Source organism: Methylobacterium sp. 174MFSha1.1 (genome assembly GCF_900116815.1).
Classification (GTDB): Bacteria; Pseudomonadota; Alphaproteobacteria; order Rhizobiales; family Beijerinckiaceae; genus Methylobacterium.
This window is the reverse complement of sequence record NZ_FPCB01000021.1, coordinates 56836-157817: the sequence shown is the minus strand read 5'-3', so window position 1 is coordinate 157817 and position 100982 is coordinate 56836. Positions and strand designations below refer to the sequence as shown.

The 100982-nt window shown below is 71.5% G+C and carries 101 protein-coding genes, 3 tRNA genes, 1 other RNA gene and 2 pseudogenes (1 of these 107 running past the window's edge); 55 read left to right on the top strand and 52 right to left on the bottom strand.

The genetic code is table 11. From position 1 onward, the window contains the following. Positions 1 to 365: 365 nt before the first annotated feature. The 5 genes from BM430_RS19505 to BM430_RS19485 form a co-directional block, all read right to left on the bottom strand. Positions 366 to 686: a nitrile hydratase accessory protein gene (locus BM430_RS19505; RefSeq protein ID WP_093568906.1), complete on the bottom strand. Its 321-nt coding sequence runs from the start codon at positions 684 to 686 to the stop codon at positions 366 to 368. Beyond that, on the bottom strand, positions 683 to 1354 hold the full coding sequence (nthB, locus tag BM430_RS19500; RefSeq protein ID WP_093568905.1) for a nitrile hydratase subunit beta: 672 nt from the start codon (positions 1352 to 1354) through the stop codon (positions 683 to 685). Before nthB ends, BM430_RS19505 begins: the two co-directional genes overlap by 4 nt. After that, positions 1351 to 2016: a nitrile hydratase subunit alpha gene (nthA, locus tag BM430_RS19495; RefSeq protein WP_093568904.1), complete on the bottom strand. Its 666-nt coding sequence runs from the start codon at positions 2014 to 2016 to the stop codon at positions 1351 to 1353. Before nthA ends, nthB begins: the two co-directional genes overlap by 4 nt. 53 nt (positions 2017 to 2069) lie before the next feature. Continuing rightward, complete coding sequence (gene soxA / locus BM430_RS19490) at positions 2070 to 2870, bottom strand: sulfur oxidation c-type cytochrome SoxA (RefSeq protein ID WP_093568903.1); 801 nt, start codon at positions 2868 to 2870, stop codon at positions 2070 to 2072. A 369-nt stretch (positions 2871 to 3239) separates the two neighbouring features. Next, positions 3240 to 3473: a hypothetical protein gene (locus BM430_RS19485; RefSeq protein ID WP_093568902.1), complete on the bottom strand. Its 234-nt coding sequence runs from the start codon at positions 3471 to 3473 to the stop codon at positions 3240 to 3242. Between the two features lie 189 nt (positions 3474 to 3662). On the opposite strand from BM430_RS19485, the gene msrP reads away from it, so the two are divergent. Next, positions 3663 to 4637 (top strand): protein-methionine-sulfoxide reductase catalytic subunit MsrP, encoded by a 975-nt coding sequence (gene msrP / locus BM430_RS19480; protein WP_093568901.1) that lies wholly within the window; start codon positions 3663 to 3665, stop codon positions 4635 to 4637. Positions 4638 to 4905: 268 nt separating this feature from the next. Here the strand turns inward: msrP and BM430_RS19475 are convergent, their stop codons facing one another. The 3 genes from BM430_RS19475 to BM430_RS19465 all read right to left on the bottom strand — a co-directional run bounded on the left by BM430_RS19475 (position 4906) and on the right by BM430_RS19465 (position 10930). Next, positions 4906 to 6255, bottom strand: coding sequence for an MFS family transporter (locus BM430_RS19475; protein WP_093568900.1), 1350 nt, complete (start codon positions 6253 to 6255; stop codon positions 4906 to 4908). A 289-nt stretch (positions 6256 to 6544) separates the two neighbouring features. Further along, a complete protein-coding gene (locus tag BM430_RS19470) occupies positions 6545 to 7879 on the bottom strand; it encodes an ABC transporter substrate-binding protein (RefSeq protein WP_093568899.1) in 1335 nt (444 codons plus the stop codon). Between the two features lie 63 nt (positions 7880 to 7942). Beyond that, a complete protein-coding gene (locus tag BM430_RS19465; RefSeq protein WP_093568898.1) occupies positions 7943 to 10930 on the bottom strand; it encodes a PAS domain-containing sensor histidine kinase in 2988 nt (995 codons plus the stop codon). 304 nt (positions 10931 to 11234) lie between these two features. On the opposite strand from BM430_RS19465, the gene BM430_RS19460 reads away from it, so the two are divergent. Next, complete coding sequence (locus tag BM430_RS19460) at positions 11235 to 11756, top strand: phasin (protein WP_093568897.1); 522 nt, start codon at positions 11235 to 11237, stop codon at positions 11754 to 11756. Between the two features lie 218 nt (positions 11757 to 11974). Here the strand turns inward: BM430_RS19460 and BM430_RS19455 are convergent, their stop codons facing one another. Continuing rightward, positions 11975 to 12214 carry a hypothetical protein gene (locus BM430_RS19455; RefSeq protein WP_093568896.1) on the bottom strand — a complete coding sequence of 80 codons (240 nt, stop codon included), beginning with the start codon at positions 12212 to 12214 and terminating at the stop codon, positions 11975 to 11977. A 154-nt stretch (positions 12215 to 12368) separates the two neighbouring features. On the opposite strand from BM430_RS19455, the gene BM430_RS19450 reads away from it, so the two are divergent. Beyond that, positions 12369 to 12680, top strand: coding sequence for a hypothetical protein (locus BM430_RS19450; protein ID WP_093568921.1), 312 nt, complete (start codon positions 12369 to 12371; stop codon positions 12678 to 12680). A 64-nt stretch (positions 12681 to 12744) separates the two neighbouring features. Here the strand turns inward: BM430_RS19450 and BM430_RS19445 are convergent, their stop codons facing one another. From BM430_RS19445 to BM430_RS19415, 7 genes are all read right to left on the bottom strand, one after another. Then, positions 12745 to 13395 (bottom strand): L,D-transpeptidase, encoded by a 651-nt coding sequence (locus BM430_RS19445; RefSeq protein WP_093568895.1) that lies wholly within the window; start codon positions 13393 to 13395, stop codon positions 12745 to 12747. A gap of 266 nt (positions 13396 to 13661) precedes the next feature. Beyond that, positions 13662 to 14468, bottom strand: coding sequence for a transglutaminase-like domain-containing protein (locus tag BM430_RS19440; RefSeq protein WP_093568894.1), 807 nt, complete (start codon positions 14466 to 14468; stop codon positions 13662 to 13664). A 172-nt stretch (positions 14469 to 14640) separates the two neighbouring features. Beyond that, positions 14641 to 14886 (bottom strand): hypothetical protein, encoded by a 246-nt coding sequence (locus BM430_RS19435; RefSeq protein WP_093568893.1) that lies wholly within the window; start codon positions 14884 to 14886, stop codon positions 14641 to 14643. Between the two features lie 166 nt (positions 14887 to 15052). Further along, positions 15053 to 15679 (bottom strand): NepR family anti-sigma factor, encoded by a 627-nt coding sequence (locus tag BM430_RS19430; protein WP_093568892.1) that lies wholly within the window; start codon positions 15677 to 15679, stop codon positions 15053 to 15055. A 102-nt stretch (positions 15680 to 15781) separates the two neighbouring features. Next, entirely contained in the window at positions 15782 to 16921 is a 1140-nt protein-coding gene (locus BM430_RS19425; RefSeq protein WP_093568891.1) for a transglycosylase SLT domain-containing protein, read from the bottom strand. Between the two features lie 216 nt (positions 16922 to 17137). Then, positions 17138 to 17362 carry a hypothetical protein gene (locus BM430_RS19420; protein ID WP_093568890.1) on the bottom strand — a complete coding sequence of 75 codons (225 nt, stop codon included), beginning with the start codon at positions 17360 to 17362 and terminating at the stop codon, positions 17138 to 17140. A gap of 114 nt (positions 17363 to 17476) precedes the next feature. After that, complete coding sequence (locus BM430_RS19415) at positions 17477 to 18130, bottom strand: hypothetical protein (protein WP_093568889.1); 654 nt, start codon at positions 18128 to 18130, stop codon at positions 17477 to 17479. Between the two features lie 353 nt (positions 18131 to 18483). Between BM430_RS19415 and BM430_RS19410 the strand changes: the two genes are divergently transcribed. The 3 genes from BM430_RS19410 to BM430_RS19400 all read left to right on the top strand — a co-directional run bounded on the left by BM430_RS19410 (position 18484) and on the right by BM430_RS19400 (position 19940). After that, complete coding sequence (locus BM430_RS19410; protein WP_093568888.1) at positions 18484 to 18783, top strand: hypothetical protein; 300 nt, start codon at positions 18484 to 18486, stop codon at positions 18781 to 18783. Positions 18784 to 19244: 461 nt separating this feature from the next. Continuing rightward, a complete protein-coding gene (locus BM430_RS19405) occupies positions 19245 to 19529 on the top strand; it encodes a hypothetical protein (RefSeq protein ID WP_093568887.1) in 285 nt (94 codons plus the stop codon). 222 nt (positions 19530 to 19751) lie between these two features. Then, entirely contained in the window at positions 19752 to 19940 is a 189-nt protein-coding gene (locus BM430_RS19400; RefSeq protein WP_093568886.1) for a hypothetical protein, read from the top strand. Positions 19941 to 19975: 35 nt separating this feature from the next. Here the strand turns inward: BM430_RS19400 and BM430_RS19395 are convergent, their stop codons facing one another. Beyond that, a complete protein-coding gene (locus BM430_RS19395) occupies positions 19976 to 20197 on the bottom strand; it encodes a ribbon-helix-helix domain-containing protein (RefSeq protein ID WP_244539559.1) in 222 nt (73 codons plus the stop codon). Between the two features lie 176 nt (positions 20198 to 20373). Between BM430_RS19395 and BM430_RS19390 the strand changes: the two genes are divergently transcribed. Beyond that, positions 20374 to 20781, top strand: coding sequence for a VanZ family protein (locus tag BM430_RS19390; protein WP_177303104.1), 408 nt, complete (start codon positions 20374 to 20376; stop codon positions 20779 to 20781). A gap of 6 nt (positions 20782 to 20787) precedes the next feature. Here the strand turns inward: BM430_RS19390 and BM430_RS19385 are convergent, their stop codons facing one another. Both BM430_RS19385 and BM430_RS19380 read right to left on the bottom strand, forming a co-directional pair. Further along, positions 20788 to 21078, bottom strand: coding sequence for a DUF6894 family protein (locus tag BM430_RS19385; RefSeq protein WP_093568885.1), 291 nt, complete (start codon positions 21076 to 21078; stop codon positions 20788 to 20790). Positions 21079 to 21242: 164 nt separating this feature from the next. Next, positions 21243 to 21319, bottom strand: a tRNA-His gene (locus BM430_RS19380). A gap of 183 nt (positions 21320 to 21502) precedes the next feature. On the opposite strand from BM430_RS19380, the gene BM430_RS19375 reads away from it, so the two are divergent. The 3 genes from BM430_RS19375 to BM430_RS19365 all read left to right on the top strand — a co-directional run bounded on the left by BM430_RS19375 (position 21503) and on the right by BM430_RS19365 (position 25783). Beyond that, a complete protein-coding gene (locus tag BM430_RS19375) occupies positions 21503 to 23323 on the top strand; it encodes a chloride channel protein (protein WP_093568884.1) in 1821 nt (606 codons plus the stop codon). Between the two features lie 304 nt (positions 23324 to 23627). Beyond that, positions 23628 to 24707 carry a tartrate dehydrogenase gene (locus BM430_RS19370; RefSeq protein WP_093568883.1) on the top strand — a complete coding sequence of 360 codons (1080 nt, stop codon included), beginning with the start codon at positions 23628 to 23630 and terminating at the stop codon, positions 24705 to 24707. A gap of 206 nt (positions 24708 to 24913) precedes the next feature. Next, a complete protein-coding gene (locus tag BM430_RS19365; protein ID WP_093568882.1) occupies positions 24914 to 25783 on the top strand; it encodes a DUF1236 domain-containing protein in 870 nt (289 codons plus the stop codon). A gap of 26 nt (positions 25784 to 25809) precedes the next feature. On the opposite strand, the gene BM430_RS19360 is transcribed toward BM430_RS19365, so the two are convergent. Further along, a complete protein-coding gene (locus tag BM430_RS19360) occupies positions 25810 to 27033 on the bottom strand; it encodes a helix-turn-helix transcriptional regulator (RefSeq protein ID WP_143132073.1) in 1224 nt (407 codons plus the stop codon). A 288-nt stretch (positions 27034 to 27321) separates the two neighbouring features. Here BM430_RS19360 and BM430_RS19355 point away from each other — a divergent pair, with 288 nt between their 5' ends. After that, positions 27322 to 28524: a pyridoxal phosphate-dependent aminotransferase gene (locus tag BM430_RS19355; RefSeq protein WP_093568880.1), complete on the top strand. Its 1203-nt coding sequence runs from the start codon at positions 27322 to 27324 to the stop codon at positions 28522 to 28524. Positions 28525 to 29016: 492 nt separating this feature from the next. After that, on the top strand, positions 29017 to 29262 hold the full coding sequence (locus tag BM430_RS19350; RefSeq protein ID WP_093568879.1) for a hypothetical protein: 246 nt from the start codon (positions 29017 to 29019) through the stop codon (positions 29260 to 29262). A 216-nt stretch (positions 29263 to 29478) separates the two neighbouring features. On the opposite strand, the gene BM430_RS19345 is transcribed toward BM430_RS19350, so the two are convergent. Genes BM430_RS19345 through BM430_RS19330 form a run of 4 tightly spaced genes read right to left on the bottom strand, consistent with a single transcriptional unit; the run spans position 29479 to position 33646 of the window. Next, positions 29479 to 30768 carry an amidase gene (locus BM430_RS19345; protein ID WP_093568878.1) on the bottom strand — a complete coding sequence of 430 codons (1290 nt, stop codon included), beginning with the start codon at positions 30766 to 30768 and terminating at the stop codon, positions 29479 to 29481. A gap of 1 nt (position 30769) precedes the next feature. Continuing rightward, positions 30770 to 31624 carry a hypothetical protein gene (locus tag BM430_RS19340; RefSeq protein ID WP_093568877.1) on the bottom strand — a complete coding sequence of 285 codons (855 nt, stop codon included), beginning with the start codon at positions 31622 to 31624 and terminating at the stop codon, positions 30770 to 30772. Positions 31625 to 31631: 7 nt separating this feature from the next. After that, positions 31632 to 32312: a DUF2848 domain-containing protein gene (locus BM430_RS19335; protein WP_093568876.1), complete on the bottom strand. Its 681-nt coding sequence runs from the start codon at positions 32310 to 32312 to the stop codon at positions 31632 to 31634. Between the two features lie 17 nt (positions 32313 to 32329). Further along, complete coding sequence (locus BM430_RS19330) at positions 32330 to 33646, bottom strand: MFS transporter (RefSeq protein WP_093568875.1); 1317 nt, start codon at positions 33644 to 33646, stop codon at positions 32330 to 32332. A gap of 172 nt (positions 33647 to 33818) precedes the next feature. On the opposite strand from BM430_RS19330, the gene BM430_RS19325 reads away from it, so the two are divergent. The 5 genes from BM430_RS19325 to BM430_RS19305 all read left to right on the top strand — a co-directional run bounded on the left by BM430_RS19325 (position 33819) and on the right by BM430_RS19305 (position 37620). After that, positions 33819 to 34433: a GntR family transcriptional regulator gene (locus BM430_RS19325; protein WP_244539558.1), complete on the top strand. Its 615-nt coding sequence runs from the start codon at positions 33819 to 33821 to the stop codon at positions 34431 to 34433. 55 nt (positions 34434 to 34488) lie between these two features. Continuing rightward, positions 34489 to 35358: an aldolase/citrate lyase family protein gene (locus BM430_RS19320; RefSeq protein ID WP_093568873.1), complete on the top strand. Its 870-nt coding sequence runs from the start codon at positions 34489 to 34491 to the stop codon at positions 35356 to 35358. A 56-nt stretch (positions 35359 to 35414) separates the two neighbouring features. Then, positions 35415 to 35894, top strand: coding sequence for a dUTP diphosphatase (gene dut / locus BM430_RS19315; RefSeq protein ID WP_244539561.1), 480 nt, complete (start codon positions 35415 to 35417; stop codon positions 35892 to 35894). Positions 35895 to 35911: 17 nt separating this feature from the next. Further along, positions 35912 to 36382 carry an RrF2 family transcriptional regulator gene (locus tag BM430_RS19310; RefSeq protein ID WP_280142284.1) on the top strand — a complete coding sequence of 157 codons (471 nt, stop codon included), beginning with the start codon at positions 35912 to 35914 and terminating at the stop codon, positions 36380 to 36382. A gap of 173 nt (positions 36383 to 36555) precedes the next feature. Then, positions 36556 to 37620, top strand: a complete 1065-nt coding sequence (locus BM430_RS19305; protein WP_093568871.1) for an HD-GYP domain-containing protein — start codon at positions 36556 to 36558, stop codon at positions 37618 to 37620. 11 nt (positions 37621 to 37631) lie between these two features. Here BM430_RS19305 and BM430_RS19300 read toward each other — a convergent pair whose 3' ends face one another. Continuing rightward, complete coding sequence (locus BM430_RS19300) at positions 37632 to 38135, bottom strand: DUF427 domain-containing protein (protein ID WP_093568870.1); 504 nt, start codon at positions 38133 to 38135, stop codon at positions 37632 to 37634. 336 nt (positions 38136 to 38471) lie between these two features. Here BM430_RS19300 and BM430_RS19295 point away from each other — a divergent pair, with 336 nt between their 5' ends. Continuing rightward, complete coding sequence (locus tag BM430_RS19295; RefSeq protein WP_093568869.1) at positions 38472 to 40166, top strand: methyl-accepting chemotaxis protein; 1695 nt, start codon at positions 38472 to 38474, stop codon at positions 40164 to 40166. A gap of 52 nt (positions 40167 to 40218) precedes the next feature. On the opposite strand, the gene fabI is transcribed toward BM430_RS19295, so the two are convergent. From fabI to fabA, 3 genes are all read right to left on the bottom strand, one after another. After that, positions 40219 to 41046, bottom strand: a complete 828-nt coding sequence (fabI, locus tag BM430_RS19290; protein ID WP_093568868.1) for an enoyl-ACP reductase FabI — start codon at positions 41044 to 41046, stop codon at positions 40219 to 40221. Positions 41047 to 41136: 90 nt separating this feature from the next. Further along, a complete protein-coding gene (gene fabB / locus BM430_RS19285; RefSeq protein WP_093568867.1) occupies positions 41137 to 42363 on the bottom strand; it encodes a beta-ketoacyl-ACP synthase I in 1227 nt (408 codons plus the stop codon). A 192-nt stretch (positions 42364 to 42555) separates the two neighbouring features. Then, positions 42556 to 43113 (bottom strand): 3-hydroxyacyl-[acyl-carrier-protein] dehydratase FabA, encoded by a 558-nt coding sequence (gene fabA, locus BM430_RS19280; RefSeq protein ID WP_093568866.1) that lies wholly within the window; start codon positions 43111 to 43113, stop codon positions 42556 to 42558. A gap of 232 nt (positions 43114 to 43345) precedes the next feature. Here fabA and irrA point away from each other — a divergent pair, with 232 nt between their 5' ends. From irrA to BM430_RS19265, 3 genes are all read left to right on the top strand, one after another. Further along, on the top strand, positions 43346 to 43846 hold the full coding sequence (gene irrA, locus BM430_RS19275; protein WP_093568865.1) for an iron response transcriptional regulator IrrA: 501 nt from the start codon (positions 43346 to 43348) through the stop codon (positions 43844 to 43846). Between the two features lie 236 nt (positions 43847 to 44082). Continuing rightward, positions 44083 to 44856: a thiazole synthase gene (locus tag BM430_RS19270; RefSeq protein ID WP_093568864.1), complete on the top strand. Its 774-nt coding sequence runs from the start codon at positions 44083 to 44085 to the stop codon at positions 44854 to 44856. After that, positions 44853 to 45452, top strand: coding sequence for a thiamine phosphate synthase (locus BM430_RS19265; RefSeq protein ID WP_093568863.1), 600 nt, complete (start codon positions 44853 to 44855; stop codon positions 45450 to 45452). The genes BM430_RS19270 and BM430_RS19265 overlap by 4 nt, the downstream gene beginning before the upstream one ends. A gap of 12 nt (positions 45453 to 45464) precedes the next feature. Here the strand turns inward: BM430_RS19265 and BM430_RS34090 are convergent, their stop codons facing one another. From BM430_RS34090 to BM430_RS19250, 4 genes are all read right to left on the bottom strand, one after another. Beyond that, the gene (locus BM430_RS34090) at positions 45465 to 46412 is read right to left on the bottom strand and encodes a hypothetical protein (RefSeq protein ID WP_143132072.1); all 948 of its coding nucleotides are present in this window, start codon (positions 46410 to 46412) and stop codon (positions 45465 to 45467) included. 123 nt (positions 46413 to 46535) lie between these two features. Next, positions 46536 to 46621 (bottom strand) — tRNA-Leu (locus BM430_RS19260). A gap of 79 nt (positions 46622 to 46700) precedes the next feature. Then, complete coding sequence (locus tag BM430_RS19255) at positions 46701 to 47918, bottom strand: FAD-dependent oxidoreductase (RefSeq protein ID WP_093568918.1); 1218 nt, start codon at positions 47916 to 47918, stop codon at positions 46701 to 46703. A gap of 30 nt (positions 47919 to 47948) precedes the next feature. After that, positions 47949 to 48206 (bottom strand): zinc-finger domain-containing protein, encoded by a 258-nt coding sequence (locus BM430_RS19250; protein ID WP_093568862.1) that lies wholly within the window; start codon positions 48204 to 48206, stop codon positions 47949 to 47951. 176 nt (positions 48207 to 48382) lie between these two features. Between BM430_RS19250 and BM430_RS19245 the strand changes: the two genes are divergently transcribed. The 3 genes from BM430_RS19245 to radC all read left to right on the top strand — a co-directional run bounded on the left by BM430_RS19245 (position 48383) and on the right by radC (position 50401). Then, entirely contained in the window at positions 48383 to 48709 is a 327-nt protein-coding gene (locus BM430_RS19245; protein WP_093568861.1) for a DUF456 family protein, read from the top strand. A gap of 86 nt (positions 48710 to 48795) precedes the next feature. Then, positions 48796 to 49626 carry a type I methionyl aminopeptidase gene (map, locus tag BM430_RS19240; protein ID WP_093568860.1) on the top strand — a complete coding sequence of 277 codons (831 nt, stop codon included), beginning with the start codon at positions 48796 to 48798 and terminating at the stop codon, positions 49624 to 49626. A 139-nt stretch (positions 49627 to 49765) separates the two neighbouring features. Beyond that, positions 49766 to 50401 (top strand): RadC family protein, encoded by a 636-nt coding sequence (gene radC, locus BM430_RS19235; protein WP_244539560.1) that lies wholly within the window; start codon positions 49766 to 49768, stop codon positions 50399 to 50401. 258 nt (positions 50402 to 50659) lie between these two features. Here the strand turns inward: radC and BM430_RS19230 are convergent, their stop codons facing one another. The 5 genes from BM430_RS19230 to ssrS all read right to left on the bottom strand — a co-directional run bounded on the left by BM430_RS19230 (position 50660) and on the right by ssrS (position 54451). Then, a complete protein-coding gene (locus BM430_RS19230; protein WP_093568858.1) occupies positions 50660 to 51673 on the bottom strand; it encodes a peptidoglycan -binding protein in 1014 nt (337 codons plus the stop codon). 7 nt (positions 51674 to 51680) lie between these two features. Continuing rightward, positions 51681 to 52715: a MotA/TolQ/ExbB proton channel family protein gene (locus BM430_RS19225; protein WP_093568857.1), complete on the bottom strand. Its 1035-nt coding sequence runs from the start codon at positions 52713 to 52715 to the stop codon at positions 51681 to 51683. Between the two features lie 147 nt (positions 52716 to 52862). After that, on the bottom strand, positions 52863 to 53684 hold the full coding sequence (locus tag BM430_RS19220) for a TIGR00282 family metallophosphoesterase (protein WP_093568856.1): 822 nt from the start codon (positions 53682 to 53684) through the stop codon (positions 52863 to 52865). Positions 53685 to 53692: 8 nt separating this feature from the next. After that, complete coding sequence (locus BM430_RS19215) at positions 53693 to 54283, bottom strand: 5-formyltetrahydrofolate cyclo-ligase (RefSeq protein WP_093568855.1); 591 nt, start codon at positions 54281 to 54283, stop codon at positions 53693 to 53695. A gap of 10 nt (positions 54284 to 54293) precedes the next feature. Continuing rightward, positions 54294 to 54451: non-coding RNA, 6S RNA (ssrS, locus tag BM430_RS19210), on the bottom strand. A 356-nt stretch (positions 54452 to 54807) separates the two neighbouring features. Between ssrS and BM430_RS19205 the strand changes: the two genes are divergently transcribed. Further along, positions 54808 to 55227 (top strand): MAPEG family protein, encoded by a 420-nt coding sequence (locus BM430_RS19205; protein ID WP_093568854.1) that lies wholly within the window; start codon positions 54808 to 54810, stop codon positions 55225 to 55227. Positions 55228 to 55270: 43 nt separating this feature from the next. Here BM430_RS19205 and BM430_RS19200 read toward each other — a convergent pair whose 3' ends face one another. After that, positions 55271 to 55459, bottom strand: a complete 189-nt coding sequence (locus tag BM430_RS19200) for a hypothetical protein (RefSeq protein ID WP_093568853.1) — start codon at positions 55457 to 55459, stop codon at positions 55271 to 55273. A gap of 141 nt (positions 55460 to 55600) precedes the next feature. Between BM430_RS19200 and BM430_RS19195 the strand changes: the two genes are divergently transcribed. The 3 genes from BM430_RS19195 to BM430_RS19185 all read left to right on the top strand — a co-directional run bounded on the left by BM430_RS19195 (position 55601) and on the right by BM430_RS19185 (position 59089). Then, entirely contained in the window at positions 55601 to 56887 is a 1287-nt protein-coding gene (locus BM430_RS19195; protein WP_093568852.1) for an RsmB/NOP family class I SAM-dependent RNA methyltransferase, read from the top strand. A 150-nt stretch (positions 56888 to 57037) separates the two neighbouring features. Beyond that, positions 57038 to 58051: an alpha/beta hydrolase gene (locus BM430_RS19190; protein WP_093568851.1), complete on the top strand. Its 1014-nt coding sequence runs from the start codon at positions 57038 to 57040 to the stop codon at positions 58049 to 58051. 105 nt (positions 58052 to 58156) lie between these two features. Further along, the gene (locus BM430_RS19185; RefSeq protein ID WP_093568850.1) at positions 58157 to 59089 is read left to right on the top strand and encodes an alpha/beta fold hydrolase; all 933 of its coding nucleotides are present in this window, start codon (positions 58157 to 58159) and stop codon (positions 59087 to 59089) included. A 66-nt stretch (positions 59090 to 59155) separates the two neighbouring features. Here BM430_RS19185 and BM430_RS19180 read toward each other — a convergent pair whose 3' ends face one another. Further along, complete coding sequence (locus BM430_RS19180; protein ID WP_093568849.1) at positions 59156 to 59392, bottom strand: hypothetical protein; 237 nt, start codon at positions 59390 to 59392, stop codon at positions 59156 to 59158. 160 nt (positions 59393 to 59552) lie between these two features. Between BM430_RS19180 and guaA the strand changes: the two genes are divergently transcribed. Continuing rightward, positions 59553 to 61109 carry a glutamine-hydrolyzing GMP synthase gene (gene guaA / locus BM430_RS19175; RefSeq protein ID WP_093568848.1) on the top strand — a complete coding sequence of 519 codons (1557 nt, stop codon included), beginning with the start codon at positions 59553 to 59555 and terminating at the stop codon, positions 61107 to 61109. A gap of 273 nt (positions 61110 to 61382) precedes the next feature. Continuing rightward, positions 61383 to 63395, top strand: a complete 2013-nt coding sequence (locus BM430_RS19170) for a putative bifunctional diguanylate cyclase/phosphodiesterase (protein WP_177303103.1) — start codon at positions 61383 to 61385, stop codon at positions 63393 to 63395. A 34-nt stretch (positions 63396 to 63429) separates the two neighbouring features. Here BM430_RS19170 and BM430_RS19165 read toward each other — a convergent pair whose 3' ends face one another. Beyond that, positions 63430 to 64449 carry a TRAP transporter substrate-binding protein gene (locus BM430_RS19165; RefSeq protein WP_093568846.1) on the bottom strand — a complete coding sequence of 340 codons (1020 nt, stop codon included), beginning with the start codon at positions 64447 to 64449 and terminating at the stop codon, positions 63430 to 63432. A gap of 281 nt (positions 64450 to 64730) precedes the next feature. Here BM430_RS19165 and BM430_RS19160 point away from each other — a divergent pair, with 281 nt between their 5' ends. The 3 genes from BM430_RS19160 to BM430_RS19150 all read left to right on the top strand — a co-directional run bounded on the left by BM430_RS19160 (position 64731) and on the right by BM430_RS19150 (position 66678). Next, the gene (locus tag BM430_RS19160; protein WP_093568845.1) at positions 64731 to 65483 is read left to right on the top strand and encodes a lysophospholipid acyltransferase family protein; all 753 of its coding nucleotides are present in this window, start codon (positions 64731 to 64733) and stop codon (positions 65481 to 65483) included. A gap of 271 nt (positions 65484 to 65754) precedes the next feature. Further along, a complete protein-coding gene (locus BM430_RS19155; RefSeq protein ID WP_244539557.1) occupies positions 65755 to 66090 on the top strand; it encodes a GCG_CRPN prefix-to-repeats domain-containing protein in 336 nt (111 codons plus the stop codon). Between the two features lie 234 nt (positions 66091 to 66324). Further along, positions 66325 to 66678: a hypothetical protein gene (locus BM430_RS19150; protein WP_244539556.1), complete on the top strand. Its 354-nt coding sequence runs from the start codon at positions 66325 to 66327 to the stop codon at positions 66676 to 66678. A 7-nt stretch (positions 66679 to 66685) separates the two neighbouring features. Here the strand turns inward: BM430_RS19150 and BM430_RS19145 are convergent, their stop codons facing one another. Further along, on the bottom strand, positions 66686 to 67657 hold the full coding sequence (locus tag BM430_RS19145) for an extensin-like domain-containing protein (protein WP_093568842.1): 972 nt from the start codon (positions 67655 to 67657) through the stop codon (positions 66686 to 66688). A 116-nt stretch (positions 67658 to 67773) separates the two neighbouring features. After that, positions 67774 to 68634: a DMT family transporter gene (locus BM430_RS19140; protein ID WP_093568841.1), complete on the bottom strand. Its 861-nt coding sequence runs from the start codon at positions 68632 to 68634 to the stop codon at positions 67774 to 67776. A 139-nt stretch (positions 68635 to 68773) separates the two neighbouring features. Here BM430_RS19140 and BM430_RS19135 point away from each other — a divergent pair, with 139 nt between their 5' ends. The 3 genes and pseudogenes from BM430_RS19135 to BM430_RS35320 all read left to right on the top strand — a co-directional run. After that, positions 68774 to 70159, top strand: a complete 1386-nt coding sequence (locus BM430_RS19135) for an aminotransferase-like domain-containing protein (protein WP_093568840.1) — start codon at positions 68774 to 68776, stop codon at positions 70157 to 70159. A 254-nt stretch (positions 70160 to 70413) separates the two neighbouring features. Next, on the top strand, positions 70414 to 70704 hold the full coding sequence (locus BM430_RS19130) for a BrnT family toxin (RefSeq protein WP_093568839.1): 291 nt from the start codon (positions 70414 to 70416) through the stop codon (positions 70702 to 70704). Beyond that, positions 70685 to 70987 (top strand): annotated as a pseudogene (locus BM430_RS35320) (BrnA antitoxin family protein); the annotation flags it as partial. The gene BM430_RS19130 and the pseudogene BM430_RS35320, both read left to right, overlap by 20 nt. Before the next feature lie 254 nt (positions 70988 to 71241). Here BM430_RS35320 and BM430_RS19120 read toward each other — a convergent pair. From BM430_RS19120 to BM430_RS19105, 4 genes and pseudogenes are all read right to left on the bottom strand, one after another. Further along, a tRNA-Leu gene (locus BM430_RS19120) sits at positions 71242 to 71328 on the bottom strand. Between the two features lie 344 nt (positions 71329 to 71672). Next, positions 71673 to 72545 (bottom strand): annotated as a pseudogene (locus tag BM430_RS19115) (HlyD family secretion protein); the annotation flags it as partial. Positions 72546 to 72555: 10 nt separating this feature from the next. After that, positions 72556 to 72750: a DUF1656 domain-containing protein gene (locus BM430_RS19110; protein ID WP_093568836.1), complete on the bottom strand. Its 195-nt coding sequence runs from the start codon at positions 72748 to 72750 to the stop codon at positions 72556 to 72558. Positions 72751 to 72753: 3 nt separating this feature from the next. Continuing rightward, a complete protein-coding gene (locus tag BM430_RS19105) occupies positions 72754 to 74745 on the bottom strand; it encodes an FUSC family protein (RefSeq protein ID WP_093568835.1) in 1992 nt (663 codons plus the stop codon). Positions 74746 to 74877: 132 nt separating this feature from the next. Here BM430_RS19105 and BM430_RS19100 point away from each other — a divergent pair, with 132 nt between their 5' ends. From BM430_RS19100 to BM430_RS19090, 3 genes are all read left to right on the top strand, one after another. Next, positions 74878 to 76035, top strand: coding sequence for a zinc-binding dehydrogenase (locus BM430_RS19100; RefSeq protein WP_048462882.1), 1158 nt, complete (start codon positions 74878 to 74880; stop codon positions 76033 to 76035). A 74-nt stretch (positions 76036 to 76109) separates the two neighbouring features. Continuing rightward, a complete protein-coding gene (locus tag BM430_RS19095; protein ID WP_244539555.1) occupies positions 76110 to 76523 on the top strand; it encodes a DUF2147 domain-containing protein in 414 nt (137 codons plus the stop codon). A 9-nt stretch (positions 76524 to 76532) separates the two neighbouring features. Next, entirely contained in the window at positions 76533 to 77510 is a 978-nt protein-coding gene (locus tag BM430_RS19090; RefSeq protein ID WP_093568834.1) for a glutathione S-transferase family protein, read from the top strand. 199 nt (positions 77511 to 77709) lie between these two features. On the opposite strand, the gene puuE is transcribed toward BM430_RS19090, so the two are convergent. Beyond that, positions 77710 to 79152, bottom strand: a complete 1443-nt coding sequence (gene puuE / locus BM430_RS19085; protein ID WP_093568833.1) for an allantoinase PuuE — start codon at positions 79150 to 79152, stop codon at positions 77710 to 77712. Positions 79153 to 79368: 216 nt separating this feature from the next. Beyond that, the gene (locus BM430_RS19080) at positions 79369 to 80661 is read right to left on the bottom strand and encodes a glycosyltransferase family 4 protein (protein WP_093568832.1); all 1293 of its coding nucleotides are present in this window, start codon (positions 80659 to 80661) and stop codon (positions 79369 to 79371) included. 270 nt (positions 80662 to 80931) lie between these two features. On the opposite strand from BM430_RS19080, the gene BM430_RS19075 reads away from it, so the two are divergent. From BM430_RS19075 to BM430_RS19050, 6 genes are all read left to right on the top strand, one after another. Then, positions 80932 to 81252, top strand: coding sequence for a rhodanese-like domain-containing protein (locus tag BM430_RS19075; protein ID WP_093568831.1), 321 nt, complete (start codon positions 80932 to 80934; stop codon positions 81250 to 81252). Positions 81253 to 81423: 171 nt separating this feature from the next. After that, the gene (locus BM430_RS19070) at positions 81424 to 82557 is read left to right on the top strand and encodes an efflux RND transporter periplasmic adaptor subunit (RefSeq protein WP_093568830.1); all 1134 of its coding nucleotides are present in this window, start codon (positions 81424 to 81426) and stop codon (positions 82555 to 82557) included. 97 nt (positions 82558 to 82654) lie between these two features. Next, a complete protein-coding gene (locus tag BM430_RS19065) occupies positions 82655 to 85843 on the top strand; it encodes an efflux RND transporter permease subunit (protein ID WP_093568829.1) in 3189 nt (1062 codons plus the stop codon). A gap of 150 nt (positions 85844 to 85993) precedes the next feature. Continuing rightward, positions 85994 to 87022, top strand: coding sequence for an SDR family oxidoreductase (locus BM430_RS19060; RefSeq protein ID WP_093568828.1), 1029 nt, complete (start codon positions 85994 to 85996; stop codon positions 87020 to 87022). Positions 87023 to 87094: 72 nt separating this feature from the next. Then, the gene (locus tag BM430_RS19055) at positions 87095 to 87958 is read left to right on the top strand and encodes an MBL fold metallo-hydrolase (protein WP_093568827.1); all 864 of its coding nucleotides are present in this window, start codon (positions 87095 to 87097) and stop codon (positions 87956 to 87958) included. Between the two features lie 105 nt (positions 87959 to 88063). Further along, complete coding sequence (locus tag BM430_RS19050) at positions 88064 to 88657, top strand: P-loop NTPase family protein (RefSeq protein ID WP_093568826.1); 594 nt, start codon at positions 88064 to 88066, stop codon at positions 88655 to 88657. A gap of 27 nt (positions 88658 to 88684) precedes the next feature. On the opposite strand, the gene BM430_RS19045 is transcribed toward BM430_RS19050, so the two are convergent. Continuing rightward, complete coding sequence (locus tag BM430_RS19045; protein WP_093568825.1) at positions 88685 to 89665, bottom strand: ferredoxin reductase domain-containing protein; 981 nt, start codon at positions 89663 to 89665, stop codon at positions 88685 to 88687. 60 nt (positions 89666 to 89725) lie between these two features. Then, the gene (locus BM430_RS19040) at positions 89726 to 90127 is read right to left on the bottom strand and encodes a hypothetical protein (RefSeq protein ID WP_093568824.1); all 402 of its coding nucleotides are present in this window, start codon (positions 90125 to 90127) and stop codon (positions 89726 to 89728) included. Positions 90128 to 90347: 220 nt separating this feature from the next. Here BM430_RS19040 and BM430_RS19035 point away from each other — a divergent pair, with 220 nt between their 5' ends. Beyond that, the gene (locus BM430_RS19035) at positions 90348 to 90728 is read left to right on the top strand and encodes a response regulator (RefSeq protein WP_093568916.1); all 381 of its coding nucleotides are present in this window, start codon (positions 90348 to 90350) and stop codon (positions 90726 to 90728) included. A 24-nt stretch (positions 90729 to 90752) separates the two neighbouring features. Here the strand turns inward: BM430_RS19035 and ccmB are convergent, their stop codons facing one another. Both ccmB and ccmA read right to left on the bottom strand, forming a co-directional pair. Further along, positions 90753 to 91421 carry a heme exporter protein CcmB gene (ccmB, locus tag BM430_RS19030; protein ID WP_093568823.1) on the bottom strand — a complete coding sequence of 223 codons (669 nt, stop codon included), beginning with the start codon at positions 91419 to 91421 and terminating at the stop codon, positions 90753 to 90755. Next, positions 91421 to 92080 carry a heme ABC exporter ATP-binding protein CcmA gene (gene ccmA / locus BM430_RS19025; protein ID WP_093568822.1) on the bottom strand — a complete coding sequence of 220 codons (660 nt, stop codon included), beginning with the start codon at positions 92078 to 92080 and terminating at the stop codon, positions 91421 to 91423. Before ccmA ends, ccmB begins: the two co-directional genes overlap by 1 nt. Before the next feature lie 377 nt (positions 92081 to 92457). On the opposite strand from ccmA, the gene acnA reads away from it, so the two are divergent. The 9 genes from acnA to BM430_RS18980 all read left to right on the top strand — a co-directional run. Continuing rightward, a complete protein-coding gene (gene acnA / locus BM430_RS19020) occupies positions 92458 to 95157 on the top strand; it encodes an aconitate hydratase AcnA (RefSeq protein WP_093568821.1) in 2700 nt (899 codons plus the stop codon). 143 nt (positions 95158 to 95300) lie between these two features. Further along, positions 95301 to 95606: a hypothetical protein gene (locus BM430_RS19015; RefSeq protein WP_093568820.1), complete on the top strand. Its 306-nt coding sequence runs from the start codon at positions 95301 to 95303 to the stop codon at positions 95604 to 95606. A gap of 108 nt (positions 95607 to 95714) precedes the next feature. Next, entirely contained in the window at positions 95715 to 96389 is a 675-nt protein-coding gene (locus BM430_RS19010; RefSeq protein WP_093568819.1) for a hypothetical protein, read from the top strand. Between the two features lie 289 nt (positions 96390 to 96678). Further along, positions 96679 to 96891, top strand: a complete 213-nt coding sequence (locus BM430_RS19005; protein WP_093568818.1) for a NepR family anti-sigma factor — start codon at positions 96679 to 96681, stop codon at positions 96889 to 96891. A gap of 160 nt (positions 96892 to 97051) precedes the next feature. Further along, positions 97052 to 98257: a dienelactone hydrolase family protein gene (locus BM430_RS19000; RefSeq protein WP_093568817.1), complete on the top strand. Its 1206-nt coding sequence runs from the start codon at positions 97052 to 97054 to the stop codon at positions 98255 to 98257. Positions 98258 to 98415: 158 nt separating this feature from the next. Then, the gene (locus BM430_RS18995) at positions 98416 to 99021 is read left to right on the top strand and encodes a glutathione S-transferase family protein (protein ID WP_093568816.1); all 606 of its coding nucleotides are present in this window, start codon (positions 98416 to 98418) and stop codon (positions 99019 to 99021) included. Positions 99022 to 99160: 139 nt separating this feature from the next. Next, positions 99161 to 99367 carry a hypothetical protein gene (locus BM430_RS18990; RefSeq protein WP_093568815.1) on the top strand — a complete coding sequence of 69 codons (207 nt, stop codon included), beginning with the start codon at positions 99161 to 99163 and terminating at the stop codon, positions 99365 to 99367. A gap of 108 nt (positions 99368 to 99475) precedes the next feature. Then, the gene (locus tag BM430_RS18985) at positions 99476 to 100264 is read left to right on the top strand and encodes an SDR family NAD(P)-dependent oxidoreductase (protein WP_093568814.1); all 789 of its coding nucleotides are present in this window, start codon (positions 99476 to 99478) and stop codon (positions 100262 to 100264) included. Positions 100265 to 100504: 240 nt separating this feature from the next. Beyond that, a protein-coding gene (locus tag BM430_RS18980; RefSeq protein WP_093568813.1) for a DUF3313 domain-containing protein crosses the window boundary here: on the top strand, positions 100505 to 100982 show its 5' portion. 410 nt of this gene lie beyond the right edge of the window; 478 of the gene's 888 nt are visible here — the first part of the coding sequence; its start codon is at positions 100505 to 100507; its stop codon lies beyond the right edge, outside the window.

Sequence of the window (100982 nt, the reverse complement as noted above, 5' to 3'; positions counted from 1 at the left end):
GCCGGTCGCGTCCCGCCGCCGCTTGAGGAGCGGCGGGACGCGACCTTCGGTGAGCAAGGAGCTGTAAGCACGGCCAAGGCCAGAGCAGGATGAGGGACCTGGGACCAGGACACTCCGCCACGTCATCGCGCGTCACAGCGCGTCGGGATGTTGGGAGCCTGGTTCTTCGCAAGGAACGCTTGTGCGCACCCCTTGGTGGCCCGCCGTCGTCCTCGTCGCATCAACCGCGGCGGCACGACGGCATCAGAGGCCGGATACATGACTGCTCCTGAACCGACTGGCTCAAACCGATGCTCACAAACCCTTGCGAAACGGGGGCCGTCCATACATGACGCGGAGAGGGTGAGTTCCGTGGGTTGCAGGTCTCAGGCCGGCCCCGGATCGTTCTCCAGCCGAATCGGCTCCCCGTGCGGCGTGGCCGCCGCCGCCCGCGCGAAGGCGGCGCGGCGCGCCTCCAGGGCCGCCGCGCTGGTCAGGCCGCGCTCGGCGAGCAGCGCCTCGATGGTCTCGAGCCACAGCGCGTAATCCGCGACGCGGTCGCCGGCCCGGCCGAGGGCCTGCGCCCACTCGCCCCAGGTGAACAGGCCGGCATCGTGCAGCGACACCACCAGCGCGAAGGTCTGTGCCTCCCAGGGGGCGGCGAAGACCGGGGGCTCGGGCGGACGGCTCGGGTGCGGGACGTTCATGCGCCGCCCCTGGCTGGTTCGAGGTAGCTCTCGAAGGCGTTGACCGAGACGGTGAGCCCCGGATCCGCGTCCTCGCCCCACAGCTCCAGTCCCGAGAAGCGCACGGTGTAGAGCCATTGCGGCGCCTCGCCGGCGAAGGCGGCGTTGGAATCCGGAAAGACGAAGCCGCCATGGACCCGCTCGACCGTGCCGGTGCGTCCGCGGACGTAGCGCGGCAGGCGGGTATGGCCGGCCGGGTGGATCACCTTGGCCCGCACCTCGTCGCCGGGGGCGAAGCGGGCGGGATTCGCCGCCGGGCGGTCGCTCGGGAAGCCGCGGGAAAAGAGCGGCTCCACCTCCTCGGCCTGGAGCACCCGGGCGACCGGGGCGGGCGGCGCCAGCGCGGCGCCGGCCGCGAGCTCGCCGGCCTCGACGAGGCCGTGCTGCTGCACCTGCTTCTCCAGGGCCCGGAACCAGATCCGGTAGTAGCTGGAGGTCAGGTACTCGCCGGGCGGCAGCGATTCGCGGGCGGCGCGGCTGGCATCGAGGTTCCAGGTGCCGGTCGCCCCCATCGCCATTGCCAGGGCGAAGACCCGCCGCTCCCAGGGAGCGTGGAACCGGGGCTCGTCCGCCTTGAGACCCAGCGGGCCGAAGCCCTGCATGCCGCCGAGATCCTGTCCGCCGTTCATGCGCCTGCCCCCTGGCCGGGGCTCGCGGGGAGCCCGGTGCCGATCATCGCATCGCGGGTGACGAGGTCGGCCAGCGCCGCCTCGTCGAGACCCTCGGTGCCGGGAGGCCGCATCGGCAGCACCATGTAGCGCAGCTCCGCGGTCGAATCCCACACCCGGATCCGCGTCTCGGGCGGCAGGCTCGTGCCGAACTCGGCGAGCACGCCGCGCGGGTCGATGACGGCGCGGGAGCGGTAGGGCGGCGACTTGTACCAGACCGGCGGCAGGCCGAGCACCGGCCAGGGATAGCAGGAGCACAGGGTACAGACGACGAGGTTGTGCTCGTCGGGCGTGTTCTCGACCACCACCATGTGCTCGCCGCCGCGCCCGCCGACATCGAGCTCGCGCATCGCCGCGCTGCCGTCCTGGAGGAGCCGTGCCTTGAAGGCCGGATCGACCCAGGCCCGCGCCACCACCCGGGCGCCGTTATGCGGCCCGACCTTGGTCTCGTAGGTCTCGATCAGCACGTCGAGGGCGGCCGGATCGACGTAGCCCTTCTCGACCAGGATCGATTCGAGGGCCCGCACCCGCAGGTCCATCGGCGACAACTCGCTGCCGTGCGGGTGGTCGTGGTCATGGTGATCGTGGCCGTGATGGCCGTGGTCATGGTGGTCTTGCGCCATGTTCGCCCTCCCGAAGGGGCCAGGATACGCGGCGGGCCCTCGCCCCGCCACCGTCACGGACGCACGGCCGGCGTCTCCACGGCGAGGGGCGCGGCGCGCTGCATCAGGTAGAGGGTCAGCGCCACCGCCTCCGCCGAGCCGGGGGTGAGCGGCTCGGCCCGCATCCCGGTGAGGCAGTTGCGCAGGCGCCGTTCCAGCGAGCCGAGATCCTGCCATTCGAGCCGGTAGAGCGGGTAGCCGGTCGGGTGCCCCTGCGGGATCGTGCTCGCGCCGAGGCGCCGGCCCCACTGCGCGTCGTGGCAGGCGGCGCAGGAGAAGCCGAGCTGGCCCATCGGCGTCTCGAACAGGGCCCGCCCCTCGGCCCGGGCCGGCGCGAGGCGGGGATCGTCCGGTGGCGCCAGCGGCCGCCCGCGGGAGAGGTGGCCGAGATAGGCGGAGAGCGCGAGGAGATCGCGGCCCTCCCGCGGCAGCGGCGTCGCGGCCTGGTGGCGGGCACGGCAGAGGTTGATCCGGCCTTCGAGGTCGACCGGCTGGCCCGCGCCCTCGTCCCAGGCCGGGTAGCGGCCGGCGACGCCGCGCATCGCGGATTCCGTGTGGCACCCGGCGCAGGCGGGCCTTTCGGGGGAGGGCGCCCGGGCGAAGAGCTCCGCCCCGTCCTGGACCCAGAGCATGCCCGGATTGGCGGTGTCGTCGGCTTGCATCGCCCGGGTCTCGGGCGCCATCTGGTCGAAGCCGGAGTGACGCTCGGCGGGTGGGATCCCTTGCGATGGGATGCCTTGCGCGGCGGCGGTGCCGAGGAGCAACGCCGCCGCGAGGGCGAGGCTGGCGAGAGTCCATCCTCTGGGTCGGCGCATGCCGGCGACATTCCTCATGGCCGGTGGGCGGAGGGCCCGAGACTACACGGGAGCCTGCAAGCCTGCACGTTCGCCGATGCAGGATCGCTCAAGCACCGAAATTCGTCATCCCACCCGAGGCATCATCCTGAGAGTCTGTTCGGCTTCTCGACAGTGTTGAAACCCTCCTCGTCATCCCGGGGCCGCGAGAGCGGAACCCGGGATCCATAACCGCTGACGCTCCAGAAGGGGTCGGAACGCGCACCGCCTGATCCGGCATCCTCAGCGGGTATGGATCCCGGGTTCTCGCCTTGCGGCGAGCCCCGGGATGACGTCGAGAGATGGTGAAATACGTGGTGGAATGAACGACGCAACCGATCAAAGAGGCTGTCAGATCGGCCGCACCTCCCCCGGGCGCAGCTTCAGCCGCGCCGCGAGGCGGTCCGAGAGGGTGCCGCTCAGCTCCACCGCCGCCTCCGGTGCCACCGCCTGCACGGCCGCCACGGCGGCGAGCGGGTCGGTCGCCATGGCGACGTAGACCCGCAGGCCCGGGGCGGCGGACCCGGTATCGGCGGCCGAGACGGCGACCGTGAAGGCGGTTTGTTTCGGCTTCTTGGCGGGCATCAGGTTCTATCGCACGCGGACGGGTCGCTGTCTCCGCCCGGGCCAAAGCCGCCCACACGTGATCGCGCCCGCGGCAGTTCCCTCGCCGAACCGTGACTTGCGCTGCCGGGCATTCGCCCCGATCTCCGCTACGAGACTCTGCCGTCCGAGATTTTCGTCCTCCGGGACACGGCCTTCAAGGGGCGAACCATGCACATCAAGGTCAAGCGCGACTGGGAGATGCCCGAGCGCCTCGCCACGCCCGAATCGATCTTCCTCGACCGCCGGGCGCTCCTCGGCGGCAGCCTCGGCCTGGCCGCTGCCTCGCTGGCCGGCGGGCCGGCGCTGGCCGCCGTGCCGGGGGAGGGGACCGGCGCGGTGAAGACCGCCGATCTCTACCCGGCCAAGCAGAACCCGGCCTACACCCTCGACCGTCCGCTGACGGCGGAGCGCTACAGCGCCGACTACAACAATTTCTACGAGTACGGCACCAACAAGACCGTCACCCCGGGCTCCAACGCCCTGAAGGTCCAGCCCTGGACGATCAAGGTCGACGGCCTCGTCGAGAAGCCGTTCGAGATCGGCTTCGAGGACCTGGTGCGCAAGATGGCGCTGGAGGAGCGGCTCTACCGCCACCGCTGCGTCGAGGCGTGGTCGATGGCGGTGCCGTGGACCGGCTTCCCGCTCGCCGCCCTGGTGGCGCTGGCCAAGCCCACCGGCGACGCCAAGTACATCCAGATGCAGACCTTCATGGACAAGGCGATGGCGCCGGGCCAGCGGGCGTTCTTCTATCCCTGGCCCTACACCGAAGGCCTGACGCTGGCCGAGGCCAACAACGAGCTCGCCTTCATGGTGACGGGCGTCTACGGCAAGCCGCTGCTCAACCAGTTCGGCGCGCCTTTGCGGCTCGCCGTGCCGTGGAAGTACGGCTTCAAGTCGGTGAAGTCGATCAATCGCATCACCTTCACGGCGGAGCGGCCCAAGACCTTCTGGGAGGGCCTGCAGGCCTCGGAATACGGGTTCTGGGCCAACGTGAACCCGGCCGTGCCGCATCCGCGCTGGAGCCAGGCGAGCGAGCGGGTGCTGGGCACCGACGAACGGGTGCCGACGCTGATCTACAACGGCTACGGCGCCCAGGTCGCCGACCTGTACAAGGGGCTCGAGAAGGAGCGCCTCTTCGCCTGACGGAAGAAGGGCCGGCGCATCGGTGGATGCGCCGGCCCTTCTTTTGCTGGTCGCGACCTGATCAACACCCTCCTGGTCATTCCGGGGCCGCGCAGCGGAGCCCGGAATCCAGACACTCAGGTTGTTCAGGATGAAGCGGAACGCACGCCGCCTTGTTCTTCACCACTTGCGGTTCTGGATCCCGGGCTCCGCTGCGCGGCCCCGGGATGACCCTGTGGACGTGGAAACGTGGAAGATCTCCCGGTCCACGTACTCCGTAGGATTGGACTTACGCCGTCCCGTCGCCCTGGAGATAGCCGGAGCGGCGGCTGTCGGGCATCTGCAGCGAGACCAGGAACGCCACGGCGCACATCGCCGTCACGTACCAGTAGAAGGTGGTCTCGTAGCCGGCCTCCTTGAAGGTCAGGGCGACGAACTCGGCCGAGCCGCCGAAGATCGCGTTGGCGATGGCGTAGGACAGGCCGACGCCGAGCGCCCGCACCTCGGCCGGGAACATCTCGGCTTTCACGAGCCCGCTGATCGAGGTGTAGAACGAGACGCACATCAGCGCCGCGGTGATCAGCAGATAGGCGACGAACGGGCTCTTGGCGTCGGCGATCGCGTGCAGCAGCGGCACCGTCAGCAGCGTGGTGAGCCCACCGAACAGCAGCATCGCGGTCTTGCGGCCGAACTTGTCGGCGAACATGCCGAAGAACGGCTGCGCCACCATGTAGGTGAACAGCACCGCCGTCATCACCAGGTTGGCGGTCTTCTTGTCCATGTGGGTGGTGTTCACCAGGTACTTCTGCATGTACGTGGTGAAGGTATAGAAGATCAGCGAGCCGCCGGCGGTGTAGCCGAGCACGGTGACGAAGGCGCGGCGGTGGTTGCGCCAGATCGACGCCATGCTGCCGGCCTCGCGCGAGGTGCGGGTCGCGGCGGTCGAGGTCTCGTGCAGCGAGCGCCGCAGGTAGAGCGCGACCACGGCGGCGGCGGCCCCGATGAAGAACGGGATGCGCCAGCCCCAGGCGATCATCGCCTTGTCGTCGAGGGTCAGCGTCACCAGCACCACGACGAGCGAGGCCAGGAGCTGGCCGCCGATCAGCGTGACGTACTGGAACGAGCCGTAGAAGCCGCGCTTCCCCTTCAGCGCCACCTCGCTCATGTAGGTCGCCGAGGTGCCGTACTCGCCGCCGACCGACAGCCCCTGCGCCATGCGGGCGAGCAGCAGCAGGATCGGGGCGAAGATGCCGATCTGGCCGTAGGTCGGCAGGATCGCGATGACGAGCGAGCCGGCGCACATCATCATCACGGAGATCAGCATCGAGGTCTTGCGGCCGTAGCGGTCGGCGACGCGGCCGAACAGCCAGCCGCCGATCGGCCGCATCAGGAAGCCGATCGCGAACACCGCCGCGGTGTTGATGAGCTGCACCGTCGGGTCGGAGCCCGGGAAGAACACGTCCTTGAAGTAGATCGCCGTGAAGGCGTAGGCGTAGAAATCGTACCACTCGACGAGGTTGCCCGACGAGGAGCCGATGATGGCCTTGATGCGGGCCTTGTTGTCGTAGGCCGCGATGGTCGGGTCTTGCGAGGCGAGGCCGTCGGCGGCCGCGGGCCGGCTCTGGGCGGTGCTGGTCATCGCGGGGTCTGTCTCCTCCCAGGGGTGAGCGATGGCGGGGCGCGAGCGGGCCGCCTGGGGCCGCGCGCCGCGCCCGGACTAGGAGAATGCACGGCCGGGGTACAGCCCCGCACCGCACCATTCCGGCATTTTCTCTCCGCTTCCGGCGAGTGTCCCAAGGATAATCGACTGACGCAAGGTCCGAAGTGTAGAATTCCGCGCCCGGAGAGACGTCCGGAGTGGTGCGCGGAAACCAATCGGAACAGGATCGGCGAATTGCTGCAATGCAACAATCTTGCGAAGACTTCGTTCAGGGCCCGGCCGAGCAGGCTTCCCGGGGTTTCGCGCCGGCGGTGCCGGTCTCGGTGGCGACGCGCTCGGCCAGGGCCGCCACCGCGGCGTCGAGATGGGGCGCGATCCGCTCGCGCGGGGCTGAGATCTCGTCGCCGACCTGTATCCAGCGGGCGCCGGTCCATTCCTGCACGGTGAGCGGGCGGCGCCCGCTATGGTCGGCGCAGGACAGGCGCAGGCGGCGGGCGAAGCCGACGAGGCCGAGCTCCTTCCAGCGCACGGGATCGAGGTTGATGGCCTCCAGCCCGCGGCGCATCGCGGACCCGTCGATCGTCCGCGTCCCGGCGAGCGCCTGCGCGTTGCGGATGCCCTCGGCCAGGATCACTCCGGCATAGACGCCGCGGTTGTAGAGCGGGCCGGCATTCTCCTCCTTGGGCGTGCGCGACAGCCCGGCATCGATCACCAGGAGGTCGATCTGGTCGAAGGCCGGGAAGCTGTCGCCCGGCGCGTGCCAGGTCACGGTGCGCAGGCCCTTGGCGGTGAGGTCGCGGGCGCCGGCGGCCGGCCGCAGCAGGTCGTCCTCGCCGGTCCAGCCCACCGTGACGACGCGGTTGAGGGGCAGCCCCGCGGCGGCCGCGTCGCGCAACGGGGTGCCGGCGAGGCCGGCGGTGGCGTCGAGGATCACGAAGTCGGGATCCGCGGCCCGGACCGCGCGCCAGGGGCCCGCGCCCTCCTCGGCGCCGTCCGGCAGGGCGTAGGCGCGGAAGGCGAGGCCGGCCTCGGCGGCCAGCGCCCGCAGCACCGGCTCCGGCTCGCGGCCCGCCGGGCTGTCGCGATGGATATAGGCTACGCTGCGGCCCTGCGGGCTGTCCTCGCTGCCGCCCTGCGCGACATGCGCGAGCGCCGCGCTCAGCGAATCCCAGACCGTGGCCGGCGGCGCGAAGGCCCAGGGCAGGACGTCGCCCCGCGCCATCGCGGCCGGGCCGTAGCCGGCGGCGACGAGCGGCATCCGGTCGGCGGCGAGGCGCGGCAGCAGCGCCAGGGCCGCGTCGGCGCTGCCGGGCACCAGCGCGATGCTGCCGCGGGCGACCGCCGCCTCGTAGCAGGCGAGCGCTCGCGCCGCCTCGCCCCCGGTCTCGCATTCCTCGACCGCGAGAGGGGTGCCGCCGACGCCGCCGTCGCGCCGGCCGAGCATGGCGAGGTAGTCGGTGAGTCCGTTCGCCAGGGAGGTGCCAGCGCCGGCCATCGGGCCGGTGCGCTCGGTGAGCACGGTCAGCGGCAGGACGTCGGCCGCCGCGGCCGGGCCGGCGACAAGTAAGAGAAGGGCGGCGATGGCGGCGGGGCGGGGCGACATGGCCGGGTCCTGACGGGGCGTGAACGGGCAGGAGCCTACGCCCGGGACCGCCCGGGCGATAGCTCAGGATTCGAGCACGCGCCCGGCCGGAAACAGCACCTCGACCAGCGTGCCCTCGCCCGGGCGGCTGGTGATCCGCAAGCTGGCGCGGTTCGCCTCGACGAGGGCCTTGGTCAGCGGCAGGCCCAGACCCGTGCCGCCGCCGCGGCGCTGCGCCGTGGCGATCTGGCGGAACGGCTGCAAGGCCGTCTCGATCTCCTCCGGGCCCATGCCGATGCCGGTGTCGCGCACCCGCAGCGCCACGCCGCCCCGGTCGGTCGCCGCCGTCGAGACGATGACCTGCCCGCCGGCATCGGTGAACTTGATCGCGTTCGAGATCACGTTGAGGGCGGCCTGGCGCAAGCTGCGCTGGTCGGCCAGCACCGCCGGCAGGCCGGGGGAGAAGCTCGTGCGCATCACCACCCGCTGCCGGGCGGCCTGGGGCTGCATCAGGGCGACCGACGCGGCCACGAGGTCGTTGAGGGACAGGCCGGCGAAGGCGAGGTCGAGGTGGCCGGCCTCGATCTTGGCGAGGTCGAGCAGGTCGTTGACCAGGCTGACCACGTGCTCGCCGGAGGCCCGGATGTCGCGCAGGTAGTCGCGGTAGCGGTCGCTGCCGACGGGGCCGAACTGCTCCTCCAGCATCACCTCGGCGAAGCCGATGATGGCGTTGAGCGGCGTGCGGACCTCGTGGCTGATCGTGGCCAAAAAATCGGATTTCTGGGCGCTGGCCCGCTCGGCCTCGCGCCGGGCGCGCACCAGCTCGGCCTCCGTGCGGCGGGAGGCCGAGACGTCGCGCAGCACCGCGGCGACGCGGCGCGGCGGTCCGCTCGCTACCGGCGCCAGGGTGAGGATGAGGGGCAACGGGCCGTCCGGCCCCCGCGCCATCACCTCGTCGCCGGTCGTCGCGGTAGCGCCGGCACTCGCCCGCAGCAGGGCGGCCTGGGCCGCCGGCCGGCTCTCGGGGGAGAACAGGCCGATCAGGGGCTCGCCCGCGACCTCGCGCGGATCGGCGCCGAGGAGGTCGCGCGCGCCGCGGTTCATCCGGACGATGCGGCCCTCCTCGTCGAGCACCACCACCCCGTCGGTGACCGCGTCGAGGATCGCGGTCGTCTCGCGCAGGTTGGCGTCGCGATGGGCGAGATGGATTTCGGCCGCCGCCAGCGACTGGACCGGATCGGTATCGGGCAGGCGCCGGATGGTGAGCAGGCTCGCGGGCGTGCCGTCCCACTCGATCACCCCGACGCTGACGCCGACCGGCACGCTGCCGCCGGTTCGGGTGGCGAGGGCGACCGGCGCGCCCTCATTAGGGCCGGGGGAGGCGGCCGAGGGGTCGCGGCCGCGAAAGATCGCCCCCGGGCCGCCGGCCGCCGCCAGGGCCTCGGGGCTGTCGTAATCCGCCAGGGCCAGGATCTGGCGGTTGGCGAGCAGCACCTCGTCGCCGCGATGGACCAGGAGCCCGACCGGCAGTCGCTCGACGAGGCGGGCGAGCGCCACCTCGGCGCCGCGCTCGGGCTGCCGGGCGAGCGCCTGCGCGCCCCGGAACGGCGTCACGGCGCCGCGCGCCGGCGCAGCATGCGGCACCGGAGCCGAGGCGGGCGCGGCACCCTCCGGATCGCCGGCGAAGCGCGCACCGAGCGCCCGGGCGATCTCCCGGAACGCCGCGTGCTCGTTGAGGGAGAGGGCGGCGGCGCCCGGACGCTCCTCCGACGGCGGCCCGGCGGCGGGGGGGTCAGCGGCCAGGGGCTCGGAGGCTCGGGGCTCGGCGGCTCGGGGCGGATCCTCGGACGGCGTGTCCGCGGCGGGAGCCGGATCGTGCGACGGATCGCCGTCAGCCTGGTCCCGCGGCGCTGCCGGCTCCGGCAGGGCGGCCTGCGCCGTCGCGTCGGGCGATCCCGCCGACGGAATGCCCGTACCCGAGGGTTTGGTGCCGAAGCCCCAGCTCATCCCGAGATGCGCGAAGGGCGCCGTCATCAGGCCGGCCAGCTCCCCCATCGTCGCCCCGGCGAGGGCGACGAGGTCGGGCGCGCCCGGCTCCGGCCGTGGGCCGTCCGGGGCCGGTTCGGGCCGGGGCGGAGTCTCCAGGGATGGTGTCTCCTGGGCCGGCTCCCCGGTGGGCAGGCGCCCGACGGCGATCACCGCCGCGGCGCGCTCGCGCAGGGAGGGGCGGGGCGGCTTCGGCTCGGGGGCCTCCGGCCGGTCCGCCGCCGGGACGACGCGCTCCGGATGGACGACGCCGAAGCCGCTGAAGCCCGCGAAGGCACGGCCGGCCCCGAGGCGGGGCGCCCCCGAGAGGTCGACCATGACGGCGTCCCGGGTTCCGGCGATGCGCCAGCGGACCGGCACGGCCCGGAAGGTCTTCCGTTCCGCCAGGGCCTCGACCAGGGCCGGCTCGGCCTCGACCGGGCCGGCGACGAGCTCGTCCCAGCTTCGGCCGACCGGCGAGGCGCCGACGGTCTCCGGCAGCCGCCCCGTCACCTCGACGAGGCAGCCGCGGGCGTCGCTGCGCCACAGGAAGCGCAGGCCGGGGCCCGGCGCGGGACGGGGGGCGGGCTCCGCGGGTGCAGGCTCGGGGGCGGGCGCCGGATCCGCGGCGGCCGGAGCCGTCGCGGCGGGTGCCCGGCGAGGGCGGCGCGCGGGCAGGGGATCGAGGATCGCGACGGCGAGGCCGGGCGCGCCGTCCGGCAGCGCGGCGGGCATGCAGGCGCAGAGCAGGGGCGGGGCGAGGCGTCCGGCGAGGCGCAGGCGCTCGAGCCGCGGCTGCGCCGTCCCGACGGGCAGGGCCAGGGAACCGCGCAGCTGTCCGGCAAGGCTCAGGGACGGGTCGATCCGCCCGTCCGGATCGGCGATCGTCTCGCGCAAGCCGGCGGCGGCCGGGGAAGCGTAGAGGAGCTGCGTCGCCGTGCGGTCGAGGAGCAGGACCGCGCGATCCTCACCGGCGATCCGCTGCCCGAAGGCCGGAACGGCCCGCAGGGCCTCGATCGTCGTCTCGAAGAGCACGTCCCGACCCACTGCCTCTCCCCAACGCCACGCCACATCCGGCCACGCGCCGCGCCCGGCACGACGGCCGGTCCCGACCGGTCGTCGCGAGAACCGGACCCGCCCGTCCTGCTTTAAACCAACTGACCCCTTCCCGCACCGGCACGAAATGCGCAGTCGCTGCGTTATCGTGCCGTCAACCTTAATGCCGCTCGAAAAGGTGGCATTTCGCCCGAAGCGTGCTATTGTGCAGTGCACAAACGTGCCGGGCCCCTAAAAAGTGCCGTGCCCGCAGCGTGCCACGCCGGGGGCCGCGCCAAACAACGAGGAGACGAACATGACCCAGACCCCGAACTACGAGATCCCGACCGAGATGCGGGACTTCGCGGAGAAGAGCGTCGAGCAGGCCCGCAAGGCGTTCGACTCGTTCCTCGGCGCGGCGCGCAAGACCGCCGACACCCTCCAGGGCTCGGCCGAGATGGCCCGCACCAACGCCCAGGAGACCTCGACCCGCGGCTTCTCCTTCGCCGAGCAGAACGTGAACGCCGCGTTCGACCTCGCCCAGAAGCTCGTCCGCTCGAAGGACGTGCAGGAGGCGATGCAGCACCAGGCCGAGTTCGTGCGCAGCCAGTTCGCCGCCATGCAGACGCAGGCCCGCGAGTTCGGCGGCCTCGCCCAGAGCGCGATGCAGCAGAGCGCCGAGAACGCCAAGCAGGCGATGCAGCAGGGCGCCGAGCAGGCCCGCAACGCCATGCAGCAGGGTGCCGAGCAGGCCCGCCAGGCGATGCAGAAGGGCACCGACGCCGCCCGCAGCGCCACCGACCAGGCGACCAACGCCGCCAAGGACGCCGCGTCCTAAGACGCACCGTCCGGGCCGACTGTCAGGACGGCCTCGGCCGCGCTCCGCGAGGGGCGCGGCCTTTTTTTTGTATCCACGAGCGATCCGGGCGGATCCAGGGCACGTGTGCTCGACCGGGTTTATACCCTCCGGGTCATTCCAGGGCCGCGAAAGCGGAGCCCGGAATGACGATGGGTGTGTCACGTCCGACAGCGACCGTGCGCAGGCCTCGAACCCCGTCACACCACGTCCGACGTCTTGCTGCGGTGCAGCGGGCCGATGCCGACCTCGATCTCGTCGAGCCCATCATTGGCGTCGAGATCCTCGGCGCCGGACCGGTGCACCGGCGGGTCGCAGGCGCGGATCAGCCGGACGATCTGCATCGCCCGGTCGGCGCAGTCGGGCGAGATGCGGGCGATGTCCTCCGCGAGTTCGAGGACCGCGTCGAGGGTGCGCTGCCACTGGGCCGAGGTGGTCACGGCGGATCTCCCTTGGCTCGATCGCGCGGCGCGGCCCGGAGGCCGCACCGGCCACGATTTGCCGCGCCGGGGCGGTTCGGCTACCGAAGCGGCGCCGGGGCGCCCGGCTCGCGGCGTCACGCAGGGTAACTCCCCGCCAGAGAGGAACGCAATGATGCGAGGGTTCGTTCGCGCCGGCCTGTCGTCGGCCGTGCTTTTGGTCGCGGTCCTGACCGGCTCGGCTCAGGCGCAGTACTACCGGGAGGACACGCCCCCCGGCTACGGCTACGACCGCTACGAGCGTCCGGCCCCGCGGCGCGCGGTCGGGTACAATTGCGATGCGGTGCAGCGCGGCTTCACCGGGCCCCAGCCCTATTCCTGCCCGCTGCCCGGCCCGCGGCCGCTCGGTGCCCGCTGCTTCTGCGACGTGCCGCTGGCGAGCTTCAGCGCGCCGCAGCCGCCGGCCCCGGGCCGCGTGTCGCCCTGACGAACGAAGAGGGCCGCCCCCGGGGGCGGCCCTGTCCTGGATTGACGGTCGTTTCGGGCGAGCTTCAGTTCAGCACCACCACCTTGGCGCCGACCTTGACCCGCGAATACAGGTCGGTGACGTCGTCGTTGGTCATGCGGATGCAGCCGGAGGACACGGCCTGGCCGATCGTGTCGGGCTCGTTCGAGCCGTGGATGCGGTAGAGGGTGCCGCCGATATACATCGCGCGGGCGCCGAGCGGGTTGTCGATGCCGCCGGCCATGTAGCGCGGCAGGTCGGGGCGGCGGGCCAGCATCTCCTTCGGGGGCGTCCAGGACGGCCACTCGCGCTTGGCGGTGATCGTCTTCGTGCCCGACCAGGTGAAGCCCGGGCGGCCGACGCCGACGCCGTAGCGCAGGGCCATGCCGTCGCCCAGCACGAGGTAGAGCCGGCGCTCGGCGGTCGAGACCACGAGCGTGCCCGGCGCGTAGCCGCCGTTGAAGGGAACCAGCTCGCGCGGGATCGGGGCGACCTGCGCCTGATCGGTGCTGCCGGCGGATTGTCCCTGACCGTAATACCCCTGCGTGCGGTAGCCCGGCGCGTCGTAGGGCTGGCTGGCGTAGTAATCCTCGCCGGGATTGGCGTCGAAGGGATCGTAGGGCGCCGCCTTGGCCGGCGCGGAGGCAAGAACGCACACGCTCAGAGCGCCCGCCAGGGCGGTAGCGAAGATCTTCATGGCCGGAGCCTTACCTCAGCAGTTACCTTTGCTGTACAATGCTGTCCCGGCTCAGTGGTTCCCGGTTAAAGCGACGCTAATGGCGAAGGTGGAGTACCGAGTCCGGTGGAACGGTTCACGGCCGGTTGACCGGGTCGGTCGCATCCGAGCGACGGCCTGGAGCGTTGTCCGACGAAGTGGATGCCGGTTCGTCGAAGAAAATGCGGCAAAACAAACACTTAGAGCGCTTCACGATGGCAGCGCGATCGTGAAGCGCTCTGAGCGGTTCAGGGCACCTCGTCGGTATGGACCTGGAAGCCGGCGAGCAGCGATGGACCGAAATTGGTCGAGATCGCCACGTCGGTGGCGTCGCGGCCCCGCGCCATCACGATGCGGCCGATCCGCGGCCTGTTGTGGCGCGCGTCGAACGTGTACCAGCGCCCGCTCAGATACACTTCGAACCAGGCGGAAAAATCCATCGGATCGGGCACGGCCGGGACGCCGATATCGCCGAGATAGCCGGTGCAGTAGCGCGCCGGGATATTCATGCAGCGGCAGAAGGTGACGGCGAGGTGCGCGAAGTCGCGGCACACGCCCTCGCGCTGGTTGAAGCCGTCCAGCGCCGAGCGGGTCGCGTCGGCGCGCTGGTAGTCGAAGCGGATGTGGTTGTGGACGTAATCGACGATGGCCTGCACCCGGGCCCAGCCCTCGGGCGTGTTGCCGAACAGCTGCCAGGCGGTGTTCGACAGTTTGTCGGTGTCGCAGTAGCGGCTGCCGAGCAGGTAGACCATCACGTCGTCGGGCAGGTCCTGCACCGGGTGCTGCACCGCGTCGGGCGCGACTTCGTCGGGCCAGCCGCTGTCCTGGACCAGGAAGTCGGCCGAGACGGTGAGCCGCCCGGGCGGGGCGACGATCCGGGTGCAGGTGTTGCCGTAGCGGTCGGCATAGTCGCGGGCCGAGATCGGTGGGTCGAAGCGCATCGCCGGCGAGGTGAGGCAATCGCCGAGCCGCGAGGGATGCACGCTGAGCATCAGCAGCATCGGCGTCGGGGCCGGGGAGTCGAACGTGATCGCGTACCCGGTCCGGATCCTCATGACGGTGCTGGCTCCCTGATGCTGCCGATGGGGGGTTCCCATCGGTACAACACAGGGTAAGGCCCCGGCATCGCGGCGGGTTGCGCGAAGAATCGGCAGGCGCTGACCGAAGTTTCGCCGCCCCGGCCAATCCGCGACCAGGAGCCTGCGGTTCCCGGCCAGCGCGCGCGACTCAGCCGCGCCGAGCCCTGGCCTCGAAGGCCGCCGCCATCGTGTCGTCGTGGCGTCCCAGGGTCTCGAGCCTCTCGGCCCGCCGGCTCTGCTCCCGGCTCTCCTCGCCGGGGCTCAGTTCGGCGAAGACCCGCGCCTGCTCGGCCTGCTGGCGGTGGCGCTCCGCCTGCTCGCGGAAGAAGGCCGCCTGCTGCCCCGCCGTCGCGGCGTACTCGGCCTGGTAGCTGTCGCGCTCGTTCGTCTTCATCTCCAGATCCCCCGATCTGTCCGGCCGGTCTTTGCCGGCCCACCACCTCCTGGAGATCGCGCGGCGCTCGGCCGCGCGACCGTCACTCCACAGTAGGGCACGAGCGGCGTGCCGATCAAATCCGCCGAAGGGGCAAATCCGTCGAAGAGAAGGAGTCGGCCGCGGGCTAAGCCACCGGCGGGCGCGGCGTGCGCGCCGCCTGCTCGGCGAGGGCGATCAGGTCGGGCGCCCGCTCGATCGGCACCGCCTGCGGTGGCAGCTGCGTCGCGGGCACGCGGGCCTCGGGCCGGGGCGGCTGCGCCACGACGAGGTGGATCGTCGGCCAGAGCGTCGCCACCGCGCGGGCGAGCCCCGCCCCGTCGAGGGCGCCGTCGCGGGCGGTCGGCAGGCCAATGAGCACCAGGGCGACCTCGCCGCCGTTCACCCGCAACGCCTCGAGCCCGGCATCGGGATCGAGGCAGCGAATCGTCTCGAGGCCCGCGCGGGCCAGGAGCGAGGCGGCCTCGCTCGCGCCGGGCACGTCGCCGACCAGGAGGGCGAGGCGGCCGGCGGGGATCCCGCCGGGAGGGCCGCCCTCCGCGCCGTCGCCGGCCTGCCGCGCGCGGCCGGTCTCCCGGGCCGTCTCCACCTCGCGCGCCTCCAGCTGGCGCAGCAGGGCGCTCAGCCGCTCCGGCACCGATTCGGCCACCAGGCCGTCATAGGCCGCGGCGAGGCCCGCCCCGAGGGCGTCGAGGGAGAGGGTGGGTGTGAGTGGTGTGCCGCCCGTCCGGCACCCGGCGCCCGCCGCGCCCATCGTCACCTCCTGATTCCGTCGTTGCGATCAGGAGGATAAATCTCGACGCGCGGCGAGGTTTCCCCAGAAGAAGGCTTCGCGGGACAGGTTTTTCGCGAGCTCTCAGGGGGTATCGGCGGCGTAGGCCATCACGCCCATCAGGGCGCCGACGTCGCGGTAGCGGGCGCCGCGGGTGCTCATCATCGCCTCGAACTTGTCGTGGACCTGCGCCACCGTGAGGCTGCGGGCCTTCCGTTTGCCGACGCGCTCGTAGAAGATCGGGCGGTTCGCCTTGGCGGGCTTCGGCAGCAGGGCGGCCGCCTCGGCCTTCGGCTCCTCGACCACCTTGGCCATGAAGCGCTCGGCGTCGTCCGGCCCGAGGAAGTGGGCGAGGTAGGTCTCGCCGAGGGTGAGGTCGCGGCCGATCCGGGCGGCGATGCGCGCGGCATCGCGCTTCAGCATCTCGCCCGCCATCAGGGCGGAGAGGGAGGGATCGCGGCGCAGGTCGAGGATGCGGGCGCGCTCGGTGGAATCGGCGACGCCGTTATCCTCGCCGATCAGCCCCGCCTCGCGGGCATAGCCGTGCTGGGCGCCGAATTCCCGCATCACCTGGAGCCAGGTGCGCTCGATGAACTGGTAGAGGCCGGTGGCGGACGAGGTCCGGGCCTGGACCTCGGTCAGGAAGCTCGATTCCTTGTCGGCCACCGCCATCAGCAGCACCGGGTCGGTGCGCACGGTCGCGGCGGCCCGCACGATGGTCTGGACGAGGTGGCGCCGGATCCGCATCGGCCCGAAGCTCAGCACCTCGTTGGGGTCGCCCCCGGTGCTGGCCGCGAGCAGGTCGTCGTAGGAGACCCGGTCGACGCCGGACGAGCCGAGGGCGGTGTCGAGGTCGTGGACCGGCTCGCGCAGGGGGGCCATCGTGGCCGCGTCGCGGGCGGGCGCCGACGGGGCCTTGGCGGCCTGGATCGGGACGGTCTGGATCTTGGGAGTGGGCATCACCAGGAGGTCGGCCATCATGGTGACGGCCGGGCGGGCGGTCATCAGGTCGGCGCCGTATTGATGCAGCAGGGCGGACAGGCCCGCGGCGAAGCACCCGGCCGCGAGCAGCGTGCGCGCCATGACCGGCACGCCCCCGTGGGCGGCGCGGCTGCCGAGCGACAGGGCGTCGCCCGAGAGGACGGTCCCGGAGAGAGCCATTCCCGGCGCTCCCGCCATCCGCAGGCCGCTCCGCTGTGCCGATCCGTCCGCTCGACGTCTCATATGGTGTATCGCCCCGGTTTCCACGCCTCTGGGACGCAAGAAGCCGGTGAGATGTGGCAATAAGACGGCGACGCTCTCACAGCTCATCGCCGTCTCACATAAGCTCCGCCGTACGAGCCGCCGAGCATTCGGATCCCGTTACGGCCAAGCTTGACCTGAGGGACCGCTCCGGAGACTGCGAATGCCGATGGTGCGGTGCGGCGAAGCGTCCCCCGTTCAGCGGGTGGCGGGCTGGACCGCGGTGTCGCGGTCGCGCTGGCGCTTGTTGGCCTGGTGGCGGCCGAGCGCGCAGCCGGCGGCGGCACCCGCGAAGGTGTGGCCGACCGCGTGGCCGGCGATGCCGCCGACGACCGCGCCCTTGATGCAACCCTTCGCCTCGGCGGCTCCGGCGAAGCCGGCCAGACCCACGGCCAGCACCGCGCCGGCGATCATCTTGCGCATGGTCATCTCCCGTACGTCACGTCATGGACGTCACTGAACAGGTCAAGTCGTGATCCGGTTCCCTCGCCCGCGTGACCTAAGCCGACGCGCGACCGCACGCGACGGATGCCGCGCTCAGGCGTGCGCCAGGACGTAGATCTGCAGCGCGACCTCGACGGCGAGCAGGAGCGCGATGACCGTGAGGAGCAGGGCCAGCACGGCCTGGCCCCGGGTGTCGAACAGCGCCAGGACCTGGGCGACGACGTTTCGCGCCGCCAGCCCGGCCGTCGTCCCGGGCCCCGAGCCCGGACCCGCCGGCGTCCCCGCCGGCCGGGCGCCTGCCCTGGGCGACGCCGCGACGTCTCCGGGCCCGATATCCGCGGCCCTGGGATCGTCCGGCCCGGGCTCCTCGGCCGTGAAGTCCCTCGGCCGGAATTCCTGGATGTCGAAGCTCGGCCGGTAGGCACCGACCGGCACCTGGATCCGGACCGGCCAGAACCGGCCCTCGTCGGCATAGACCTCGTCGAGGACCCGGCGCAGGCGGCCGGCCTCGACCCGCACGCTCGGATCGTTGCTCGGATCGAAGCTGTCGGCCCGGCCGAGGGCCTGGGTGGCGATGGTGTAGGCCTTGATCGCCTCGCCCCGCCCGGCCAGTTCCTCGTCGACGATGTAGCTCAGGAAGGCGGCCAGCTTCTGCGACCGTCGGAACGCGGGCGCGCGCAGGCAGCCGTCGAGGCTGCGGCGTACGGCCTCGGTGGAGACGGGGTCCGTGCTGGTCTCTTCCTTCATCACAGCTCAGTCCGGCCCGCCGATCGATGCGGGACGACCACTACAATCATTTGCATCAAAGATTGCTCCATACATTGTGCGTATGATCGCGCGGCGCGCAACCTCGCCGTACTGAGGTCTGACGCCGTAACGGGAGCGGAGCCTGCATCCTGATCGCTGCGTTCTGCTGCCCGTTGCGATCTGGCCCGCGACTTGGCTTGGATCCCGTCGTCGGATCTCCCAGCTCGATCCGATCGCGACAGTGGTCGGCTTCCTCTCCGGCAATAGACAGGGAGAGTATTCGCAGGAGCTTAACTGATCGCTAACCATATCGGCCGGAAGATCCGACGCAGCTGACCGCACCGAGGTGATCCATGCCGCAAGCTCAGACCCGCCCGCTGCCCACGGCGTTCGCGCGCTATCCGATCCCGCTCGAGCTGCTGGCCGTCCTGCATCGCGCCAGCGAGGACGACGTGGATGCCCTGGTCTCGCGCATGCCGGTGACCGGGCGGGCGCGGCTGGCGGCCTACTGCACCGACAAGGACCACCTGCACCGGCTCGGCCTGCGCATCGCCGGCACCTGCGACGAGGCCGCTCTGGTGCGGGTCGTCGGGGCCGATGCGGGGGCGAGCCTCTACGCCCAGTCCCGGCCGACCGGGATGCTGCCGAGCTGAGGCACCCGCCGCCCCGCGTCACGACGACGTCAACCTCGAGGGACTGCCGAGGGGCTGCATCGCGCGGCCCCTCTTCGCGTTGGGGCACCCCCCGGCCATCGGCTCCGACGGACAGGCATCGGGACAGCGAGGCACCAAGAAAAAAGGCCGCTCTCGCGAGCGGCCCGAAGTCTAGGGAGGAAACGCCCAAAGAGGGCTGCAAGGCCGCGACGCCATCGCGACCGTGCGATGCACAAACTACCGTGCGCCGCACAAAACGCAAGCGGTATTTTCGGTTTCGAGCCTATGCGAAACGAATGGCAGCGCTGCACCTCGCTCCTAGTTTCGAAAGCGGGTTTCGGATCGGCGCGTTCGCCGATCCGGGCCGTGAGCGCCGCAGCCCAATGGGCGAGGGGCCGGGGCAGGAACCGGGCCGAGGCGGCGAGGGTTGAGCGGGCACAACAACCCTCGGAGGAAACCTGATGACCCGCTTTACCGTTCTCGGTGCCGGACTGATCCTGCTCGCCGGGACGCTCGGTGCGGCCGCCGGCCCCTGCGCGCCAGGCCAGACCGCGCAGAAGATGGACAAGAGCTCGAACGTCGATCCGCCCGCCACCGCCTCGGTCACGCCCGGCGCGAAGGCTGAATCCCCCGGCACGGTCGGGGCGATGCAGAATCTCGGCGCGCAGACCGCGACCTCGCCGGCCGATGTCAGCCGGCAGTCGAAGGGCGAGAAGACCGCCGCGCAGCAGGCCAACGACTGCTGACGCCGGTCGAGCGAACGGCCTTCCGCCGATGACGCAGGCTCCTCTCGCGGGGGGCCTGCGCCGTGCGTGGTGCCCGGACGCGGCGGTGCAGGCCTGAATCGTCGCAGCGCTCACCGCGCCCGCATCCGGGCAGCGCCGGCCGCGTTGCCTTCCGCGAACGTCCGGTGCGCCGCGTCGCCGGCCGGCACCGGACGAGAGAGACGACAGGAGAGGAGGACAGACATGGCCGACCGGACGCCCGAGATGGCCAGGGCCCAGATCGCCTTCGCGCTGCAGGCCAAGCGCGAGTCGCTGGCGGCGGCGACCGACGCCCTGCGGACCTCGCCCGAGGATGGCGAGGCGCGCCGCACCGTCGAGCGGCTGACCGAGGATGTCGGCCGCCTGGAGATCCAGCTGCGCGGCGCGGCCTGACGAAGGACCGGGCCGCTCGGGTCGGCCCGGACCGATCAACCCGCGGGCGTACCCTTCAGGTAGCCCTTCGCCCGCAGGTATTCCCGCAGGACGAGGCAGATCGCCTCGCCGCGGGAGAGCTGCTCCACGGCGGCGAACTCGGTCAGCCCCCGCGCGAGGTCGTCGGGGATGTGGAACGCCTCCTCGTCGCGGGCGGGCCCGGGGTCGCCGGCTCCGCTGGGCGTCTCGCTGGTGTCGGTCACGGGGGGATCGGTCATCGGGCGCCTCCGGCTCGTTCCCGGGTATCGCGCCGGTGAGGCGATCGTTCCGCCTACCGCCAATGGTCACCCTCGATCGGGCGGGCGCCGCACCGGATGGTGCACTTGTCCGGCCGACGCACCCGGCGGACGATCGGCGCGAGCCCGGGATGGGATCGAGACGAGGGAGTTCGGGCATGAGACCGGGCGCGCTGACCGACTTGCGGCGCATCGCCGGGCTGGCGGGTCTCGCCTGCCTGCCGGTGCTGGTCTGGCTGTCCTGGATTCCGAAGGACTGGGAGCTGCGCACCGGCGCGGCCGGCCAGCTGGAGCACCTCGTCGCCTATGCGGGCACGGCCGGCCTTCTCGGCCTCGGCTTTCCCCGTCGGCCGGTCTGGCGGCTCGCCCTCGCCCTCGTCCTGCTCGCGGGCCTCCTCGAGATCGGGCAGATCTGGGTTCCGGGCCGCACCGCGCAGGTCGTCGACTTCGCGGCGAGCGCCGGCGGCGCCCTGCTCGGGCTCGCCGCCGCGCGCACCCTCGCCGGCCGCTGGATCGCGGCCGGGCAAGATTCCTTGCGACAGAACCCCTTGCAGAAAGCCCTGTAGCGGCCGTCAGGCCGCCCGCACCATCCGCGGCCGGGCCGGGCGCGAGGTCAGGCGCACGGGCTCCTCCGGCCCGCGCACGGTGAGGGCGAGGCTCACGGTCATCACGGCCCCGCCCGCCCGGTCGCGCACCCGCACCTTCAGGTCTGAGAGGTCGGCGCCGGGCAGGCCGGCCCCGGCGAACTCGATCGCCGTGCGGGTCGCCTCGCCGCGGATCTCGTCCTGGCTGCAGAGAATCAGTCCGATATCGTCCCGGCACTGCCAGGCACCGGCGCTCAGATCGAAGAAGTAGCGCTGCACACCGTCCTCCCCTCGTTCTGGGGAGAGATGTGCACAGACCTTATGGCCTATGCTTTAACAAATTTGAAAGGATTGGTCCGGATCGGTCATCGTGACCGGCCTGTGTTGCGCCCGGGCCTCGATCCCCACGCAATCCGGCCTGCAGCCTCAGGCCGCGAGGGTCGTGGTACCGCCACCCCGGCTCGAACGGGGGACCTCTAGATCCACAATCTAGCGCTCTAACCAACTGAGCTATGGCGGCTCGCGACGGGGGGCTGTGTAGTCCGACCGGAGCGCCGTGGCAAGCGCCGTTCGGCGGCTTTCGCGCCGGACGGGTGGGAAACTGCGCCGGCTCAGTCGGGAATCCCGATCGACCGGCCGGCTTTCGCGCCCTAAACCGCTGCCGGCGCCCGCCCTGTCCCTCGAGAGCCCGCCCGACGGTCCGATGACGTCCAAATCCGAGACGGTCCGCCGCTCCCTCACGGAGAGCGCCCTCGTGCTGGCGCCGGGGGCTTTGCGCGCCTGGGTGCGCGGCGGCGAGATCGGCCTGATCCTGCTCGCGGCCCTCGTCGGCTGCGTGTCGGGGGGGCTGGTCAGCGCCATGGGCTGGGCCGCGCAAGCCGCCCACGAGTGGCTGTTCGGCCTCGACCTCGACGAACGCCTGAGCGCGACGGCCCGCGTGTCGCCCCTCGTGGCCCTCGGCGTGCCGGCCCTGGGCGGGGTGCTGCTCGGCCTGGCGGTCTGGCTCGGGGGCCGCGTCCGGCGCGTGCCCGGCAGTCCGGTGATCGACCCGATCGAGGCCAACGCCCTGCATGGCGGCCGGCTCTCGCTGCGGGATTCGGTGCTGGTCGCGGTGCAGAACCTGATCTCGAACGGCTGCGGCGCCTCGGTCGGGCTCGAGGCCGGCTATACCCAGATCTCCGGCGGGGTCGCCTCGCGGCTCGGCCTGAGCTTCGAATTGCGCCGCAACGACATGCGGGTGCTGGTGGGCTGCGCGGCGGCGGCGGCCATCGCGGCGGCGTTCGGGGCGCCGCTGACGGGGGCGTTCTACGCCTTCGAGCTGATCATCGGCACCTACGCCATCGGGTCGCTGACCCCCGTCGTCACCGCGGCCTTGGCCGGCGCCTTCGTGTCGCGGGCGCTCCTCGGGCACCAAACCGTCATCACCCTCGGGGCCACCCCGGCGGTCGGCCCGGCCGACTACCTGCCGACCCTCGGCCTCGGGCTGATCTGCGCCGGCCTCGGCATCCTGATCATGCAGGGCGTCACCCTGGTCGAGGAGGGGGTGCGCCGCACGAAGGTGCCGCCGCTCGCCCGGCCGGTGCTGGGCGGCCTCGCGGTCGGGGCGCTGGCGCTGGTGGCGACGCCGCAGGTTCTCTCGGCCGGGCACGGCGCGCTCCACCTCAACCTGTCGGAGGACGGCGCGGCGGTCGGCGCGGCGGGGCTGATCCTGATCTTCCTCGCCAAGGCGCTGGCCTCGGCGATCTCGATCGGCACCGGGTTCCGCGGCGGGCTGTTCTTCGCCTCGCTGTTCCTCGGCGCGCTCGCCGGCAAGATCTTCGTGATGCTGGCCCCGCCGCTCGTCGCCATGGTGCTGCCGCCGGTGACCTACGCGGTGGTCGGGATGAGCGCGCTCGCCGTCGCGGTGATCGGCGGGCCGATGACGATGACGTTCCTGGCGCTGGAGGTGACCGGCGACTTTCCGATCGCCAGCCTGGTGCTGGTGGCGGTGATCGCCTCCTCGCTCACGGTGCGCAAGACCTTCGGCTACTCCTTCGCGACCTGGCGCTTCCACCTGCGCGGCGAGTCGATCCGCAGCGCCCACGACGTCGGCTGGATCCGCACCCTGACGGTGGGCCAATTGATGCGGCGCGAGGTGCGCACGGTGCGCAGCGACACCACGCTCGCGGCCTTCCGGCGCGCCTTCCCGCTCGGCTCCGGCACCCAGGTCGTCGCCGTCGACGAGGCCGGGCTCTATGCCGGCATCGTGCTCGTCGCCGAGGCCCATGCCGCGCCGATCGACGACAAGGCCGCCGAGACGAAGGTCGTCGACCTCCTGCGCTACCGCGACCAGGTGCTGGTGCCGCAGATGAACGCCAAGGAGGCGGTCGCCCTGTTCGACAAGGCCGAGAGCGAGGCGCTCGCGGTGGTCGAGAGCCGCGAGGCCCGCCGGGTGATCGGGATACTCAGCGAGAAGCACACCCTCAAGCGCTACAGCGACGAGCTCGACCGCCAGCGCCGGGCGAGCGTGGGGGAGGTGGCATGATCCGGCCGCATGGCGGGCGCGAAGGGCGCCCCGCGGAGCGGGCACGGCAGCCCATCGGGCTGTCGGGCGTCTAAGCAGAGTTGCACGGGGCAACTCTGCTTAGATTGTTGTTTTTGCATCATTTCCGCCGCCGAACCGGTGACCACTTCGGCGAATGATGCTTAGCGAAGCGCCAGCCAAAGCCGCGGACGCGGCTGCCGGCGCTTGAGGCCAAAAGCCCAGAATGAGGTCGATCGCCACCAGGCGATTGACCGACGCGGCGGGATGGGCGACGCGGGGGCGCGATAAACAGGAGGAGACACCCATGCCGTCAGCCCAGCGCACCTACCGCATCGCCGTGATTCCCGGGGACGGCATCGGCAAGGAGACGGTGCCGGAGGGGGTGCGCGTGCTGGAGCAGGCGGCCAAGCGCCACGGCTTCACGCTGCAGCAGGACTGGTTCGACTTCTCGTCCTACGACTACTACGCCAAGCACGGCCGCATGATGCCGGAGGACTGGAAGGCGCAGATCGGCGGGCACGACGCGATCTTCTTCGGCGCCGTCGGCTGGCCGGAGAAGATCCCCGACCACGTCTCGCTGTGGAACTCCCTGATCCTGTTCCGGCGCGAGTTCGACCAGTACATCAACCTGCGGCCCGTCCGGCTGATGCCCGGCGTGCCGAGCCCGCTCGCCGGCCGCAAGCCCGGCGACATCGATTTCTGGGTCGTGCGCGAGAACACCGAGGGCGAGTATTCCTCGGTCGGCGGCCGCATGTTCCAGGGCACCGACCGCGAATTCGCCGTGCAGGAATCGGTCTTCACCCGCCGGGGCACCGACCGGGTGCTGAAATTCGCCTTCGAGCTGGCGCGCAGCCGGCCGAAGAAGCACCTGACCTCGGCCACCAAGTCGAACGGTATCTCGATCACCATGCCGTACTGGGACGAGCGGGTGCAGGAGATGGCGCGCCACTATCCCGACGTCGCCTGGGACAAGTACCACATCGACATCCTGACCGCGCATTTCGTGCTGCATCCGGACTGGTTCGACGTGGTGGTGGCCTCGAACCTCTTCGGCGACATCCTGTCGGATCTCGGCCCCGCCTGCACCGGCACGATCGGCATCGCGCCGTCGGGCAACATCAACCCGGACCGGGACTTCCCGTCGCTGTTCGAGCCGGTCCACGGCTCGGCGCCGGACATCGCCGGCCAGGGCATCGCCAACCCGATCGGCCAGATCTGGTCCGGCGCGATGATGCTGGAGCATCTCGGCGAGAAGGACGCCGCGGCCGAGATCGTCGCCGGCATCGAGCGGGTGCTGGCCGAGCGCACCCTGCGCACTCGCGACCTCGGCGGCAACGCCGACACCAGCGCCTGCGGTCTCGCGGTGGCGGAAGCCATCGGGTGATGCGGGTGGGCGCCCGGCACGGCCGGGCGCCCGTTCGGTCCCGAAGACCGGCCCGCAAGGCACCGGCCCGCCTCCTCCGCGGCATCGTCGCAGCCGGAGCGTATGCGGGGCGCGGCCCGGAACCATTTCCCACACCTCCTCGTTGCGGCCCGGCACTGCGGCGACCCGCGCCATCGGCCGTGCGGGTGCAGTGTCGGGAGAGGGTCATGAGCAAGTCGATTCGCGGCAAGGCGCTGCGCGGAACCATGACGGCCGCCTTGCTGGCGCTCGGTGCGGCCACGGCGTTCGCGCAAGGCGGCGCGGGCGGCGCCGGCGGCGGTGCAGGCGGCGGCGGTGCGGGTGCAGCCGGCGGAGCCGCGGGCGGTGCCGGTGCCGGTGGCGGGGGCATGGGCGGCGGCGGAGCCGGGGGTGCCGGTGGCGCGGGCGGCGGCGCGGGCATGGGGGCCGGCGGTGGTGCCGGCGGTGCGGCCGGTCCTCGCGGCGGCGCCGGCGCGGCCCAGCCGGGCGGCGGGGCCGGCCCGGCGGGCAGTGCCGGCCAGCAGCCGGGCGCTCCCGGTGGCCGGGCCGGCGGCGAGGGCGCCCAGCCGGGCGCCGGCGGCCGCGGGGCCGAGCCGGGCGGCGAGCGGGGCGCGGAGCGCGGTGAGCGTGGCGAGCGCGGGGCCGAGCGCGGTGAACGCGGCGAGCGGGGTGCCGAGAGAGGCGAACGCGGGGAGCGCGGGGCCGAGCGCGGTGAGCGTGGTGCTGAGAGGGGTGAGCGCGGGGAACGTGGCGCCGAGCGCGGCGAGAGGGCCGGCGGCCGGTCCGAGGCCCGGGGCGCCGTCTCGCGGCTCGACACCACCCAGCGCACCGAGTTCCGCCAGACCATCGTGCGCTCCGGCGTGCGGCCGGTGACCGGCGTCAACTTCGCGCTCAACGTCGGCACGGCGGTGCCGCGCTCGGTGACGCTGCACGCCCTGCCGCCGGCGATCCTCACCCTGGTGCCGGCCTATCGCGGCTTCCGCTACGTGCTGGTGCAGGACGACATCGTCATCATCGATCCCGACACCTACGAGATCGTGGACGTGATCCCGGGCTGAGGACGGCCGGGACGAAACCCTCCGGCTCAGGCACGGTCCTCGAGCCGGAGGATGAACACCGCGAGTTCGGATTGCCGCGACACCCCGAGCTTGGCGAAGACCTGGCGCAGCTGCGAGCGGGCGGTCTCGTGGCGGATGCCGAGGCTCTCGGCGGCCTGGACCAGGGAGCGCGACCCGTCCATCAGCAGGGCGAGCCGCGCCTCCGCCGGGGAGAGCCCGAACTGGGCCAGGCGGTCCTGCCCGCCGCTCTCCGCCGCGGCCCGGCGCAAGACCACCAGGGCGAGCTGGTCCGGCGCCAGCAGCCGCGCCATGCCGACGACGCCGCGCAGGTCCTGGCGCAGGCCGATCGCGGTGACCTGCCAGGTCTCGGCACCGACCCGCACCGGGCCCGGCATCCCGCCCGCCGGCGCGCCGCCGCAGGCGAGCGCCGCCTCGCGGGCCATCGCCGCGGCGAGGCGCGGGTCGCGCACCTGGATCCGGTCGAGGGCGCCCACCCGCAGCACGTCGCCCGCGGCCAGCAGGGCGTGGCCGGCGCGGCTCGCCTCGACGAGGCGCAGGTCCCGCGTCACCACGAAGGCCGGATCGGCCACCCGCTCCAGCAGCGTCTCGCCGGCCGCGAAGGCGGCGCCGGCGGGGAAACAGGCCCGGTTGGTCTCGATCGCGCGCCGCATCCGCGGCCCGATCCGCTCCATCACGGCGGCGAGCCGGCCGTGCTCGCGCGAGGCCCGGGCGAGGTCGTGCTGCAGGTTGAGCACCGCGAGGCGCCCGTCGGCGTCGATCAGCTTGACCCCGCTCGAAGCCGTCATGCCGCCGAGGCGCGACAGCCAGTCGGCGTAGAACTCGGTGTGGCGCAGGGACGAGGCCGGCATCCGCTCCTCGGAATGCATCGACACCATCGTGGGCGTCGACAGGACCACCGAGATCCACGGGTTCACGGCGCCGTAATGCGCCTCGTAGGCCGCGACGGCGGCGGGATCCCAGCCCCAGTAGACAAGGGGCAGGCCGGTCCCGGCGGCGGCGTCGACGACCTGGAGCACCGGCCACACCCCGGGCAGGAGGCGGCCGATCTCCGCCATCACGGTGTCCCAGGCCGCGGGGTCGCAGGCGGCGTGGTCGATCGCCAGCCCGATCTCCTCGCTCACCCGCTGCGCGTGCTCCGCCTCGCCCATCGCCGTCGATTCCGGATTGCCCGGGCCCCCGCGCCGGTTCGGCAGGGTGTCACGGCGCCCGCGCGCGAGTCCAGAACTCATACGAAATCCGACTGATTGCTTCAGGCGATCCTGCCTGATCGCTTTCGCAATGCGGATTTCGGCTTCGCTCAAGCGCCGCGCGGGCTTGTGAGACCGAATCCGGAAGATCACTTCCGGATTCGGTCTCAGGCTTCGGAATCGCGATTTCGCGAGGCGGGACAGCCTCTTCTTGAGGCATCTCCCGGCTTGCCCGCGGTGATGCGCGGGACTAGGGTCCCGACCGCTCGAAGACCCGGACGGCTTAAACCCGGCCGGGCCTTGATCCCAAGCTGTCCGGAGTCGAAGACCATGGGCTTTCTGGCCGACGCCCTCTCGCGCGTGAAACCCTCCGCCACCATCGTGATGACCCAGAAGGCGCGGGACCTGAAAGCCCAGGGGCGCGACGTCATCAGCCTGTCGGTCGGCGAGCCGGATTTCGATACGCCCGAGCACATCAAGCAGGCGGCGGTCGAGGCGATCCGCCGGGGCGAGACGAAGTATCCGCCGGTCTCCGGCATCGTGCCGCTGCGCGAGGCGATCGCCAAGAAGTTCAAGCGCGAGAACGGCCTCGACTACAAGCCGAGCCAGACCATCGTCGGCACCGGCGGCAAGCAGGTGATCTACAACGCGCTGCTCGCCACCCTGAACCCGGGCGACGAGGTGGTGATCCCGCGGCCCTACTGGGTGTCCTACCCGGAGATGGTCGGCCTGTGCGGCGGCACCCCGGTCTTCGCCGAGACCACGATGGAAACCAACTTCAAGCTCCAGCCCGGGGAGCTGGAGCGCGCGATCACCCCCAAGACCAAGTGGGTAATCCTCAACTCGCCCTCGAACCCGTCCGGCGCCGCCTACAGCCACGCCGAGATGAAGGCGCTGACGGACGTGCTGGTGCGCCACCCCCATGTCTGGGTGCTCACCGACGACATGTACGAGCACCTGGTCTACGGCGACTTCGCCTTCGTGACCCCGGCCCAGGTCGAGCCGGCGCTCTACGACCGCACGCTGACGATGAACGGCGTCTCGAAGTCCTACGCCATGACCGGCTGGCGCATCGGCTACGCCGCCGGCCCCGAGCAGCTGATCAAGGCGATGGACTTCGTCCAGGGCCAGCAGACCTCGGGTGCGGCGACGATCTCGCAATGGGCGGCGGTCGCCGCCCTCGAGGGGCCGCAGGATCACCTCGCCGAGTTCCGCGCCGCCTTCCAGGTCCGGCGCGACCTCGTCGTGTCGATGCTGAACCAGACCAACGGCCTGCGCTGCCCGACGCCGGAGGGCGCGTTCTACGTCTACCCGTCCTGCGCCGAGCTGATCGGCAAGCGCACGCCGGAGGGCAAGGTGATCGAGACCGACGAGGACTTTGTCACCGAGCTCCTGATGGCCGAGGGCGTCGCCACGGTGCACGGCTCGGCCTTCGGCCTCGGGCCGAACCTGCGCATCTCCTACGCGACCTCGAACCAGCTCCTGGAAGAGGCGTGCAGCCGCATCCAGCGCTTCTGCGGCTCGCTGCGCTGACGGCGCGCCGGACCCGTGCGTGATTCGACCCGGCGGGCCCGTGCCCGCCGGGTTTTTTCTTGGCACCGTCAAGCTCGCCGGGCCGGTGCGTTTCGACGCAAGCGCCGCGCCCGCATTCCGGTTGCGGCTCCGCCCCGGTCTGGCTTACACGGACCGTCCTCAATGCCGGCGCGCCCGGAGGCTTCCGGAACCCATCCGGGCTGTGCGGCAAAGAGGTCGGCGATGACGGGGTGGGGCGGACCAGTTCTCTGCAACCCATTCCTGTGAGGCTCAGTGGGCCGAGCAGTCGCAGGAGCGTCACGGGTTCGGGGAACAGGAACCGCGACCCTGGCGCATGGCCCACCAGACTTCGCTCGTCTCGCCGGTCGGCCGCTCCCGTTGCGGGACGGTCCCGGCGAGCGGGCCGAGGCCGCCCGTTAAGCATTGTGGCCCAGGATCGGCGAAACGGGGCCGGATCGACGGCCCCGACGAGATCGCGGGTCCCGACCAGCCATGTGGCGCCTCCTCACCGGCGGAATCAAAGTCATCATCGCGATCGCCGCGCTGACCACGGCGGCGAACTGGATCGCCCTGCGCGAGAAGGACCGGGCGCCGGGCCCGGCCCTGGCGGCGATTCCGGATCCCGCCACCACCGGCACGATCCAGCCCCGCAAGGCCGAGGCCGCCGCGGCCCGCCTCGACCAGCGCGGCCTCGGCCGGCTGATGACCGAGGCCTCGGGGGATGGGCGGCGGCGCTGAACAGTCGTGAAACCCTCTGCGTCATCCCGGGGCCGCGCAGCGGAACCCGGGATCCATAAACGCTGACGGTCCAAGATGAGACGGATCGCGTCCCGCCCCGTCCTCCACCGTCAGCGGTTATGGATCCCGGGTTCTCGACTTCGTCGAGCCCCGGGATGACGTGGAGGGTTTCAGAGCTGTTCGTTTGGACAGTCAGGCTCCCGCGCCGCTGTTCCGCTACCCCCGCAACATTGCCTCGACCCCCGCGGCGATCTCCAGGAGCCGCCGGTCCTGGCCGTGACGGGCGAGCAGCATCAGGCCGACGGGCTTCGCCTGACCCGGCAGCGGCAGCGAGATGCCGGTGAGGTCGAACAGGTTCCCCACCATTGTGTTGCGCAGCATCAGGAGGTTGAGGCGGGAGAATGCCTCGTCGTCCTCCGCGACCGCGGCGATGGCGGGCGCCGGGACCGCCGTCGCCGGCAGGGCCAGCACGTCGAGGGGGGTGAGCCGCTCGTCGCCGGCCTCGATCAGCGCGGCGCGCCCGCGCATCATCCGGATATAGGCCGCCGCGGTCACGGTGCGGCCGCGGGTGATCCGGGCGTGGACCCGGGGATCGAAGGCGGCGGCCTCGGCGTCGAGCCAGTCGGCGTGGATCTCCGACGCCTCGATGGCGGCGATCGGGCCGGCCGCCGTCGTCTCGGCCATGCGGCCGAGGAGGTCGTCGAATGCCGTGTCGTGGATGCGGGCGCCGGCCCCGCTCAGGGCGGAGAGGGCGGCCTCGAAGGCTTGCGCCACCACCGGGTCGGTGTCGGTGAACAGGAGGCCGCGGGGCACGCCGATCCGCAGGTCGCGCAAGGGGGCCGCCCGGAGCGGACGGTATTCCTCGCCCGCCATCACGGCATCGGCCGCCGCGCAGGCCTCGACCGAGCGGGCGAGCGGACCGATCGAATCGAGCGAGGGCGAGAGCGGGAAGGCGCCGGCCAGCGGCACGCGGCGGGCGGTGGGCTTGAAGCCGACCACGCCGTTGAGCGCCGCCGGGATGCGCACCGAGCCGCCGGTATCGGTGCCGATGGCGATGTCGGAGGTGCCGAGCGCCGCCGAGACGCCGGCGCCCGAGGACGAGCCGCCCGGCACCAGACTCGGGTCGGCCGCGTTGCCCGGCGTCCCCCAGTGCGGGTTGAGGCCGAGGCCCGAGAAGGCGAACTCGGACATGTTGGTTTTGCCGAGGATCACCGCGCCGGCCCGGCGCAGGCGGGCGACCACGGGGGCGTCCTGGAGCGCTGCCTCGGCCTTGCGGCGCAGCGACGAGCCGGCAGTCGTCGCCTCGCCCTGGACGTCGAACAGGTCCTTGATCGACACGATGGCGCCGTCGAGGGCGCCGAGCGACAGGCCGGCCTTGCGGCGCGCATCGGCGGCGTCGGCGGCGGCGCGGGCGGCCTCCGGGTAGAGCTTGGTGAAGACGTTCCGGCTCGCCGGCGCCTCGATCAGGGCGAGCCGGCGTTCGAGGTCGTCGCGGATGGTCGTCATCTCAATCGGTCTCCGGGGAAGGGGTGGAGGAGCGGGAAGGTTTGGGGCTGCGGCGGCTCGTCAGCAGGATCCCGCCATTCCAGCCCAGATTGGCCAGGAGGGCGAGCGGCAGGGCAAGGGCCGGACCCAGCCGCTCGACGGCGAGGGCGAGGATCGTGAGTGCCGCCACGAAGCCGAGGAGCCCCGGCAGGCTCAGCACCAGCACCGTCGCGGTCGCCGCCCCGCCGATCCGCGGATGCAGGATCACCGCCAGGCTCACCATCACCACCGGCGCGAGGGCGAGGAGGCCCGCCGCCGAGGGCCCGGCGAGGCGCCCGGCTAGCACCACGGCGACGACGAGCGCCATGACGATGCCGGCCCGCACCAGCACGTCGCGCCGCCGCCCCGGTCGCGCCGGCAGCGGACCGCTCCGGCGCAAGCCCCGGCAGGCACCGACGCAGGCGAGGATCACCAGCGCGGCCGTCGCGACGGCGCCCGGCAGGCCGCCGCCGAGACGGGCGAGCCCGAGCGCCGCGGCGACCCATGCCGCGAGCGCGGCGGCGAGCGCGGGCGCGACGCCGTGCCGGCGGGCCAGCCCCGCATAGGTCGCGATCAGCACGGCGGTCGCCGCGACGGCCGGCAGGCTCGCCACCGCGCTGTCGCGGAGAAACCCCGCGTCGTGGTCGAGGGCGAGGAAGACGTAGGCCGGCCCGGCCGAGACCGGCAGGGTCGCGATCATCGCGCCGACGAGGGGCCCCGTCCGCTCGACTGCGAGGGAGGCGAGCACCACGATCGTGGCGCTCGCCAGCATCTTGGCGAGGAGCGCCGCCCAGAAGGCGGCGTCCCCGATCCCCGTCAGGGCGGCCAGCGACCCCATCGCGGGTTCAGGCCACCACGGGCAGCACGGCGATGTCGTAGGCGTGGGTCAGGGTGCGGCCGAGCACCGGGTCCTCCAGCGCCATCTCGAAGCGGGCGGCCGGGCGGATGCCGCCGATCGCCCCGAGGGTGCCGCCGAACATCACCGTGCCGGGGGGGAGGTCGGGCCCGCCCGGGCGGCGCGCCACGAGGTCGCTGGGCGTGCGGAGCGCCGTCAGGCGGCCCTCCTGGTAGAGCACCCGCTCGCCGTCGATGGTGGCATGCGCCCGCAGCACCAGCTCGTCCCAGTGCGGCTCGACTTCGTCGAGGCGCCACAGGCCGGTGCCGACCGGCTTGCCGCAGAGCTGCTTGGACAGCGCGATGCCGACCGTCTCGGCCTTGCGGTCGGTGTGGTCGGAGCCGAGCCCGAGCCACAGCCCGTCGGCGAGCGACACGATCACCGGCTCCGCCTCGCCCGAGGAATCCGGCCCGAGCACTTCGAGGCGGGGCGCTTGCGTCAGCGTCGCGGCGGCGGCCCGGTAATAGACCGGGACCGAGGAGGGCGGCGGCACGCCGATCGCCGCCAATTCGTCGATGTGGTGGCGGATCGCCGCCTCGTCCCGCCCGGCCCAGCCGGCGATCACCAGCGCCCCGGGCGCCAGCGCGATCGTGTCCCGGCGGCCCGCGGCCTCGCGATGGAAGGTCAGCATCGTTCTTTCTCCCTGATTCACTCGGCCGGCGCCAGGTCGGCCGCGCTCTCGCGCCAGCGGGCGAAGCCCAGCACCAGGAGGCCCGCCAGCAGTTCCAGCCCGGCGACGAAGTAGAGCCCGTTGCTCGACGTGCCGGTCAGCGTGTTCGACAGGCCGACCACGTAGGGGGCGACGAAGCCCGCGAGGTTGCCGATCGAGTTGATCGCCGCGATGGCGCCGGCCGCGGCGGTGCCGGCCAGGAACGTCTGCGGCAGCGACCAGAAGACCGGGAAGGCGGCGAGGATGCCGATCGCCGCGACCGTCAGCGCGACGAGCGCCAGCACCGCGTGGCCGATGAGGGCCCCCGTGGCGGCGAGGCCGGCGGCGGCGATCAGGCTGGCGACGGCGCAGTGCAGCCGGCGCTCGCCGGTGCGGTCGGAATGCGCCCCGGTCCACACCATCGCGACGGTGCCGGCGATGAAGGGGATCGCGGCGAGGAAGCCGATCGCGATCGCGCCCTGCACGCCGATCTCCTTGATGATCGACGGCGTCCAGAACGCGATCGTGGCGTTGCCGCTGACGATGCAGAAATAGATCAGCGCGCAGAGCCAGACCCGGCCGTCGCGGAGCGCGACCTTGAAGCTCGCCTCCTTGCCGGCGGCCCGCCCCTCGGCCTCGACCACCGCCGTCATCGCGGCGGCGACTTGCGGTGACAGCCAGCGCGCATCCTTCGGGCGGTCGGGCAGGAAGGCCAGCACCGCGGCGCCCGCGATCAGGGACGGGATGCCCTCAAGGATGAACAGCCACTGCCAGTTCGCCATTCCGCCGACGCCGCCCATCGTGCCCATGATCAGCCCGGCGAGCGGGCCGCCGACCACGCCCGCGATGGCGAACGAGGTCATGAACAGGCCGTTGATGCGCGAGCGCTTCGCGCTCGGGAACCAGTAGGTCAGGTAGAGCACCACGCCGGGGAAGAACCCGGCCTCGAACACGCCGAGCAGGAAGCGGATGGCGTAGAAGGCCCATTCCGACTGCACGAAGGCGAGGCTCATCGAGGCGAGACCCCACAGGATGGTGATCCGCGCCAGCGTCTTGCGGGCGCCGATGCGCTCCAGGAGCAGGTTGCTCGGCACCTCGAACAGGAAGTAGCCGATGAAGAAGATGCCGGCACCGAAGCCGTAGACCGCCTCGCTGAATTTCAGGTCCGACAGCATCTGCAGCTTGGCGAAGCCGACATTCACCCGGTCGATCCAGGCCAGGATGAACAGGAAGACCAGGAACGGGATCAGCCTGAGCGTCGCCCGGCGATAGCCCTCGTCCAGTTCGTGCGTGTTCACGGTCTCAACCCTCGTCATCGCTCTTCTCCCGCGGTCCGCGAATCGGCCGCCCGGCGTGTGCTTCTGCAAGTACCATGCCTGTGATATTTCACAAGCCGGTCCAAGCGAGCCGTACCCCGTGGTAAGGGGGCGGGCGGCAGAAGCGGAGCGGTGAACGGTGGTTGAAACGCGTGCAGGTTCGTGCCCGCCCTTGTCGCAGAATGAGCGCGCCTACCGGCGGCTGAAGGACGACATCGTGGCGTTGCGGCTGAAGCCGGGCGACGCGCTGAACGAGGCGGGTCTCTGCGCCGAGCTGGGCCTGGGCCGTACGCCGGTGAACCAGGCCCTGCACCGGCTGATGCACGAGGGGCTGGTGCGCATCCTGCCCCGCAAGGGCGTCCTGGTGCAGCCGCTCTCGATGGACGAGTTCGCCCACCTGATCGAGGTGCGCCGCCTCACCGAGCCGGCTTGCGCCGCGCTCGCCGCCGGACGGATCGGCGAGGCGGCCCTGGCCGAGCTCGACGCCGTGCTGGCGGCGCAGGCCGACGACCTCGACGCGATCCTCGAATCGGACCGGCGCTTCCACGCGATCATCGCCGAGGCCTCGGGCAACCGGGTGCTCGCCGAGGTGCTCGCCGGGTTGCACGGGCGCTCGGTGCGGTTCTGGGCGCTGTCGCTCGCCACCGGCCACCATCTCGCGGAGGTGGCCGAGGAGCATGCGGCGATCCTCGACGCCCTGCGCCAGCGCGACCCCGAGGCCGCGGCGGCGGCGATGACCGCCCACATCGATTCCTTCGCTCGCACCCTCGCCTCCCGCCTGGGGTGACGGACGGCCCGGCCCGGGGCATAGATGCGCCGCCATTCGGGGAGTCACGCGACCGATGACCGACATCCGCCCCCGCCGCAGCGCCCTCCTGGTGCCGGCCACCGCGACCGCCCTCGCGGCGGCCCGGGCCGAGCCCGCCGACGCGCTGATCCTCGATCTCGCCGATTCGCTGCCTCCCGCCGACAAGGAGGCCGGGCGGACCCGCCTCGCCGCGGCCCTGACCGAGGGCGGGTTCGCCGCCGCCGAGCTGGTGGTGCGGGTCAACGGCCTCGACACGCCCTGGGGCGAGGCCGACCTCGCCGCGATGGCGGGGCCTGCGCCCGACGCTTTGCTGGTGCCGCGGGTCGAGGAGCCGGAGGACCTGGCCGGCATCGGCAGCCGCCTGCGCCGGCTCCACGCCCCGGAGCGGGTCCGGCTCTGGGCCGGCCTCGACACGCCGCTCGGCATCCTCGCGGCGGAGGCGGTGGCGAGCGCGGTGCGAGACGTCGATGCGCGGCTCGCCTGCCTCGTCGTCGATGCCGGCGCCCTCGCCCGCGAGGGACGGCTGCCGCCGGGCGCGCCGGAGGCCGGGCCGCTCCTCGCCTGGCTCGCGACCGCGCTCGCCGCCGCCCGCGCCCACGACCTCGACGTGCTGCTCGACCCCGCCGACCGCCTCGATATCGGCCGCGCCCGCGGCCTCGGCTTCGACGGGGCGGTGGCGACCGCGCCCGCCGGCGCCCGCCGGGCCGAGGCCGCCTTCGCGCCCGACCCGGACGCCCTCGCCGCGGCGCGCGCCCTCGTCGCCGCCTTCGAGGCGCCCGACGCCAGGGGGCAGGCCGGCATCGCCCATCTCGGCCGCACGGTGCTGCGGCGCGAGGCGGACGAGGCGCGCCGGCTCGTCGCGCTGGCCGACGCCGTGGCGGCACGCTCCGGAAGCCGGACATGAGCGGGCTCGACCGCGAGGCATCGGATACAGGGGAGCCCGACCGCGCGGAGCGGGAGATCGGCCGCCTCGACGTCGCGATCCGGATCCTCGATCCGCGCCTGACCGAGTGGGGCTTCCCGCGCTGGGGCTCGGCGCTTGCCGCGGGGCTCGACCTCCATGCCTGCCTCGACGCGCCCTTGGTTCTCGAACCGCAGGCCCCGCCGGCCCTGATCCCGGTCGGCTTCGCCCTGGCGATCCGCGATTCCGACTGGTGCGCCATGGTCTATCCGCGCTCGGGGATGGGCCACCGCGACGGGCTGGTGCTCGGCAACACCGTCGGGGTGATCGACGCCGATTACGAGGGTCCGCTGATGATCTCGGCCTGGAACCGCAACCCGCCGGGAGCCGCGCCCCTCACGGTGCGGCCGAGCGAGCGCATCGCGCAGCTCGTGTTCACCCGGGTGGCGCGGCCCGCCCTGAGGGTGGTCGACGCCTTCCCGGAGGCCGGAACCGGCGCGCGCGGCGCCGGCGGCTTCGGCTCCACCGGTCGCGGCTGACGACGCGCTTGGACGCGGTGCTCCATCCCTCCCGGCCCGCCTCGGGCGCCGCGCTCGACCCGCCGCGCCTGCGCCTCGCGCTCGCCGCGATGGTCGACATCGCGCTCCATGCCCGGCCGCAGCCGGTGAGCGCCAAGGCGCTGGCGGCGCGCCACGCCCTGCCGCCCCGCCACCTCGAGGCGGTGCTGCAGGCCCTGGTCCATCACGGCCTGCTCAAGGGCCTGCGCGGGCCGCATGGCGGCTACGAGCTCGCCCGCGAGCGTCGCCGCATCAGCGCCGGCGACATCGCCCGGGCGGTGCTCGGCCCGGATTCCGAACCCGGCCTCGGCGGCCGCGACGTCGCCGGTCTCGTCGTCGCCCCCCTGGTGGCGGAGGCGGCCGGGGCGTACCTTGCGGTGCTCGATTCGGTGACCGTGGAGGATCTCTGCGGCCGGGCCGAAGCCGCGCAGGTCGCCGGCCCGCGGGCCGGCGCGGATTTCACGATCTAAGCAGTTCTGCCCCGGGCCGCAGTTCCGGCAAGGAAGCGGTGCCGGATCAATGTCTTGCGTTAGTCCGATCTTGAACCGTCCCGGCGTCCGCGCCGTGCGGAAGCTTAAAGAATGCTTTATCAAGTCGCGGTAGTTTGAGCCATCATCGGGCGCGGAAAGGAATCCCCGGGACCATGACCAACGCAGCCGATCCCGCAATCGTGGTCGTCACGGCCCGGCCCGATCCCGGCGGGCTGACACGGTTGTTCGCGTCGGGCGTCCCGTCCCTCGTGGTGACCGATCCCGGCGTCGCGCTTGCCGCCCTCGCGACGAAGCCCGTCGACCTAGTGCTGATCGATGCGTGGCCCGGCCTCGATGCCCCGGCGCTGATCCGGGCGCTCCGCCTGAAGCCCCACCTCGCCCACACCTCGATCCTGCTCATCGCCGAGAGTGACCCGGCCGAGGGCGACCCGGCCGAGGCGCGCCGCCGCGGGCTGGAGGCCGGCGCCACCGACGTGGTGCTGCCGCCCCTCGACGCCTCGGACCTGGCGATCCGCGGCCGCAACCTGATCGCGCTCGCGCGGGCGCAGGACGCGGTCGAGAGCCAGGCCCGTGCCCTGACCCGCGAGGTCGAGCGGGCGGCGGCCGAGAGCCAGGAGCGCGAGCGCGAGATCATCCGCCGCCTGATGCTCGCCGCCGAGTTCCGCGACGACCAGGCCGGCGACCACCTCACCCGCGTCGCCGGCTGCGTGCTCGCCATCGCCGACGGGCTCGGCCTGTCGGAGGAGGAGGGCAACGACATCGCCCTCGCTTCCACCATGCACGACATCGGCAAGATCGGCGTCGCCGACTCGATCCTGCGCAAGCCCGGGCCGCTCACCGAGCCCGAGCGCTACGAGATGATGCAGCACGCGCTCCGCGGCTACCGCATGCTGCACGACAGCCCGTCGCGCCTGCTGCGGCTCGCCGCCGAGATCGCGCTCACCCATCACGAGCGCTGGGACGGCGCCGGCTACCCGCAGGGGCTGAAGGGCACCGAGATCCCGCTGCCCGGCCGCATCACGGCGGTGGCCGACGTGTTCGACGCCCTGATCTCGGCCCGGGTCTACAAGCCCGGCTGGCCGCTGGAGCGGGCCCGGCGCTTCCTCGAGGAGCAATCGGGCGCGCATTTCGATCCCGACTGCGTCGCGGCCTTCCTGTCGCGCTGGGACGACGTGGTCGCCCTGGTCGAGGAGCGCCCGGCGGACCGGGCGGCGTGAGGGCAGGGGGATCACCATCCCATCGTGCCGGGCTCGCCCTTGAACGGGCCGACGATGTTTTCCGTGATCCAGCCGCCGTAGAAGCCGCCTGGCTGCGGCGTGACCCGCTCGTCGCCGACGAAGCACGCCTCCATCGCTCCGGCATAGAACGCGACGTGCCCGGCGAGCGCCGCGAAAGCTTTAGTCGGGTTGTGATACGCCCAGGCCGCCCGGTCGGCCCGGCCCCGCGGCCCGACGACGTCGAAGTAGAGGGCGCGGCCCTTCCACTCGCACAGGGAGCCGCCGCCGGCCGGCACGAGCGCGCCCGGCGCGATGTCCTCTGGCGGCAGGTAGTAGCTCGGCGGATGGGAGGTCTCCAGGATGCGCCAGCCCCGCAGGGTGTCGGCGATGGTGATCCCGTCGAAGATCACCCGCAGGCGCTCCGGCACCGGCTCCAGCCGGGGCGGGCGGGGATAGTCCCAGACGCTCTCCTGGCCGGGGCCGACCGGGTCGGGCTTCGGGTGGCCGCGCTGCATCCTGGGCTCTCCTCGCGTGTCGCATCGCCGCGATAACGCGCGGCCGCGCAAAGCGTGACGTGGTCGGCAGGCTTCTGAGCAACAGAGCGATCCGGTCCCGCATCCGCCGCAACACATCCGGACGCGGGATCCCCGGTGGAGCCGGCACGCCACGCCGCCGCTGCCTTGTGCCGGCTGCAAACCTGTCCTGAAGTCCCCCTCGATCTGTGGTTGCTGCAACTGTCAGAAATATCGAGCAATCCATGACCCTGTGCTGTCTCGCGCGCAGAGTGACAATTTCTTAATCAGCTTCCGTTGTTGATCGTCACATCGACGCCATGGGCGGACCAGGCACCTATGATCGCGCTCCGTCAACGCCTCCACCTTCGGGCGCAGCTTCTCGGTCTCGCGGCCCTCGTCGTCCTCATCGTGATCGCCGTGGGCGGACAGGCGACGCTGAGCGTGTCCCGGAGCGCTGCCGCGACCGACGAGATCGGCGATCTGCTGCTGCCGCGCGTCAGCCTGATCGGCGACCTGCGGGCGGTCATGACCCGCGTGCGCCTCGGGGCGACCCGCGTGATCGACGAGGCCGAGCCGGCCGCCAGGGCGCGTGCCGCGGAGCGCAATGCGGCGCGCATCGACGAGATGCGGGGCCTGATCCGGGACTTCGCGAAGCTCCCCGCGGACGGCGAGACCGCCGCGACCTTCGCGGGCTTCCTGCGCCAGTGGCAGAGCTATCTCGACGCGCAGGCCGCCGCCTTCGCCGCCGCGGCGACCGGCGATGTCGCGGGAGCCCGCGCGGCCTTCAACGGCCCGGCCAACAAGCTCTACGATGCGGCCTGGAAGGAACTCGACGGCCTGAAGTCGGCAGCGAGCCTTCGGGCGACCGCCGGCGCCGAGGCCGCCCGCGCGGCCAATGCGAGCACGATGGCCACGATCGTGCTCGCCACCGCCATCGGTGCGGGCGTCGCCTTCGCGGTTATCGCGTGGCTCGCCCGCGACATCGCCGGCCGGGCGCTGCAGGTCGCCTCGGTGATGACAGGCCTGGCGCGCGGCCAGGTCGACGTCACGGTGCCGTGCACCGGGCACCGGGACGAGATCGGCGAGATCGCCCGGGCCGCCCTCGGCTTCCAGGCGAGCCTGCGCCGCAACCACGATCTCGAGGCGGAGACGGCGGAAGCACGGCTGTCGGCCGAGGCGCAGCGCCGGAGCGGCATGCGGCGGATGGCCGAGGAGTTCGAGCGGGCGATCGGCGGGATCGTCGGTCTGGTCTCCTCCTCGGCCACCGAACTGGAGGCGACCGCCAGACAGATGTCCGCCACCGCGGGCCGGACCGCGTCGCAGACTGGCACGGTGTCCAAGGCCGTCGAGGAGGCCTCCACGCATGTCGGAACGGTCGCCGCCGCCGCCGAGGAACTGAGCGCATCAGTCCACGAGATCGACCGGCAGGTCGTCGGTTCGGCCGACCTCGCGCGGGCGACGGCGCGAGAGGCGGACCAGACCGGGGCGCTGGTCCGGGAATTGAGCGCGTCCGTCGGGCGCATCGGCGACGTCGTGACGATGATCGCGTCGATCGCCGGGCAGACCAACCTCCTGGCGCTCAACGCCACCATCGAGGCGGCCCGGGCCGGTGCGGCCGGCAAGGGTTTCGCGGTGGTGGCCGCCGAGGTGAAGGCCCTCGCCGAGCAGACCGCGCGGGCGACGAGCGAGATCTCGGGGCAGATCGCCGGCATCCAGGGCGTGACGGGCCAGGCGGTGACGGCGATCGGCGCGATCACCGGCCGCATCCGGGAGATCAACGGCGCGGCGACCGCGATCGCGGCGGCGGTGAAGGAGCAGGGCGCGGCGACTCAGGAGATCGTGCGCAGCGTCGGGGAGGCGGCGCAAGGCACCGGCACGGTGACGCAGACCATCGGGAGCGTGGCGGCCGCGGCCGGGGAGACGGGCGAGGCGGCCTCCCAGGTGCTCGGCGCGGCGACCGAGCTGTCGCGCCAGTCCGAGCACCTGCGGGCGGAGGTCGCCCGCTTTCTCACGACCGTGCGGGCCGCTTGACGGCGCATCCCCGAGGCGGCCGTGGCGAGGCCGGGGCTGGTGGCGCCGCCGCTCAGGCGTCGGTCACGCCCGCCGCATCCTGCGCCTTCAGCACCTCCGGCCGCGGCATCGAGACGATGTTGTAGCCGGAATCGACGTAGTGGACCTCGCCGGTGACGCTGCCCGAGAGGGGCGAGAGCAGGTAGAGGCCCGAGCCGCCGATATCCTCGAGCGTCGCGGTGCGCCGCAGGGGGGCGTGGGCGGCCTGGTGGTTGAACATCAGGCGGGCATCCGCGATGCCGGCGCCGGCGAGCGTCCGCACCGGGCCGGCCGAGAGCGCGTTGACCCGGAGCCCCTGTGGCCCGAGATCGGCCGCGAGGTAGCGCACCGAGGCCTCCAGAGCCGCCTTGGCGAGGCCCATGACGTTGTAGTTCGGCATCACCCGGGTCGAGCCGCCATAGGTGAGCGTCAGGAGCGAGCCGCCGGGGCGCATCCGCGTCGCCGCCCGCTGCGCGATCTCCGTGAAGGAGAAGCACGAGATCACCATCGTGCGGGAAAAGTTCTCCCGCGTGGTGACGTCGACGTAGCGGCCCTTGAGCTGCGACTTGTCGGAGAAGCCGATGGCGTGGACGATGAAGTCGAAGCCCTCGGGCCAGGCCTCGTCGAGGGCGGCGAAGGTGGCGTCGACGGAGGCCAGATCCTCGACGTCGCAGGGGAGGACCAGGGACGAGCCGAGCGTGCCGGCGAGCGGCCCGACGCGGCGGCCGAGCGCCTCGCCCTGATAGGTGAAGGCCAGTTCCGCGCCCTGGGCCGCCAGGGCCCGGGCGATGCCCCAGGCGATGGAGTGGTCGTTCGCGACGCCCATCACGAGCCCGCGCTTGCCTGCCATCAAACCCGTCACGCCCGATCCTCCGCTGTTAGGAATGGACCGGGCCTTTACGCGGCGGGCGGGCGCCTGTCCACGTTTCGTGGAACAGGCGCCCCGACTGCGTCAGGCGTCGACGTGCTTGAGCACCAGCGTGGCGTTGGTGCCGCCGAAGCCGAAGGAGTTGCTGAGCACGTGGCCGAGCTGGGCGTCGTCCTTGCGGGCGCGCAGGATCGGCATGTCGGCGAAGGCTGGGTCGAGTTCGTCGATATGGGCGCTCTCGCAGATGAAGCCGTTGTTCATCATCAGGAGCGAGTAGATCGCCTCTTGCACGCCGGTGGCGCCGAGGGAGTGGCCGGTCAGCGACTTCGTCGCGGCGATCGGCGGGCAGGCGTCGCCGGTGCCGAACACCTCGCGGATCGCCTCGATCTCCTTGTCGTCGCCGACGGGGGTCGAGGTGGCGTGGGGGTTGATGTAGTCGATTCTGGCGCCCTTCAGGCCCTCGATCGCCTGGCGCATGCAGCGCACCGCGCCCTCGCCGGACGGCGCCACCATGTCGTGGCCGTCCGAGGTGGCGCCGTAGCCCGCGACCTCGCCGTAGATGCGCGCGCCGCGGGCGCGGGCATGCTCCAGCTCCTCCAGCACCAGCACGCCGGCGCCGCCCGCGATGACGAAGCCGTCCCGGGCCTTGTCGTAGGCCCGCGAGGCCCGCGAGGGCGTGTCGTTGTACTTCGAGGACATGGCGCCCATGGCGTCGAACAGGACCGACAGGGTCCAGTCCAGCTCCTCGCAGCCGCCGGCGAAGATGATGTCCTGGCGCCCGCCCTGGATGATCTCGGCGGCGTTGCCGATGCAGTGGTTCGAGGTCGCGCAGGCCGAGGAGATCGAGTAGTTCACGCCCCGGATCTTGAACCAGGTCGCCAGCGTCGCCGAGGCGGTCGAGGACATGGCCTTCGGCACCGCGAACGGCCCGACGCGCTTCGGCCCCTTGGCGCGGGCGATGTCGGCCGCCTCCACCAGGGCGCGGGTCGAGGGACCGCCCGAGCCCATGATGATGCCGGTGCGCTCGTGCGACACCTCGGCCTGCTCCAGGCCGGCGTCGCGGATCGCCTGCTCCATCGCGACGTGGTTCCAGGCGGTGCCGCCGCCGTGGAAGCGCATGGCGCGGCGGTCGACCACCTCCTCGGCGTCGAGGGTCGGGGCGCCCTGGACCTGGCTGCGGAATCCGTGTTTCGCAAAATCCTCGGCGTGGGAGATGCCCGAGCGCGCCTCGCGCAAGGAAGCCAGCACCTCCTGGGTGGAATTGCCGATGGACGAGACGATGCCCATCCCGGTGATTGCCACGCGCCTCATGATCGTCGGAACCCTCCGGAGCGGCGCCACGGGCGCCCGCGGGCGGTCTTCGCCAGCGGGTGTCACCTAGGCGCCCGGTGCCGTAATCTCAACCGCCCATCCGGGGAAAGGGTCCCGGCGGGCCTCTGTCGGCCCGCTTTTCCGTGCGGCGGGCCGGATCGCCCGCACGGTGACGGGCGTGTCGGCGCAGGCTCAGCCGCCCGCGGCCGGGGTGGCGGCCTGGAACAGGCCGACGCGCAGGTCCTGCGCCTCGTAGATGCGCCTTCCGTCGGCCTCGAGCCAGCCGTCGGCGATCCCGAGGACCAGGCGGCCCTGGCGCACGCGCTTGAGATCGACGCCGTAGACGACCTTCTTGACGCTGGGCAGCACCTGGTCGCTGAACTTGACCTCGCCGACGCCGAGCGCCCGGCCGCGGCCCGGCGAGCCGAGCCAGCCGAGATGGAACCCGACGAGCTGCCACAGGGCGTCGAGGCCGAGGCAGCCCGGCATCACGGGGTCGCCGTGGAAGTGGCAGGGGAAGAACCAGAGGTCGGGCCGCACGTCGAGCTCGGCGAGCACGTGGCCCTTGCCGTGGGCGCCGCCGTCGCGGCCGATCGAGGTGATGCGGTCGAACATCAGCATCGGCGGCAGCGGCAGCTGGGCGTTGCCGGCGCCGAACATCTCGCCGCGGCCGCAGGCCAGCAGGTCCTCGTAGGAGAAGCTCGAGGGCCGGCTCGGGGCGGCGGGGGCGGAGGTCTGGTCGGCGGACATGAGCGGGGCGACATCCTCGTCGAAGGGGCGCTGACCCTCCGGCAGAGGCCGGGGGCGGCGGGGTGGCGCCTCGTTAACACAGCGCCCGGGACTGTTCAAAGCCGGCCGAAGGCCATAGTCTGTAACGCTTCTGATCTGCGCCTCAACGGCCGTGGTCGGGTTGCGGCGGGGGGATGGGCGGCCTATAACGAGCGGTAACATTGCCGCCGTCCAACGAGTCGTAGTTCCGCTGATGAACGACCTGTCGCCCCTGCGCGCCGTCCTCGGCGCCCGCGTCCCGGCCCTCGAGTCCGGCGCCGCCGGCCAGCGGCGCGGCTGCCCGCTCTCGGACCTTCGCGACCGCCTGCGCCGCGCGGGCCTGCGCCCGACGCGCCAGCGCCTGTCCCTCGGCTGGCTGCTGTTCGGCAAGGGCGACCGGCACCTCACCGCCGAGATGCTGTACGACGAGGCGATGCGGGCCAAGGTCCCGGTCTCGCTGGCGACCGTCTACAACACCCTGCACCAATTCACCGAGGCCGGCCTGCTGCGCCAGCTCGCGCTGGACGGCTCCAAGGCCTATTTCGACACCAACCCGAGCGAGCACCACCACTTCTTCCTGGAGGAGGAGGGCCAGGTGCTCGACATGCCGGATTGCGGCATCACCGTCGATTCGCTGCCCCAGGCCCCCGAGGGCATGGAGATCGCCGGCGTCGAGGTGATCGTCCGCCTGCGCCGCCGGGGCGGCCGGGCCTGACCGCACCCGCACCGTGACGTTTGCGAGGGCCGCGTTTCCGACAAGGGGACGCGGCCTTTTCGTCATGAGAGGCCGGTGCCGGCACGCGGGCGCATCCCCATCTTGAGCCGGACGCAGGGCCGCGACGGGGCGGGCCCGGTCGTCTGGCGCCTGAGCCCCGCATCGGACGAACCCGCGTGCGAGCGAGATTGCCAGATCCGGCCGATCCTGCGCCCGACGCCATCCGGAGGAACCCCATGACCCACGACGACCCGTTCGTCATCGCCGGCACGACCCTGTCCTCGCGCCTCCTCATCGGCACCGCCGGCTACCCGACGCAGGCGATCATGAGCGAGGCGGTGCGGGAGAGCGGCGCCGAGGTGGTGACGGTCTCGATCCGCCGCATCTCGCTCCACGGCCACGGCTCCGACACGGTGGCGCGCCTGAAGGGCGCCCGCTTCCTGCCCAACACCGCCGGCTGCGAGACCGCCCGCGACGCCGTGATGACGGCGGAGCTGGCCCGCGAGGCGATGGGCACCAACTGGATCAAGGTCGAGGTGATCGGCGACCGCGAGACGCTCTATCCCGACGTCGCCGAGACGATCGAGGCGACCCGCCAGCTGGTCGATGCCGGCTTCGTCGTGCTGCCCTACTGCAACGACGATCCCGTCGTGTGCAGCCGGCTCGCCGATCTGGGTGCCGCCGCGGTGATGCCGATGGGCTCGCTGATCGGCTCCGGTATGGGCGTCGCCAACCCGGCGAACCTCGAACTGATCTGCCGGCGCTCGCCCGTGCCGGTGATCGTGGATGCGGGCATCGGCACCGCCTCCGACGCGGTGATCGCGATGGAGCTGGGCGCCGCCGCGGTCCTCCTCAACACCGCCGTCGCCAAGGCCGACGATCCGGTGCGGATGGCCCGCGCCATGCGCCACGCCGTCGAGGCCGGCCGCCTCGCCCATCTCGGCGGCCGCATCCCGCGCCGCGGCCGCGCCGAGCCGTCGAGCCCGCAGCTCGGCCTCGTCGGCTCGTGAGCCTCCCCGCCCGCCTGCTGATCGTCACCGATCGGCACGGCTGCCCCGAACCCCTGGCCGACCGCGTTGCCGCCTGCCTGAGCGCCGGCGCCCGCTGGATCTGGCTGCGCGACCGCGACCTGCCGGCGCCGGAGCGGGCGGCGTTGGCCGAGACTTTGGCCGGGCAGATCGCGCGGGTGGGCGGAGCGCTCACCATCGGGCGCGACGTAGAATTGGCGGCGCAGGTGGGGGCGGCGGGCGTCCAGCTCGGCGCAGCGGCGGATGTGGCGGCCGCCCGGGCGCGGCTGGGGCGGGGGGCGCTGCTCGGCGTCTCGGCGCATTCGCTCGGCGATGTGCGGGCGGCGCGGGCGGCGGGGGCGGATTACGTGACCTTGAGCCCCATTTTTCTCACCGCCAGTAAGCCGGGGTATGGGCCGGCTTTGGGGTTGGGGGTGTTGCGCGAGGCGGCAGGAGTGATGCCGGTGGTGGCGCTTGGCGGTGTCGACACGATGACGGCGCCGTTCTGCCGTGAGGCAGGTGCAGCTGGTGTGGCGGTGATGGGGCTAGTGATGAGGCCGCAGGGCTTAGAATTTTCTTCAATTTCAAATTTAGATTAAATAATAGGAATTTTATTTCCTGGTTTTTAGATGGGTGGCAGTTGATTTTCTGATACGTGTAGAAAGATGCTTCCTTCCATAATTCTTAAGTGACGAATTTTTTGAGAAAAAATTATCTAGGAACTTTAATGCATCTGGGACTACATAAGAATGTTTTACTGTATGGCCTTCGTCATCTATTATTCCTAAAACTAATCCCGCTACGGTATCATCTTTTCCTAAAAGATTGCTATAATCTGCGATGGCAGAATGCAGTATAGATGACACTGAGCTTTTTCTTGTAGCAGATATATTTCTGACGTGACAATGAATATCCCAAATAAGCTCTATATATTTTCTTATAATGTATATTAAATCGACAGAACCTCCCATTGCATCTATATCCTTAATTGTCGAAGATTTAAATTTTCCATCATTTTTTAATATATCGGAGATCATTTCGAGTCCTATATAGGACTCAAAAAGCGTAAGATCGCTGATCGCTACTTTGCTGGAGCCGATACTCCATTTATGGATTGGAAAGCCTCTATGTTGCACATAATTTCTAAGCGCTTCGATAATTCTATACTCCGGATTGTTATCATAGATAACATTTCTAAAGAATTTATACGATTTTTGTTCATCGGAGCACTTTCCGAATATATCGCATATATGATGATCAGTATGATCCAAGTAGGTTCGACATGATGTCAAGACGTTGATTATTCTTCTATTGAGAAGATTTCCAATATTCCAGAAATAATCGTAAGATCTATCGCTAAATATCATATCTCTCGCAGCTACATGGGCAATTTCGCGTTCAAAATCAAGCTGGTTCTCAAGCAAAAGATCATATTTTTCTTCGATAGCAGTGAGATTGGTGAGGTTTTCACGAGCAATCAAAATTGCTTCGTATCGATCTTTGTCGATGACAAGTTCGGGATTTTCATCAAGTATCAATTGGAATAACGCGTAACGCATGGAGCCTCTCATTCTATATAAATAATATGGAATCCAAAAATTTGCAAAATAAACAACTATGAAAATTACAGTGATACAATTGGTAATTTCTTAGAAAATACACATATCGAATATAGTTGAAGATGGTGCGGACGGCGGGACTCGAACCCGCACGACCAGAGGTCGCAAGATTTTAAGTCTCGTGCGTCTACCGATTCCGCCACGTCCGCGAAGGGCGCTGCCCTGCCGATCCGGGTTAGCCGGGGGCGGGGCGCAGATCAAGGCCCCGCGATCGGATCGCGAGAAAGCTTATGCCGGCCCGAGCGGGCGCCAGCCGTAGAGCCAGGCGTAGCGCTCGGTCATCTGGACCGGGCCGAGGCGGCCCATCACCGCATCGCGGGCGGCGGCGATCAGGGGGCCGGCGTGGTAGACGCGGCCGTTGCGGCGGGCATGCGCCTGGATGGTCGCCACGCGCTCGGCCCGGGCCTTGGCGTAGCGGGACAACGCTGCCGGCACCGGCTGGCCGGGGACGAGGCAGGCGGCGAGCACCGCGGCATCCTCGATCGCCAGCGCGGCGCCCTGCGCCAGGAACGGCAGCACCGGATGGGCGGCGTCGCCGAGCAGCGCGATCCGGCCGCGGGCCATCGGGCGGGCCGCCGGCCGGTCGACCAGGGACCAGACCAGCCAGGATTCGGGCCGGGCGAGGAGACCCGCCAGCGATGGGGCGGCGTCGGCGAAGGCGGCGCGCAGGCGGGCGGGCTCGCCGCTTGCGCCCCAATCCTCGCTGCCGCTCTTGTCCGGCACCACGGCGACGAGGTTGAGCCGGCGCCCGCCATTGATCGGGTAATGCACCACGTGCCGGCCGGGGCCGAGCCACAGGCCGGTCTCGTCGGCGAGGAAGTCGGGCGGCACCGCCTCGCGGGGGAGGGTGGCGCGCCAGGCGGCCTCGCCGCGGGGGCGCAGGGGGCGCCGGTCGAGACTGGTGCGCAGGGCCGAGCGCACGCCGTCGGCCGCCACCACGAGGTCGACCTCCAGGGTCTCGCTGCGGCCGCCGTCGCTGGCGAGGGTCAGGGTGGCGCGGGCCGCGCTCTCCTGAACGGCGGTGACGGCGCGCCCGATCAGCAGGCGGATGCCGGGCCGGCCGCGGGCGGCCTCGAGCAGGATGGTCTGGAGGTCGGCCCGGTGCACCACCCAGTAGGGTGCGCCGAAGCGCTCGCGCATCGCCTCGCCCAGCGCGATCTCGCCGATGTCGCGGGCATTGGTCAGCCCGCGGATCCGCACCCGCGCCGGCTCGCCGGCGACGCGGCGCAAGGGCAGGCCGAGGCCGAGATCGGTGAGGATCCGGCTCGCGTTGGGCGAGAGCTGCAGGCCGGCTCCGACCTCGCTGAAGGCGGTGCGGCGCTCGACGAGGGTCACGTCGTGCCCGCGGGCGCTCAGGGCGAGCGCCGCCGTGAGCCCGCCGATGCCGGCCCCGACGATCGCGACGCGCAGGCCCGGCCGGTCCGGGACCGGACGGTTCCCCGGCAGATGGCCGGGTAAGTGGCTGGGGGGCAAGGCTTACTCGGCGGCGAGGCGGGCGCGGTCGTCCCAGACGCTCGAGGCCGGGTTCGCCGTGCCGGCCTTCAGGGACGGCTTGTAGCGATACAGGGTCGAGCAGTACTGGCAGATGATCTCGTGGTCGGCGCCCATGTCGAGGAAGACATGGGGATGGTCGAACGGCGGCAGCGCGCCGATGCACATGAACTCCTTCGAGCCGACCTCGATGACCGGAACGCCGTCCTGGTTGTGGAAGTGCGGGACCGCCTTGTCTGCCATCGCCTCAGAGTTCCTGCCTTGAGCGGGGCCTGATGCCCTCGGGATATCGGGTTCTCCTAGCCCCTCGGGGCCGCCGCGCCTAGGGGGCCGGCCGGGACTGACGGCCTCCGCCGCCGTTTGGTCACGGTCTTGCGACATCGGGGCGCCGGACCCGCAACAACCCGAGAGGATCGCCCGTGACCCGCTTCCTGCCGAGGCTCGCCCTCCTCGCCGCCCTGACGGTGCTCGGCGCCCCCGCGGCGCAGGCCCAGAGCCGCACCGTGGTCGGGGCGGGCGCCGGCGCGGTGGCGGGTGCCCTGGTCGCCGGCCCGATCGGCGCGGTGGTCGGCGGGGTCGTCGGCGCCGCCTGGGGCGAATCGGGTCGGCGCCCGCGCCGGGCCGCCCGCCGGGTGCGGCGCCACCACGCGGCGCGGCAGGCTGAGTCGCGTCCCGTCACGCGGGTGGCCCAGCGGGTGCCGGCCGCCGCGCCGGCCCGGCCGCGCGCCTGGGTCGACCCGCGCTAGAGCCCCCTTCGTCCTTGGCATCCAAGCCGGAAACGCCTACATCGAGGCATCCGGTTTTCAGCGCCAGCGCATCTTTCGGGCCCCCGATGAGTCGTGACGAGCAGAGTGCGGTCAAGGATGGCCGCCGGCAGGAGCCGCCGATCCACGGCCCCGAGGCCTTCGAGGCGATGCGCAAGGCCGGCCGGCTGACCGCCGAGGCCCTCGACCTGCTGATGGAGGCGGTGGCCCCCGGCGTCACCACCGAGGCGCTCGACCGGCTCGCCTACACCTTCGCGATGGATCACGGCGCGTATCCCGCCTCGCTGCACTACCGCGGCTATCCGAAGTCGATCTGCACCTCGATCAACCACGTCGTCTGCCACGGCATCCCGAACGACAAGCCTTTGCGCGAGGGCGACATCGTCAACCTCGACATCTGCCTGATCGTCGACGGCTGGCACGGGGATTCGAGCCGCATGGCCTATGTCGGCGAGGTGCCGCGCAAGGCCGCGCGCCTGTGCGACATCACCCACGAGGCGATGATGCGCGGCATCGCGGCGATCAAGCCCGGCGGCACCACCAACGACATCGGCGCGGCGATCCAGGCCTTCGCGGAAGGAGAGCGCTGCTCGGTGGTGCGCGATTTCTGCGGCCACGGCCTCGGCCGCACCTATCACGACGCGCCGACCATCCTGCACTACGTCGAGCCGAGCTACAGCGTGACTCTGAAGCCCGGCCAGTTCTTCACCGTGGAGCCGATGATCAATCTCGGCCGCCCGGCGGTGAAGGTGCTGGCCGACGGCTGGACCGCCGTGACCCGCGACCGCTCGCTGTCGGCCCAGTTCGAGCACACGGTGGCGGTGACCGAGACGGGCGTCGAGATCTTCACCCTCTCGCCCAAGGGGCTGGACAAGCCGCACGACACCGCCGCCGCCTGACGGCTCGGTCCAGTCCGGCCCGGCCGTGACCCGCCCGCCCCGCACCCGTCCCGGTTTCGCGGAGGCCGGCGGTTCCGCGCCCGAGAGCAAGACCCCGGAGAAGGCGGAGGAGCCGCATTACCACGGCCACCGCGACCGCCTGCGCGCCCGCTTCGCGCAAGGCGACACGCTGCCCGATTACGAGTTCCTGGAACTGGTGCTGTTCCGTGCCATCCCGCGCCGGGACGTGAAGCCGATCGCCAAGGCGCTGATCGCCCGCTTCGGCAGCTTCGCCGAGGTGATCAGCGCCTCGCCGGAGCGGCTGCTCGAGGTCGACGGCATCGGTCCTGCGGTCGTCACCGATCTCAAGATCATGGAGGCGGCCGGGCGGCGGCTCGCCCGCGGCGCGGTGGCCGAGCGCACGCTGCTCTCGTCCTGGGCCGCGGTGATCGATTATTGCCGGGCCGCGATGGCGTTCGCGCCGCGGGAGGAGTTCCGGCTGCTCTTCCTCGACAAGCGCAACCGCCTGATCGCCGACGAGGTGCAGGGGCGGGGCACCGTCGACCACACGCCGGTCTATCCGCGCGAGGTGGTGCGCCGGGCGTTGGAGCTCTCCGCCACCGCCCTGATCCTGGTCCACAACCACCCCTCGGGCGATCCGACCCCGTCCCAGGCCGACATCAAGATGACCCGCGACATCGTCGCGGTGGCCGGGCCGCTCGGGATCGTGGTGCACGACCACATCATCGTCGGGCGGGACGGCCACGCGAGCTTCCGCGGGCTGAAGCTGATCTGAGACAACGACCCTTGTACGGTTCTAAAACAAGTAAAGCGCGGGATCCCCTCTCCCGAGTGGGAGAGGGGTTGGGGTGAGGGTGATACGCTTCAGGATTGGGCAATTACCGTTGAGCTGCCAGCACAACGGACTGAGCTTTCTGCGGAAGCGTGTCACCCTCACCCCCGGCCCCTCTCCCACTCGGGAGAGGGGAGCCGCGCCTTACCTTTGTTTGGATAGATCAGGCAGAAGCCGTCTGAAACCGGCGACGCATCGCCCCTAGCGCTCCGTCAGCTTCATCTCGATCCGCCGGTTGCGGGCATAGGCCTCCTCGGTCGTCCCGGCCTCGAGGGGCTGGAACTCGCCGAAGGCGCCGGCGAGCAGGCGCTGGGGCGGAATGCCCTTGCCGACGAGATACTGCACCACCGCGATGGCGCGCGCCGCCGAGAGCGCCCAGTTCGACGGGAATTGCGACGAGGCGATCGGGCGCGCGTCGGTGTGGCCGTCGACCCGCAGCACCCATGGGATGTCGGCCGGGATCTGCCGGTTGAGCTCGACGATCGCGCCGGCGATCCGGTCGATCTCCGGGCCGGCCTCCGGCTTCAGCACCGCCTGGCCGGCGGAGAAGAGCACCTCGGATTGCAGCACGAAGCGGTCGCCGACGATGCGGATGTCCTGGCGGTTGCCGAGGATCTGGCGGAGCCGCCCGAAAAAGTCCGAGCGGTAGCGCGCCAGCTCCTGCACGCGCTGGGCGAGCGCCACGTTGAGGCGGCTGCCGAGATCGGCGATGCGGGCCTGGCTCTCGCGGTCGCGGGTCTCGGAGGCGGCGAGCGCATCCTCCAGCGCCGCGAGCTGCTGGCGCATCGCCGAGATCTGCTGGTTGAGGAGGTCGACCTGGCTCATGGCGCGGGCGGCCGCGCCCTTCTCGGCCTCGAGCTGGCGGCCGAGTTCGGCGGCCTTGCCCTCCGCTCCCTGGCCGGTGGCGAGGAGGCCTTGCAGGCGCTTGCGCTCGGCCTCGGAGCCGGACAGGTTCGCCCGCAAGCCCGCGGCGGTCTCCTCCAGCGCGCGCTTGCCGGAGCGCTCCAGGGCGAGCAGGTCGGTGAGCTCGGAGATCTGGCGGTTCAGCCGCTCCAGCACCGTGTCGCGGCCCGACAATTCCTGCGACAGGAAGAACTGGCCGGTGACGAAGATCGTGAGCAGGAAGACGACCGAGAGCAGCAGCGTCGTCAGCGCGTCGACGTAGCCGGGCCAGACGTTGAAGGTGCGGTCGCGCCGGACGAGGCGGCCAGCCATCAGAGGCTCACTCCACCTTCTCCCGGGCGAGGCGGTCGAGCACCTGCTTCAGCTCGCGCTCGCGGGTCGCCTGCGCCTCGACCCAGTCGCGGATCATCTGCTGCTCGGCGCGCATGTGCTGGACGAGGCCCTGGATGCCCTCGGCGAGGTTCGCCATCGCCTGGGTGCTGGACCGGCTGTGCGAGGTGCTGTCGCCGACGAGGGTGCCGAGCCGCGTCATCGCGTCGGCGATGTCCTTCAGCACCGCGTCGTCCTTCGCGGGCTCGGGCGGGCGCGGCGCGGCGGCGAGCGCGGCCGCCGCCGGCACCGTGACGGGGACCGGCACCGGCGCGGGCGCCGGACCCGCGGCGGTGACGAGCCAGTCCTCCAGTTCGTTGTAGAACCGGGTATGGGCCTGCCCCGCCTGGAGGTCGAGGAAGCCGATCACCAGCGAGCCGGCGAGCCCGAACAGCGAGGCCGAGAAGGCGAGGCCGATGCCGGAGAGCGGCACCGCGAGGCCGCTCTTCAATTCGTCGAACATCACCGCCGCGTCGCCGCCGCCGGCCCGCATCGAGCGGATCACCCCGCCCACCGCCGAGAGCGTGTCGATCAGGCCCCAGAACGTGCCGAGGAGGCCGAGCAGGATCAGGAGGCCGCCGATGTAGCGCAGGATCTCGCGGCCCTCGTCGAGGCGGGATGCCACGGTGTCGAGGAGCGGCTGGAACTGCCCTTGCGGGTGTGGCCGGCCGGCCCGCGCCTCGCGGAGCGCCGGCGCGAGCGCGCTCAGCACCCGCGGGGTGCCGGGCTCCGCGGCGCCGGCGGCGGTGCGGTTGGCGAAGCGCACCTCGCGGAAGAGGCGCTGCACCTGCCCGAAGGCCATGATAATGGCGATCAGGGTCGCGCCGAGGATCAGGCCGTTGAGGCCCGGATTGGCCATGAAGGCCGGCACGATCTGGCGATAGAGCACGAAGGCCAGGAAGCCGGCCAGCGTCAGGAACACCACCATGCGGATGAGGTAGATCCGCGGCGACGTCAGGGGAGGGGACGCAGCGCTCGCCGCCATCGCGGGCCGTACTCACTGTCGCGGGCGAGGCTTCGTCCGCAGGCTGCACTGGTCGGCCCCGGCGAAACGACGTCGCCGGGACCCGACGGCACTGTGCCGGGAGCCGCCGGGCCGATCAAGCCGGAGCAGTACGGGGTCTCGAGGGATTCAGTCCCAGTGTTGCGGCCAGGTTTCCTCGAGATGCGGCCCGAGGCGGACCGGGCTCACCCGGCGGGCGAGGCCGGTGGAATCGTCGGTCTCGACCGCGAGGCCGCACAGGGTGCCCTCGCCGGTGGCGGCTTCGAGCCGGCTGCCCGGCGTCTTCTGCAGGAAGCGGCGCACCGGCTCGTCCTTCTGCATGCCGAGCACCGAATCGTAGTCGCCGCACATGCCCACATCGGACATGTAGGCGGTGCCGCCGGGCAGGATGCGGTGGTCGGCGGTCGGCACGTGGGTGTGGGTGCCGACGACGAGGCTCGCCCGGCCGTCGAGGAACCAGCCGAAGGCCTCCTTCTCGCTCGTCGCCTCGGCGTGCACGTCGACGATCACCGCGTCGGCGGCGTCGCGCAACGGGCAGGCGGACAATTCGCGCTCGGCCGCCGCGAAGGGATCGTCGAGGGGATCGAGGAAGATCCGCCCCATCACGTTGACGACGAGGATCCGGGCGCCGCTCCGGGTCTCGACCACGGTGGCGCCGCGGCCCGGGGTGCCGGGCGGGTAGTTCGCCGGGCGCACCAGCCGCGGCTGCCGGACGATGAAGACCATGGCCTCGCGCTGGTCGAAGGAATGGTTGCCGAGCGTCACCGCGTCGGCGCCGGCATTGATCAGCTCGTCGCAGATGCTCTCGGTGATGCCGAAGCCGCCGGCGGCGTTCTCGCCGTTGATCACCACGCAGTCGAGGCGCCAGCGCTCGCGCAGGGCCGGCAGGCGCTCGCTCACCGCCAGGCGGCCGGGCCGGCCGACGACGTCGCCGAGGAAGAGGAGGCGCATGGCGGGGATCAGTCTCCGGTGGGGTGGATGAAGCCCGCCTCGGTCACGATCCCGTCGAGGGCGCGGTCGTGCGGGCCGGCCGGCACGAGGGGAATCTCCTGGGCAGAGAAGGCGATGCCGAGGGCGAGGGTGCGCCCCGTGGCGTCGAGGCGGGCGAGTGCCCGGTCGTAATAGCCCTTGCCGTAGCCGATGCGCTGGCCGCGCCGGTCGAAGGCCGCGAGCGGCACGAGGAGCACGCGGGGCTCGACGACGCCTGAATCGGGCCCGGGCTCGCTGAGGCCGAAGCCGCCGGGGCTGAGCGCCGCGCCCTCGGCGGCGAGGCGGAACACGAGGCCATCGGGCGTGACCTGCGGCAGGGCCACCGCCTGACCGCGGGCGCGCAAGAGCCCGATCAGCGGGCGCACGTCGACCTCGCTGCGGATCGGCCAGTAGGCCGAGACCAGCGCGGCCGTCGCGATCTCGGGGAGGGCGAGGACGATCTCGGCGATGCGGCGGGAGGCTGTTTCACGAGCCTCGACCGCCAGCCCGTCCCGCCGCGCCAGGGCCGCCTTGCGCAAGGAAACCTTGTCTGGAGAAGCGGGGGAACCGTCGATCGTCATAGAAGTCCAGCGCGGAGCCACGAGAGCCGTTGGAGAATCGATCCCGGGAAACCTACGAAGTAGGTGGGCGCCGTAATGCCCCGGTCCACGGACCAGGGCAGTGACAGCTCCCGAGGGAGTCGATAAGGCCCCGGGGATATTGTCTCCTGACGAGAACCGCAGCCCCGCCGACCTCATGTAGCGCCGCGGAGGCGGTTGCGAAAGGGGGCGGGCGGGGGGATTTGGGGCGACGTGCGAGGGGGACGTTTCGGCACGCTCACACGTCGACCGGTTCTCGATGGCGAGGACGACGAGAGGTCGTTAGGGTCGTACCGCTCCGCGTCATCCCGGAGCTCACCGAAGGTGAGAACCCGGGATCCATGACCGCCGACCATCGCGAACGCAGCTGGAGCGTCCCGTTTCGTCTTGCATCGTCAGCGGTTATGGATCCCGGGTTCCGCTGCGCGGCCCCGGGATGACCCGGAGGGTGTCATGACCGAACCAACAGCCGACGCGAACAGTCTCACAATTTGCTTCAGGACCCCATGACCCCGAAAGCCATCCTCGCCCCCGTCTTCGTCCAGGTCCTGCTGACCTTCGGTCTGCTGCTCTGGACCGGGCGGGTGCGCTTCGCCGCGGCCAGGGCGGGGCAGGTCAAGCTCAAGGATGTCTCGCTGGCTGAGCGCAGCTGGCCCGTCCCGGTGCAGCAGGTCTCGAACGCCTTCGACAACCAGTTCCAGCTGCCGGTGCTGTTCTACGTCGTGACCGCGCTCGCCCTGGCGACCGCCCAAGCCGACACCCTGTTCGTCGGCCTCGCCTGGCTGTTCGTGCTGACCCGGCTCGTCCATGCGGGGATCTACGCCACGAGCAACGTGGTGATCCGGCGCTTCCAGGCCTTCCTCGCCGGGGCCGTCGTCCTGATGGCGATGTGGCTGGTCTTCGCCGGGCGGATCCTCCTCGCCTGAAGGCGGCTGCTCGCCATCCCGTCGCGAGGAGGGTAAGGGGCACTCAGTATCGCGGGGCCCGCGGCGGCGGGTTGCCGTATTCGAGCTGCGTCTTGGCGTCGTAGGGCCGGGGCGGCGGCGGGGTGAGGTCGACGGCCGGCGCCGCCGGGGCGGTGGCGCAGGCGCCGGCCGCCAGCGCGATCAGGCCGGCGAGACTCACGGCGAGGGCGGACGGGATGGAACGACGGATCATGGATGCAGGTCTCCGGCTCTGCGGATGGAACGGCCAAGGTGTCGGGGCGGTCGGAGCCGAAAGCTTGGCCGTGATGCGCCGGTCCCGCGGCGCGAACCTGGCCTTTTCACGACCGGCCCTTTCACGGTCGGTGGTCTCCCGATGACCCCCGGCGCCCGCCTCTCCGCCGCCATCGAGGTCCTGGCCGACATCGCCGAGCGCCGCCGCCCGGTGGCCGATGCCCTCAAGGATTGGGGTCTCGCCCACCGCTTCGCCGGCTCGGGCGACCGCGCCACCATCGCGACCCTGGTCTATGACGCGCTTCGCCGGCGCGCCTCCGCCGCCTGGATCATGGGCGAGGACAGCCCGCGCGCCGTGCTGATCGGCTCGCTGCGCCTGCAGCGGGGGCTCGCCGCCCGGACCGTCGCAGAGCTCTTCACCGGCGAGCGCTTCGCGCCGGCCCCCCTCACGGAATCCGAGCGGGAGCGGCTCGAGACCGGGACGCTGAGCCACGCGCCGGTCCACGTCGCCGGCGACGTGCCGGAATGGGTGGTGCCCTCGCTCGCCGCCGCGCTCGGCGACGACCTCCTGCCCGAATTGCGGGCGCTCGCCCGCCGGGCGCCCCTCGACATCCGGGTCAACACCCTGAAGGCGACCCGCGACGGAACGCGCGAGGCGCTCGCCCATCTCTCGCCCGAGCCGACGCCGCTCGCGCCGGACGGGTTGCGGGTGCCGCTCGGCGAGGACGGGCGCGGCCCGGCGCTCCACGTCGAACCGGAGTTCCTGGACGGCTGGTTCGAGATCCAGGACGAGGGATCGCAGCTCGCCGCCCGCCTCTCAGGCGCGCGCCCCGGCATGACCGTGATCGATCTCTGCGCCGGCGGCGGCGGCAAGACCCTGGCGCTCGCGGCCCTCATGAACAACCAGGGCCGGCTGATCGCCACCGACGGCGACCCGCGGCGCCTCGCCCCGATCCACGAGCGCCTGCGCCGGGCCGGCGCCGAGGCCGAGGTGCGCACGCCCCGCGGCGGCAAGGGCCGCCCGGACGTGCTGACCGACCTCGACGGCACCGCCGACCTCGTCCTGGTCGACGCGCCCTGCACCGGCGCGGGCACCTGGCGGCGCAACCCGGACGCCAAGTGGCGCCTGCGCCCCGGCAGCCTCGCGACGCGGGTGGCGGAGCAGGAATCGGTGCTCGACCGGGCCGCGCGGCTGGTGCGGCCGGGCGGGCGCCTCGTCTACGTCACCTGCTCGCTCCTGCCGGAGGAGAACGACGCGGCGGTCGCCGGGCTCGCCGGGCGGCGCGACGACCTGACGCCGCGGCCTCTCGACCTGCCGGCGGAGGTCGCGTCGAAGGTGCGCCGCACCGCCCACGGCATCCAGATGAGCCCGGAGCGCACCGGCACCGACGGCTTCTACGTCGCGCTCCTGGAGCGCGGGGCCGGCTGACCCTGGGACGGGCGCGGCCCGGTACTTTTCTGCCGTGCATCCGCGGCAGCTTGGCTTATGCATGCAGGCGAGGGGTCGTCCCGCCGGCACTCCCTGAGCCGGCGAGACTCGGGATCGGTTCGGGGTCTTCGAGAGTATCGGACGGTCGGCATGGCGCTGCATCGCAGGACGTTGCTCACGGGAGCCGCCCTCGCCCTCGCGCCCGCCGCTCGCGCGCAGGAGCGGCCGATGGGCCAGGAGGATACGTCTCAAGCCAAGCCCCCGAGCCATGACGCGCCGCCCGACACCGCCCCCGGTGCCGCCCTGGAGGTGATGCGGCTCTGGCCCGGCAAGCCGCCGGGCGGCGGGGGGCCGGGACCGGACGCGCCGCGCTTCGACGAGAGCCGCGAGGGCGTGGTCACCGGCGTCGCCGAACCCTGCCTGCTGGTGATGCGCCCCGCCCGCTCGACCGGGACCGCGATGGTGATCGCCGCCGGCGGCGGCTATCGCCGCATCGATCTCGGCCACGAGGCGGTGCCGGTGGGGCGCTGGCTCAACACGATGGGCGTCACCGCCTTCGCGCTGGTCTACCGGCTGCCCGGCGAGGGCTGGGCGGCGGGGGCCGACGCGCCGATCCAGGATGCCCAGCGGGCCGTGCGCCTGGTGCGGGCCCGGGCCCGGCGCTACGGCTACGAGCCGAACCGGATCGGCGTGATGGGCTTTTCCGCCGGCGGCCACCTGATGGGGGCGGCGAGCACCCGCTTCGCGTCCGCCCTCTACCGGCCCGTCGACGAGGACGACGCGCTCTCGGCCCGGCCCGACGTCTCGGCGCTGATCTACCCGGTCATCACTCTCAAGCCCCCGTTCGACCGCACGTCGAGCCGCCGCGTCCTCGTCGGCGAGAGCCCGACCCGCGTCGCCACCGACGCCTACTCGGTCGAGACCCACGTGCCGCCCGAGACCCCGCCGACCTTCCTCGCCCAAGCTGCCGACGATCCCATCGCGGTCGTCGACAATTCCCTCCTGATGTTCGCGGCCCTGCGGGCCGTCGAGGTGCCGGTGGAGATGCACCTGTTCGAGCGCGGCGGCCACGGCTTCAACCTCGGCGTGCCGGGCTCGCCGGCGGCGGCCTGGCCGGGCCTGTTCGCGACCTGGGCGCGGCGGCGCGGCTTCATCCGGGTGTGAGAGACCGGATTTTCGAATGATCGCGGGTGACCAGGGTCAAGTGGCCATACTGGGTCTTCCAATCCCGATTGACACGGCTTCCGGCCCGATCCCATCATCCTGCCCGTGACCGACACATCCCCCGACCCGAACCTCTCCGCCCCGCTCGCCCATCTCGAGGGCGACACCCCGCCGGCCCCGTCCTGGTTCCGGGACGCCGTCGCGGTCGCGCCCGAGACCGGGCGCCTCACCGTGAAGGGTGCGGCCATCGAGACCCTCGCCTGGGGCGAGCGCGGCCGGCCGGGGCTGATGCTGCTGCACGGCAACGGGGCGCATGCGGGCTGGTGGCGCTTCATCGCGCCGTATCTCGCGGAGCATTACCGGGTCGCCGCCCTGTCCTGGTCCGGCATGGGCGGGTCGGACTGGCGCGAGACTTACGACCTCGACACCTTCGCCGACGAGGTCGAGGCGGCCGCGGAGGCGACGGGGCTGTCCGCGGCCGGAGCGCCCGTCATGGTCGGGCATTCCTTCGGCTGCTTCCCGATGCTGACCGAGGCGGGCCGGGAGGCGGGGCGCTGGCGCGGCGCCGTGATCGTCGACCCGCCGATCTTCTCGCCGGAGCGCCGCACCGGGCGCCGGCGCGAGGACGGCCGCTTCGCGCCCCACCGGATCTACCCGACCCTGCAGGCGGCTCTGGCACGGTTCCGCTTCGCGCCGATGCAGCCCTGCGACACCCTCTACATCGCCGACCTCATCGCGCGGGAATCGCTGCGGGAGGTGAATGGCGGCTGGAGCTGGCGCTTCGATCCCTCGATGTGGGCCCGCCTCACCCTGCCGGACCGGGCTGAGATGGTGCGCGGGGCGCTCTGCCCGCTCGCCCTGGTGACCGGTGCCCGCTCGGACCTGATGCGCCCGGCCGACGCGGCCTACGTCCAGGGCCTGCTGCCGCCGGGTTCGCCGAGGGTCAACCTGCCGGAGGCCTATCACCACGTCATGGTCGACCAGCCGCTCGCCTTCGTGGCCGCCCTGCGGGCGCTGCTGGCGGTCTGGCCGTCATAGACAAACGAAAAGGGCGGCCCCCGCCGGGGGCCGCCCTCTCGAATCACGTCGGACGCGCAAGCGCGCTCAGAAGCAGCGGCGCACCTTGCGCACCACCACCCGGCCGAACGGACCGCGGGTGCGGGTCACCTGGACCGTGCAGCGCGGGCCGCGGCGGACCACCCGGCGGGTGACGTACTGCGCCTGCTCGATCGAAGCGGCGGGCGCGACCGTGTTGCCGGAGGCGACCGGCAGGGCCGAGGCCGGCGCGAGGCTGAGGCCCATGGCGAGGGTGGCGGCGATCCCGAGGACGATGGCTCGCATGGCGAGGCTCCCTGTCTGGTGGGTTGGGGGTGCCTCACTCGCCGTTAGCGCATGAACATCCGGTTAATGCCGGGAACGCGGCCTCAATGTCGTGAACGCACCCGGGATCCGCGGTCCGGCGCGTTGCGCGAGGCCCGAGCCTCGTCTAACTCATCGTCGCATGACGACCGAGCACGACAAGATCCTCATCATCGATTTCGGCAGCCAGGTGACCCAGCTCATCGCCCGACGGGTGCGTGAGGAGGGGGTCTACTCAGAGATCGTGCCGTTCCAGGCGGCCGAGGCGGCCTTCGCGGCGATGAAGCCGCGGGCGGTGATCCTGTCGGGCGGGCCGGAATCGGTCACGGTCGAGTCCTCGCCGCGGGCGCCGCAAGGCGTGTTCGAGGCCGGCGTGCCGGTGCTCGGCATCTGCTACGGCGAGCAGACCATGGCGGCGCAGCTCGGCGGCGAGGTCGAGGGCGGGCACCACGCCGAGTTCGGCCGCGCCGAGGTCGAGATCATCGCCGACAGCGCGCTCTTTCGCGGCGTCTGGCACGTCGGCGAGAAGTATCCGGTTTGGATGAGCCACGGCGACCGGGTGACGAAGCTGCCCGACGGCTTCACCACCGTGGCGATCTCCCCCAACGCCCCCTTCGCGGCGGTGGCCGACGAGGCGCGCCAGTTCTACGCGGTGCAGTTCCACCCCGAGGTGGCCCACACGCCCCACGGCGCGCTGCTCATCCGCAACTTCGTGCGCGACATCGCCGGCTGCACCGGCGACTGGTCGATGGCCGCCTTCCGCGAGGAGGCGATCGAGCGCATCCGCGCCCAGGTCGGCGGCGCGAAGGTGCTGTGCGGCCTCTCGGGCGGCGTCGATTCGGCGGTGGCGGCGGTGCTGATCCACGAGGCGATCGGCGAGCAGCTCACCTGCGTCTTCGTCGATCACGGCCTGCTGCGCCAGGGCGAGGCCGAGGAGGTGGTCCGCCTCTTCCGCGACCACTACAACATCCCGCTCGTCCACGTCGAAGCCTCCGACCTGTTCCTCGGCGAGCTCGCCGGGGTCACCGACCCCGAGGTCAAGCGCAAGACGATCGGCCGCCTGTTCATCGACGTGTTCGAGGCCGAGGCGAAGAAGATCGGCGGCGCCGACTTCCTGGCGCAGGGCACGCTCTACCCGGACGTGATCGAGAGCGTGTCGTTCACCGGCGGTCCCTCGGTGACGATCAAGAGCCACCACAATGTCGGCGGCCTGCCCGCCCGCATGAACATGAAGCTCGTCGAGCCCCTGCGCGAGCTGTTCAAGGACGAGGTGCGGGTGCTCGGCCGCGAGCTCGGCCTGCCCGAGGCCTTCGTCGGCCGCCATCCCTTCCCGGGTCCGGGCCTCGCCATCCGCTGCCCCGGCGAGATCACGGGCGAGAAGCTCGATGCGCTCCGCAAGGCAGACGCGATCTACCTCGAGGAGATCCGCAAGGCCGGGCTCTACGACACGATCTGGCAGGCCTTCGCGGTGATCCTGCCGGTCAAGACCGTCGGCGTGATGGGCGACGGGCGGACCTACGACCACGTCTGCGCGCTGCGCGCCGTCACCTCGGTCGACGGCATGACGGCGGATTTCTATCCCTTCGACATGGCGTTCCTGGGCCGGGTCGCGACCCGGATCATCAACGAGGTCAAGGGCATCAACCGCGTGACCTACGACATCACCTCCAAGCCCCCCGGCACGATCGAGTGGGAGTGATACCAAATCCGGAAGATCACTTCCGGATTTGGTATCACAAGCCCGCGCGGCGCCTGAGCGAAGCCGAAATCCGCATTGCGAAGCAATCAGTCGGATTTCCTATGAGGGCGTCCGGAGCCCCGCGCCGATACGGCCGCGGGGCATAAGACGAGAATGCGACTCAACCTCCGGCCTTAAATCGCATAGCGTAGAGCCTCGTGAGATGCGCGCGGCGGCCCCAGCGCGGCGCGACGGGGCTTGTCGGCGATGCGGAGTGAAGCGAGCGCGGTCCGGGTGGACGAATCCGATGCGGGCTCCGCTCTGCACGACGCCTGTTCCCGCCTCGTCTGGAACGCGCCGGACCACGCCCTCTGCCTCCTCGATCCAGCCGGGCGGGTCGCGGCCTGGAACCCGGGCGCCGAGCGCCTGACCGGGTTTCCCGCGGCGGAGGTGATCGGCCGCGCCTTCGCGTACGGCGATTCGCCCGAGGAGAGCGCGGCGGCCCTCGCGGCGGCGCGGGAGACCGGGCGCTTCGAGACGGAAGGGTGGTGGCCGCGCCGCGACGGCACCCGGTTCCGCGCCCACACGGTCATCGCGGCGCTCCACGACGGCGAGGCCCTCGCCGGCTACGCCCAGATCATCCGCGACGCGACCCCGCGCACGGAGGAGGGCGGCCAGTTCCACGCCCTGGCGCTGATCCTCGACCTCGCCCTCTCGACCATGTCGCAGGGACTGTGCCTGTTCGATGCCGACGGCCAGGTGCGTCTCCTCAACCAGCGCTTCTTCTCGCTGTTTCCGGCGGCCGGCGGCCGCGACCTGGTCGGGACGCCGGTCGCGGCGCTCTGGGCCCTGGCCTTCGCCGGGCCGGAGGCCGGGCCGCCGGAGGGGGCCGCCCTGCTCGCCGAGCACGAGGCGGCGCTCGTCCGCGGCGAGACCGTGGTGGTCCCGGCGCCGGACGGCCGCGCGATCGCCCTGGTGCGCCGGAGCGTGCCCGGCGGGGCGTTCGTCGTCACCTTCGAGGACGTGACGCGCCAGCGCGAGGCCGAGCTGGAGATCAGCCGGCTCGCCCATCACGATGCGCTCACCGGCCTCGCCAACCGGGCGAAGCTGTGGCGGCACCTGCACGAGGGCGCCGTCGACGGCTCGCTGCCGGCCGGGACCGCACTCCTGTTCCTCGACCTCGACGGCTTCAAGGCGGTCAACGACGATCTCGGGCATCAGGCGGGCGACACGCTGCTGCAGCAGGTGGCCGAGCGCCTGCGCCGCGCCCTGCCGGAGGGCGGGCTCGCCGCCCGGTTCGGCGGCGACGAGTTCGCCCTGCTGCTGCCCGGGATGGCCGGGAACCTCGCGGTGCCGCTCGCCGAGGGGCTGCTGATCGACCTCGCCCGGCCCTACGCGGTCGACGACCAGCGGCCGCGCCACGTCACGGCGAGCATCGGCATCGCCTTCGCGGATGGCGCCACCACGCCGGACGCGATGCTGCACCAGGCCGATTGCGCGCTCTACGCCGCCAAGGGCGCCGGCAAGGCCGCCTGGCGACCGTTCACCCCGGAACTGGAGACCGAGCGCAGCGACGAGGAGCGCCTGGAGCAGGACCTGCGCCACGCCATCGCGGCCGGCCAGCTCGGCGTCGCCTACCAGCCGATCATCGGGCTGGCCCATGGCGGGGTCAACGCCCAGGAGGCGCTGCTGCGCTGGACGCATCCGGAGCGCGGCCCGGTCTCGCCGCGACGGTTCATCCCCCTCGCCGAGAAGTCGGACATGATCCGGGTGCTCGGCCTGTGGGTGCTCGACCGGGCCTGCCGGGACGCCGCCGCCTGGACCGAGCCGGCCCGGGTCTGCGTCAACGTCTCGGTGCGCCAGCTCGGCGACGGCAGCCTGCCGCGGGCGGTGGGTGAGATCCTGAGGCAGACCGGCCTCAGCCCCCGGCGCCTCGAACTCGAGATCACCGAGACGGTGCTGAGCAACACCGCCGACGGGATCGTCGACGACCTGCAGCTCCTCCACGCCATGGGCGTGCGCATCTCCCTCGACGATTTCGGCGTCGGCTTCTCGTCCCTCGGGCGCCTGCGCGCCTACCCGTTCGACCGCATCAAGCTCGACGCCTCCTTCGTGCGCGACGCCGTCGAGCGGCCGGATTGCCGGGCGATCGTCGGCGTCGTCGCCGAACTCGGCCGGCGCCTCGGCATCGAGACGGTGGCGGAGGGCGTCGAGACGCCGGCCCAGCTCGCGGTGATCCACGAGGAGGGCTTCACCGAGGCGCAGGGCTACCTGTTCGGCCGCGCCGTGCTCGCCCCGGCGGCGTGAGCCGCCGGGGCGAGCCAGACGAGCGTCGTCGCGATCAGGCGATCGGCCCGGTGTGCTTCTCCAAAAGCGCCCAGGCGTCGTCGCCGAACTTGCCCTTCCACTCCTTGTAGAAGCCGGCCGATTGCAGCTTGGCCTGGAACGCCTTGGTGTCGACGTCCTGGATCGTGAGGCCGCGGGCGCGCAGGTCCTGCTCGGTCGTGCTCGCGCGCTTCGCCATGTCCTCGCGCTGCGCCACCGCCTGGGCGTTGAAGTGCTTGGCGATCACGGTCTTCACGTCCTGCGGCAGGCCGCGCCAGACCTTGCCGTTCGACAGGAGCCAGAAGCCGTCCCACATGTGGTTGGTCTTCGAGAGGTACTTCTGCACCTCGTAGAGCTTGGCGGTGTCGATCAGGGTCAGCGGGTTCTCCTGGCCCTCGGCGATCCTGGTCTGCAGCGCCGAGTAGACCTCCGCGAAGTTGATCGTCATCGGGGCGGCGTCGAAGGCCTTGAACATCGAGGTCCACATCGGGCTCGGCGGGACCCGGATCTTGAAGCCCTTGAAGTCCTCCGGCTTCAGGATCGGCCGGGTCGACGAGGTGGTCTGGCGGAAGCCGTTCTCCCAGATGCGGTCGAAGGCGAAGAGGCCCGATTTCTCGATCTGCGCCCGCACATGGGCGCCGAGGTCGCCGTCCATCGCCGGCCACAGCTTGTCGTAGCCGTTCCAGGCGAAGCCCACGCCGCTGATCGAGGCCGCCGGCACCAGGGTGGCGAGGATCAGGGGCGAGAGGGTGAAGAATTCCAGCGCGCCGGAGCGCAGCTGGCTCAGCATGTCGGTGTCGCCGCCGAGCTGGTTGTTCGGGAACAGCTTGACGTCGACCTTGCCGCCGGTCTCCTCGCGGATCGCATCCGTCGCCTTGGTCATGTAGACCGTGAGGGGATGGCTGATCGGCGTGTTGTTGGCGGCCTTCAGGGTGTACTCGGCCGCGTGCGCCCGGGTGATGCGCAACACCGCCGGGCCCGCGACGGCGCCGGCGACGGCGAGATGGAGCGCGCGGCGGCGCGTGAGCGTGGTCATGGGTTCCTCCCTCGGATGGGCCCGGCTGTCCGGACCGATGGCGTGCTCCCCCCGCGTCTCGTGCGCGGGTCCGTCGAGGCTTAAAGCACGTTTTTCCCGCTCCGACATCCGTCCGGACGGTGCGGCGGCGCCCGCCATTCACTGTTACGCGCGGGCGGAAATGCTCTAAGGAGGGCCGACCGCATTCCGCGGGCGGCGCTTCGATCCCCGTGTGCCGCATCCCCGTCCGCCCGCGGCCGGCCTCACGGGCCCGGCCCGAAGGTTCGCCGTTGCCGGTTGCTATGCCCCTCGTCCGCTCGATCCTGTTCACCGTCGCCTTCTACCTCGTCACCGCCGCGCTGCTGGTCGGCGGCCTGCCGGCCCTCGCCAGCCGGCGCAGCGTGGTGTGGCTGGCCCAGACCTGGGGCCGGATCACCCTCCGGCTGCTCGAAGCCATCGTCGGCCTCAAGGTCGAGTTCCGCGGGCTGGAGCACCGCCCGGCCGGGGCGTGCCTGGTCGCCGCCAAGCACCAGTCGGCCCTCGAGACCGTGGCCCTCGTCACGGTGCTCGACGACTTCAGCTACATCCTCAAGCGCGAGCTGATGTGGCTGCCCCTGTTCGGCTGGTACCTCGCCCGCAGCGAGATGGTGGCGATCGACCGCTCGAAGGGCTCCCGCGCGCTCGCCCTGATGAACGAGGAGGCCGCCGCCGCCATGGCCGACGGCCGCCGCCTGATCATCTTCCCGGAGGGTACGCGGCGCGCGCCGGACGCGCCGCCGGCCTACAAGTACGGCGTGGTGCATATGTACGACCGGCTCGGCGTGCCGTGCCTGCCGGTCGCGCTCAATACCGGGGTGTTCTGGGGCCGGCGCCGCCTGACCTACCGGCCGGGCACCGCAATCATCGAGTTCCTCCCCCCGATCCCGCCGGGCCTGCCCAAGGACCGGTTCTTCGCCGAGCTGCAGGAGCGGATCGAGACCGCCTCGGATGCCCTCGTGCGGGAGGCGGCGATGTCTGGTTCGGCGCCGGCCGCTGTGCGGGCGCGGGAGACGTAGGGGGCCGGGTCCGTCGGATCCGTCTCATCCCCCTCGCCACCTCAGGCTGAGGATGAGGGGTTGGAAGGCACGGACATCCCGGCCACCAAACGACAGTAGTTCAAAAATACCGGTAATTTCTTGATCCTCTGCGCGACCGCAAGTCGCGCAAACTTAGCCGTCGCGCCGCGGCGTGACGCCGAACATGAACTCTTCGTAACCTGCGAAACGATTTTGCCCCCTCGTGCATTTCATGGGCCTCACTCTACAGGAGGCTATGATGCGTTGGAGCATGATTGCTGGCGCCGCGATCCTGTCCGTCGGCGCCGTCGTCGGCACGGGAACGACCGCGGAGGCGCGTGACGGCTGCGGCCCCGGGTTCCACCGGAACTGGCGTGGCTGGTGCCGCCCGAATCTCGGGCCGCGGGTCTTCTACGCCCCGGTCGTGGGCTACCGGACTGTCGTCGTCGGCCCACGCTGGGGCTACGGCTACCGCCGCGTCGGCTGGCACCGGCCCTGGGGTTACGGCTATCGCCGGGTCGGCTGGCATCGCCCGTGGGGCTACGGCTACCGGCGGGTCGGCTGGGGCGGCGGCTGGGGCCATCACGGCTGGCATCACCGCTGGTGAGTGACCGCCTTCGCGGCCGGGGAAACCCGGCTGCGAAGGCCCTTTCGCGCGCCCTCCACTGACCCCGGCCTTGAACCCGGTGCAAGGCCTCTCCAGATCTCGCACACCCCGATCGTTCGCGCTTGACGGACCTCCGGAATCGGAACTAGGCTGGAACAAATGGCGAACAAACGAGCCCTGTCCTGGTCTGTGGCGATGCGGGACATCCAGAACGATCGCGCGAGGAGAATGGACGTGCGTGAGGAGCGCCTGAGAACGGCCACCGGCCTGCGCGGCACCCCGGCCCTGCCGCTGAGCGCCTGGCGCGGTCGCTCCGGCCGCCGCTACGTGGTGGGGATCCATGCCCTCGACGACGATCCGGCGGAGGTCGGCGAGGCGGTGGTGATCGCGGTTCGCCGCGGCGGCGACGGCACGGCCGAGCTGGTGGCGGTGGCCGCAGCCGGCGAGAGCCCGCGCGAGCGGCTCGCCCGCGGCTGGCTCACCCGCGCCCGTGCCCGCGGGGCGACCGAGATGCACGTCCATCGCCTGGCGGAGGACGCGGCGGCGCGGCGCGCCGTGGTGGCGGATCTCGGCGGCGCGCCGGCCTGAAAGAACCTCAGTAGATCGCGCCCGACGACCAGGTCGGGCTGCCGAGCGGCAGCGGCTCCGGCAGGGCGCGGGGCTCGGCGGCCAGAGCCGGCCGCGAGGCGGGGGGCGGGGCGTAGGCCTGGACCGGCGCCGGACGAGGGGAGGGCGCACGGGCGACCGTCCTGCCGGTCTCCCGGGCACTCGTCGGGGACAGGCCGTAGGGATCGTCCTCCTCGACGTCGATCGGCGCCGGATCGGGGGCGGGCTGCCAGGCCGGCTTCTTGCGGATCGGCGACAGCGGCGTGCCCGGCGGCGGCAGCCGCGACTCGTACTTGATCAGCGGCTTGCAGATCCGACGCAGGCCCCTCGGGTCGTGCCGCGCCAGGTCGAGATGCAGGTGGTCGTAGTGATAGACGTTCGACCCCGGCGCCAGCACGGTCGTGAAGTGGTTGCAGGCGCCGAGGAAGACCTCGCGCAGGAAGCCCTGCTCGGCCTCGGTGCCGCGCCAGCCGCCCTTCACCGTTACGACGTAGCCGTCGGCGAAGCGGAAGGACATCACGTCAACGGCGTTGCCGAACGAGTGCTCCGAGAGCTTCGCCCCGACCTGGTTGTTGCGGCCGCGGCAGGAATACGAGCCGGAATTGATCTCGACCACGGCTTGCCCGAAATACACTTCCGCCGCCGGCTGCACCGTGCCGGCGAGCCAGGCCTCGACCTCCGGGATGATCGGGCAGGCGAGGGTCATGCGCTGCTTGAGCGCCACGGTGCCGCCCGCGAGCCGGGTGACCCGGAACGGGTGCACCATGCCGCAGACACCCGGCCCGTCGATCTCCTTGACCGGCTGGATGTCCTCGCTCGGACGAACGAGTTTCTGGGCGAGGCAGACCTCTTCGGCCTGATTCCGCCAGGGTTCGCGCTGCTCAAACCGGTTGAGCGCGCATCCGGTGAGCCCCAGGCCGAAAAGCGTGAAGGCTGAGAACGCTACGATGCCACGACGCATGGTGCGTAAGATGCGCACGATGCCGTAAACAGCTCGTCAACCGTCGCCGTCAGACCTTGGCCCGGGATGGGGCGGTTCGCTCACGCGAACCGCATTCTCTGACAGGGACGGTTCTCCTACACGAACCTTTTCGCCCCCGCGACGCACAGCACCACCAGCCCGGTCACGACGACCATCGACGGCGCGACCGGCTCGCCGAGCAGGAGCCCCGCCAGCAGGAGGCCGAGGAAGGGCTGGAGCAGTTGCAGCTGGCCCACCCCTGCGATGCCGCCCCGCGCCAGGCCGCGGTACCAGAACACGAACCCGACCAGCATGCTGAACACCGAGACGTAGGCAAGGCCCAGCCACGCCGGAGCGCCGACCCCAGCCACGCCCGCCGGCCGGGTCGCCAGCGCCAGGACCAGCATCGCCGGCAGGGCGAGGACCAGCGCCCAGGAGATGACCTGCCAGCCGCCCAGGCGCCGCGACAGGGCCGCGCCCTCGGCGTAGCCGAGCCCGCAGAGCAGGATCGCGGCGAGCATCAGGAGGTCTCCGGCGAGCGAGCCCGCGCCGCTCTGGAGGAGGGCGAACCCCGCCACCGCGCCGCTGCCGAGGAGTGAGAACAGCCAGAAGGCCGGCCGCGGCCGCTCGCCGCCGCGCAGGACCCCGAACAGGGCGGTGGCGAGCGGCAGGAGGCCGATGAACACGATCGAATGCGCCGAGGTGACGTGCTGGAGCGCCAGAGCGGTCAGGAGCGGGAAGCCCAGCACCACCCCGAGCGCCACGATGGCCAGCGACGCGAGATCGGACCGGGCCGGCCGCGCCTGCCGCAGGCCCCACAGCAGGACCGCCCCGAGGATGGCGGCGATCACCGCCCGGGCCGAGGTGAGGAACAGCGGCGAGAAGCCCCCCACCGCCACCCGCGTCGCCGGCAGCGAGCCGCTGAAGATCACCACCCCGAGGAGCCCGCTGCCCCACCCGTCCGCCGACCGCTGCATGGTTGGACTCTCTTCCCCGAAAGCTCTGCTCGCCGCCGGAGGGATACCGCGGGGTCGGCTACCCCACGAAGGCACAGTCCCATACAGTCGCGCCGAACTGTACGGGTCGGATGACCCGCACTGTCGGAGGCGAGGAGCGATGGCGGAAGGCGGCCGCACGGCGGCGGTGATGGCGGCGATCCGGGGGCGGATCGCCGCGCGGGGACTGGCGCCGGGCGAGACGCTGCCGTCGATCCGCGGGCTCGCCAAGGCCATGGGCGTCTCGCCCTCGACGGTGGTCGAGGCCTATGAGCGCCTGGCGGCGGAAGGGGCGGTCCGCTCGCGGCCCGGTGCCGGCTTCTACGCCGCGGCGGCGCCTCCGCCGCCGACCCTCATCGAGGCCGGCCCGCGCCTCGACCGGGCGGTGGACCCGCTCTGGGTCTCGCGGCAATCCCTCGACGGCGAGCCCGAGATCCCGAAGCCCGGCTGCGGCTGGCTGCCGCCGGCCTGGATGCCGGTGGCGGCTTTGCGCCGGGCCGCCCGTGGCCTCGCCCGGGCCGAGGAATCGGTGCTCACCGATTACGGCGCCACGCGGGGGCCGCTCCCCTTGCGCCGTCTGCTGGCGCGGCAATGCGCCGGCGAGGGGCTGGCGGTCGGGCCCGACCAGGTCCTGCTCACCGGCTCGGGCACCCAGGCGATCGACCTGATCTGCCGCCTGCTGCTGCGGCCGGGCGACACGGTGCTGGTCGACGATCCGTGCTACTTCAACTTCCAGGCGCTGCTGCGCGCCCACCGCGCCACCGTGGTCGGCGTGCCCTACACCGAGGCGGGGCCGGACCCGGAGCGTTTCGTCGAGGCCGCCGCCACGCATCGCCCGCGGCTCTACGTCACCAACGCGGCGCTCCACAACCCGACTGGGGCGACGCTCTCGCCGGCCGTCGCCCACCGGATCCTGACCGCCGCCGCCGCCCACGACGTCGGCATCGTCGAGGACGACATCTTCGCTCCCTTCGAGCCGGAGCCGTCGCCGCGTCTTGCCGCACTCGACGGCCTGGAGCGGGTGATCCGGATCGGCAGCTTCTCCAAGACCCTTTCGGCCTCGATCCGCTGCGGCTACGTCGTGGCGAAGCCCGAGTGGATCGAGGCCCTGATCGACCTCCAGGTGGCGACGAGCTTCGGCGGGGTCAGCCCGGTCGCGGCGGAGCTGGTCGCGGGCGTCCTCGGCGACGGGCAGTACCGCAAGCACCTCGAAGGCCTGCGCCGCCGCCTCGACCGGGCCCGGCGCGAGGCCGCCGGGCGGCTCGCCCCCCTCGGCATCCGGCCCTGGCTGATGCCGAGGGGCGGGTTCTACCTCTGGTGCAGCCTGCCGGAGGGCCGCGACGCCGCCGACATGGCCCGGGCGGCGCTTCGCGAGGGCGTGGTCCTCGCCCCCGGCGACGTGTTCAGCGTCTCGCGCACGGCCGGGGACCGGATGCGCTTCAACGTGGCGCAGATGGCGGATGCACGGGTGCTGCCGGTGCTGGAGCGGGCGCTGGCGGCGGGGTGACGTTGCCGCGGGCCTCTGCTTGGCGATGAGGGCCGTGCCCGGGCATGTTGCGATCGGACACCGGTTCATGCCGTCGATGTCGCGGCGTATCTTTGACGAACCGCTGCCCGTCTCGTCGCAAGATGGTCCGATGGTCCGGAATGCGCGAATCACCGCATTCGCCAATGGCGGGGCTTCGGTCCGTCCAGTCGCCTCTGCGATGGTTTGTACCCCCAATATCTTGTACGGCGTTATTTTCGGGTGTACGCATTCTCATGCGGATCGTGTGGGATGAGCCGAAGCGGCAGCGGAACCTTCAGCCTGAGCCCGAGGGCCACGGCCTCGATTTCGCCGATGTGGAGGACGGCTTCGACTTCGGGACGGCGATGGTGTTTCCCACCCATCCAGGCCCCGATGGTCGGCCACGGTTCCAGGCGCTCGGCCTGTTCGAGGGCAGGGTGCACGCCCTCTTCTACTCGCGGCTTGGCTCCGAAGGCATCTCCCTCATCAGCTTCCGCCCGGCCAGCGCGAAGGAGCGCAAAAGGTATGACGAAGCGCAAGGCTGAGATCCCACCCATCACGGAGACGGAGGAGGCCCGGATTCAGGCTCAGATCGCCAACGATCCCGACGCTCCGGAGATGACCGACGAACAGGCCGCGCAGATGCGCCCGTTCTCGGAAGCGATGCCCGACCTGTACGCCACCTGGAAGCGCCGGCCCGGTCGACCGAAGGCGGAGGTGACGAAAATTCCTGTCAAGCTCCGACTGGATCCGGATGTGGTCGAGGGGTACCGCGCCACCGGCGCCGGCTGGCAGACCCGGATGAACGATGTGCTCCGACAGGGATTGAGCCCCTGCCCGTCCCCCGAGGCGGCGACGAAGGTCGAGCCGACGCCCGCGAGGCTGGTCAAGGTCGCCACCTACGCGATTCGCAGCACGATCGCCGGTCAGCCGGTGAATACGGTGGCGGAACCGCGGGGCGGGGCGATCAAGGCCAGGAAAAGGTCGAAAGCCGGGAGTGCGTGAGACCGACAACCTCGGCACCCCAGAGTGCCCGATGCGGTCGGTCGGGCGGCTCCACGGAGTACGTCGTCGAAGACGAGTGGTGCGGGCGGTCGGACTCGAACCGACATATCCGTGAGGACGGCGGATTTTGAGTCCGCTGCGTCTACCAATTCCGCCACGCCCGCGCGCGGTGAAGCCCCTCTCCTGTGCCGTGCGAAGCGGGAGCGTGTCAATCCCGTGCGGTGCGGCCGCCACCCTGGCGATGCGAGCCGCGCTGATCCCGGGACGGGTTGTCCTTCGCGGTCTCCGGCGCCTCGTTGATGCCGGGCGCGATGCCCGGCGCGATCTCGTCGGCGCTCGGGCCCGCCTTCGGGTCGGGCGCCGGCAGGGTCGAGACGGCGTGAGGGCCCTTGACCGTGGTGGTGATTCCGGCCGGCGAGACGGCGGCGCCCTCCGGCCGTTTGGGGCCGAGGCGGTCGACGAAGGCGCTGAACACGTCGCGAAGGCGGTCGCCGGGCTCGGCATAGGCGCCGACCGAGACCGTCGCGGTCATCCCGGCGACCAGCGCCACCTCCGGCGGCACCGCCTCGATGCGGATGCGCACCGGCACCCGCTGGGCGAGGCGGACCCAGGTATAGACCGGATCGACGCTGGGGAGCCCCTGCGTGCTCGCCGCGGCGTTCGGGGTGCTGATGCCGCGGGTGATGCTGTCGACCCGGCCGCGGATCGGCGCGGAATAGCCCATCAGGGCCGCGGTCGCCGCATCGCCGACCCGGATGTGCTCCATCTTGGTCTCCTCGAAATAGCCGTCGATCCAGTACGAATCGGCGTCGATGACCGAGATGTTGCGGGTGCCGGCGCTGGCATAGTCGCCGACCCGCAGGAGCAGGTTGGTGACGTAGCCGTTGACGGGGCTCCTCACCTCCGTGCGCTTCAGGTTGATCTCCGCCTGCGCGGCCTGGGCCTGCGCCTGGGCGAAGGCGGCCTCCGCCTGCTTGGCCACTCCGGCATATTGCTGCTTCTCCTCGATCGAGGTCGAGACCGTGGTCAGCGCCTCGCGCCGCGCCGCCTGGGCGCGCTTGACCTGGAGGTCGGCGGCCCGGTTCTCGACGTCGGCCTTGGCCGAATCGAGCGCGACCTTGAAGTCGAACGGGTCGATCACGTAGAGCACGTCGCCCTTTTTCACGAGCTGGTTGTCGACGACGCGCAACTCGGTGATCTGGCCCGAGACCTGGGGGGCGATGCTCGACACTTGCACCCGCACCCGCCCGTCCCGGGTCCAGGGCGCGGTGACGTAGTACTGCCAGACGATCAGCGCCGCGGCGGCGGCCAGAACCAGCACCACGAGAGTGGCGAGGATCCGCAACAGGCGCCGGCCCCGGGTCGTCCGCTTGACCGCCACGTTTCCCTCCTCAGACCAGCACGATCAGCAGCGCCAGGATGCAGACGTAGAGCCCCGCCTCGGCGAGCGGCGGGTTGGCGAAGACCCGCTCGAAGCGCATCAGCCGCAGGAGCGGCCGAAGGCAGAGCAGGATCGCCAGGGCGGCGCCCGCATAGACGACGAAGGGGGAGACCAGCACTCCGCCGATCGTCAGTTCGTGAAACATGGCCTAGCGCGACCCCCACAGGTCGAGGCGCCGCAGCACCCGGCCCTGCCCCTCGACGACATAGGACGCGGTGGCGAGGTCGGCCACGACCCGTGTTGCGATGCGGCGCGATTCGGCGGGTGCCGTGCGGGCGGCCGCGAGGAGGGCGGCGCCCGCCTCGCGCAAGGGCCCGGCTTCCGCCCGCCGCAGGGCGGCCCGGGCCTGACGCACCGCCCCGTCATAGGCCGGCTGCCCGGCGAGCTGGTTGAGGCCGGCCTGCGCGCCCGCCGCGGCGGTGTCGAGGGCGGCGAGCGCGAAGGCGTGGCGCAGGGTGGCGCGGCGGACGGCGCCGGCGGTGCCGCCCCAGCCGGCGAACTGCACGAGGCGGTCGGCGTCGAGGTTGACCCGCTCGTCGGCCTCCTGCGGCTCGCCCGCCAGGGCCTCGATCACGTCGGCCCGGGCCGCTTGCAGCGACCAGCGCCGGCGCTGGGCGTTGGTGGTCGGCAGCACGATCCGGATCACCAGGAACAGGATCAGCCCGGCGACGCAGAACAGCACCGAGGCGTTGACGTAGGATTCCGGGTTGTAGGGCTGGGGGTTGGCCGGCGACAGCACGACCGGGAAGAACACCAGCAGGATGAAGCCGAGGCTCGCGGTTCCCGGCCGCAGGCTGAGCAGGCAGGCGGTGACGATGACCGGGGCCATCGCGATGGCGAGCAGCGGAAAACCCTGGCCGCCGTCGAGGACGAGGAACTCGACCACCCCGGCGCAGGCGGCGGCGAGCGGCATGCCCCAGAGCGCGCCGGTGGCGAAGCCGATCGGGTTCGGGTTGATCGAGGCGAGCGCCGCGAAGGCTGAGACCTGCAGCAGAGCCGAGGACGTCGCCGGCCAGCCGCTCAGGATGAACAGGGCCGCGCTGATCGCGATCGTGATGACGACCCGGGCGGCGTTGCGCAACGCATCGGGGAAATCGCGGTGCACCGGCAGGCGCATGTCGCGCAGCGGCTCCCGGCCGGTCTCCAGCGCCGCAATCCCGTCCTCGGCGAGCCGGTCCTGGCGCAGGAGGTCGATGGCGCGCCGGTATCGCAGCACGGCATCGGGATCGGCCGAACCGCCCGCCGCCAGCGCGTCGAGGCGGGCCACCAGGGCGGGCAGGGCGTCGCGGTCGCCGTCGAGCCCGGCGAGCACCGTCGTGCGCAGGCCGTCGGGGTCGCCGGAGCGGGTCACCGCCAGCGCGAAGGAGCGGGCCGCCGCCACCGACGCGAACAGGGCCGCCACGGCGTTCCGCGCCCCCGCCGCCCGGTTCTCGCCGTCATGGAACTCCGTCGCGACCACTCCGATCGCGTCGCGGGGCGCGGCGACGAGGCGCATCGCGTCGGCGGCGGCCTCCGGGCCCGGGTCGCCGTCCCGCACCGCCTTTCCGACGAAGTCCCGGACCGCGTCGCGGGCCTTGGCCATGCCGGCGCTGAGCTCGGGGAAGACGTAAGGCGCGCCGAGCGCGTCGTTGATGAAGGTGATCGACACGATGCCGAGGGTGATCGCGGCGACGCGCTCGACGCCGGTGGCGAAGACCGATTGCGGCGCGTCGATGTTGTTGATCGCGATGATCGCCACCGTGTAGCCCGACAGCATGGCGCCGTAGGCCTTGGTGCCCTGGAGATAGTTGGCGACGAAGACGCACAGCCCCATCCAGGTCGCGAAGGCGACCAGCAGCTCGACTCGGTCCTGCGCGAACAGGGCGGCGAACAGGATCGCGACCGCGAAGCCTATCACCGTGCCGAGGAAGCGGTAGGCCGCCTTCGACAGGGCCTGTCCGCGCCGGGGCTGGGCGAGGATCGCCACCGTGACGGCGGCCGAGGACGCGCTCTCGAGCTGGAGCCAGAACCCGGCATAGAGCGCCAGCATCATGGCGAGCCAGATCCGCAACGCGTAGGCCCAGGAGGAGAGCGGCGGCGGCTCGATCCGCTCCAGCACGGCGTCGATCCAGCCGCGGCGCGCGGTCGTCACCTCGGCCATGCGCGTCCCCCCTCATCGATCGTGCCCGATTGGGATGCGCAATCCGAATACGATGCTAGGGTGGGGGCGGCCGGGCCACGACCCGGCTCGCGGCCTCGCGCCGCGACAGAACAGCCAGACGAGGAAGCGCCGATGAGCAAGCCAGAGATCCGCGTCGCGACGTTCGCAGGCCCCGGGGCGGAGCCGGTCATCCAATCGGTGCCCTGGCCGAAGGTTCCGCGCAAGGCCGCGCTGATCAAGGTGGGGGCCTGCGGCGTCTGCGGCACCGACCAGCACATCCTCAAGGGGCATTGGCCGAAGCCCCTGCCGTGGCCCTTCACGCTGGGCCACGAGATCGGCGGCGTTATCGTCGAGAAGGGCGACGAGTTCACCGCCGACTTCATGGAGAAGCCGCTCCAGGTCGGATCGAAGGTGATGATCCCGCCGCTGATGCCCTGCGGGCATTGCTATTACTGCGTCCATTATCCCGAGCAGGCCAACAAGTGCCTGACCCCGGTCTATTACGGCCGCTATCTCGGCTTCGACAAGGCGCCGCATTTGTGGGGCGGCTGGGCCGAGTACGTCTATGTCGATCTCGAGATGCTGCCCGGCACCAAGGTCTACAAGCTGCCCGACGACATGTCCCTGCGCCTCGGCGCGCTGTCCGAGCCGCTGACCTCCTGCATCCGCGCCTTCAACCGGGCGACGCGGGCCGGCGGGTTCAAGTGGGGCGACACCGTCGTGATCCAGGGCTCCGGCCCGATCGGCATCCTGGCGGTGGCGGCGGCGCAGGAGATGGGGGCCGGCCGGGTGATCTGCGTCGGCGCGCCGGAAGAGCCGCGCCTCGCGCTCGCCCGCAAGTTCGGCGCCGAGGCCACCGTCGACATCACGGAGGTCACGACGCCGGAAGCCCGCATCGCCGCGGTGCGCGAGATCGTCGGCGGCTTCGGCGCCGACCTGGTGATGGATTGCTCCGGCCACCCGTCCGCCGGTCCCGAGGGCATCGAGTTCCTGCGCGACGGCGGCACCTATGTCGAGATGGGCCAGTTCACCGATGCGGGGAAGATCGAGACCTCCTGGCACCGGATCTGCTCCAAGGACCTGAACGTGCTCGGCTCCTGGGCCTTCACCGGCAACGACCTGCCCCTCGGCGTCGACATGCTCTACCGCGCCCGGGACAAGTATCCGTGGCTCGAGATGCAGACGGTCTATCCGTTCACGCAGGAGGGCGTGTCGCAGGCGGTGAAGGACGCGATGGCGATGAAGACGGTGAAATCCACCATCGTGCCGTTCCCGGAACTCGTCGCGTGACCGCCTGACCGCATGGCGGGACGGGCGCGAAGGCGCTAGGTCGGGGCTTCGATTCCGTCTCGGAGCCCGCGCCCTTGCGTCCCGTCCGTCTTGCCGCCCTGTTCCTCGCCTGCGCCCCGGCTCTCGCCCACGCGCAGGCGGGTCCCCAGCCCACCGGTACCTGGCTGACGCCGGGGGGTGATTCGCAGATCCGCATCAGCCGCTGCGGCGCCGCCTATTGCGGCATCATCTCCAAGGTCATGGCCGGCGAGACCAAGGACGTGAACAACCCCGATCCCGGCTTGCGCGGCCGCAGCCTCGTCGGCGTGGCGCTCAGCCGCGACATGCGCCCGTCCGGCGCGGGCTGGGAGGGCTCGCTCTACAATTTTCGCGACGGCAAGACCTATTCGGGCAAGCTCGCCATGAAGGGGCCGAACGTGCTCGAACTGTCGGGCTGCGTGCTCGGCGGGCTGATCTGCAAGAAGCAGATGTGGACGCGGGTGGATTAGGAGGGCGCGATGGGGCTTCTGGTCGACGGCGTCTGGCGCGATCAATGGTACGACACCAAGGAGACGGGCGGGCGCTTCGTGCGCAAGGACGCCGCCTTCCGCAACTGGGTCACGCCGGACGGGCGAGCCGGCCCGAGCGGCGAGGGCGGCTTTCCGGCGGAGGCGGGGCGCTACCACCTCTACGTCTCCCTCGCCTGCCCGTGGGCGCACCGCACCCTGATCGTGCGCGCCCTCAAGGGGCTGGAAGACGCGATCTCGGTCTCGGTGGTCGATCCGCATATGGGCCGCGAGGGCTGGGTGTTCGGCGACAGCCCGGGCGCCGGGCCGGACACGCTCAACGGCGCGAGCCGGCTCTACGAGGTCTACCTCGAGGCCGATCCCCACTATACCGGCCGGGTCACCGTCCCGGTCCTGTGGGACAAGGCGCGGGGCACGATCGTGTCGAACGAATCGGCCGAGATCATCCGGATGCTGAATGGCGCGTTCGGCGGCGGTGGACCCGACCTCTACCCGGAGGATCTGCGGCCCGAGATCGATGCCCTCAATGCCCGGGTCTACGACCGGGTCAATAACGGCGTCTACAAGGCCGGCTTCGCGACCGCGCAAGCCGCCTACGAGGAGGCGGTGACGGCGCTCTTCGAGGAACTCGACGCCCTCGACGCCCGCCTCGATCGCGGCCGCTACCTGATGGGTGCGCGGCTGACCGAGGCCGACATCCGGCTGTTCACGACGCTCGTGCGGTTCGATCCGGTCTATGTCGGGCACTTCAAGTGCAACCTGCGCCGGATCGCCGACTACCCGAACCTCGCGCCCTACACGCGCGACCTCTACCAGACCCCCGGCATCGCCCCGACGGTGAACCTCACCCACATCAAGCGGCACTATTACGAGAGCCACCCGACCATCAATCCGACGGGAATCGTGCCTCTCGGGCCTGTGCTGGATTACGAGGCGCCGCATGGGCGGGCGGAGCGGTTCGGGACCTGAGCGCTGGCGAAAGAAGGCTGGTTTCGCGCCCGGCTCCCCACTCACAGGGTCATCCCGGGGCCGCGCAGCGGAGCCCGGGATCCATAACCGCCGACGCTGCAGAATGAAGCTGAACGCTGGTCGTCATGTCCTGAACCGTCAGCGGTTATGGATTCCGGGTTCTCGCCTGCGGCGAGCCCCGGAATGACGGTGGAGGGGCTCAAGCCGTCGTGGAAAAAACATCCGGCAGCGACGGCAGCCTCTGGCGCAGCCGCAGCAGCGCGATCGTCTCGATCTCGGCCAATGCCCGGGCCCGCTCATCCTCGGGCGAATTGTCGAGGCGCTCGGCAAGCTGAGAAAGGATCTCGTCCGGGCTCTTGCCCCGCACCGCCATCACAAACGGGAAGCCGTGCCGCGCGCGGTAGCGCTCGTTGAGGTCGAGGAAGCGGGCGCGGCCCTCCTGGTCGAGGGCGTCGAGCCCGGCCGAGGCCTGCTCGGCGCGGGATTCCGGCGCGAGGTCGGCCGCTGCCACCCGGCCGGCGAGGTCGGGATGGGCACGGATGAGGGCGAGTTGCCGCTCCGGCTCGGCCGCCCGCATCACCTCGACCATCGCGGCATGCAGCCCGTCGGCCGAGTCCTGCATGCCCGACAGCCCGGTGGCGTGGGCGCCCTCGGCCACCCAGGGCGAGTGCTCGAACACGTCGCCGAAACTCTCGACGAACAGGGCGCGGCCCATCCGGCTCGGGGTCAGGCCGGCGGGCGCGTGGGTCCTGGCCCAGTGCCGGGCGATGTCGATGCGCCGGGTCACCCAGACGTCGTCATGCGCCGCCACGTGGTCGAGGAAGCGGGCGAGCGCCGCGATCCGCCCGGGCCGGCCGACGAGGCGGCAATGCAGGCCAACCGACAGCATCCGGGGCGTCTCGGCGCCCTCGGCATAGAGCACGTCGAAGGAGTCGCGCAGGTAGGCGAAGAACTGGTCGCCGGCGTTGAAGCCCTGGGGCGTCGCGAACCGCATGTCGTTGGCATCGAGCGTGTAGGGCACGACGAGCTGGGGCGCCCGCGGGCCCTCGACCCAGTAGGGCAGGTCGTCGGCGTAGGAATCCGCCGAGTAGAGGAAGCCGCCCTCCTCCATCACCAGCCGCAGGGTGTTCTCCGAGGTCCGCCCCGTGTACCAGCCGAGCGGGCGCTCGCCGGTCACCTCGGTGTGGATCCGGATCGCCTCGCTCATGTGGGCCTTCTCCTCCTCGTAGGAGAAGTCGCGGTAGTCGATCCACTTGAGGCCGTGGCAGGCGATCTCCCAGCCGGCCTCGCGCATCGCGGCGACCGCGTCGGGGTTGCGCTGGAGGGCGGTGGCGACGCCGTAGACCGTCACCGGCATCCCGCGCTCGGTAAAGAGCTTGTGCAGGCGCCAGAAGCCGACCCGAGACCCGTACTCGTAGATCGATTCCATGCTCATGTGGCGCTGACCCGGCCAGGCCTGCGCGCCGACGATCTCCGACAGGAACGCCTCCGACGCGCGGTCACCGTGGAGCAGGCAGTTCTCGCCGCCCTCCTCGTAGTTGATGACGAACTGCACCGCGATGCGGGCGCCGTCCGGCCATTGCGCGTGCGGCGGGGTGCGGCCGTAGCCGACGAGGTCGCGGGGGTAGAGGGAGTCGGTCATCGGCGGATCCGGTCGGGGCCGAGGCCGCACCGTCCGGCACCGGGTGAAGCGCGGGATCCCCTCTCCCGGCGATGCCGGGCTTGCCCGGTCTCGCTCAAGGTGTGGGAGAGGGGAGCCGCGCCCGACCCGGCACCCGAAGGGAGCGGGACGGCCATGGGGACATCGTCCCGCAACCTTAGCCTTGCGGCAGCCCCGGCGCAAAACCGCCCCGCAGCCTCACCCCGCCAGGGCCGCCAGCGCCGGCTCGACCCGGGTGAAATGGTCGGCCCAGGTCGGCGCCCGGTAACCCGCGAGGCGCTCCGTCATCGCGGCACGCAGCCCCGAGCCCGGCGCCGCCAGGTCCTCCACCACCCGCATCCAGCCGAGCCCGTCGAGCGGGTGCAGGAACTCGGCGAAGTCCCCTGCGATCTCGCGGTGGACCGGGATGTCGGAGGCGACGACCGGCAGGCCGCTCGCCGCGGCCTCCAGCACCGGCAGGCCGTAGCCCTCGGTGAAGGAGGGCATCAGGAGCGCGGTGGCGTGGCCCATCAGCGCCACCAGCCCGGCGGTCGAGAGGCCCGATGCCTCCACGACGTGGGCGCGCACCGCCGGGCAGCGCTCCAGGAGGTCGATCACGTTCTCGCTCTCCCAGCCCCGTCGCCCGACGACGACGAGGCGCGGCGTCGCCTCGCCGTGCCGCGCGGCGAGCTCGCGCCAGACGCCGAGGAGGCTGATGAGGTTCTTCCTCGGCTCGATCGTGCCGCAGACGAGGAAGAACGGCCGGGGCGGGGCGGCAGAAGCCCCGTCATCGGGCGAGCGATGGAACGCCGCCTCGATCCCGAGCGGACCGACGGTGATCGGCGGCACCCGGCGCCCGAGGCCGGCGAGGTGGGCCGAGAAGCGCGCGCCCACATCGGCCGAGTTCACCACGATGGCTTGCGCATGGCGCGCCACCGTCTCCATCCGCACCCGGTGCCGCTCGGCCTCGCCGGGGCGACCGTATTCGGGATACTCGATCGGGATTAGGTCGTGGACGAAGAAGACCGGCCGGATGTCGGGCCGGTCGTACAGCCAGTCGAACCGCGCCGGCTTGTCGAGGCGCAGGTGCGAGGCGTGGAGGTAGATCGCGTTCATCGGCACGCGTTCCGGGCCCGGCGCCCGGAACGCCGCGAGCCAGGCCCGGAGCTGCCGCTCGCGGCGCGCCCGCGTCCCGTCCGGCTTCGCGGTGCCCAGGCCCGCCGGCGGCACGGCCAGCCCGAGCCGGCCGGCGAGGTCGCGGTAGACCGGGTCGTCGCCGACCGCGACCTCCTCGGTCCAGGACGCCAGGGCGGCCTCGACGAGGCCGGCCATCTGCGCCCGGTCGAGCACCTTCGGGCCGAGCGGCGTCGAGACCACGCCGAAGCGCGGGCCGGGCCGGTCCAGGAGGTGCCGGGCATAGGCGAGCTCGACCCGGTCGATCCCGGTCGGGCTCGCATGGCGCAGGCGGGTGACGAGGCGGGTGAGGTCGAGGGCGACGGGATGCGGGCGCATTGACACCTTGAACGATGGCACCTTGGAACGATGAAGTCCCGGCCGAAGGGACGCAGTCGCGGCGTTCCTACACAGCAGCGGCCCGCAAGCCGAATCCAGCTTGTGCGGCAGCGCACAAGACGACCCCCGGCCCCGGGATGACCGCTCTTGCAAGGCTGAGCGGTGATGATTTATCGCATTCGTCACCGCTCCGTCGCGTCGCGGTGACAAGTGTCGGGCGCGCCGATTATGATCGTGGGTCGGCGCTGGGTCGACGCTTCGGGTGAGACAATGGCGATCGTCGATTGGGACCGGGATGCGGTGAAGAGCGGCCTGGCGGACGGATCCGTCCTGCTGATCGACGTGCGCGAGCCCAACGAGTTCGAGGCGGGCCACATTCCGGGCTCCGTCTCCTTCCCGCTCTCGAGCTTCGACGTCGAGCGGTTGCAGGCCATGATCGCCGCGGATGGCCGCCGGCCGGTCCTGTCCTGCGCCGCCGGCGTGCGCTCGGCGCGGGCGCTGCAATACCTCCAGAGCCAGGGCATCCCCCTCTCTGAGCATTATGCCGGCGGGTTCAAGGACTGGGCCAATGCCGGCGAGACCGTGGACTAGCTGATACTTCACGCCGCCCGCGGGCGGTTCGATATCCATCAGGCCCCGGGAGGGCCGCGCCGAGGGCGGCGCGGTTCCCGGCCAAGGCCACCTCCTCGACGCGGACGGGCCCCGGCCCGCTTCTTCGCGCGTCCGAGGGGCCGCATGCACGAGACGAGCGGGAGAACGAGTATGCGCAGGCTGAGGCTGGCGGCGGTGATTCCGGCGCTCCTGCTGATGGCCGGTATCCCGGCGCGGGCCCAGGCTCCCGGCGGGCCGCCTCCGACGGTCACGGTCGCCAAGCCCGTGGTCAAGGAGGTGGTGGAGCACGACGACTTCACCGGCCGCTTCAACGCGATCGAGTACGTCGAGGTGCGGGCCCGGGTCACCGGCTATCTGCAAAAGATCCACTTCCAGGACGGCGCCGTGGTGAAGAAGGGCGACCTGCTCTTCACCATCGACCGGCGGCCCTACAAGGCGGCCCTCGACCAGGCGAATGCGGCCCTCGATTCGGCCAAGGCCCGGCTGAACTTCAGCCAGACCGACCTCGAACGCGCCCAGACCCTGAGCCGCTCCGGCAACATCTCCGAGCAGGTCACCGACCAGCGCCGGCAGAACTCGCAGACCGCCCAGGCCGACGTCGACAACGCCACCGCGGCCCTGCGCCAGGCGCAGTTGAACTACGACTTCACCGAGGTGCGCTCGCCGATCGACGGCCGGATCTCGCAGCGCAACGTCACCGAGGGCAACATCGTCATCACCGACCAGACGATGCTGACCACGATCGTCTCCCTCGATCCGATCTACTTCTCGTTCACGGTCGATGAGCGCTCGTTCCTGGCCTATCAGGGCACCCTGCGCATCGGCATGGGGGCGACCCAGAACGAGCACACCGTGCCGATCCTGGTGGCGCTGACCGGCGAGGCGAAGCCGACCCGCAAGGGCGTGCTCAACTTCGTCGACAACCGGGTCGACGAGGCGACCGGCACGGTGCTCTTGCGCGCCACGGTCGAGAATCCGGACCGGTTCATCAAGCCGGGCCTGTTCGGCATCGTCAGCATGCCGGCCTCGAAGCCCTATCGCGGCGTCCTGATCCCCGACGAGGCGATCGGCGCCAACCAGGACAAGCGCCTCGTCTACGTCGTCGGCGACGACAACGTGGTCCAGCCGCGCAACATCCGCCCCGGCCCGAAGATCGACGGCTACCGCGTGGTGCGAGACGGGCTCAAGGGCGACGAGACCATCGTGATCGTCGGCCTGACCCGGGTCCGCCCGGGCGCCAAGATCACGCCCGAGCGCAAGGACCTGCCGCCGGTCCGCGAGTAGAGACCCGCGCCGCCCATCCGGGCGGCGCTTCCATCAGGACGCCAGCGCCCCGACCGGGAGCGCCACGCCCAGGTTGAGGGGCGCGAGAGGCCCACCGATGCGTTTTGCCCACTTCTTCGTCGACCGGCCGATCTTCGCCTCGGTGACCTCGATCGTCATCCTGATCATCGGCTACGTCTCGTACATCTCGCTGCCGGTCTCGCAGTACCCGGAGATCGTGCCGCCGACCGTGGTGGTGCGCGCCTCCTATCCGGGCGCCAATGCCGAGACCGTGGCGGCCACCATCGCGACGCCGATCGAGCAGGAGATCAACGGCGTCGACAACATGCTGTACATGTCCTCGCTGTCGACCAACGACGGCAACATGCAGCTGACCGTCACCTTCGCGCTCGGCACCAACCTCGACATCGCCAACGTGCTGGTCCAGAACCGGCTCTCGGTCGCCCAGCCGCGCCTGCCCGGCGACGTGCGCAACCTCGGCGTCACGGTCCGCAAGTCCTCGCCCGACCTGATGATGGTCGTGCACGTGCTGTCGCCCGACGGCACCTTCGACCAGAACTATCTCGCCAACTACATCTACCTGCGCCTGCGCGACCCGATGTTGCGCCTCAACGGCGTCGGCGACATCACGGTGTTCGGCGGCTCGGAATACGCGCTCAGGCTGTGGATCGACCCGAACAAGCTCGCCTCCTACCAGCTCTCGACCACCGACGTGATCAACGCGCTGCAGGAGCAGAACGTCCAGGTCGCGTCCGGCGCGCTCGGTGCGCCGCCGGCGCCGGCGAGCCAGGCGTTCCAGCTCACCGTGCAGACGCAAGGCCGGTTCCAGGACCCGAGCGAGTTCCGCAAGGTGATCGTCAAGGCGTCCGAGGGGCGCCTGGTGCGGATCTCCGACATCGCCCGGGTCGAGCTCGGCCAGAAGGACTACACGACGAAGTCGTTCCTCAACGGCCAGCCCGCCATCGGCATCGGCGTGTTCCAGCGTCCCGGCACCAACGCCCTCGAGGCGGCCGAGCAGGTCCAGGCGCTGATGAAGACGCTCGCCAAGGACTTCCCGCCCGGCCTCGAATACAAGATCGCCTACAACCCGACCGAGTTCATCGCCGAGTCGGTGCACGAGGTCTACAAGACCCTCGGCGAGGCGATCGTCCTCGTCGTGGTGGTGATCCTGGTCTTCCTGCAGAGCTGGCGCACCGCGATCATCCCGATCATCGCGATTCCCGTCTCGCTCGTCGGCACCTTCGCGGTGATGGCGCTGCTCGGCTTCTCGCTCAACAACCTGACGCTGTTCGGCCTCGTGCTGGCCATCGGCATCGTGGTCGACGACGCGATCGTGGTGGTGGAGAACGTCGAGCGCAACATGGCCGAGGGGCTCTCGCCCGGCGAGGCGGCCCACAAGACCATGGACGAGGTCGGCGGCGCGGTCGTCGCCATCGCGCTCGTGCTGTCGGCGGTGTTCATCCCGACCGCCTTCATCCCGGGCATCTCGGGCCAGTTCTACCGGCAATTCGCGCTGACCATCGCGGCCTCGACCATCATCTCGATGTTCAACTCGCTGACGCTGTCGCCGGCGCTCTGCAAGCTGCTGCTGAAGCCCCATTCCGAGCACCACCGGCCGCGCTTCTTCGTGGCCCGCTTCGGGGCCTGGGCGGCCAACACCTTCAACCGCGCCTTCGACGCGACGGCGAACGCCTACGCGGCGACGATCCGCTTCCTCACCGGGCGGCTGGTGCCGCTGCTGGCGATGCTCCTGCTCTATGCCGGCGTCATCTACGGCGTGCTGCACCTCGTGCGCACCACGCCGACCGGCTTCATCCCGCTCCAGGACCAGGGCTACCTCCTGGTGGTGGTGCAGCTGCCGCCGGGCTCGGCGCTGGAGCGCACCACCGCGGTGGTGCAGGAGGTGTCGCGCCGCTCCCTCGACATCGACGGCGTCGGCAACACCGTCGTCATCGCGGGCTTCGACGGCGCGACCTTCACCAACACCACCAACGGCGCGGTGATGTTCCTGCCGTTGAAGCCCTTCGCCGAGCGCCTGGCCAAGGGCCGCACCGCCGGCAAGATCCTCCAGGACGTGCTCGCCAAGACCGCGCCGATGCAGGAGGCGCGCATCATCGCGATCCCGCCGCCGCCGGTGCGGGGCCTCGGCAATGCCGGCGGCTTCAAGATGCAGGTGCAGAGCCGCGAGGGCTCGGACATCGCCCGCCTGCTCCAGGTCTCGGGCGACCTCATCGGCGCGGCCAACCGCGACCCGAACCTGACCCGCGTCTTCACCACCTTCGGCAACGACACGCCGCAGATCTACCTCGACATCGACCGCACGGTGGCGCGGATGCTGAACGTGCCGCTCGCCAACGTGTTCTCGACGCTGCAGGTCAATCTCGGCGGCGCCTACGTCAACGACTTCAACACCTTCGGGCGCATCTACCAGGTCCGGGCCCAGGCCGACGCCAAGTACCGGATGGAGAAGGAGGACATCGAGCGGCTGAAGGTGCGCTCCTCCACCGGCGCGCTGGTGCCGATGGGGACCCTCGCCAACATCCGCGACATCTCCGGCCCGCAGATCGTCCAGCGCTACAACCTGTACTACTCGATCCCGGTGCAGGGCGATTCGCGGCCCGGCGTGTCCTCGGGCCAGTCCCTCGACGCGATGGAGAAGCTCGCCCGCCAGACCCTGCCCGACGGCATGAGCTTCGAGTGGACCGAGATCGCGTTCCAGGAGAAGGCGGTCGGCAACACGGCGATCTACGTCTTCGCGCTCGGCGTGCTGCTGGTCTTCCTGGTGCTCGCCGCGCAGTACGAATCCTGGGCGCTGCCGCTCTCGATCCTGCTCGTGGTGCCGACGGGCGTGCTCGCCGCGCTCGCAGGCGTGCAGTTCCGGGCGCAGGACAACAACATCCTGACCCAGATCGGCCTCATCGTGCTCATCGGCCTGGCCGCCAAGAACGCGATCCTGATCGTCGAGTTCGCCCACCAGATCGAGGAAAGCGAGCGCCGCGGCCCCGTGGCGGCCGCCGTCGAGGCGTGCCGGCTTCGCCTGCGGCCGATCCTGATGACCGCCTTCGCGTTCATCCTCGGCGTGGTGCCGCTCGCCTTCGCCACCGGCCCCGGCGCCGAGATGCGCCAGGCCCTCGGCACCGCGGTGCTGTTCGGCATGCTCGGCGCGACGATCTTCGGCCTGTTCCTGACCCCGGTCTTCTACGTGGTGATCCGCAACATCTCGATCCGGATCAACCGCTGGCGTGGGGTGGACGACCACCACGGTGAGCCGGAGCCGGCGCGGTAACGCCTGCTTTTCGGCCCTCGCCGTCATCCAGCGCCCCCGGACGGACCCGTCCGGGGGCGTTTCTCGTCGCGGTGCGTCACCGCCGCACCCGAACCTCCCGCCCGCCCACCGCATTGCCCGGCAGCTTCTTCAAGTCTTCGGGAGGTGCGCGTGGCGCGGGTGGCGGTGGTGACGGGCGGCACGGCGGGGATCGGTCTGGCGACCGCCCACGCCTTCGCCAGGGCGGGCTGGTCGGTCGGCATCGTCGCCCGCGACGAGGGACGGTTGCGCGACGCGGAGGCCGCGCTCCGCCGGCACGGCGGCGCAGTGTTGGGCGTCTCCGCCGACGTGGCCGACGTGGAGGCGGTGAACGACGCCGCCGACCGGTTCGAGGCCGAGCTCGGGCCGATCGACACCTGGGTCAACAACGCGATGTCGTCGATCGTGGCGCCGGTTCCCGAGATCGCCCCCGGGGAGTGGCGGCGGGTCACCGAGACCACCTATCTGAGCCAGGTCTGGGGCACGCTCGCGGCGCTCCGCCACATGCGGAGACGCAACCGCGGCACCATCGTCCAGGTGAGTTCGGGTCTGGGGCTCCGGTCGATGCCGCTGCAGGTGCCCTACTGCGCCGCCAAGCACGCGGTGACCGGCTTCACCGACGGCCTGCGCTCGGAGCTGCTGCACGAGCGGGTCGATATCGGCCTGACGGTGGTCTACCTGCCGGCGGTGAACACGCCGCAATTCGGCTGGGCCCGCACCCGCACGGGGGCCGAGCAGGACATCCCGGCCCCGGTCTTCGACCCCCGGCTCTGCGCCGACGCGATCCTGTTCGCCGCCAACAACCGGCGCCGTGACATCTGGGTCGGCCGCTCGACGGTGCAGATGGGGCTGATGCAGGTGGTGTCGCCGGCGCTCTCCGACCGGATGATGGCCGGCGGCTGGGACGCGCAGATCGGCGAGCCTGCGCCCGACAAGCCCGGCAACCTGTTTACGCCCGCCCCTGGTCCGGCGGCGATCGACGGAAAATTCTCCGACAAGACGACGCCGACCCGCAGCGAGTTCTTCACCGACCGCCAGCGCGACGTCCTCGTCGCCGGCCTCGCAGCGGCCTGCATCGGCGGCGCGGCGGCGCTCGCCCTCGGCGCGGGGGCGGCACGCCGCCTCGGTCGGCGCCGCCGCCTGCTGCCGCGGCTGTTCTGACGCGCGGCGTCGCCGCCGCGGCGGCGGCGCCCTATCTCGGAAATCTCCCCAAGGCTGCCCGATAGGTCTCGCGTGCCCGGTTACCTGCCCTTCGCGGGCGCCCTCAAGCTTCCGAGCTTCGTCTGCGACAATTGCGGCTTCTGGCAGCGCCACTTCGCGGCCCCGCCGAGCTGCCCGATGTGCCTCGACGCCCGCCACGTCGTGCCGCAGGACGGTTGGCGCTTTCGCGACGTCGCGGAGGCGCAAGCCTCGTTCCCGTGCCACTGGGAGGAGGTCGAGGCGGGGGTGTGGAAGTTCTGGAACGAGCCGGTCACCGGCATCGGGCCGAGCGCCTACCTGATCGTGACACCTGAGGGCAACATGGGCTTCGAGGGCTGCCCGGTCTTCAGCGAGGCGGCCCTCGACCACATCGAGCGCTTGGGCGGCATGAAGATCCTGTCGGCCTCGCATCCGCACAGCTACGGCGCGCTGCCCCAGCTCCAGGACCGCTTCGACCCCGAACTCTGCCTGCCGGCCGCCGACTTCACGTGGAGCGCGGCGCTCCAGGTCTCCTGGCCCTACGACGACGTGCTGGAGCCCCTGCCGGGCCTCGTCCTCCACCGCACCGCCGGCCATTTCGACGGCCACGCCGTGCTGCACGACACGACCCGCGGCATCGTGTTCTGCGGTGACGCACTGAAGTTCGAGCTGAACCCGGAGAATCCGCGCGAGGCGCTGACGATCTCGGCCCACAAGGCCTTCGTGCGTGGCGTGCCGCTGACCCCCGCCGAACTGACCCGCTACCGCGCGGTCTTCGCCGCGCTCGACTTCCACCAGACCTGGACGCCTTTCGAGCAGGCGGCCAATGTCGGGCGCGCCGAGGTGCTGTCCCTCATCGACGCGATGCTGGCCGGGCGCCCGCACGCCTATCCGGTGCCGGTCGCATCGCTGGCGTGAGGACGCGGGCAGCCCGTGTCTTCAACGATGCCGGGACCAGCGCCTTGCCGGTTCGAGTGGCATGCCCTTATGGCAAGCTGGTATCCGTAGACGCCGGGACTCGCGATGCCGAACACGATCGGTTTGCCCGAGGCTACTGTGCTGCTCCGCAGTGCAAAGCGCGTGCTTATCTTCGGCAGCTCCGGCGCCGGAAAGTCGACACTCTCTTCAACCCTTGGTCGTCAGCTCGACCTGCCGCATCTCTCCATGGACCGGGACTTCTACTGGCTGCCCGGCTGGGTGGCGCGGCCCCGCGAGGAGTACCGCGCCCTGATCGCCGCAGCGGTCGCGAGCGAACGCTGGATCATGGATGGCAGCTTTCCGTCGAGCCTGGACCTGCGCTTGCCCCGAACCGATCTCGCGATCTGGTTGCGTCTGCCGCGACTGACCTGCCTCGCCGGCGTGATTCGCCGCGGGATCGCGCATCGCGGCCGGACGAGGCCGGACATGGCGCCGGGTTGCCCGGAGCAACTGCCGGATCGAGAGTTCCTGAGCTACGTTTGGAACTTCGAGCGTGACACGGTTCCGGCCATCATCCGCGGCCTCGACGCTCACGGCCCGGACGTGCCGACGCTCGTGATCCGGTCGCGCGGCGAGGCCGACAAGCTTGTGGCAGCGGTTGCGTTCCAGCCGGCGTACCCGGATCACGCAGCGACGTGACCAGTCTCAAACACTCGGTTTGCAAGCTCACAGCCCGAACTGCGCGCCCGTATCGCCCGGGGTGACGAGGCTCCGGGCCCGGCTGCGCGAGGGCAGGAAGGGCAGGGCAGCGCAGGTGGCGCCGACGCTGTCGCAGAGCCGCTCGACCGCCCGCACGATGTCGGGCGGGCCGGCGACGTGAACGGTGTCGCTGCCGCGCAGGGTCGGCAGGTGGGCAGTGACGGGGCCGTGGCGCACGTCCGTCTGGCCGCGGCGGTCGCGGCTGGCCGCCAGGGTGAGCTGCTGCACGCCGGTGGTGCGCAGCCAATCGAGGCCGGGGCGCATGTAGAGGTCGTCGGCATCCGCTGCGCCGGCCACCACCACCATCTCGCGTCCGATCTCGAGGTGGCGCGCCGCCCGGGCGATGGCCCAGATCGGCGCGAAGCCGGTCTCGGCCGAGACCAGGATCAGGCGGCCGGGGCCGGGCCGGTAGGGCGTGCCGCCGGCCGGTCCCTTGATCCGCACGGCGTGGCCGGGATGCACCGCCTCGCCGAGGGCGGGGCCGAGCGCCCCGCGGTCGCGGCGCAGGTGGAAGACGAGTTCGTTGAGCTCGGTGTTGCCGTCGATGCGCTGGGTCGGGCAGTAGGGCCGGGCCGGCAGCCCCGCGAAGGCGACCTCCACGGCCTGGCCGGGGGCGACGTCGAGGCTGCGCGAGACCGTCACCACCACCTCCATCACCGCGCCCGAGAGCGGGGTGGCGGAGAGCAGCGTGCCGGCGCGCTTGGCGGTGCGCAGGACCGCGAGGGGCGAGGGGGCGGGTCCCGGCCGGGTCGCGGCGCCGTCGCCGAGGCGGGGCCGGGCGCGACTGGTGTTGCGCAGGCGCGGCAGAGCCTCTGGCAGCATGGAATCCTGGATCACGCCGTCGCGGCCGGCCGCGACCGTCCGGGGCAGGGCGGCGTCGAGGGGCGTGTCGCCGGTCGCCACACGGACGGGCTTGCCGTTGACGACGAGCGAGCAGCGGGGGCTCATGGCCGTCTCCGTGCGACTGATCTGGCTCTGGGGCGTGACGGGGGGAGGGGCCACGTCCGTCTAGCGCGGCGCGAACAGCAGGCGCTCGACCAGGGAGGCCCAGCGGTCGCGGTCGGCGCGCAGGTCCTCCTGCGTGTCCTCGTCCTGCGCCTGCTGGATCGACAAGGCCGCAACCTGGGCGCGCAGCTCCGCCGCAGCCTCGCGCTCGGAGCGCAGCACGGCCTTCATCACCTTGTTCTCGGCCTCGAGCTGGGCGACCAGATCGTCGATCTCCTCGATCTCCTCCTCGTCGGGCAGGGGCAGCCGGTAGGGCCGGGGGCCGAGCCAGCCCGGCGGGAGCAGCAGGCGGCGCACCAGATCGAAATCCGGGCCGGTCCGTCCCTTGAGATCCGGGCCGCTCCGCTCTTTCAGATCCGGGCCGCTCCGCTCCTGGCCCGAGATGCCCAATGCCGCCTCGCCCATCGCCGCCTCTCCGCGCCTCGTGCCGGCCGTCCGGACCGCACCCGTCCAGGTGCGCCGCCTCCGATCACGGCCAGGCTAACGATGCTGTCGTCATGGTTAAGGAGCGTTTAAGCGCGACCCTCGCATTCGCGCGATTGACCGAACGGAGCCGGCGACACACTCTCGCCCCGCGACCCGGAGCGGACGCTGATTCGCCCGCCCCGGAACCTTGGAGATCGCGATGCTGGACGGACGACGGGTGCTGATCGTCGAGGACGAGGCGCTCGTCGCCCTGGAGCTGACCGAGATCGTGACCGGCTCGAACGCCCACGCCGTCGGCCCGGCCCGCACCAACCGCGAGGCCCTGGCGCTGATCGACCTGGAGGAGATCGACGTCGCGATCCTCGACCTCAACCTCGCCGACGGCGAGGCGACGCCCACGGCCGAGTGCCTGATCGGCCGGGGCGTGCCGGTGCTGATCTGCACCGGCGGCGTGCTGCCGCGCGCGATGCGGCTGATGTGGCCGGACCTGCCGATGTTGCGAAAGCCCCTCAACCCCGACCGGCTGATCGAGGCCCTCGGCGCGCTCTGCGCCGAGCCGGTGGGCGGGGGACGGATGTAGGGCGCGCGCCGCGCGATCCGACCCCTACTCCCCCCACCGCAACGCCGCAGCCGCCGCCAGCGTCCCCACCACGCCCGCCGCGAGGCTGAGCGCCGCCAGGATCGCCAGCGGCGTGGCGAACGGCACCGTGCCGCCGAGCGCCGCATCCGTCGCGGAGACGCCGAAGATCAGGGTCGGCACCATCAGGGGCAGCACCACCACGGCGAGGATCAAGCCGCCGCGCCGGATCGAGGCGGTGAGCGCCGCCCCGACGGCGCCGATGAAGGTGAGCGCCGGGGTGCCGACGAGGAGCGTCAGGCTCGTCGCCGCCATGCCGGTCGGGCTGAGCGCGACGAGGAGCCCGAACAGAGGCGTGGCGAGCGCCAGCGGCAGGCCGGTGGTGAGCCAGTGCGCCGTGACCTTGGCGAGCACCAGGAGCTCCAGCGGCGCCGGCGCTCCCGAGAGGAGGTCGAGGGAGCCGTCCTCCTCGTCGGCCTGGAACAGCCGGTCGAGGCCGATCAGGGTCGCCAGCACCGCGGCGATCCACAGGATGCCGGGCCCGATCCGGGCGAGCAGGTTGAGGTCGGGCCCCAGGCCGAACGGCACCAGGGCGACGATCATCAGGAAGAACACCAGGGACAGGGCCCCCGAGCCGCCGATGCGGCCGGCGAGCCGCAGGTCGCGGGCGACCACGGCCAGGAAGGCGCGGCCCATCAGAATGCCTCCGCGAAGGGATCGGCCAAAGGATCGGCGACCTGCGCGGACCGGGCGGTGCGGAACGCCTCGACGGACAGGTCCCGGGCCGTCTCGAGCCCGAGCGCCTGGTGGGTGGCCGCGATGACGAGGCCGCCTCCCGCGAGATGCTCGCGCATCAGCCCGGCCAGCGCCGCTTGCGAGGCCACGTCGAGGGCGGCGGTCGGCTCGTCGAGGAGCCAGAGCGGCCGGCGGCAGACGAGGAGACGGGCGAGGGCCACCCGCCGGCGCTGTCCCGCCGAGAGATAGGCCACCGGCAGGCCCGCCGCGTGGGCGAGGCCGAGGCGGGCGAGCGCCGCGCGGGCCCCGAGATCGGCGTCGCCGAGGAGGTCGCGGGCGAAGGCGAGGTTCTCCTCCGCGGTCAGCGCCCCCTTCAGCCCGTCGCGGTGGCCGACGACGTGGAGGCATTCGGGGATCGTGCGCTCGCCGACCTCCTCGGCGACGAGGCGCCCGGCCTCCGGCCGCAGCCGCCCGGCGAGGATCGCGAGCAGCGACGACTTGCCGGTGCCGTTGCGGCCGGTGACGGTCAGCGCTTCACCGGCCTCCAGGGTGAAGGAGAGCCCGGAGAAGATCCGGCGTCCGGAGCGCCGGCAGGCGAGGTCCTCGGCGATCAGGCGCAAGGGCGGGGATCCAAGGGCAGGGGGCTCCGCGAGGGCGGGGGGATCGTCCGCGTTTACGCTATGGCTGCTCCGGCGAGAATGCGTGAATCCGCGGCCACCAGACCCGTAGCGGCCAGTTTCGAAGTGTTCTATACGCATCCCCGGCTGCGCCGCGCGACCTTCAGAGGCGTCCAAACCGTCCTTCGCGCATCCCAGTCCGGGCACCCCCGGGGCGGCGCGCGCACCGTCCGATTCTTGGCCGCGAGGCGAGGGCGGGCGGCACACGGGTCTTCCCTGCGTCAGCCAGGGTCGAACCCGCAGCGCATCCGGCCGAACACTTCTGAGTGGCGCAGGTCCTGCCTGTGCCGTGTTCGACAACCCCTCGCGAGGACCACGCCGTGGCATCGATCGACAGCTTCAAGGCCCGCCAGACCATCCAGGCCGGCGCGAAGACCTACACCCTCTATTCCATTCCCGAGGCCGAGAAGAACGGCCTGCCGGATGCGAGCCGGCTGCCCTTCTCGATGAAGGTGCTGCTCGAGAACCTGCTCCGCTACGAGGACGACCGCTCGGTCAAGAAGGCCGACATCGAGGCCGTGGTCGGCTGGCTGGAGAACCGCGGCAAGACCGAGGTCGAGATCGCCTTCCGTCCCGCCCGCGTGCTGATGCAGGACTTCACCGGCGTGCCGGCGGTGGTCGATCTCGCGGCGATGCGCGACGCCATGGTGGCGCTCGGCGGCGACCCGCAGAAGATCAACCCGCTCGTCCCGGTCGACCTCGTCATCGACCACTCGGTCATCGTCGACGAGTTCGGCACCCCGAAGGCGCTGGCCGACAACGTCGCGCTCGAATACGAGCGCAACGGCGAGCGCTACACCTTCCTGAAGTGGGGCCAGTCGGCCTTCGACAACTTCTCGGTCGTGCCCCCGGGCACCGGCATCTGCCACCAGGTCAACCTCGAGTACCTGTCGCAGACCGTCTGGACCAAGCCCTTCGAGGGCCACGAGGTCGCCTACCCGGATTCGCTCGTCGGCACCGACTCGCACACCACGATGGTCAACGGCCTGGCCGTCCTCGGCTGGGGCGTCGGCGGCATCGAGGCCGAGGCTGCGATGCTCGGCCAGCCCTTGTCGATGCTGATCCCCGAGGTCGTCGGCTTCAAGCTGTCGGGCAAGCTGCCCGAGGGCACCACCGCCACCGACCTCGTGCTCACCGTCACCCAGATGCTGCGCAAGAAGGGCGTGGTCGGCAAGTTCGTGGAGTTCTACGGCCCGGGCCTCGACGACATGTCGGTCGCCGACCGCGCCACGATCTCCAACATGGCGCCCGAATACGGCGCGACCTGCGGCTTCTTCCCCGTCGACCAGAAGACCATCGACTTCCTGAAGGTCACCGGCCGCGCCGACGACCGCATCGCCCTCGTCGAGGCCTATGCCAAGGCGCAGGGCATGTGGCGCGACGGAGAGACCCCGGACCCGGTCTTCACCGACACGCTCGAGCTCGACATGGGCGACGTGAAGCCCTCGCTCGCCGGCCCGAAGCGTCCCCAGGACCGGGTGCTCCTCGATGGCGCGAAGCCCGGCTTCGCCCAGTCGATGGAGACCGAGTTCAAGAAGGCCGCCGACATCGCGAAGCGCTATCCCGTAGAGGGCGCCAACTTCGACATCGGCCACGGCGACGTGGTGATCGCCGCGATCACGAGCTGCACCAACACCTCGAACCCGAGCGTGATGATCGGCGCCGGCCTGCTGGCCCGCAACGCCGTCGCCAAGGGCCTGCGCTCGAAGCCGTGGGTGAAGACCTCGCTCGCCCCCGGCTCGCAGGTGGTGGCGGAGTACCTCGACAAGGCCGGCCTGCAGCCGAGCCTCGATGCGCTCGGCTTCAACCTCGTCGGCTTCGGCTGCACCACCTGCATCGGCAATTCGGGCCCGCTGCCGGCGGCGATCTCGAAGTCGATCAACGACAACGACGTCGTGGCCGCCGCGGTGCTCTCGGGCAACCGCAACTTCGAGGGCCGGGTGAACCCCGACGTGCGGGCGAACTACCTCGCCTCGCCGCCGCTCGTCGTCGCCTACGCGCTCGCCGGCTCGATGCAGATCGACATCACCACCGAGCCCCTCGGCACCGGCTCGGACGGCAAGCCGGTCTACCTGAAGGACATCTGGCCCTCGACCGCCGAGGTGCAGGAGTTCATCGAGGCCAACATCACCTCGACCCTGTTCAAGTCGCGCTACGCCGACGTGTTCGGCGGTGACCAGAACTGGAAGGACGTCGAGGTCACCGAGGCCGAGACCTTCGCGTGGAACGGCGGCTCGACCTACGTCCAGAACCCGCCCTACTTCGTCGGGATGGAGAAGACCCCGAAGCCGGTGGAGGACGTGGTCAATGCCCGCATCCTTGGCCTGTTCCTCGACTCGATCACCACCGACCACATCTCGCCGGCCGGCAACATCCGGGCGGCGTCCCCGGCGGGCGCCTACCTGCAGGAGCACCAGGTCCGCGTCCAGGACTTCAACCAGTACGGCACCCGTCGCGGCAACCACGAAGTCATGATGCGGGGCACCTTCGCCAACATCCGCATCAAGAACCAGATGGTGAAGGACGAGTCCGGCTCCGTGGTCGAGGGCGGCTACACCCTCTACCAGCCGTCGGGCGAGCGGATGTTCATCTACGACGCGGCGATGCGCTACGAGCGGGAGGGCACCCCGCTGGTGGTGTTCGCCGGCAAGGAGTACGGCACCGGCTCGTCGCGCGACTGGGCGGCGAAGGGCACCAAGCTGCTCGGCGTGCGCGCCGTGATCGCCGAGAGCTTCGAGCGCATCCACCGCTCGAACCTCGTCGGCATGGGCGTGGTGCCGCTGGTGTTCCAGGGCGACACCTCCTGGGCCTCGCTCGGCCTGAAGGGCGACGAGACCGTGACGATCGAGGGCCTGGCCGGCGAGCTGAAGCCGCGCCAGACGCTCACTGCCAAGATCACCTCGGCCGACGGCTCGGTGAAGGAGGTCCCGCTGACCTGCCGCATCGATACGCTCGACGAGCTCGAGTACTTCCGCAACGGCGGCATCCTTCCCTACGTCCTGCGCCAGCTCGCCGCGTAAGGATTGGTCCTCTCCCCTCGGATGAATCCGGAGGGAGAGGTTCAAAGGACCCGGGAGCCCGTGACAGGCTCCTGGGCAACCGCCACATGACGGGGGCCTTTTCCGGCGGGAAAGGCCCCCGTCCCATTCTCGGGAGAGCCGCGATGAGCCCGGACGACAAGATCAACGGCCTGACCACGCTCTCGGCCCGCCACGGCGAGATGATCGCCCGGCTCTCCGAGGCGCAATCGGACGTCGCCGCCAAGCAGGTGGCCTTGCAGATGGCGGTGCGCTTCGTCGCCGGCATCCTGCGCGGCGTCGATTCCGACCATTACCGGCACCAGCTCGGCGGCTTCCTCGCCATGCTGGAGGACGCCCTGACCCGCGAGGACCCGGATTCCGATCTCGCCCGGCGGGTGCTCGACACCGTCAAGGCGACCCTGGAGCCAGAGGAGGAGGAGGACGCGTGAGGCGGCCTCTCGCGATCACTTGTGCGCGAGACGATGGCCGGCACCGGGGTGGCGGACCATAACAGCCGGGGCTCCTCCGATCCTGGAGCTCGAGTCCCCGGAGCTTTCATGACCATCCTCAGGACGATCGCAGCCGCCGGCCTGACCCTCGCGGCAAGCGCCGCCGCCCTGGCCGCGCCGCAGGTCGAGCGCCTGCGCGGCACGATCGAGCGCGTCGAGGCGGACGCCGTCACCATCCGCACCCGCGCCGGCGCGACCGAGACGATCCGCCTCGGCGCCGGAACCCGGGTGTCGCAGCTGGCGCCGGCGAGCCTCGACCAGGTCAAGGACGGCAGCTTCATCGGCACCGCCGCCAAGGCCGGCGACAAGCCCGGCGATCCGCCGGTCGCCTTCGAAGTGCTGATCTTCCCCGAGGCCCTGCGCGGCGCCGGCGAGGGCCACTACCCCTGGGACCGCCTGCCGGACGGCGCCGGCAGCGGACAGGTCGAGACCAGCATGACCAACGGCACCGTCAAGGCGCCGGAGGTGGAGACCAGCATGACCAACGGCACCGTCGCGGGTGGCACCAGCGTCGGCGGCGGCCGCACCATCACGGTCTCGTACAAGGGCCAGAGCCTGGCCGTCGCGGTACCGCCGGGGACCCCGGTGGTGATGCTGGAGCCGGCCGACCGGGCGGTGCTGGTGCCGGGCGCCAAGGTCTTCGCCTCGGCCGTGCGCGACGGCGACCGGTTCGAGGCGCGCAGCATCTCGGTCGGCAAGGACGGGCTGACGCCGCCGATGTAGAACGGGACCGGTCCTCGATCACGGCCATGGTTAACGTGGATTAACCCACGCGAATCACGAGGAGAACGGGTGCAGCCCCGGGCGGAAACGCCCGGGGCTGCACCCGTTCCGTGTGCGTGCCCGAAAATCGGGCGCAACTGCCCTCCAGGAAGTGCGTTGTCCAGGGCAAGCCGGTGATCCGGCGCCGGAAATCAACCTCAAGTCGTCGAGCCGCCCGGCGCCGGTCAGCGCCGCAGATCCCACCCCTTTTTCCTGACGGAGCCGGGACTCCCGTTCCCGTAATCGCGCCATGAAGATGATTCCGAGCAATCACGCCGCGAGCTTCGGCCAGTCGCACCCGACCGCGTCGTCGCTGGCCGACGCGTTGCTGCTCGCCAAGCTCGGGCACGACTTGCGGTCGATGTACACCGACGTGACCGACGAGCCGGTGCCGCAGGAACTCGATACCCTGATCGGCCGGCTGCACGCCGTGCTCGGCGACGAGCCGGAGGGGCGGGGCTAGATTCGGCCCGAATTCCGGCCTGGACTCCCGCGGATTGGAGCGTGACTGTACCGCGGAAGCGACAAGCTCCAGAACCGTGACGCCCCCGCAAGATCACGCCTTGAGTGCGGGCGCGAAACAGTGTGGGGTGCGCCTCCCGAGCCGTCAGCCCCCCAGCCTCATGCCATCGCTCTCCCGCACCCGCCTTGCCCTTCCGCTCGCCCTCGCCCTCGCGGCGTTCGGGGCTGCGCCCGGCGCGGGGGCCGCCACGCCGCCCGCCCAGCCGAAGGAGGGGCCGGGAGGCCAGGCCTACGCCGCCGCGAGCGTGGTGAAGCGGGCCCTCGGCCGGGCCGGCGCGGTGACGCTCGCCTATTACGGCAACGGCGCGGCGCCGGCGCAGGGGCGGCCGGTGGCGGTGATGCTGCACGCCTGGGGCGCGGTGAACCCGCAGGCCTACGGCGCCTGGATCGAGCATCTGGCGCGCTCGGGCTACCTCGTGCTGTTCCCGCGCTTCCAGGAGGTGGGCCGCACGCGGCCGGTGGATGCGAGCGGCCTCGCCGCGACCCTGGTCAAGGACGCGCTCGCCGAACTCGCCGGCGACCAGGAGGCCAAGCCCGATACGAGCCGGGTGGCCCTGATCGGCCATCTCGCCGGCGTGCCGCTGGCGGCGAACCTCGCGGCCCATGCCAAGGAAACCGGCCTGCCGGTGCCGCGGCTGATCTTCGGGGCGATGCCGGGCGGCATCGCCCGGGACGACAAGGCCCGGGGCATCGCGCTCCACGACCTCAACGCCATCGATCCCGCCACGCTGATCGTCACGGTGATCGGCGACCGGGACGCCCGCGCCGCCGACATCGCCGCGCGGCGGGTGATGCGGGAGGCGAGCGCCGTGCCGGTCGACCACAAGTTGATGGTCCGCGCCCTCTCCGACGACCACGGCTTCCCGGCGCTCTCGGCGACCCTCGCCGCGCCGGCCGGCGGCAACGCGGCCTACGATGTCGGCCAGCTGAAGCTGCCGACCCCCGACCCGAAGCAGAAGCCGGCCCCGTTCAAGTGGTCGGCCGACATGACCCTCACCGGCGAGCAGACCGTCCTGGTCGGCCAGATCAACGCCGCCGGCACCGACAGCCTCGACTATCTCGCCTTCTGGAAGACCTTCGACATGGCGGCGGCCGCCGCGTTCTCGGGCCAGAACGCCGCGAGCCTGAAGAGCAACCCGCGCTTCATCGACATGGAGCGCTGGAGCGACGGCTGGCCGGTGCGCCGCCTCAGCCTCGAAACCCCGCGCCCGCCGGCTCCGGCGAAGCCCGCGGCGGCCGGTGCCGCGCCCCCGGCCCCGGCCGCGCAGAAGCCCGCCGCGAAGCCGGCGGCCGGGCGGGGGCAGTGAGCAGAGTCTCTCGATGCGGGACTCGTCGAAACCCTTCTCCATTCCTCCTCGCCATTCCGGGCTCCGCTGCGCGGCCCCGGAATGACGAGGAGGGTTCCGTTTGCATTGTGCGAGCCGGAACAAGGCTTGTTGAAAATCAAGAAACAGGAGGAAGTCCCATGAAGCTCTTCTACGCCAAGACCTCGCCCTTCGTCCGCAAGGTGCTGGTCGTCGCCCACGAACTCGGATTGTTCGAGCGCCTGGAGCTGCTGCCGGCGGCTGCCCATCCGATCAACCGCGATCCCAATATCCGGGCGCAGAACCCGCTGGCGCAGGTGCCGACCCTGATCCTCGACGACGGCACGGCGCTCGCCGACAGCCGGGTGATCTGCGAATACCTCGACCATCTCGGGCAGGGCGGCTTCTTCCCGGCCCCGGGCCCGGCGCGCTGGGCGGCGCTCACCGCGCAATCGACCGGCGACGGCCTGCTCGATGCGGCCCTGCTCTGCGTCTACGAGACCCGGGTGCGCCAGGAGAACGAGCGCTCGCCGGCCTGGGTCGGCGGCCAGCGGGAGAAGATCGTCGACGCGCTGGCGCGGATCGAGGCGGCGGCGCCCAGCCTCGGCGAGCGGGTCGACATCGCCGGCATCACGTATGGCTGCGCGCTGGGCTACCTCGACCTGCGGCTGCCCGATCTCGGCTGGCGCGAGCGCGCCCCGGCGGCGGCGGCGTGGTACGCGGGCTTCGGCGAACGCCCGTCGATGCAGGCGACACGGCCGGAATGAGGAAGGCTCTGGCGCGGCTCTTGCTCCCTCTCGGGGCAGGCCGGCCTCGGGCAAGCTTGCCCGGGTCTCATGGTCGCGCCGCGTTCCGCCGGCCGGCGGGATGACGCGGCGGCTTCCTCGTCCGTGGGGTCTCTCGCTCATGAACGACTTCGTCGCACTTCTCCTCGCCGCCCTGACCTTCTGCCTCGGCTACTGGGCCGCCGGCCTCGTCGTCCGCTTCGCCGTGCGGCACGAACTGGGCCACGTCCACCTGGGCGAGGGAAGCCTGGCCCAGCTCTGCCTCGCCCTGGCGGTCGCGGTCGCGGCCTGGCGCGTCACCAGGAGGGCCGGCCCCGCCGGCGCGTGACTCCGGGCGTCCGTCATCCATGCGGGCGGCGTCTGGCCGCCCTGCTTCCTCGCCCGTTGCGCGGCGCGGGCCTTTTGCGAGTCTCCGTCGAGGACGGAGGCTCGGGCCATGTCGACACGCCTGCTGAAGAAGACCGCGATCGTGTTCGGGGCGGGCTCCGCCGGCGCCGGCTGGGGCAACGGCAAGGCGGTGGCGGTCGCCTTCGCCCGGGAGGGTGCCCGGGTGATCTGCGTCGATCGCGGCCTCGCCGCCGCCGAGGAGACGGCGCAGCTCATCGCCGAGGAGGGCAACGAGGCCGTGGCGCTCTGCGCCGACGTCACCGATTACGACGCGGTGGCGGGGGCGGTGGCGCTCGGCGAGGGCCGCTTCGGCCGCATCGACATCCTGCACAACAATGTCGGCCTGCCGGAGGCCGGCGGCCCGGAGGACCTCGACGAGGAGACCTGGCGGCGGGCGATCGAGGTCAATGTCGGCGGCGTCTGGCGCACCTGCAAGGCGGTGCTGCCGGGGATGCGGGCCCGGCGCTCGGGCGCGGTGGTCAACATCTCGTCGGTCGCCTCCCGGCGCTGGACCGGCACCCCGGCCTTCGCCTACGCGGCCGCCAAGGCGGCGGTGAACCAGGCGACGGTGTCGGTGGCGATGCAGTATGCCCGCGACGGCATCCGGGCGAACGCGATCCTGCCGGGCCTCCTCGACACGACGCTGGCCGACGAGTGCCGGGGCGCCGGCACCCCGGAATCCGGCCGCGACCGCCGGGTGCCCCTCGGCCGCCTCGGCGAGGCCTGGGACATCGCCCACGCGGCGGTGTTCCTCGCCTCCGACGAGGCCCGCTTCATCACCGGCGTGTGCCTGCCGGTCGATGGCGGCCAGAGCTGCAGCATGGCGGCGCTCGCCTGACCGGTCCCGGTAGGGGCCTGCCCCACGGAAACAATGTGGCCGACGTGTTACAGCCGGGCCCGAAGCGCGCGTTCCGGCCAAGCTCGGCTTCCCCGATCTCGCGGCGAAGGTTAGGCTCAAAGGCATAACGGCGCGGCGAGTCCGGACGGGCCCGCCCTTGCGCCGCCGGGAGCCGGCCTTTCGGGAAGCCTCGTCGGGCTCCCGCGGGTGCGGCTTCGCGCGATCCGGGAAAGCGACCGAATGCGGACGACCATCAAGGCTGCCTTGAACGCGCGGGTGGCCCGCCGCGTCGCGGCCGTGACGACCCTGGCGCTGCTCGCGGGCTGCGCCACGCCGGTGCTGACCCAGACCGGCCTGCTGACCCGCTACGACCACCTGACCCCGAGCGAGGCGACCGCCACCAAGTCGCGGATCTTCATCGACAAGGCGGCGATGGCCCGGGTGCGGACGGTGCGCATCATCCCCACCGTGTTCTCCGCCGCCGTCTCCGGACCGGGCGTGACCGAGCAGGAGCGCCGGGTCGTCGCCAACGCCGCCGACCGGGCGCTCTGCTACGAGCTGTCGCTGCGCTACGACGTGGTCTCCTCCGGCCCGGCCGACTTGACCGTGCGGGCCAACGTCACCCGCGCCGGCCTCACCAACGTGCCGGCCTCCGGCGTCGCGGTCGGCGCCTCGGCGGCGATCACGATCGCCGCGCAGGTCGGCGTCGGCTTCGCCG

Bases quoted from the DNA above. Each gene is read 5' to 3' on its own strand.
- BM430_RS19505 (WP_093568906.1), bottom strand. From the start codon at position 686: ATGAACGTCCCGCACCCGAGCCGTCCGCCCGAGCCCCCGGTCTTCGCC.
- nthB (WP_093568905.1), bottom strand. From the start codon at position 1,354: ATGAACGGCGGACAGGATCTCGGCGGCATGCAGGGCTTCGGCCCGCTG.
- nthA (WP_093568904.1), bottom strand. From the start codon at position 2,016: ATGGCGCAAGACCACCATGACCACGGCCATCACGGCCACGATCACCAT.
- soxA (WP_093568903.1), bottom strand. From the start codon at position 2,870: ATGCGCCGACCCAGAGGATGGACTCTCGCCAGCCTCGCCCTCGCGGCG.
- BM430_RS19485 (WP_093568902.1), bottom strand. From the start codon at position 3,473: ATGCCCGCCAAGAAGCCGAAACAAACCGCCTTCACGGTCGCCGTCTCG.
- msrP (WP_093568901.1), top strand. From the start codon at position 3,663: ATGCACATCAAGGTCAAGCGCGACTGGGAGATGCCCGAGCGCCTCGCC.
- BM430_RS19475 (WP_093568900.1), bottom strand. From the start codon at position 6,255: ATGACCAGCACCGCCCAGAGCCGGCCCGCGGCCGCCGACGGCCTCGCC.
- BM430_RS19470 (WP_093568899.1), bottom strand. From the start codon at position 7,879: ATGTCGCCCCGCCCCGCCGCCATCGCCGCCCTTCTCTTACTTGTCGCC.
- BM430_RS19460 (WP_093568897.1), top strand. From the start codon at position 11,235: ATGACCCAGACCCCGAACTACGAGATCCCGACCGAGATGCGGGACTTC.
- BM430_RS19450 (WP_093568921.1), top strand. From the start codon at position 12,369: ATGCGAGGGTTCGTTCGCGCCGGCCTGTCGTCGGCCGTGCTTTTGGTC.
- BM430_RS19445 (WP_093568895.1), bottom strand. From the start codon at position 13,395: ATGAAGATCTTCGCTACCGCCCTGGCGGGCGCTCTGAGCGTGTGCGTT.
- BM430_RS19440 (WP_093568894.1), bottom strand. From the start codon at position 14,468: ATGAGGATCCGGACCGGGTACGCGATCACGTTCGACTCCCCGGCCCCG.
- BM430_RS19435 (WP_093568893.1), bottom strand. From the start codon at position 14,886: ATGAAGACGAACGAGCGCGACAGCTACCAGGCCGAGTACGCCGCGACG.
- BM430_RS19430 (WP_093568892.1), bottom strand. From the start codon at position 15,679: ATGGGCGCGGCGGGCGCCGGGTGCCGGACGGGCGGCACACCACTCACA.
- BM430_RS19425 (WP_093568891.1), bottom strand. From the start codon at position 16,921: ATGAGACGTCGAGCGGACGGATCGGCACAGCGGAGCGGCCTGCGGATG.
- BM430_RS19420 (WP_093568890.1), bottom strand. From the start codon at position 17,362: ATGCGCAAGATGATCGCCGGCGCGGTGCTGGCCGTGGGTCTGGCCGGC.
- BM430_RS19415 (WP_093568889.1), bottom strand. From the start codon at position 18,130: ATGAAGGAAGAGACCAGCACGGACCCCGTCTCCACCGAGGCCGTACGC.
- BM430_RS19410 (WP_093568888.1), top strand. From the start codon at position 18,484: ATGCCGCAAGCTCAGACCCGCCCGCTGCCCACGGCGTTCGCGCGCTAT.
- BM430_RS19405 (WP_093568887.1), top strand. From the start codon at position 19,245: ATGACCCGCTTTACCGTTCTCGGTGCCGGACTGATCCTGCTCGCCGGG.
- BM430_RS19400 (WP_093568886.1), top strand. From the start codon at position 19,752: ATGGCCGACCGGACGCCCGAGATGGCCAGGGCCCAGATCGCCTTCGCG.
- BM430_RS19395 (WP_244539559.1), bottom strand. From the start codon at position 20,197: ATGACCGATCCCCCCGTGACCGACACCAGCGAGACGCCCAGCGGAGCC.
- BM430_RS19390 (WP_177303104.1), top strand. From the start codon at position 20,374: ATGAGACCGGGCGCGCTGACCGACTTGCGGCGCATCGCCGGGCTGGCG.
- BM430_RS19375 (WP_093568884.1), top strand. From the start codon at position 21,503: ATGACGTCCAAATCCGAGACGGTCCGCCGCTCCCTCACGGAGAGCGCC.
- BM430_RS19370 (WP_093568883.1), top strand. From the start codon at position 23,628: ATGCCGTCAGCCCAGCGCACCTACCGCATCGCCGTGATTCCCGGGGAC.
- BM430_RS19365 (WP_093568882.1), top strand. From the start codon at position 24,914: ATGAGCAAGTCGATTCGCGGCAAGGCGCTGCGCGGAACCATGACGGCC.
- BM430_RS19360 (WP_143132073.1), bottom strand. From the start codon at position 27,033: ATGAGTTCTGGACTCGCGCGCGGGCGCCGTGACACCCTGCCGAACCGG.
- BM430_RS19355 (WP_093568880.1), top strand. From the start codon at position 27,322: ATGGGCTTTCTGGCCGACGCCCTCTCGCGCGTGAAACCCTCCGCCACC.
- BM430_RS19350 (WP_093568879.1), top strand. From the start codon at position 29,017: ATGTGGCGCCTCCTCACCGGCGGAATCAAAGTCATCATCGCGATCGCC.
- BM430_RS19345 (WP_093568878.1), bottom strand. From the start codon at position 30,768: ATGACGACCATCCGCGACGACCTCGAACGCCGGCTCGCCCTGATCGAG.
- BM430_RS19340 (WP_093568877.1), bottom strand. From the start codon at position 31,624: ATGGGGTCGCTGGCCGCCCTGACGGGGATCGGGGACGCCGCCTTCTGG.
- BM430_RS19335 (WP_093568876.1), bottom strand. From the start codon at position 32,312: ATGCTGACCTTCCATCGCGAGGCCGCGGGCCGCCGGGACACGATCGCG.
- BM430_RS19330 (WP_093568875.1), bottom strand. From the start codon at position 33,646: ATGACGAGGGTTGAGACCGTGAACACGCACGAACTGGACGAGGGCTAT.
- BM430_RS19320 (WP_093568873.1), top strand. From the start codon at position 34,489: ATGACCGACATCCGCCCCCGCCGCAGCGCCCTCCTGGTGCCGGCCACC.
- BM430_RS19305 (WP_093568871.1), top strand. From the start codon at position 36,556: ATGACCAACGCAGCCGATCCCGCAATCGTGGTCGTCACGGCCCGGCCC.
- BM430_RS19300 (WP_093568870.1), bottom strand. From the start codon at position 38,135: ATGCAGCGCGGCCACCCGAAGCCCGACCCGGTCGGCCCCGGCCAGGAG.
- BM430_RS19295 (WP_093568869.1), top strand. From the start codon at position 38,472: ATGATCGCGCTCCGTCAACGCCTCCACCTTCGGGCGCAGCTTCTCGGT.
- fabB (WP_093568867.1), bottom strand. From the start codon at position 42,363: ATGAGGCGCGTGGCAATCACCGGGATGGGCATCGTCTCGTCCATCGGC.
- fabA (WP_093568866.1), bottom strand. From the start codon at position 43,113: ATGTCCGCCGACCAGACCTCCGCCCCCGCCGCCCCGAGCCGGCCCTCG.
- irrA (WP_093568865.1), top strand. From the start codon at position 43,346: ATGAACGACCTGTCGCCCCTGCGCGCCGTCCTCGGCGCCCGCGTCCCG.
- BM430_RS19270 (WP_093568864.1), top strand. From the start codon at position 44,083: ATGACCCACGACGACCCGTTCGTCATCGCCGGCACGACCCTGTCCTCG.
- BM430_RS34090 (WP_143132072.1), bottom strand. From the start codon at position 46,412: ATGCGTTACGCGTTATTCCAATTGATACTTGATGAAAATCCCGAACTT.
- BM430_RS19250 (WP_093568862.1), bottom strand. From the start codon at position 48,206: ATGGCAGACAAGGCGGTCCCGCACTTCCACAACCAGGACGGCGTTCCG.
- map (WP_093568860.1), top strand. From the start codon at position 48,796: ATGAGTCGTGACGAGCAGAGTGCGGTCAAGGATGGCCGCCGGCAGGAG.
- BM430_RS19230 (WP_093568858.1), bottom strand. From the start codon at position 51,673: ATGGCTGGCCGCCTCGTCCGGCGCGACCGCACCTTCAACGTCTGGCCC.
- BM430_RS19225 (WP_093568857.1), bottom strand. From the start codon at position 52,715: ATGGCGGCGAGCGCTGCGTCCCCTCCCCTGACGTCGCCGCGGATCTAC.
- BM430_RS19220 (WP_093568856.1), bottom strand. From the start codon at position 53,684: ATGCGCCTCCTCTTCCTCGGCGACGTCGTCGGCCGGCCCGGCCGCCTG.
- BM430_RS19215 (WP_093568855.1), bottom strand. From the start codon at position 54,283: ATGACGATCGACGGTTCCCCCGCTTCTCCAGACAAGGTTTCCTTGCGC.
- BM430_RS19205 (WP_093568854.1), top strand. From the start codon at position 54,808: ATGACCCCGAAAGCCATCCTCGCCCCCGTCTTCGTCCAGGTCCTGCTG.
- BM430_RS19200 (WP_093568853.1), bottom strand. From the start codon at position 55,459: ATGATCCGTCGTTCCATCCCGTCCGCCCTCGCCGTGAGTCTCGCCGGC.
- BM430_RS19195 (WP_093568852.1), top strand. From the start codon at position 55,601: ATGACCCCCGGCGCCCGCCTCTCCGCCGCCATCGAGGTCCTGGCCGAC.
- BM430_RS19190 (WP_093568851.1), top strand. From the start codon at position 57,038: ATGGCGCTGCATCGCAGGACGTTGCTCACGGGAGCCGCCCTCGCCCTC.
- BM430_RS19180 (WP_093568849.1), bottom strand. From the start codon at position 59,392: ATGCGAGCCATCGTCCTCGGGATCGCCGCCACCCTCGCCATGGGCCTC.
- guaA (WP_093568848.1), top strand. From the start codon at position 59,553: ATGACGACCGAGCACGACAAGATCCTCATCATCGATTTCGGCAGCCAG.
- BM430_RS19165 (WP_093568846.1), bottom strand. From the start codon at position 64,449: ATGACCACGCTCACGCGCCGCCGCGCGCTCCATCTCGCCGTCGCCGGC.
- BM430_RS19160 (WP_093568845.1), top strand. From the start codon at position 64,731: ATGCCCCTCGTCCGCTCGATCCTGTTCACCGTCGCCTTCTACCTCGTC.
- BM430_RS19155 (WP_244539557.1), top strand. From the start codon at position 65,755: ATGATTGCTGGCGCCGCGATCCTGTCCGTCGGCGCCGTCGTCGGCACG.
- BM430_RS19145 (WP_093568842.1), bottom strand. From the start codon at position 67,657: ATGCGTCGTGGCATCGTAGCGTTCTCAGCCTTCACGCTTTTCGGCCTG.
- BM430_RS19140 (WP_093568841.1), bottom strand. From the start codon at position 68,634: ATGCAGCGGTCGGCGGACGGGTGGGGCAGCGGGCTCCTCGGGGTGGTG.
- BM430_RS19135 (WP_093568840.1), top strand. From the start codon at position 68,774: ATGGCGGAAGGCGGCCGCACGGCGGCGGTGATGGCGGCGATCCGGGGG.
- BM430_RS19130 (WP_093568839.1), top strand. From the start codon at position 70,414: ATGCGGATCGTGTGGGATGAGCCGAAGCGGCAGCGGAACCTTCAGCCT.
- BM430_RS19110 (WP_093568836.1), bottom strand. From the start codon at position 72,750: ATGTTTCACGAACTGACGATCGGCGGAGTGCTGGTCTCCCCCTTCGTC.
- BM430_RS19105 (WP_093568835.1), bottom strand. From the start codon at position 74,745: ATGGCCGAGGTGACGACCGCGCGCCGCGGCTGGATCGACGCCGTGCTG.
- BM430_RS19100 (WP_048462882.1), top strand. From the start codon at position 74,878: ATGAGCAAGCCAGAGATCCGCGTCGCGACGTTCGCAGGCCCCGGGGCG.
- BM430_RS19090 (WP_093568834.1), top strand. From the start codon at position 76,533: ATGGGGCTTCTGGTCGACGGCGTCTGGCGCGATCAATGGTACGACACC.
- puuE (WP_093568833.1), bottom strand. From the start codon at position 79,152: ATGACCGACTCCCTCTACCCCCGCGACCTCGTCGGCTACGGCCGCACC.
- BM430_RS19080 (WP_093568832.1), bottom strand. From the start codon at position 80,661: ATGCGCCCGCATCCCGTCGCCCTCGACCTCACCCGCCTCGTCACCCGC.
- BM430_RS19075 (WP_093568831.1), top strand. From the start codon at position 80,932: ATGGCGATCGTCGATTGGGACCGGGATGCGGTGAAGAGCGGCCTGGCG.
- BM430_RS19070 (WP_093568830.1), top strand. From the start codon at position 81,424: ATGCGCAGGCTGAGGCTGGCGGCGGTGATTCCGGCGCTCCTGCTGATG.
- BM430_RS19065 (WP_093568829.1), top strand. From the start codon at position 82,655: ATGCGTTTTGCCCACTTCTTCGTCGACCGGCCGATCTTCGCCTCGGTG.
- BM430_RS19050 (WP_093568826.1), top strand. From the start codon at position 88,064: ATGCCGAACACGATCGGTTTGCCCGAGGCTACTGTGCTGCTCCGCAGT.
- BM430_RS19045 (WP_093568825.1), bottom strand. From the start codon at position 89,665: ATGAGCCCCCGCTGCTCGCTCGTCGTCAACGGCAAGCCCGTCCGTGTG.
- BM430_RS19040 (WP_093568824.1), bottom strand. From the start codon at position 90,127: ATGGGCGAGGCGGCATTGGGCATCTCGGGCCAGGAGCGGAGCGGCCCG.
- BM430_RS19035 (WP_093568916.1), top strand. From the start codon at position 90,348: ATGCTGGACGGACGACGGGTGCTGATCGTCGAGGACGAGGCGCTCGTC.
- ccmB (WP_093568823.1), bottom strand. From the start codon at position 91,421: ATGGGCCGCGCCTTCCTGGCCGTGGTCGCCCGCGACCTGCGGCTCGCC.
- BM430_RS19015 (WP_093568820.1), top strand. From the start codon at position 95,301: ATGAGCCCGGACGACAAGATCAACGGCCTGACCACGCTCTCGGCCCGC.
- BM430_RS19010 (WP_093568819.1), top strand. From the start codon at position 95,715: ATGACCATCCTCAGGACGATCGCAGCCGCCGGCCTGACCCTCGCGGCA.
- BM430_RS19005 (WP_093568818.1), top strand. From the start codon at position 96,679: ATGAAGATGATTCCGAGCAATCACGCCGCGAGCTTCGGCCAGTCGCAC.
- BM430_RS19000 (WP_093568817.1), top strand. From the start codon at position 97,052: ATGCCATCGCTCTCCCGCACCCGCCTTGCCCTTCCGCTCGCCCTCGCC.
- BM430_RS18995 (WP_093568816.1), top strand. From the start codon at position 98,416: ATGAAGCTCTTCTACGCCAAGACCTCGCCCTTCGTCCGCAAGGTGCTG.
- BM430_RS18990 (WP_093568815.1), top strand. From the start codon at position 99,161: ATGAACGACTTCGTCGCACTTCTCCTCGCCGCCCTGACCTTCTGCCTC.
- BM430_RS18985 (WP_093568814.1), top strand. From the start codon at position 99,476: ATGTCGACACGCCTGCTGAAGAAGACCGCGATCGTGTTCGGGGCGGGC.